Genomic DNA, 112,550 nt, shown 5'->3' with positions numbered 1-112,550 from the left:
CTGCACGACACCTTCCCCGGCCACGTGGTGCTGCCCAACCTGCCACTCAAGGACATGCTCTCGGTCCGGCGTGCCGCCGACCACAAGAACGCCCAGGAACGGCTGAGGACCCAGAAGGTGGATTTCGTGGTGTGCGGCGAAGACGGTCGCCCCCAGTTTGCGTTCGACATCGAGCAGTTCCACCTGAGCAACGCCAAGGCCAAGGAGCATCAGGTGAAGATCAAGAACCGCATCCTCAAGACCGCCGGCGTGCGTTTTCTGTTGCTCAAGAACAGCATCCACCGCATGCCCTCACCGGCCGATTTCCGCACCCAGCTCAACCTGGCGGCGCTGCCCCAGCCCAAACCCAAGGAAGAAGTCGAAACTCCCCAGCAACAGCTGGAATCCCGGATCTCGGAGTTCGACCAGCTGCACCCGGTCACCAGCTTCCGGGACTCCGAGGTGATGGGGCTGAGCGGGCTGATGAACCTGGGCGAAGACGAGATCGAACGCCAGAACCGGCAGCGCCCGCCTGCGCAGCGCTCCCGGTCGCACTGACCCGGATCGCAGGGCCGGTTCTCAGCCCTTGCTCTTGCTGGGCCGCTGCCAGTTCGGCAGGCTGACCTGCTTGCCACGCGCCACCGACAGCGCGCCCGGCGGCGTGCTCTTGGTGATGGTGGAGCCCCCGCCCACGGTGCCACCGGCGCCCAGGGTGACCGGCGCCACCAGCACGCAGTTGCTGCCCACGTGCACGTCGGCCTCGATCACGGTGCGGTGCTTGTTGGCGCCGTCGTAGTTGGCCGTGATGCTGCCCGCGCCGTAGTTCACCCGCTCGCCCACCGTGGCGTCGCCCAGGTAGGCCAGGTGGTTGGCCTTGGCGCCGTCGGCGAGGGTGGAGTTCTTCACCTCCACGAAGTTGCCGATGTGCACCTCGGACCCGAGCACCGCGCCCGGACGCAGGCGCGCGAACGGCCCCACCAACGATCCGCGGCCGACCGTGACGCCGAGTTTTTCGCCGTCGATGTGGGTGAACGGGTGGATCACCGCGCCCGCCTCGATGACCGCGTTGGCGATCACGCAGTTCGCACCGATGCGCACCCCCGCGCCCAGCGCCACGCGGCCTTCGAACACGCAGTTGACGTCGATCTCCACGTCCTGGCCGCACAGCAGTTCGCCCCGCACGTCCAGCCGCGCCGGGTCGGCCAGGCGGGTGCCCTGCTCCATCAGCGCCTCGGCCACGCGCCGCTGGTAGGCCCGCTCCAGCTGCGCGAGCTGCTGCGGGCTGTTGACGCCGGCCACCTCGACCGCGTCCCGCGTGGTGATGGCTCGCACCGACATGCCCTGCGCCACCGCGTGTTTGACCACGTCGGTCAGGTAGTACTCGCGCTGGCTGTTGTCGTTGGACAGGCAGGCCAGCAGCGACTTAAGCAGCTCGGCCGGCGCGGCCATGACACCGCTGTACCACTCGGTGATGCTCCGCTGCGCCGCATCGGCATCCTTGGCTTCGACGATGGCCACCACCGAACGGTCCGCGTCGGTGTCGCGCACGATCCGCCCGTAACCGCCCGCGTCTTCGCCCGTGTCCACGCTGAGCAGGGCCAGGTGCTGGCCGGCGCAGGCTTTCAGCAGGGCCGCCAGCGTGGCGCGCCCGATCAGGGGCACGTCGCCGTTGAGGATCAGCACGACCCCGTCGTCCGCCAGCACCGGCACAGCCTGCTGCACCGCGTGGCCGGTGCCCAGCTGCGGCTCCTGGCGCACGAAACGCAGCGCCATGGCCTCGGGCGCGCGCAAAGCGGCCTCCACCGCATCGGCCCCATGCCCGGTGATCACCACCACCGAACGCGCCGACATCCGGGCCGCCGTGTCGATCACATGCTGGGCCAGTGCACGCCCGCCCAATCGGTGCAACACTTTGGGCCGCAGGCTCTTCATGCGCGTGCCCTTGCCCGCCGCCATCACCACCACATCCACTGGGAAAGTCATGAACACCTTTGCTGGGGCCGCGCCGGGCCACGGAATGAATCTGGGACAAAACCTGCCGCGGATTATCTCCCGCCGCTCGTTGCGCCATGGTGTGCTGGCCCTCGCGCTGGCCCTGCTCACGCTCCTGCTGGGCGCCTGCAGCGCGACCCGTCAGGCCTACAACCAGGCGCCCAATCTGGTGTACTGGTGGATCGATGGCTACACCGACCTGAACGACCCGCAGTCGGTCCAGCTGCGCCGCGACATCGACGATTTTTTCGCCTGGCACCGCAGCACCGAGCTGCCCATCTACACCGGCATGCTGCTGCAGTGGCAACAGCTGGCGGCGAAAGACAGCACCGCCCAGATCACCTGCATCCAGTTCGAGCGCCTGCGCAGCAGCTACCTGCGGCTGATCGACCGCAGCCTGGAGCCCCTGGCCCGGCTGGCCCTGCAGCTCACGCCCGATCAGCTGCAACACATGGAGCGGCACTACGCCAAGAGCAACCAGGTCTTTGAAAAGGACTATCTGCGCGGCAGCCCCGAGCAGCGCCTGGACCGGCTGCTGGACAAGGCGATCAGCCGCTACGAGACGCTGTACGGCACGCTCAACGACGCGCAGACCACCCTGCTCACCAACCGGTTGCGCCAGTCGGCATTCGATCCCCAGCGCGTCCACGCCGAACGCCTGCGGCGCCAGAGCGATCTGCTGCAGACGCTGCGCAGCCTGCTCGGCCATACGGGCGGCAACAACGGCAGCAGCAGCGCCACGACGCCCCCGGCGACCCATGCCGCCGCCGTGGTGGCCCTGCGCGCCTGGCACGACCGCGTGATGCGCGCGCCCGTGCCCGGCTTTCACGCCTACAGCGAAAGCCTGGTGCGCGAGGGCTGCGAGCAGTTCGCCGCCCTGCACAACAGCACCAGCCCGGAGCAGCGCGCCCACGCCGTCGACGTGCTCAAGGGTTACGAGCAAGACCTGCGCGCGCTGATGGCCGCGCACTGAGCACCGCGTCCGCGCACCCGGCCAGGGCACCACAACGGCGCCGCCGCGCACGCTTCGCTGGTGCATGCGGCAGCATCGCTTCGGTCTTTTGCACAAGACTGGTGCACATATCTTGCATACAAGACTTGTATGACATGGCACGGAATTCGCATATAAAGCGGCATGGTGAATTCCACAGTCATTGCCCAGCGCATCGTCGAAGCCATCCTCGCGCAGCGGCTCGCGCCGGGTGCGCGCCTGGGTGAGCAGAACCTGTCCATCCTGTTCGACTGCAGCCGCACCCTGGTGCGCGAGGCCCTCATGCGGCTGGCCGCGCGCGGCATCGTCACCGTGAGTTCGCGCCGCGGCTGGTACGTGGTGCAGCCCTCGCACGACGAAGCACGCGAAGCCTTCGAGGCGCGCCGCGTGATCGAGATGGGCCTGATCCGCCAGGCCGGCCCGATGGACAAGGCCGCGCTGCAGCGCCTGCGCCAGCACCTCAAGCAGGAAAAGGCCGCCCTCAAGGGCAGCGATGTGGGCCAGCGCAGCTACCTGCTGGGCGACTTCCATGTCTGCCTGGCCGAATGCCTGGGCAACCAGTTGCTGGCCGACACGCTGCGCGACTTCACCGCCCGCACCACGCTCATCGCCATGCTCTACCAGTCCACGCACGACGCGGTGCAGTCCTGCCAGGACCACGTGGACATCGTCGAGGCGCTGGAGCGTGGCGACACCGAACACGCCGAGCGCCTGATGCAGGCGCACATCGGCCAGGTGCAGGCCGCCCTGCGGCTGAACGCGCCCAACGACCCCCTGGCCAACCTGCGCGAAGCCCTGGCGCCGCTGCACGAGGCCGCCCCCGGCAACCCGCCCGGTACCGCCAAAAAGACCGGCCGCCGCCCCCGCAAACCCACCCCTCCCGCCCCCGAAACCTACCTAGGAGCCTTGCTGTGAAATCCACCAAACGCCTGTTTCTCGCCACCGCCGTCGCGCTCGGCGCCTTCGCCAGCCTGGGCGCCGCCCAGGCCCAGACCGCGCTCGATGACGTGATGAAGGCCAAGACGATCAAGATCGCCATCCCCACCGACTTCCCGCCCTACGGTTTCGTCGGCACCGACCTGCAGCCCCAGGGCCTGGACATCGACACCGCCAAGCTGATCGCCACCAAGCTCGGCGTGAAGCTGGAGCTGGTGCCCGTGACCAGCGCCAACCGCATCCCCTACCTGCAGACCAAGAAGGCCGACCTGGTCATCTCCACCCTGGGCAAGAACCCCGAGCGTTCGGCCGTGATCGACTTCACCGTCGCCTACTCGCCCTTCTTCCAGGCCGTGTTCGCGTCGAAGTCGCTCGCGGTCGCCAGCTTTGCCGACCTCGCTGGCAAGTCCATCGGCGTGACCCGCGGCGCCATCGAAGACCAGGAACTCACCAAACTCGCGCCCGCCGGGACCGACGTGAAGCGCTTCGAAGACAACAACGCCACCGTCTCGGCCTTCGTCTCGGGCCAGACCCAGTTGATCGCCACCGGCGCTTCGGTGGCCGGCAACATGATGGCGCGCAACCCGCAGTTGGGCGCTGAATACAAGCTGCTGCTGAAAGACAGCCCCAACTTCATCGGCGTGGCCAAGGGTGAGGATGCGCTGCGCCTGAAGGTGAACGACATCATCATCGCCGCCAAGAAGTCGGGCGAGATCGACGCCCTGGCCAAGAAGTGGCTGGGCCGTCCGGCGGGCACCCTCCCCGAGTGAAACAAGCCCCCACACTCCACCGCTGCGCGGGTCGCTGCCCCAGGAACGGGAAGGGCCCCGGTCCTTGCCGGGTCCGGGGGCTGATTCGCCTTGGGGCGGCCCGGCGGCGCATCGATCTTCGCACCCCCTGACGCATTGAGGGAACCCGCATGCGCATCGAACTCGACTTCATCGCCGTGTTGCTGCAGTGGCCACTGCTCGCCAAAGGCGTGCTCTGGACGCTGGGCCTGACCGCCATCTCGGCCGTGATCGGCCTGGTGGTGGGCACGCTCTGCGCCTGGGCGCGCAGCAGCGGCCCGCTGTGGCTGCGCTGGGTGGTGGGCTGCTATGTGGAACTCATCCGCAACACGCCCTTCATCGTGCAGCTGTTCTTCGTGTTCTTCGGCCTGCCGGCCGCGGGCGTGAAGCTCACGCCCGAGATCGCGTCGGTGATCGCGATGGTGATCAACCTCGGCGCCTACGCGGCGGAGATCGTCCGCGCCGGCATCGATGCCACGCCCAAGGGCCAGTTCGAAGCCGCGGCCAGCCTGGCGCTCTCGCGCGTGCAGACCTTCCTGCACGTGGTGCTGCCACCCGCGCTGCAGAAGGTGTGGCCCGCGCTCACCAGCCAGATCATCATCGTGATGCTGGGTTCGGCCGTGTGTGGCCAAATCTCCACCGAAGAGCTGAGCTACGCGGCCAACCTGATCCAGAGCCGCAACTTCCGCGCCTTCGAGGCCTTCATCGTCGCCACCGGCATCTACCTGCTGCTGTCGGTGGGTGTGCGTGCGCTGCTCAACTGGGCTGGCCCGCGTTATCTCTTTGGAGGCCGCCGTGGTTGATTTTTCTTTGTGGGACATCTTCCGCAACCTGCTGCTGGCCGCGCGCTGGACGGTGGGCCTTTCGCTGATCGCCTTCATCGGCGGTGGCCTGGTGGGCATCGCCCTGCTGGTGGCGCGCACCGCGCGCTGGCCCGGCGCCGAGCGCTTCGTGGCCGGCTACGTGCAGCTGTTCCAGGGCACACCGCTGCTGATGCAGCTGTTCCTGGCCTACTTCGGTCTGGCGCTGTTTGGCGTCGACACCTCGGCCTGGATGGCTGCGGCCGTGGCGCTCACGCTCTACACCAGCGCCTTCCTGGTGGAAATCTGGCGCGGCTGCGTGGCCGCCGTGCCCAAGGGCCAGTGGGAAGCGGCGCAGAGCCTGGCGCTGAGCTTTGGCGAACAGCTGCGCCACGTGATCCTGCCGCAGGCCACGCGCATCGCCATCGCGCCCACCGTCGGCTTTCTGGTGCAGGTCGTCAAAGGCACGGCGCTGGCCTCGGTGATCGGCTTCGTCGAGCTCACCAAGGCCGGCACCATGATCACCAACGCCACCTTCCAGCCCTTCCTGGTCTACAGCTGTGTGGCCCTTCTGTACTTTGCGCTGTGCTTCCCCGTGAGCCTGTACGCGCGCTCCCTCGAAAGGAAGATGAATGCGGTCCGGTGAGTACCCCCTGCGTCGCTTAGCGCCTTCCCCGGATTCGACTCCCCCTCTGATGGAGCCCACACCATGAATGCTCAAACCGACCAAGCCTCGATCAAACCTGTCGTCGACATCCACCAGCTGCGCAAGTCCTACGGCAGCAACGAGGTGCTCAAGGGCATCGACCTGCAGGTCAAGCCGGGTGAGGTGATCGCCATCATCGGCAAGAGCGGCTCGGGCAAGAGCACGCTGCTGCGCTGCATCAACGGGCTGGAGGTGTTCCAGAGCGGCAGCCTGAGCGTGGACGGCCAGCCGCTGCTGCACGGCAACGCGGCGGCCATGCGCGAGCTGCGCCAGCACGTGGGCATGATCTTCCAGAACTTCAACCTGTTCCCGCACCTGAGCGTGGGCAAGAACGTGATGCTCGCGCCCGGCCTGGTGAAGAAGACCGACACCACAACCGGCGAGGCCAAGGCGCGCCAGCTACTGGACCGTGTGGGCCTGGGCGAGAAGTTCGACGCATTCCCCGACCAGCTCTCCGGCGGCCAGCAGCAGCGCGTGGCGATCGCGCGCGCGCTGGCCATGGAGCCCAGCGTGCTGCTCTGCGACGAGATCACCTCCGCGCTCGACCCCGAACTCGTGGGCGAGGTGCTGCGCGTGGTGGAGTCGCTGGCCGACGAGGGCATGACCCTGCTGATGGTCACGCACGAGATGGGCTTCGCGCGCAAGGTGAGCGACCGCGTGATCTTCATGCACCAGGGGCGGGTGCACGAGATGGGTCCGCCGGCGGAACTCTTTGGCAGCCCGCAAACGCCGGAACTGCAGCAGTTCCTGTCGTCTATCCACTGATCCAGCGCATCCAGCCCCACACCACCACCAGCGTGGCCAGCGTCACCGGGATGCCGGTGAGCGCATGCCGCTTCCAGTCGATGCCGATGCCCTGCTTCGCGGCCAGGTCGGCCACGATCAGGTTGGCGATCGAGCCCACCAGCAGCAGGTTGCCGGCGAAGGTGCTCACCAGCGCGAGCATCGTGCCCGCCTCGCTGGCGTTGGCGCCCAGGTGCGGCAACAGCAGCATGACCGCCGGCACGTTGGAGACCAGGTTGGACAGCGCCACACCCAGCACCAGCAGCGGCCCGGGGTCGGCCAGGTGCACGCCCTGGCTGGACATCCATGCCACCGCCTGCGCCGCCAGACCGGTGGTTTCGAACGCGTGGTTGACCACGAACAGGCCGATGAACAGCAACAGGAGCGGCCAGTCCACAAAACCCATCACGTGCGAGGAATGCAGGCGCCGGCTCAGCAGCAGCACGCCCGCACCGACCAGCGCCGCCACGTCGCGCGGCCAGTCGGTGAACAGGAAGATGCCCATCAGGGCCGTGGCCACCGCCAGTCCCTTCGTGGTCTGCCAGCGGTCGAATGCGGGCTCCTCTTCCGGGCTCGCGGCCGGCAGCAGCGCTATGTCCGCCGGGCGGCGCGGTTCGCCCGCCCCCGTGCGTGCCCCCGGCCCGTAGGCCAGCCACAACCACAGCAGGCCCAGGCTCAACACCACCGGTGGCAGCGCCTGGTGCACATAGCCGCCGAACGGCAGTTGCAGCACGGAGCCGATCAGCATGTTCTGCGGGTTGCCGATCAGCGTCGCGGCCGAGCCGATGTTGGCGGCGCAGGCCAGGCCGATCAGGAACGGCAGCGGATTCAGCCCGCGCTGCAGGCACAGGCGCGCGACCACCGGCGTCATGGCCAGGCAGATGATGTCGTTGGAAAAGACCGCCGACAGCGCGCCGGCCACAGCGATCAGCGCCGCCAGCAGCCCAGGGCGTGAGAGCGGCATGGCACCGACACGGCGCGTGACTTCGGCGTAGAAACCGCCCAGCCGCATCTGGGCCGACACCACCATGAAGGCGAACAGCAGCACGATGGTGGGCAGGTCCACCGTGCGCGCGACCTGCTCCAGCGGCAGGCCGGCCAGCGCGATCACCGCGATGGCGCCGAGCAGGGCCACACCCGAACGGTCCAGCTTCAGGCGCGGCAGGCCGCCGAGGAACATGCCGAGGTACACCACCGCGAACACGGCAACAATGCCCCAGTCGGTGGCAGAATGCCCGAACAGGGCGGTCGATGGCGTCATGAAGGCAGGCTTTTTGTGGTGCGGCATGGTAGCAAAGGCCTGGAGACCGACCACCGCGTTCGCCCTTGGAACCCACACCACCCGTCCCACCAACCACCTGTTTTCCAGACCATGATCTCCCGCCAACAACTTCTTTCCTGGTGCAAACCGCTGCTGGTCAGTGCGGTGGTGCTGCTCGCCGCCTGCAACCCGATCGCCATCATCAGCGCCGACCCCTCGCCGGCCACGGTGGGTGAATCGGTGACCTTCGACGGCTCCGGGACCGTGATCTCGAAAACGCCGGCCGATACCGTCGCGACGTCTTACGAGTGGGATTTCGGCGATGGCAGCAGCGCCAAGGGCGAGGCGGTCAGCCACACCTACACCGCCGCGGGCACCTACACCGTCACCCTCACGGTCACGGACAGCGCGGGCCGGGAGGGCAGCACGACCGAAGAGATCACGGTGGAGCCGGCCAGCCAGACAAGCACATCCACCCAGTCAACGACGACGTCCGGGACCGAATGACCCCTTGCGGGGACCCACCGGGCGCTGCCCCAAAACAAAGACCCGCCGAGGCGGGTCTTTTGCTGTGAGCTTGAGGGAACCACCTCAGCCCTGCAGCGACTTCCACATCTCCATGTCGCGCTCGGCGGTCCAGATGCGCGGGTTCTTGATGCCGCTGGCTTCGTCGTAGGCACGGCTCACGTCAAACGGCAGGCAGTGTTCGTAGATGAACACATGGCCGAACACCGGGTCCATGCTCTTGCGGGTGTGGGCCATGGCGGCCTTGAGGTCCATGCCGGCGGCGGCGGCCTCCTTGCCGGCCTGGAACAGGGTGGTGACCCAGCGCTTCGTGTAGTCCAGCGCCTTGTTCACGTCGGCGTTGCCCTTCATGGCCTCGCCGCGGCCGGGCACGATGAATTCGGGCTTCAAGGCACGCAGGGCTTCGAGCGTGGCGGGCCACTCTTCGAGCTGGGCGTCGCCGGTGTAGACACCCGCTTCGTACTCCACCAGGTCGCCGCTGAACAGCACTTTTTCGTCCGCCACCCAGGCGATGGTGTCGCCACGGGTGTGGCCGTGGCCAGGGCTCCAGATCTGCACCGTCACACCGCCCAGGTCGATGCTGAGCTTGCCGGGCACCTCGCCCTGGGTCGCGTCGCCGCCACCGATCACCATGGTGGGCCAGGTCAGGCCGGGCACGCTGTCGGCGCCACGGAACAGGCGCGGGAAGCGCTCCATCTCGCTCTGCATGTCCTGCGCGCCGCGCTCGACGATCAGTTCGTAGGTGCCCTGGCTGGCGATGACTTCGGTGGCGCCCTCGGCCAGGTAGGCGCTGGCGCCCAGCACGCGCACCGCGTGGTAGTGGGTCAGCAGCACGTACTTGATCGGCTTGTCCGAGACCTTGCGGATCTGCTGGATCAGGTCGCGCGCCATGGCCGGCGTGGCGGTGGCGTCGCTGACCATGATGTATTTGTCGCCGATGATGACGCCCGAGTTCGGATCGCCCTCGGCGGTGTAGGCCCAGCAGTGCGGGCTGAGCTGTTCGAAGGTGATCTTTTTGTCTTCCAGGTCGGCCTGGGAAGCGAAGGCTTTGCTCATGGGGGTCTCCTGTGGGGCGCGGACGCGCGAATCGACAACCGGTGAAATTTTACCTAAACGAAATCAATTTCACATTGGTGAACGAATAACCCCGCACCACACCCAGGAAACGCCCGGTAGCCGGTGGGCCGGCGCGCGGGGTGAGCGGGCATGCCTCAAAGGCCCTCAGCCTCCCAGGCCTTTTTCGAGCACGGCCACCACCTCGTCGGCAAAAGCGGCGTAGCTCATGGGGCCGCCCGGGCGCAGCCAGGTGAAGGTCCAGTTGATCATGCCGAACAGCATCATGGTCAGCGCGGTCTGGTTGGCCGGCGTCACGCGCTCGGGGTAGGCGCGTTTGAGGAAGCGGGTGAAGGCGGCCACCACGTCGCGCTGGCGGTTCAGGATGAGCTCGCGCTGCGCCTCGCCCAGGAACTTGGTGTCGGACACCAGCGCCACGTGGCGCGTGGCCGAGCTTTCGTATTCGGCCAGGAACGCGCGCACCAGTTCGTTGAGCGCATCGCGCTCGCTCAGGTTCTTGCGCTGGGCCCGCGCCTCGGCCTCGCCGATCAGCGCCAGCAGCCGCTGGGTGTAGCGGTCGAGCAGGTCGAAGAGGATCGCTTCCTTGCTCTCGTAATAGTGGTAGAGCCGTGCCTTGCTGGTGCCGCAGGCGGTGGCGATGGTGTTCATGCTCGCGGCCGGGAAGCTCTGGCGGGCAAAACACTGCGCCGCGACGTCGAGGATTTCGTCGCGCTTGAGGTCGTGGGTGGCGGATCTGGGGCGGGCCATGGGTGGACATTGTCCACCCATGGCCAGGATGGGCTCCCCCCGCGCCGGCCTGACGGCCGTCACCCCCCAAGGGGCGGCGCGAGTGGCCCGGCGAAGCCGGTTCCACCGCGCCCTGAAAACCGGACCACCCCCATCGCTTGCTCGCTGCGCGTAGCCGCTCAGCCCCTCAAGGGGCAACGCCTGCGGCCTGGCGAAGCCAGTTCCGAGGCGTTCTGGGCCAAGACACTTCACGCCGGACAGGCCACGCTCACTCGCGCGGGGTCTGTTGGCACTTTGCGCGGGCATGAGTTCCCTTGATCGCGCTTGGTGGGTTGGCACGTCGATTGCCGTTGACTACCATGCGCGCATGGCCACCAAACCCATCATCGATCCTTTTGTGCTGCACGCCTGCGAGCTGCTGTCCTGTCTCGGCTCGTGCAAGGCCGTGCGCATGTTCGGGGGCTATGGCCTGTCGGTGGACGGCATGAACGTGGGGCTCATTGCCTGGGACACCTTGTTCCTCAAGACCAACGCCGAGACCGAACCCCAGTGGCTGGCCGCGGGCGGGCGGCCTTTTCAGTACGAGGCCAAGGGCAAGACCATGCGCTTGCACTACCACACGCCGCCCGAGGACGCGCTGGAATCGCCCGCGCTGATGGCGCCCTGGGCCCGGCTGGCGCTGGGCGCCGCGGTGGCGGCACGAAAGCCGGCACCGCAGCGCAAAAAGTCCTCGGCACGCTAGCGGCCTTCTCGGGCAGGCGCTGGCCGCGCCCGGCTCACCAGTGCCCGGCCTCGTACGGGCCCAGCACCCGCCCCCGGCCGGCCGCCAGGAACTCGCTGTAGCCCAGCAGGCCGCGCAGCACCCGCACCGTTGCCACGCCCGCCCGACCCAGCGCTTCGCCGAGGTCGCGCGCGGGCGACGCCACTTCTCGGGCGAAGCGGCTGGGGGCCGCCGACGCCGTGGCGTCGGACCAGTCGAAATGCACCGGCCCGGCGTCGTCGGGGCGGGCAACGGGCTCCATGACCAGCCGGGCGCCGGGTGGCACGGCCAGCACATCGCCCGGGCCCAGGAAACGATCACCCAGTTCGTTGGGCGCGCCCTGGTAAGGGCCGCCCAGCGTCACCCACACCCGACCGCAGAAGATGCGCAGCACAGCGGTCTTCTTCGGGCTCAGGCTCATGGCGTGGCCGGGGTGCAGTCGCCAGGCGCCGATGGGTGCACGGCGGGCGGACAAAGAAGCAGCGGGATGTGACATACGGTTCTCCAGTGACAAAAACACGGATGCCATCTTCCCGCGCCCTTGTCCATGGGTCCAATGAAATGGCGGTAAGCTATTGATTCGGATACCGCATCAATTGATTGGACCTGCCCATGTCGCTTCCGGCCAGCCATCCCCGCACCCGCCCGATCTCCGCCGGGCATCTGCGCGCCTTTGACGCCGTCGCCCGGCACCTGAACTTCCGCGCCGCCGCCGAGGAGCTCTCCCTCACGCAGAGCGCGGTGAGCCGGCAGATCCAGGCCCTGGAAGACGAGGTGGGCGCCGCCCTCTTCCTGCGCCACACGCGCGCGGTGGAGCTCACCAGCGCGGGCTCGCAGCTGCTGCGCGCCAGCGGGGTGGCGCTGGAGCGCATTGATGCGGCCGTGCGGCAGATCCGCCAGAACGTGGGGCGCAAGAGCGTGGCCATCACCACCTGGGCTTCGTTCGCCTCGATGTGGCTGATTCCGCGCCTCGAAGCCTTCCAGCGCGAGCACCCGGACATCGACATCCGCATCGACGCCTCCGACGCCGCGATCGATCTGGCCACCGCCGACGTGGACCTGGCCCTGCGCTACGCCGTGCCCCAGGCCATGCCGGCCCATGCGATCCGGCTGTTTGGCGAACAACTCACCCCGGTGGCCAGCCCCTGGCTGCTCAAGACGCACCGCCTGAGCAAGGTGGAAGACCTGTCGAAGATCACCCTCATCGAAGCCGGCGACGCGCACCGCACGCGCCACCTGGAGTGGCTGACCTGGCAGCGCTGGTTCGACCACTTCGCCACCCCCGCCCCAGCCACCGGCGGCGCGCGCGCCAAAGCCGGGCCTGGCGCGGCCAGACCCAAGGCGCGGCTCACGCCGCAGCGCTGGCTGTATTTCAACTACGCCAACCAGATCGTGCAGGCCGCGCTCACCGGCCAGGGCGTGGCGCTGGCCCGCATGCCGCTCGTGGCCGAGAGCCTGGCCAGCGGCGACCTGGTCGAGCCGCTGCCCGGCATGCGGCTGGACTCGCCCCTGGTGTACTGGCTGGTGCAGGCACCGCGCAGCGTGGTGCGCCCGGAGGTCAAGGCCTTCTGCGACTGGCTGCTGAAAGAGGCCGAGCGCACCCGCCAGGCGATTGGCGAGGTGCCTGATCCGGATACCGTTGACTATATTGACTAACCCCCCTGCGCCGCTGCGCGACTTCCCCCCAGGGGGACCACGCCCTTGGACCGGCGAAGCCGGATCTTCGGCGTGTGCTGGGGAACGGCCCTTCCTCTTGGGGGATGTTTTTGCTGTCTGAGTTTTCCCCCGGCAAGTGATGGCGGTTCCTTGGCATGTGCCGGGCAGCGGCTCCCTCTGTGGTGCCGCGTGTGGAGCCTTGGCCAGCGACTTCTTTCAGGCACACTGCGCAGCTTTTCTTCCGCGCCCATGACCTCCTCCGCCCACCACGCCCAAGGCAATCTGCGCAGCATCACCTTCATGCTGATGGCGGTGGGGGCCTTTGCGCTCATGGACGCGGTGCTCAAGACCCTGTCTGCGCGCTACCCGGTGCTGCAGATCGCCACGCTGCGCGGGCTCACGGCGCTGCCGCTGGTGCTGGCCTACATCAGCTGGCGCGGCGCCTGGCCGTCGGTGCTGCGCATCCGCTGGAAACTGCACCTGCTGCGCGGCGTGTTGGGCGTCATCATGCTGGCGCTGTTCACCCGCGGTGTGCGCGAGCTGCCGCTCTCGGCCACCTACACGCTGTTTTTCATCGCCCCCCTGCTGATCACCGCGCTGTCGGTGCCGGTGCTCAAGGAGCGGGTGCCGCGCGCCCACTGGTGGGCGATTGGCGTGGGCTTTGTCGGTGTGCTGATCGCCCTGCGCCCCAGCGGCGAAGACCTGCAGGCGGGATTCGTCACCCTGGGCGGCCTGGCGGTGCTGACCGCGGCGCTGTGTTACGCCGTGGCGGCGGTGGCCGGGCGGCTGGTGAGCCGCACCGACAGCAGCGAAAGCATGATCCTGTCCATGATGGTGTTCATGTCCGTCGGCGGTGGCATCCTGGCCGCACCGCAATGGGTGCCGATGGCATCTGCCGATGCGCTGCTCTTGCTGGCCCTCGCGCTCACCGGCTTCGTCGGCCAGCTCGCCATCACCGAAGCCTTCCGCCACGGCCAGGCCTCGGCCGTGGCCCCGTTCGAATACACCGCCCTGGCCTGGGGCGTGGCGCTGGACTGGCTGGTCTGGCAGACCCTGCCCGCCGCCCACACCTGGCTGGGCGCCGCCATCATCGTGGGCAGCGGCCTGTACCTGGTGCGGCGCGAGAAACGCATCACCGAGGTGCACGCCAACGCTGAGCACCCGTAGAACAGCTGACGAAACCGGCCAGTGGCGGCAAAGGAAAGGGCAAACACCCACCTCCCAACCGAAGCAGGTGCCTGGTCCCAGGGCTCCCGTGGAACCGGCTTTGCCGGGCCACAGGGAGCGTCCCCCTCCCGCCGCAGGCGAGAGAGGGGGAAGCCGCGTCAGCGGCGCAGGGGGTGCCTCACCGCTCCGGCCACATCACCCCGGTGTCCGACAGGATGGTGTCCAGCGGCACGTCGTGGATCTCGGCCTTCAGGTCGGGCACGTAGGCGAAGTCGTAACCCAGGCCGACGGTAAAGGGCTTGGGTTGCAGGCTGGCCAGGGTGCGGTCGTAGAAGCCGCCGCCGTAGCCCAGCCGGAAGCCCCCCGGCCCGTAGCCCACGCAAGGCACGAAGATCAGCGTAGGTTCGATGATCTCGGTGTCCTTGGGCTTGGGAATGCCGTAGGCGTCTTCCTCCATCGGGCAACCCGGATACCAGGTGTAGAAGGTGAGCGTCTTGTCCACCTTGTTGACCACCGGCAGGCCGATGCGCCGGTGCTTCTGGGCGCCCTGGGCGTCTTCCTCCAGCCCCGCTTCCTGCCAGCGGAACAGCGCCGGCAGCGGATCGAACTCGCCCTTGATGGGCCAGTAGGCGCCAATGATGGCGTCGGGCCGCTCGATCAGCCACACGCGCATGACGCGCTGGAGCAGGTCGTTGCGCAGGGCCCGGTCGGCCAGCGAAAGACGCTTGTCGATCAGGTCCTTGCGCCAGGCGGTCTTCTGCACCGCCGCCGTTGATCCACCCGCCCCGCCGGAAGCGGAACTCTGAGCGTTTTTGTTGTCCATAATCAACCAATGAAACGGGTAAGCCTGCAACAGGAAAGAATGAAACGAGGGCTCGTGGCCATTATGGCCGCGCTCGTGCTCCCGGGCGCTGCCTGGGCGCAAGCCAGTGCCGACGCCGCGCTGATCGAGATGCGCGAAGCGTTTCGCCGCAACAACAGCGCGCAGCTCAGCGCCTTGCTGCCGCGGGTGCGCGGCCACGTGCTCGAACCCCTGGCCAGCTACTGGGAAATGAAGGCCCGGCTGGAGACCGCCAGCGCCCAGGAGGTGCGCGCCACCCTGGAGCGCCACCCCGGCACCTACTGGGAAGACCGCCTGCGCAACGACTGGCTGCTGCAACTGGGCCAGCGGCGCGACTGGGCCACCCTGGCCAGTGAGCTGCCCCACTACCGCATGAACGACGACCGCGAGCTGCGTTGTTACGCCCTGATGCTCGACGCCGTGGACCGGCGCACGCCCGCCGACGTGGTGGCCGCCCAGGTGCAGCGCCTCTGGCTGGGCCAGCGCGACGCCGACACCGGTTGCGCCACCGCCGCGCAGGCCCTGCTCAACAGCGGCCACCTTGCGCCCGAGGTGGCCTGGCAACGTGCCCGGCTGGCGATGGAGGCCAACCGCCCACGCGCGGCCGAACAAGCGGTGGCGATGCTCGACCCCGACTGGGTGGCCACCGTCAGCGCCATCGCCAGCGACCCCGCGAAGTACCTGGACGAGAAGATCACCGCGATCCGCCCGCGCACCAAGGAGCTGGTGACGCTGGCCATCATCCGCCTGGCCGACAAGGAACCCGCGCTCGCGGCGCTGGAGATGGAGCGCACGCGCTGGAAGGCCCAGCTCACGCAGGAAGAGCGCGGCTGGCTCTGGGGCGTGATCGGCAAACGCGCGGCGCAAAAACTGCACGACAACGCGCTGACGCACTTCGCCAACGGGCAGACGCGCTTCATGCACGGCGATCACCTGGCCTGGATGGCGCGCGCCGCCTTGCGCGCCGGGGCCTGGGGCCATGTGCGCGACGCCATCGCCGCGATGGACGAGACGCAGCAGCGCGAACCGGTGTGGGTGTACTGGCGCGCCCGCGCCACGCAGGCGCTCAAGGAACCCGACGCGCTGGCCGCCACGGCGCGCTCGCGCGAGCTGTACAGCGCCATAGCCTCGTCGCGCGGTTTTTACGAGCAGTTGGCGCTGGAGGAACTGGGCCGCCTGGTGACGGTGCCGCCCGCGCCCGAACCCCCGCAGCCGCAGGAGCTGCGGGCCGCCGAGCGCAACCCCGGCCTGCAGCGCGCGCTCGCCGCGATCCGCCTGGGACTGCGCGCCGAAGGCGTGCGCGAGTGGAACTACACCGTGAGCCTGCACACGCCAGGCGGCATGAACGAACGCGAACTGCTCGCCGCCGCCCAGCTGGCCTGCCAGAACGACTTGTGGGACCGCTGCATCAACACCAGCGAGCGCACACCCTTGGCCCAGGACCATGCGCAGCGTTTTCCCATGCCGTACCGCGGCACCGTGGTCAAGCGCGCCAACGAGATCGGCCTGGACCCGGCCTATGTCTACGGTCTGATCCGGCAGGAAAGCCGCTTCGTGATGGACGCGCGCTCCGGCGTGGGCGCTGCGGGCCTGATGCAGGTGATGCCGGCCACGGCGCGCTGGACCGCGCGCAAGATCGGCCTGACCGATTTCCGGCCGCACCAGATCGGCGAGCGCGACACCAACATCGCCATCGGAACGGCCTACCTGAAGTTCGCGCTGGACGACTTCGAGGGCTCGCTGCCCATGGCCGCCGCCGCCTACAACGCCGGCCCCGGGCGCCCCCGCGCCTGGCGCAACGGGCCGGTGCTGCCCGGCGACATCTGGGCCGAGAACATCCCGTTCGACGAAACGCGCGACTACGTCAAGCGCGTGCTGGCCAACACCACCAACTACGCCGCCATCCTGAGTGGCCAGCCGCAGTCGCTGCGCGCTCGGCTGGGCACGGTGGGGCCGCGCGCCGACCCCACCGCGGTCAACCGCGAACTGCCCTGACCACCCCCGACCCCATCAATGGCCCTTCCATGAAAAACATCCTCGTTCTGGGCGGCACCGGCTTCGTGGGGCGCCACGTGTGCGAGAAGCTGCAACGCGAGGACGGCTGCGTCACGGTGCCCACGCGGCGCGCCGTCAACGCCAGCGCCGTGCAGCACCTGCCGCGGCTGACCGTGATCGAAGCCGACGTGCACGACGAGGCACAGCTGGCCCGGCTGCTGCCCGGGCACGATGCGGTGATCAATCTGGTGGCCATCCTGCACGGCAGCGAGGCGGCGTTTGAGCGCACCCACGTGGCGTTGCCGGCCAAACTGGCCCGCGCCTGCGCGGCCACCGGCGTGCGCCGTGTGGTGCACGTGAGCGCGCTGGGCGTGGGCCTGGACGCGCCGTCGCGCTACCAGCGCAGCAAGGCGCGCGGCGAGCAGGTGCTGCGAGAAGCCGGGCTGGACCTGACCGTGTTGCGCCCCAGCGTGATCTTTGGCGAGGGCGACCGCTTCCTCAACCTGTTCGCCCGGCTGCAGGCGGTGTTTCCGGTGATGCCGCTGGCCGGCGCGGGCGCGCGCTTCCAGCCGGTGTGGGTGGAAGACGTGGCCAGCGCCGTGGTGGCCTGCGCCCTGGGCACCGGCCCGGGCCGGGGCAGCGTGGGCCAGACCTACGAGTGCGCGGGGCCCGAGGTGCTCACGCTGGCCGAGCTGGTGCGCCTGGCCGGGCGCCTCAGCGGCCACCGGCGGCCCATCGTCCCGCTGCCCATGGCTCTGGGGCGGCTGCAGGCGCTGATGATGGAACTGGCGCCGGGCGAGCCGCTGATGAGCCGCGACAACCTGGACGCCATGCGGGTCGACAACGTGGCCACGGGTCGGCTGCCCGGCCTGGCCGATCTGGGCATCCGGCCCACGTCCGTGGCGGCGGTGGCGCCCACCTACCTGAGCGCGTACAGCGGCCGCAGGCGCCTGCTCAAGCTGCGGCGCGGGTAGGATGGAACACCCCCGCCGCGCTTCGCGCGACCCCCTCAAGGGGGCGGCACTGGCCGTCCGGCAAAGCCGGCCCGGCGGTGCCCTAGGCGCAGGCATTTCGCACCGGAGAGACCGCGTCTGGCGGTGCCCCTCCGATTGATCCGTTTCCGGTCTATCACCCCGCCGGAGGGGTGCTCAAAATCGGGAGCCCCACTGGATGGCGATGGCGTTCTGGCGCATGCTCACCGTCTCGGTGCCGGCCAGCAGCGAGGGCCCGCTCACCGACACGCGCGGCGCGTGCATGAACGACCAGGTCAGCTCCGAACGGGGTGACAGCGCGTGGGTGGCGCCCAGCGTGAAGTGCGACTTCATCACCCCCGGGGCCAGCACGTTGGGCGTGATGTTGGCCGAGGTGACCGGGTTCTCGCTGCGGTTGTAGCCCGCGCGCAGCGTGACGGCGGGACTCAGCTGCCACTGCATGCCCAGCTTCACGACGCCGATGTTCTTCCAGCCGAAACCGCCGCCCGGGCTGCCGCCCAGCGGGCCGGCGGTGGCGGCGTTGCCGATCGCTGGCACGCCGCCGTAGCCGATGTGCTGGTAATCGGCCGCCAGCAGAACGTCGGGCGTGGCCCGCACGGCGATGCCGACGCTGGCGTTTTCCGGGATGTCGAAGTCGCCGCCGTCGGCGAACAGGCCCGCGTATGCCTTGAAGCGGCTCATGTGAACCTTGGGCGCGTAGGACGCGCCGATGCTCACCCGGTCGGAGAGTTTGCCCAGATAGCCCAGCCGCAGCCCCAGGCCGGTGCTGTTGGAATAGCCGCTGCCTGTGAGGTGGGCCGCGTCCACCGACATACCACCAAACCCTTCGAGGCCATAGGCCTTGAACATCTGGAACACCAGCAGCGGTGACACGCCCACGCTGTGGCGCTCGTTGAGCTGGTAGGCCACCGTGGGCGCCACCACCAGCTGGATCAGGTCCACGCCCAGCTGGCCCGAACCACACAGCGCGTTGGCCGGCCCCTGGCCACAGTTGAGCTGGCCCCCTGGGTAGCTGGTGTTCATGCCCCCGTTGCCGTACACCGTGACGCCCGCGGCCAGGTTGGGCGACAGGCTCTGGTTGTAGCCCAGCTCGGGAATCAGGAAGGCGCGCTTGTCGCTGCGCACCCGGGTGTCGAGCATGCCGCCGGTGCCGCTGCGCGACATCTCACGGTCGGGCATGAACAGGTCCACGCCGGCCTCGAAGCGGTTGCCCGCGAAGGCCGCGGCGGCCGGGTTGTTGGCTCCGGCGAAGCCGTCCTGCGCCAGGGCGGTGGCCGCGCCACCCATGCCCTTGGCCTTGATGCCGTAGCCGTGCGAGAAATAGCCGTCGGTGGCGTGGACTGACAGCGCGGTCGAGCCCAGCGCGATCAGGGTGGCGGCGCGCAGGGCGCTGATCTGGAATGTCATTGTTGTGTCTCCTCGGGTGGGGGTTGTGATCGCTGGCGGTTTTTTTGTTCGGGGTTGCCAGGGTCAGAACTCTCCCTTGGAGGCGCGCTCCATCATCTGCCAGATGGTCTCGCGCACCGCCCAGGCTTCTTCCTTCAGCGGCGAGGGCAGCTTGCGGCCCATCTTGACCATCATGTCCATGTTCAGGGTGTAGAGCCACAGGCTGCCGTCGTCGTGCTCCACCACGCTGATGCGGCAGGGCAGGTAGGCGGCCATGTGCGGGCTGAAGTCCACCATCCTGCGGGCGGTGCCCGGGCTGCAGTAGGAATAGACCGTGAGCAGCTTTTCCTTCTTGCCCGAGCGGGCTTCGAGTTCCTTGGACAGCGGCAGCACACCCACCTCGCGCATGTTGCGCTCCACGGCCACGAGCTTGAAGATTTCCTCCACATCCTTGGCGCTCACACCGTCCTTGACCTTGCGCTCCCAGGTGGTGGCCACGGCGATGTCGCCCTGGCCGTCCACCCAGCGGTCCCACATGCGCGAGGCTTCCCCACCCGCGCCGTCTTCGAGTTTGCCAAGGGTGGAGAGAGTGCCGCAGCCGGTGGTGGCCAACAGGGTGGCCGCCAGGGCCAGGCCAATGGAGAAACGCTTGCAGATGTGCATGGTGCTGTCCTCGTGTCGCGATGGGGTGGAAGAAATGCGTGACTTGATATTTCTCAAATCACTGCGCATCGGACGATATCGAAGGCCCTTGCTGACGCCATCGGTGACTACCCTAGGGGGTAGGGTAAATATCAAGACCATTCGCATCAGGGAACACCAGCGGACGCGCACGCCCGTTTTTTGGCAAACTCGGGGCCAGTCTCCATTCACAGGATCACCACCATGGCAGCCACTCCAGCGAAATCCCCGTCCAGCCCCACCCCACCGGCGCCCACGGCCGCTGCCTACCGCTCGGAGCACGAACGCGACGTGATCAACCGCCTCAAACGCATCGAGGGCCAGGTGCGGGGGCTGATCGACATGGTGGAAAAAGGCCGCTCCTGCGAAGACGTGGCCCAGCAGATGTCGGCCGCGCGCAAGGCCATGGACAAGGCCTTCTACCGCATGATGGCCTGCTCGGTGATGGAGGCGGTCTCGACGTCGAACTCCGAGGTGGACACCTTCCGCGAGGTGGAGCGCTCGACGCGGATTCTTGAAAAGTACGCATAAGGGGCTCCCCCCGCAGCGCTTCGCGCTACCCCCCAGGGGGCAACGCTGGCGGCCCGGCAAAGCCGGTTCCGCGGCGTTCTGGGATAGGGCACTTCGCGCCGGGGGTCGCCCATATCCCTGCGCCTCTGGTTGCTGCATCGCTGATCAGTGACCGTTTCGCTCGAATCAATTCCGCGGTTTTTTGGCATCAATGCGGTGCCGGCCAGGGCTTAGCATGGGCGTCCTCACAAGGAGATTTTCCCCATGGCATTGCAGCTCTACATCGGCAACAAAAACTATTCGTCCTGGTCCATGCGCCCCTGGGTGCTGATGACCCAGGCCGGCATTCCGTTCGAAGAAGTCATGGTGCGCTTCGACTCGTTCGCGGCGGACTCGGCGTTCAAGAAGGGCCTGCGCGGCGTCAACCCGGTGGGCAAGGTGCCGGTGCTGGTGGACGATGGCTTCGCGGTGTGGGACACGCTGGCGATTGCCGAGTACCTGGCCGAGCGGTTTCCCGACCAGCGGCTCTGGCCGACGGACCCGAAAGCGCGCGCCCGGGCGCGCAGCGTCTGCGCCGAAATGCACAGCGGTTTTGGCTCGCTGCGCAGCCACTGCCCGATGAACATCGAAGCCTCGCTGCCCGACACCGGCCGGCTGATCTGGCGCGACCAGGCCGGCGTGCGCGCCGACGTGGCGCGGCTGTGCGGCCTGTGGGGCGAGCTGCTGGCGGCGCAACCCGAAGGTGCCCTGCTGTTCGGTGATTTCAGCATCGCCGACGCTTACTTCGCGCCGGTGTGCATGCGCATCAAGACCTATGGCCTGCCCCTGCCCGCCGACCTGCAGGCCTATGTGGACCGTGTGTCCGCGCTCCCGGGGGTGAAGGCCTGGATCGACGGCGCGCTGGCCGAACACGACTTCCTGGATTTCGAAGAGCCCTACCGCCTGGGGCGCTGAGCGGTCATCGGGCCAAAAGGAATGACCATGGATGTCACCGTTCACACCGTCAACGCCTTCGCCGATGACCAGGCCGGGTCGGCCATCGGGGGCAACCCCGCCGGGGTCGTGCTGGCCGCCGACGGGCTCGGCGCCGACCAGCGCCAGGCGCTCGCCGCGCGCCTGGGGTTGTCCGAGACCGTTTTCGTCAGCGCATCGGCGAGCGCTTCGCGTCGGCTGGAATTCTTCACCCCGACCCGACAGATCCCCCACTGCGGCCACGCCACCATCGCCGCCTTCTGGCTGATGCAGCACCTGGGGCAGTTGCGCGACGGGGTGCACAGCAAAGAAACGATCGACGGCCAGCGCGCCATCCTCATCGAGGGCGCGCGCGTGGCCATGGAACAAAACGCGCCCACTTACACCGAGCTGGCCACGGACGCCCAGTTGCAGCAGGTGCTGGACGCCCTGCAACTGCAGGCCGACGACCTGATCGCCGGGCCGCCGCCCGCGGTGGTGCACACGGGCAACGCCTTCCTGGTGGTGGGCGTGCGCAGCCGTGAGCGCCTGGCCGCCATCCAGCCCCAACTGGAGCGGATTCACCACCTCAGCGATGCCCATGACCTGATCGGGTTGTATGTGTTCTGCCTGCAGCCCGACCTGCCGGGTCGCCACGCGGCGGCGCGCATGTTCGCGCCGCGCTATGGCATCGACGAAGAAGCGGCCACCGGCATGGCCGCCGGGCCGCTGGCCTGCTGGCTGCACGACCGGCTGGGCATGGCCCAAACCCGCTTCGTGCTGGAACAGGGCCGCCTCATGCCCCACCCGTCCCCCAGCCTGATCGACGTGTCGCTGGAAATCGGCTCCGCGGGCATTCAACGCCTGTGGGCCGGCGGCACGGCACGCCTGACCCGGACGCAGCAACTTTCCCTCAACGCCTGAAGAACCTCACCCCCGGCCACCGAAGGCCCGGGCGGACACCCACCATGATCACCTGCTACCTGCGCTACATCATCGACCCCACCAAGCTCAAGGAATTCGAGCACTACGGCAAGCTCTGGATTCCGCTCGTCGAAAAATTCGGCGGGCAGCACCATGGCTATTTCCTGCCCTCGGAGGGCGCGAACAACGTGGCGCTGGCCCTGTTCAGCTTCCCCAGCCTGGCCCTCTACGAAAGCTACCGCGCCCGCTCCTTCGAAGACCCGGACTGCCAGGCCGCGTTCCGCTACGCCGAGGAAACACGCTGCATCCTCAGCTACGAACGCAGCTTCTTCAGACCCGTGTTCGCCTGAGCATCACCGCGCCCGTCGGCGCCCTACACTTGGCGCCATGGAGATCTACCTTGTTGGCGGCGCGGTGCGCGACGCCCTGATGAGCCCCGAAAACGCCGCATCCGGGCCGTCCCACGTGGACCGCGACTGGGTCGTGGTCGGCGCCACGCCCGAGGCCATGGTGCAACAGGGCTTCCTGCCCGTGGGGCGCGACTTCCCGGTGTTCCTGCACCCGCAGACGCGCGAGGAATACGCGCTCGCCCGCACCGAGCGCAAGACCGCGCCGGGCTACCGCGGCTTCGCCTTCCACACCGAACCGGGCGTCACGCTCGAGGACGACCTGGCGCGGCGCGACCTCACCATCAACGCCATGGCGGTGACCCAGGCCGAGGCCGACGACCCGACCCGCGCCCGCCTGATCGACCCCTACGGTGGCCAGCAGGACCTGCGCGACCGCGTGCTGCGCCACGTGACCCATTCCTTCGCCGAGGACCCGGTGCGCATCCTGCGGCTGGCGCGTTTCGCGGCCCGCTTCCCCGACTTTTCCGTGGCGCCCGAAACCCTCGCCCTGATGCGCCAGATGGTGGAGCACGGCGAGGTGGACCACCTGGTGGCCGAACGCGTCTGGCAGGAGCTCGCGCGCGGCCTCATGGAACAGCGGCCCAGCCGCATGTTCGAGGTGCTGCGCGCATGCGGTGCGCTGCAGCGCCTGCTGCCCGAGGTGGAACGGCTCTGGGGCGTGCCGCAGCGCGCCGACTACCACCCCGAGATCGACACCGGCGTGCACCTGATGATGGTGCTGGACATGAGCGCGCGCCTGGGCGCTTCGCTGCCGGTGCGTTTTGCCTGCCTGTGCCACGACCTGGGCAAGGGCACGACGCCGGCCGACGTGTTGCCGCGCCACATCGACCACGAATCGCGCAGCGCGGAGTTGCTCAAGGACGTGTGCGAGCGCCTGCGCGTGCCGGTGGAGTGCCGGGAGCTGGCCGACGTGGTGGCCCGCGAACATGGCCACCTGCACCGCAGCCTGGCCCTGGGCGCCGCGGCCCGGGTGCGCCTGCTGGAGCGCTGCGACGCGTTCCGCAAACCGGCGCGCTTCGAGGACATCGTGCTGGCCTGCGAATGCGATGCACGCGGGCGCCTGGGCCACTTCGACGACGCCTACCCGCAGCGGGAATGGCTGCTCACGGCCCTGGCCGCGGCCCGCGCGGTGAGCACCCCGGCCATCGCCGCCCACGCCCAGTCGCTGGGGCTTTCGGGTCCGCAGGTCGGTGCCCTGATCCACCAGGCGCGGGTGGCGGCGGTGGCCGCCGCGAACGACCACACGGACGGCGCCGCCCCGACCTGAACAGCGGATCACCGCAACGTCAAGTCCGGCGCCAGTCCCGCACACCGACGGGGGGAAATGCGCGACATTTGTCACACCCCACCCGGGTCTGTTACGGTCGGCGGGTGATCAACACCTTGCCCATGCTGCTGACCACCCGGTCGGCCCTGTTTCTCGATTTCGACGGCACGCTCGCCGAACTGGCCCCCCGCCCCGACGCGGTGGTGGTCACCCGCGAGCTGCTGAGCCTGCTGGAGCGGCTGCGCGAGCGGCTCGATGGCGCGCTGGCGCTGGTGACCGGGCGCGCCCAGGCCGACATCGAACCCCTGATCGCCCCGCTGCACCTGCCCGCGGCCTTCGAGCACGGCGCGGTGCGCCGTTCCGCCTCGGGCGCCACCACGCGGGCACGCAGCCCCGAGCTCGGCCCCGCGCTGGCCGTGGCGCAGGCCCTGGCGGCGCGCCACTCGGGCCTGCTGGTGGAACACAAGCTCACCGCCCTGGCCCTGCACTTCCGGGCCGCACCGCATCTGGAGGCCGAATGCACCGCCGCCATGAGCGCGGCGATCCGGCACGACCCGGGCCTGCAGCTGCTGCGCGGCAAGGCCGTGGTGGAGGTCAAGTCCGCCAGCGTCGGCAAGGGCCTGGCCATTACCGCTTTCATGGCCGAGCCGCCGTTTGCCGGCCGGCTGCCCCTGTTCGCGGGCGACGACGTGACCGACGAACCCGGTTTCGACGCGGTCCAGCGGCTGGGTGGCGCGGGCATCAAGGTGGGCAGCGGTGATACTTGCGCCCTGCACCGCATCGCCCACCCGCAGGCCCTGCAGCGCTGGTTGTCCGACACCGCCGAAACCCTCTAGCCACCCCATGAGCACCAACACCCCAACGCCCCCACCCAACGGCGACGGCTTCGCAGCCCCCGCCCCGTCCTCCCTCTCGCTGGGCGTGGTGGGCAACTGCGCCTTCAGCGCCCTGATCGACCCCCACGGGCGCGTGGTCTGGAGCTGCCTGCCGCGTTTCGACGGCGACCCCGTGTTCCACGCGCTGCTCGGCGGCGAAGCGCCCGCCGGGGCGTTTGCCATCGAACTGGAGCACCTGGCCGAGGCGCGCCAGCGCTACGAGCCCAACACCGCGGTGCTGGTCACCGAGCTCTGGGACCGCGACGGCCAGGGCATCGCCATCACCGACTTCGCGCCCCGCTTCCTCTCGCGCGGGCGCTATTTCCGGCCCACCATGCTGGTGCGCCGCGTGCGCCCGCTCAAGGGCGCGCCCCGCATCCGGGTGAGCCTGGCGCCGCGCTTCAATTGGGGCGCCCAGGAGCCCGTCATCACCTCGGGCAGCAACCACATCCGCTACGTGGGCGAGGAGCAGACGCTGCGGCTGCACACCGACGCCTCCATCTCCCACGTGCTGAGTCGCCAGCCGTTCCTGCTCACGCGCGAACTCAACTTCCTGCTCGGCCCCGACGAGACCCTGGAAGGCGGCATCGGCGACACCGCGCGGCACTTCGAGCAGGAAACCGTGTCCTACTGGCTCGGCTGGAGCCAGCGCCTGGCGCTGCCGCTGGAATGGCAGGACGCGGTGATCCGCGCCGCCATCACGCTCAAGCTCTCGATGTTCGAGGACACCGGCGCCATCGTCGCGGCCATGACCACCAGCATCCCGGAGGCCCCGGGCACGCAACGCAACTGGGACTACCGCTACTGCTGGCTGCGCGACGCGTTCTTCGTGGTGCGCGCGCTCAACAGTCTGTCCGAGGTCGGCACCATGGAAGACTACCTGCGCTGGCTGTCCAACGTGGTGGTGGGCGCCAACGGCGGCCACGTGCAGCCGCTGTTCGGCATCGGGATGGAGCGCGAGCTGACCGAGCGCATCAGCGAACGGCTCCCGGGCTACCGCGGCATGGGCCCGGTGCGCGTGGGCAACCAGGCGTTCGAGCACTTCCAGCACGACGTGTACGGAAACATCGTGCTCGGTGCGGCCCAGGCGTTTCACGACCGGCGCCTGCTCAACCCGGCGGGCCTGGCCGAGTTCGAGCGGCTGGAAACGGTCGGCGAAAAGGCGGTGCGCATCTTCGACCAGCCCGACGCCGGCATGTGGGAGCTGCGCACGCGGGCCCGTGTGCACACCTCCTCGGCGCTGATGTGCTGGGCCGCCTGCGACCGGCTGTCCAAGATCGCGCACACCCTGCAGCAGGCCGAGCGCGCCGCCTACTGGCAGAAACACGCCGAAGGCATGCGCGCGCGCATCCTGCGCGAATCGTGGAGCGAGGAGCGCCAGGCCTTTGCCGAGAGCTTCGGCGGACGCGACCTCGACGCCAGCGTGCTGCTGATGGCCGAGGTCGGCTTCATCGACCCGATGGACCCACGCTTCGTCGCCACCCTCGAAGCGCTGGAGAAACACCTGTGCGACGGCCCTTACATGCGGCGCTACGAGGCGGCCGACGATTTCGGCAAGCCCGAGACCGCGTTCAACATCTGCACCTTCTGGCGCATCGACGCGCTTGCGCGCATCGGCCGCGTGGAAGAAGCGCGCGCTATTTTTGAGACCATGCTCAAGGCGCGCAACCCGCTGGGCATCCTCTCCGAAGACACCCACGCCACCACCGGCGAGATGTGGGGCAACTACCCGCAGACCTATTCCATGGTGGGCATCATCAACGCGGCCGTGCGCCTCTCGGCGGCCTGGGACACCGTGATATGAGGCCCCCCCCGCAGCGCCTGCGGTGCTTACCCCCCGAGGGGCAACACCTGCGGCCCGGCAAAGCCGGTTCCGCGGTGTTCTGGGCTGGCGCTGCTGCCATCGTTGCGGGTCATCACTCATGAGCCGTCTCGTCGTCGTCTCCAACCGCATCGCCGATCCGCGCAAGACCGCGTCGGGCGGGCTGGCGGTGGCGCTGGGGCAGGCGCTGGAAGTCTCGGGCGGGCTGTGGTTCGGCTGGAGCGGCAAGGTGGTGGAGAACGGCACTCCGGGCGAAGGCGACCTGCACCGCCAGACCGCCGGCAACGTGCAGCTGGTCACGGTGGACCTGAGTCGCGAGGACCACGACAGCTACTACCTGGGCTACAGCAACGGCGTGCTCTGGCCGGTGTTCCACTACCGGCTCGACCTGGCCGACTTCGACGCCGGCTTCATCGGCGGCTACCGGCGCGTCAACCAGATGTTCGCGCACAAGCTCGCGGCCCTGCTGCGGCCCGACGACGTGATCTGGGTGCACGATTACCACCTGATCCCGCTGGCGGCCGAACTGCGCAACATGGGCTGCCAGCAGCGCATGGGCTTCTTCCTGCACATTCCCCTGCCACCGCCGCTGATCCTGGCCGCGGTGCCCGAACACGACTGGCTGATGCGCTCGCTCTTCGCCTACGACCTGGTCGGCTTCCAGAGCGACGCGGACGTGTCCCACTTCTCGCGCTACGTCGGCACCGAAACCTCGGCCGACATCCTGGGCGAACACGAGTTCCGAGCCTTCGGCAAGACCCTGCAGGTGCAGTCCTTCCCGATCGGCATCGACGTGGACGAGTTCATCGCGCTGGGCCAGGCCCGCGAAGCGCAGGACATGTACGCCCAGATCCGCGACGAGTATTCGCGCCGCCGCCTGCTGCTCGGCGTGGAGCGCATGGACTATTCCAAGGGCCTGCCACAGCGGCTCAAGGCGTTTCGCCAGCTGCTGCAGAACTACCCGGAAAACCTGGGCAGCGCCACGCTGATCCAGATCGCCGCGCCCAGCCGCGAGTCGGTCGACGCCTACGCCGCGTTGCGCCAGGAGCTCGAGAGCCTGTGTGGTGCCATCAACGGCAACTTCGGCGAACTCGACTGGATGCCGGTGCGCTACATCCACCGCAGTGTGGCGCGCAAGCGCCTGCCCGGCCTGTACCGCGCGGCCAGCGTGGCCCTGGTCACGCCGCTGCGCGACGGCATGAACCTGGTGGCCAAGGAGTTCATCGCCGCGCAGGACCCGGACGACCCCGGCGTGCTGGTGCTCTCGCGCTTCGCCGGCGCTGCCGAGCAGATGCGCGATGCCCTGCTGGTCAACCCCTACGACACCACGCGCACCGCGGAGACCATCCAGCGCGCGCTGCAGATGCCGCTGGATGAACGCCAGCGCCGCCACCAGGCGCTGCTGCAGAACATCCGCGAGCACGACGTGCACTGGTGGCGCCAACGCTTCCTGAGCGCGCTGGCCGCCATCCCCGGGGCCTGAAACCCCCTGGCGGATCGGGGCCGGCTGTGCCACGATGTGGCGCTCAGACCGCCCGTCGCCATGGCCGCCCGCAACCCACTCAACCGAACGCTCGCCGAGGGCATCGCGCGCGTGGGTTTTCGCAAGTGGTACGCCCGCGAACTGCTCAGCAGCCACGCCCACATGGCGCTGGCCCTGTTCGCCGCGGTGGCGCTGATCGCCAGCTTCGAGGCTTTCCACGGCGCCAGCGCGGGCGAAAAGCTGCTCAACACCGCCTTCGTGCTGGTGAGCGCCGGCATCACCCTGTGGGCGCTGCGGCGTTACCTGTACCTGCTGATGCACGCCGAAGAAATGGCCAACCAGGCCAACTGCCCGCAGTGCAAGGCCTATGGCCTGCTGCGCCTGCAGGACAGCACGCCGGACCGCCATGCCCGCCTGGTGCCGGTGTGCTGCAAGCGCTGCGAGTTCCGCTGGAACATTGAAGAGGAGTGAAAAGGAGCCCCCGCGCTCCGCCGCTGCGCGGGTCGCTGCCCCCCGAGGGGGCTGTTTCACCTTGGGGCGGCCCGGCGGCTGGCCCTTCTCCCCACGCTCCACCGCTGCGCGGGTCGCTGCCCCCGCCAGCCCGGATAAACTGGCCGCATGGCTCACCTGCTGATTGTTGAAGACGACGAACTCCTGCGCGACGGGCTCAGTGCCCAGCTGATGCAGGCCGGACACCGCGTTGCCACCGCGCAAGACGGCAATGCTGCGCTGCAGATGCTGCAGTCAACCGCGTTTGAAGGCGTGGTGCTCGATCTGGGTCTGCCCCACATCGACGGCCTGACGGTGCTGCGCCGCCTGCGCGAGCGCCTGCCCGCGCTGCCGGTGCTGATCCTCACCGCGCGCGACGGCATCGAAGACCGGGTCGAAGGCCTCAACGCCGGCGCCGACGACTACCTGACCAAACCCTTCAACCGCGACGAACTGCTGGCCCGCCTGCAGTCCATGCTGCGCCGCGCCAGCCTGCCCGCGTTCGGCCCGCCCAGCCCCGCCCCGGCGCCCGGATCGGGCGTCGGCAATCTGCGGCTGGACCCCCTGCTGCCGCGCGCCTGGCTGGGCAACGAGGCGATCGATCTGACCCAGCGCGAATGGGTGCTGCTCGACCTGCTGGTGCGCCACAGCGGCCGGGTGGTCAGCCGTGAAGACGTGCTGGCGGCCTGGCAGTCCGAGCCGAGCGAGGCGGGTGGCGTGGCCTCGAACGCGCTGGAGGTGTATGTGCACCGGCTGCGCCGCAAGCTCGCGGGCTCGACCCTGAACATCCGCAACATCCGCGGTCTGGGCTACATGCTGGAGGCGGCCAACGCCTGAGCGCGGCGCCAGCCATGGGTGAACCCTCCCGCCTCTCGCTGCGCCGCCAGCTGCTGCTGTGGCTGCTGCTGCCCCAACTGGTGCTCTGGGCCGGCGGGGGCCTGCTGGCGTACCGTTTTGCGCTGACCTACGCCGAAAAAGGCATCGACCAGTCGCTCACGCAGTCGGTGCGGGCGCTGGCGCGCCAGGTCAAGCCCATCGGCTCGGGGCTGCTGATCGACTTCCCCCGGGCTGCACAGGATGTGCTGGAGCAGGACCCGAACGACCGCATCAGTTACATGGTGTCGTCGCCGCCGGGCCAGTTCCTGCTGGGTAACCAGCACCTGCCGCCGCCGCCCACGGCGCCCAGCGGCGAGAACGAACCGCTGTTCTACGGCGGCCTGCTCGACGGCAAGCCCCTGCGCATCGTCGCGCTGGACGTGAGCTACGGCGCGGAGGACGCCCGCCAGACCCTGCGCGTGCAGGTGGCCAAGGGCACGGCGCTGCAGCAGCGCATCGCCCGCGAGCTGGTGGCCGACATGCTCGCCCCGCTGCTGGCACTGGGCGTGCTGCTGAGCCTGCTGGTGTACGGGGGCATCCAGCGCGGCCTGACGCCGCTGACCAAACTCACCGCCCAGCTGGAAAACCGATCGGTCAACGCGCTCTCGCCCATCGGCATGACCCAGGCCCCGAGCGAGGTGCACGCGCTGGTACAGGCCATCAATGGGCTGCTCGACGAGGTGGCGCGCAGCGTGCACCAGGAAAAGCGCTTCATCAACGACGCCGCCCACCAGCTGCGCACGCCGCTGGCCGGGCTGATCAGCCAGGTGGAGCTGGCCCAGCGCGACACCAGCGAACCCGTGCTCCTGGAGCGGTTGCGCAAGGTGCACACCGGTGCCGAACGCAGCGCACGCCTGGTGCACCAGCTGCTGACGCTGGCGCGCACCGAAACCCAGGCCCGCCGCGAGCCGCTGGACCTGGCCGCGCTGGCGCGCGAGGTGGCGCGCGAGTGGACACCACGCGCGCTGGCCGCGGGCATGGACCTGGGCTACGAGGGGGAAGAGCATCTGCGCATCGAAGGCGATGATCTGCAGTTGCGCGAGGCCCTGAGCAACCTGATCGACAACGCGCTGCGCTACACGCCGCGCGGCAGCACGATCACGCTGCGCGTGGACCACGGGCCCGAGGGCGCGCGGCTGGCGGTGGAAGACGACGGCCCGGGACTGAACCCCGAGGACATGGCCCACGTGTTCCAGCGCTTCTGGCGCGGCAGCCAACTGCCCGGCGGTTGCGGCCTGGGCCTGGCCATCGTGCAGGAAATCGCCCACCGCCACGGCGGCGAGGCCCGGGTGGAGCAGCTCAAGCCGCAGGGGTTGCGGATCGAGCTGCGGCTGGGTTGAAGCGGGGTGCCGGGAGGAGAGAGAGCCCGCACCCCTGACCTCTCCCAGGGGGAGAGGGTAGAGAGCATGAGCCTGGCGGATCAGGGCGCGTGGTGCCCGTCCATCTCCTTCAAGCGCAGGCCGGACGCCTGATCAAACCAGTTGTTGTGGCGGCCGCTCACCGTCATGCCGGCGGTCTCGCCGAGCTGGATCTTGGTGTTGGCTGGCGCGCGAACCGTCATCAGACCCACCGCGGTTTTCACCACCACGTAGGTGTCGGCCCCGGTGGGCTCCACCAGCACCACCTCGCCGCGCCAGGGCGCGTCGTCGCTCAGGTGGATGTGCTCGGGCCGCTGGCCCAGCGTCACCTGCTGCACGTCGGGACACGGCAGGTCCAGCGAGCCGCCTTCGAACACGAACTTGCCGTTGTCGCCCGAGCGCTCCACATGGCCCGGGATGAAGTTCATGGTGGGTGAGCCGATGAAGCCCGCCACGTAGGTGTTGGCCGGGCGGCGGTAGATCTCGTCGGGCGTGTCGATCTGCTGCAGGATGCCGTCTTTCATCACCGCGATGCGGCTGCCCAGGGTCATGGCCTCGATCTGGTCGTGCGTCACGTACACGGTGGTGATGCCGCTCACGTGGTGCAGGCGCTTGATCTCGGCGCGCATCTCCACGCGCAGCTTGGCGTCCAGGTTGGACAGTGGCTCGTCAAACAAAAACAGCTGCGGGTCGCGCGCCAGGGCCCGGCCCATGGCCACGCGCTGGCGCTGGCCGCCCGAAAGCTGGCTGGGCCGGCGGTCCAGCAGGTGCTCGATCTGCAGCAGCACGGCCACTTCCTGGATGCGCTTCTTGCGCACGTCCAGCGGCACCTTGCGCATCTCCAGCGCGAAGCCGATGTTGTCGGCCACCGTCATGGTGGGGTAGAGCGCGTAGCTCTGGAACACCATGGCGATGTCGCGCTGGGCCGGCGCCATGCCGATCACGTTCTTGCCGGCGATCAGCAGCTCGCCTTCGGACGGCTCTTCCAGGCCGGCGATGATGTTGAGCAGGGTGGACTTGCCGCAGCCCGAGGGGCCGACGAGGATGAGGAACTCGCCCGGCGCGACGTCGATGTCGATGCGCTTGAGCACCTCGACCGCCTTGTCGCCCTTGCCGAAAACCTTGCGGATGCCCGCGATGTGCAATGAAGAAGCCATGGGTTTTTATCCTTTCACAGCGCCGGCTGTGAGACCTTTCAGAAAGTACTGTCCCGCGAGCACGTACACCAGCATGGTGGGCAGGCCGGCGATGATGGCGGCGGCCATGTCCACGTTGTAGCTTTTCACGCTGCTGGTGGTGTTGGCCATGTTGTTCAGGCCCACGGTGATGGGTTTGCTGTCGGCGCCGCTGAAGGCCACGCCAAACAGGAAGTCGTTCCAGATGTTGGTGAACTGCCAGATCAGCGTGACCATCATGATCGGCGTGGACATGGGCACCACGATGCGCCAGAAGATGCGCCAGAAGCCCGCACCGTCGATGCGCGCGGCGTTCACCAGCTCGCGTGGAATGGCGGTGTAGTAGTTGCGGAAGAACAGCGTGGTGCCGGCCACACCGGCCAGGCAGTGCACCAGCACCAGTCCGCCGATGGAACTGGACAGGCCCAGGTACCCCAGCACCTGGCTCATGGGCAGCAGCACCACCTGGAACGGCATGAAGACGCCGAACAGCATGAAGCCGAACAGCACGTCGCTGCCCTTGAACTTCCACATGCTCAGCACGTAGCCGTTGATGGCGCCCCAGGCGGTGGAGATCAGCACCGCCGGCACGGCCATGGCGACCGAGTTCCAGAAGTAAGGCTGCAGACCGCGGCAGTCCACCCCGGTGCAGGCGGTGGACCAGGCGAGCTGCCAGGACTCGAAGTTCAGGCCGGCGGGCAGGCTCAGCAGGTTGCCCGAGCGGATCTGGTCGGCGTCCTTGAAGGACGTGACGATCATCACGTAGAGCGGCGCCAGAAAGAACAGCGCGGCCACCAGCAGCACGCCGTAGACGATGACGCGCCCGAAATTGAATGGTTTAGCGGTCATGGGGTTTGGCCCTCAGTTCGCTGTACAAATATGGAACCACGATGGCCGCCACGGTGGCCAGCATCATGGTGGCGCTGGCCGCGCCCAGGCCGATCTGGCCGCGCGTGAAGCTCATCGTGTACATGAAGGTGGCCGGCACGTCGGTGGCGTAGCCGGGGCCGCCGCCGGTGAGCGCCATCACGAGGTCGAAGCTCTTGATGGACAGGTGCGAGAGCACCAGGATGGTGGAGAACACCACCGGCCGCATGATGGGCAGGATGATGCGCCAGTAGATCCGGGGCAGCGCGGCGCCGTCGATCTGGGCGGCCTTGATGATGCTGTCGTCGATGCCGCGCAAGCCGGCCAGGAACAGGGCCATGGCAAAACCGGCCGACTGCCAGATGCCCGCGATCACCACGCAGTAGATGGCGTAGTCGGACTGCACCAGCCAGTCGAACGTGAAGCTGGTCCAGCCCAGGTCGTGCATGAGTTTTTCCAGCCCGAGGCTGGGGTTCAGAATCCACTTCCAGGCCGTGCCGGTCACGATGAACGACAGCGCCATGGGGTACAGGAACACGGTGCGCAACACGCCTTCGGCGCGCACTTTCTGGTCCAGGAAGATGGCCAGCACCATGCCCAGGGCCATCGAGCCGCCCACGTAGAGCACGCTGAAGATGCCCAGGTTCATCAGCGCCACGTACCAGCGGTCCATGTCCCAGAGCTGGACGTATTGCTCCAGCCCGACGAAGTTGTCGTAGTTGGGCAGCATGCGCGATCCGGTCAGCGAGAGCACGCCGTTCCAGATCATGAAGCCGTAGATGAACGCGAAGCCGAGCACGAAGCCCGGCGCGATCACCAGCTTGGGCAGCAGGTTTTCAACAGTTTTCATGGGGGGTTCATCCAAAAATAACCCCATCCACCAGGGATGGGGTTATTGGTTCAGCCAGCGGATGCTTACTTGGTCGCGGCGGCTTTGGCGATGGTCTTCACGCCATCGGCCACCGAGATCTTGTCGTCGTTCCAGAACTGGCTCACGGCGTCCTTCATGGCGCCTTCGGCCGCCGGGCTGACGGCCATGCCGTGGGCGATGGACGGCACCAGGCCGCCACCGGCGGCGGTGGCCACGAAGTCCTTGCTGGAGAGCTTGGCGCAGTCATCGAACTTGTCCATCTTCATGTTCAGACGAACCGGAATCGAGCCCTTGTTCAGGTTGAACACTTCCTGGAACTCCGGCCCCATGATGGCGGCGGCCAGGTCGCCCTGGGCCTTCTGCGCGCTGGCGTCCTTCAGCTTGAACATGGCGAAGGAGTCGACGTTGAAGGTGTAGGCGTTGGCGGTGCCGGGAGCGGCGGCGCAGATGTAGTCCTTGCCCGGCACCTTGCCGGCGGCGGTGAACTCGCCCTTGGCCCAGTCGCCCATGAACTGGAACGCGGCCTTTTCCTGGATCACCATGGCGGTGGCCAGGTTCCAGTCGCGGCCCGGGGCGGCGGCGTCGGTGTAGCCCTTGATCTTGCGGAAGGTTTCGAGCGACTTGGCCATGGTCGGGCTGGTCAGCGCCTTCTGGTCGAGCTTGACCAGCGCGTCCTGGTAGAACTTGGCGCCACCGACGCCCAGCACCACCGATTCAAAGGTGGTGAAGTCCTGCCAGTTCTGACCACCGTGCGCCACGGCGATCAAGCCGGCCTTCTTGACCTTGTCGGCGGCGGCGAAGAACTCGTCCCAGGTCTTGGGCGCGCCGGCAACGCCGGCCTTCTTCAGCACGGCGGCGTTGGCCCACATCCAGTTCACGCGGTGCACGTTCACCGGCGCGGCCACGTAGTTGCCCTTGTACTTCATGACGTCGGCCACGACCTTGGGCAGCAGGCTGTCCCACTTCTCGGCCTGGGCCACCGAGTCCAGGTTGGCCAGCACGCCTTCGTTGGCCCATTCCTGAATGCCGGGGCCCTTGATCTGGGCGGCGGCCGGCGGGTTGCCCGCCACCACGCGGCTCTTGAGCACGGTCATGGCCGCGTCGCCGCCGCCACCGGCCACGGCGAAGTCCTTCCAGGTGTGGCCCTTGCTCTGCATGATCTTCTTCAGCTCGCCCACCGACTTGGCCTCACCGCCCGAAGTCCACCAGTGCAAGACTTCCACTTCACCAGCGCTGGCGGCCGAGCCCAGCATGACCAAAGCAACGGCGGTGGCGAGTTTCGAGAGTTTCAACATCATGACTCCATCAAAAAAAGGTCGCCGCGGCCACAGGGGACCGCAAGCGATATTCAATCCAGCGCGACACCATGCCGCCCCAGACATGTTAATTTTTCATTAATTAATGTATCTGTTCAAGCGGGGAAAACCCGATGTCGGATAAAAAAAGTCAGCCCAGCGCATCCAGCGCCCGCGCCGCGCCCATCAGCGCCGGCGACCGGGCGGACGTGATGACCCACACGGGGAGTTCGGCCAGGTAGCTCTTGAACCGGCCCTTGGTTTCAAACCGCTCGCGAAACGGCGAAGCGTCGAACCAGGTGCCCAGCCGCGGCACGATGCCGCCGCCCACGTAGACACCCCCGCGCGCGCCCAGCGTGAGGGCCAGGTTGCCCGCCACCGAACCCAGCATGGCGCAGAAGATGTTGAGCGCCTCCAGCGCCTGGGGCTGGCCGTTCTTCAGGGCGGCGTCGCTCACGTCGGCGGCCCCCACCACGCTGCCGATGTCCACCCCGTCGGCCTCGCACAGCAGCAGGTAGGTGTCGAGCAGGCCCTGGCCGCTGGTGACCCGCTCGGCCGAGGCATGGCCGTAGCGGTGGATCAGGCCGTCCATCACCAGCCGCTCGCGCGCCGTGGTGGCCGGCAGGGTCACGTGGCCGCCCTCGCCTTCCAGCGGCACCCAGCCTGTGCGCCCCACGGGCAGCAGGCCCGAAACCCCCAGGCCGGTGCCCGCGCCCACCAGCCCAATGGCCGCCCGCGGCTGGGCCTGGCCGCCGCCCACCTGGCGCAGCTCGGCCGCGGGCAGATCGGGCAGCGCCAATGCGAGCGCGGTGAAGTCGTTGAGCAGGCGCAGGGTGTGAAAGCCGAACTCGGCCTGCACCGCCGACTGGGAAAACGACCAATGGTGGTTGGTCATGCGGATGTGATCGCCGGTGATCGGGTTGGCGATGGCGATCGCCGCCGCGTACGGCGTGCCGCGACCCAGGTCGTTCAGGTAGACGCGGATCGCGTCCTGCAGGCGGGCGTGTTCGGCGCAGGGCAACACGCGCACATCGGTGATGGGCTCGCCCGGCCCGGCCTGCCAGGCGAAACGGGCGTTGGTACCGCCCACGTCGGCGAGCAGTCGGGCGTGGTGAAGTCCGGTGGTCTGGTTTGGCATCTGATCTGACCCACAAAGTCTGTCCCGAACAGTACCCCATGACCGCCCGGCAAAGGAAGCGGATTATGCCGGACATGTAACTCAGTTACATGGATGCCAAAACAGGAAGAACGGCCCGGCCCGCCGCCGCCGTCGCGCGAACACTCAGATCCGCTGCGAACGCGCCCAGCGCACGATGTCGGCCGCGCCCATGGCGCCGGGCTGGCGCGCCACCTCGCGGCCGTTCATGAACAGCGCCAGCGTGGGGATGCTGCGGATGTTGAAGCGGGCGGCCAGGGCCTGCGCCTCTTCGGTGTTCACTTTCGCCAGCCGCATGCCGGGCTCCAGCTGCTGCGCGGCCTGCTCGAAGGCCGGCGCCATCGTGCGGCAGGGGCCACACCAGGGCGCCCAGAAGTCCACCAACACCGGCACCTGCGAGCGCGCGATGTGTTTTTCGAACGCCGCCTCGTCCAGCGCCACCGGATGGCCGGTGAACAGCGGCCGGTGGCATTTGCCGCAATCCGGCGCGGCCGAGAGATCGGCACTGGCGATGCGGTTGGTGGTGTGGCAATGGGGGCAGACGATGTGCAGGGAATCGGTGGACATGGATGGACCTCAGTGGCGATTGGCGCCAGATGCGGGCCTGATCCTTCGATTTCAAGACACTCTATGGGGTATCGGCATTCCTGCGGCCCACAGCCGCGGCCACCAACGCCGACGCGGCATCTGCACGCCTCAGCGGAACCGGGCACAGACCGCATGGCGGCGGTAACGGTCGGTTTTGCATTGCTTCCAAAGACAGCGTTCGCGCTGGAAAAGGCCCAGATGGGTGCAAGGCTCGCTGGGCGGCGCCTGCGTGATCAGCGGCTTCTTCTCCAACAGGGACGGCAAGGGCTCTGCGGCGACGGGAGGTGGCTCGACCCTGGTCACGGCTACCGCCTTCGGTGCCGACCCGGTGGACCCGTCACTCGGTCCGACCGGAAGCCCGGGCAGCCAGACCACCCCGATCAACAGCGCCAGCAGCAAGCCGGCACGGCGTGAACGCCACCCGACAGGGACCCTCTCCCACAGCCGCAGGGATCTGCCACGCAGCGGCTGCGTGCGCTCGAACCCCGACGGAGCGTTGGCCGGGTCAGAGACCAAAGCCTGCGTGGTCTGCGTCAGATGGACATCGATCGGCACCGGGAAGGAACGGAGCGGCGAGCCGGTGGCCACCCTGCCGGCGAGCTCGGCCGGCTTCACCGCCGCCAGCAAATCCGCCAGACTGGACTGGCTGTCCGCAGCGACCCAGTCGCGCAGTTCCGAGGGGTCACCGGGCAGGGGTCCGTCCGCGCCCTGCGTCGCATCGGCACCGGCAGCGGCCAATGCCTGGCGCAATTGGGACACCGTTGGGAAACGCAGCGACCGGTCTTTTTGCAAAGCCTGCTGCAAGACACGGTCCAGCCCGGCGGTCACCCCTGGCGACAGGTCCGCGGCGTTGGGCGTCGCCTGGTTCAGGATGTTCTGGGTGATCTCGACAAACTGCCGCCCGCCAAACGGTGGACGACCGGTCAACAGCTCAAACAGCAAGACGCCGCAGGCGAAGACATCACACCGCCCGTCCAGCGGCTCTCCCCTGAGCTGTTCGGGCGCCATGTAGCGGGGCGTTCCGATCAGTTGCCCTTCGACCACGGTGGCCTGTATGCCATCCAGGTCGAGCATCTTGGCGATGCCGAAGTCGGTGAGTTTGACGTTTCCCCGGTGGTCCACCAGGATGTTCTCCGGCTTGATGTCCCGGTGCAGCACGTGGTGCTCGTGCGCATGTTCCAGCGCCGCCAGGACGCCGTCGACCAGGTGCAACACCCCCGGGACCGAGAAGCGCACACCGTGGTTCAGGCACTGGCGCAGGTTCAGCCCGTGGACGCATTCCATCACCATGTAGGCGCCCTGGTCGCTTCGCCCCACGTCGTAGACGGCCACGATCCCGGGATGGCGCAAGCGGGCCGCCGAGCGCGACTCGACCACGAAGCGCCGTTCCTGCGCCAGCACGGCCTCGCTGGACATGCCCGAAGAGCGCAGGGTCTTGATGGCGACCACCCGCCCGAGGTCCGGGTCATAGGCCCGCACCACCACACCCATGGCACCTTCGCCCAGGAGGTCAAGAACGATGTACCGGCCAATCTGTTCGGACGACATAGGTGAAAGAACGCCTCAAAGTGCTTGTCTGAATTACACCGCAACCCGGCCGGGCCCAAAGACGGAACCGGGTGCCCGGGGCCGGATCGAGCGCTCAATTGCCACAAAAATCACGCGCCGCCGCCGGCCATGAAGGGGGCCTGGTCTCGGCCGCTCAGAGGATATGGCCGATCAGGCTGGCCACAAAGCTCAGCAGAATCGTGGTGGTCAGGGGGATGAACCACTCGCGCCCGAAAGCCTTGAACCGCAAATCGCCTGGGAGCTTGCCGAAACCCAGTTTCTGCAGCAACGGTGTGAACCAGCTGATCAGCAACAGGGCCAGGAAGATGACGATCATCCAGCGGATCAAGCGCCAACTCCTTCAGACGCGAAGGGGATGGCTCCGGGGGTGCCGCCCCCCTGGAGGGGGTCGTGCGAAGCGCGGCAGGGGTGTTTCATAGCCTGTGTGTCCGGTCGCCAGCGGAAAAACCCACGGGCGACCAGCCCTCGGCGCTGGCCGCCGGCGCCAGCACGATCACCTTGAACAGCTCGCCCATCTCGTGTTCGTTCACCAGCTTGCCGAACATGGCGTTTTCGCGCGGGCCGACGTCTTTCGCCACCTCCAGCAGCCCGGCGTTGATCAGGAAGCGGCCCTGGCTGGTGTAGCCCAGCACGCTCATGCCGGCGTCCTGCGCGGCCAGCGCGATGCCGGTGAAATTCACGTGCGCGGTGATGTCTTTTTCGCCCACGTCGGCCAGCGGATCGTCGTCGCTCTGGTGCGCGCGGTGGCAGATCAGCGTGCCCATGTGGCGCTGCGGGTGGTAGTACTCGGCTTCGGGGAAACCGTAGTCGATGAAAAACGCCGCGCCGCGTTGCAGCCGGTCGGCCAGCGTGCGGATGAAGGCCTCGGCCTGCGGGTGGATTTCGGTCAGGTAGTCGTGCGGGCCTTCGATGTCCAGCGGCGGACGCAAGGGCGTGGAGCACTCGGCCCAGACCAGCGCGCCGCCGTCGTCGAGCGCCACGCCGCGCTCGTGCCAGACTCCGCCGGCCTGCCCGCCCACGCGGTGCAGCAACTGCACCGGCATGGCGTCCAGCACCTCGTTGCCCAGCACCACGCCTTCGAAGGCGTCGGGCAGCGCATCGGCCCACCGCACCACGGCGCCGTGCGCGGCCAGGGTCTCGCGCTGGCGCTCACGCAGGCTGCCCGAGAGATCGACGATGGTGTAGCACCGCGGGGGCTGGCCCATGGCGGCGAGCGCGTCCAGCACCTGCAGCGCGAGCGCGCCGGTGCCGGCGCCGAACTCCCACAGCTCGTCGGTACCGGTGGCCACCAGCGCCTGCGCCACCTGACGCGCCAGCGTGTGGCCGAACAGCGGCGACAGCTCGGGCGCGGTCACGAAGTCGCTGCCCTGCCCCGCCACACCCGCCGGCATCTGGCCAAACTTGGGGCTCTGGTTGGCGTAATAGCCCAGCCCCGGTTCGTACAGCGCCATGGCCATGAAGCGGTCAAACGGCAGCCAGCCGCCCGACGCGCGGATGGCCTCGCGCAGGCGCTCCCGCAGGGTGCTCGTTAAACTTGTCGGCTCGCTCACAGATTCGGTGTTCACCCGCCCATTATCCGAGACGGTCCGACATGCCCAGCCCCGCCCCCACCGAACAACCCACCGCTCCCCGCACCGTGCTGATCACCGGCGCGGGCCGGCGCCTGGGCCGCGAGATCGCGCTCACGCTGGCGCGCGGTGGCTGGAACGTGGCGGTGCACCACCGGCTGTCGGTGGACGAAGCGCGGCAGACCGCCGCCGACTGCGACGCGCTCAGCGGCCGCGCCGGCAGCGCCCAGCCCGTGCATGCCGACCTCGGCGACGAGGCCAGCGTGCGTGCTCTGCTGCCGGCCGTGGTGGCGCGTTTCGGCCGGGTGGACGCGGTGGTGAACAACGCCTCGCTGTTCGAACACGACAGCGCGCAGACCTTCGGCTTCGCCGCCATGGACCAACACCTGCGCACCAACACCGGCGCGGCCGTGCTGCTGGCGCAGGCGCTGCATGCGCACCTGCTGGCCACGGGCGACACACGCGAGGGCGCGGTGGTCAACCTGCTGGACCAGAAGCTCTGGAACCAGAACCCCGACTTCTTCAGCTACACGCTCTCCAAGGCCGCGCTCGAAGCCGCCACCACCATGCTGGCCCTGGCGCTGGCGCCGCGCGTGCGGGTGGTCGGCGTGGCGCCAGGGCTCACGCTCACCAGCCACCTGCTGAGTGAGGAGAAGTTCGCCGAACTGCACCGCCAGTCACCGCTGGGCCGTTCGTCCACCCCGCAGGACGTGGCCACCACCGTGGCCTTTGCCCTCGACAACCGGTCCATCACCGGCACCACGCTGCTGGTCGACGGAGGCCAGCACCTGATGCGCTTCGAGCGCGATTTTTCGCTGATGTGACGTGACCGGCCACAGGCCCCATCCAAGATGAACACACCCCTTTCGACCCAAGCCGGCACCCAGATCCTCGCCCTCACCGGCCTGCGTTTCGACGCCAATCTGGGCATCCTGGACCACGAGAAGACGGCGCCGCAGCCGATCCAGGTGGACGCCGAGCTCAACCAGGGCAACCAGCCGCTGCTGCCGCACGACGACGACATCGGCCATGTGCTCGACTACCGCAAGGTGCGTCAGATCATCATCGACGAGTGCACCGCCGAACACGTGAACCTGCTGGAGAGCCTGATCGGCAAGCTCACGCGCCGGCTCATGCTGTTGCCGGGCGTGATCGGCGTGCGCGTGAAGATCGCGAAGCTGGAAATCTTTGACGACTGCGAGGTCGCGATCCGCATGGAGAGCGGGCAGTGGTGAACGGGTAGCCGACCCGGCTACGTGGTCGTCTGCACGTGCAGCCGGCTGGATTTGCAGCGGTGCAAGGCGTTGTAGTACTCCAGACGCCGGCCGTTGGCACCGTAGGCGATCGACTCGATGCGCAGCAGCGGCTCGGGCTGCCGCAGTTGCAGCAGTTCGCAGGTCTCGGCGTCCGGCAGCACCGCATCGATCCAGCGCTCGGCGCGCACCAGGCGCACGCCGTACTGGCGGCGCAACACGTCGTAGAGCGAGCGGTCGTCCAGGCGCATGCGGTGCAACCCGGGAGCCAGGTCGGCCGGCACCACGGTGTCCACCAGCAGGCGCAGCTCGCCATCCACGCTGCGCAGCCGCTTCAAGGCCACCACCTGGGTGTCGTCGGTCAGCCCCAGGGCCTGGATCTCCTGCGGGGTCGGTGCGCGCAGCTGCTGGGCCAGCACCTGGGTGCGCACGGATCGCCCCTTGCGCTCCATCTCGTCGGAGAAACCGAGCACGGTCGAGACAAAGTCCTCATCGCGCTCGCGCGCTGCGACAAAGGCGCCACGGCCCTTGATCTTGTAGATCAGGTTGTTGCGCACCAGATCGGCCAGGGCCTCGCGCACCACGATGCGCGAGATGCCGAACTGCTCGCCCAGCTCCGCTTCGGAGGGCAGCTTGGCGCCAATGGGCAACACGCCTTGCAGGATCTGCAGGCGCAGCGCATCGCGGAACTGCGCCCACAGGGGCGATTCCGAGTTGCGGTCGAGCAGGTGGGGGGTGTCGTTCGGAGCGTTCACGTCAGGACGGGCTCAGGGCCGGTTGGATGGTCAAGGGGGCAGGGACAGCCGGCGCGGCATCGGCCTCGGGTGTTGCGGGGGCCAGGCGCACGCCGTGGCGCTCGCGCAGGGCGGTGGCGCAATTGTGCAGTTCCCGGTGTTCGCGCCCGGCATCCCAGCCCAGCGCCTGGGCCGCAACGCCGGCCACCTCGGCCAGCGCGGCGTCCGTGACCCGCCCGCGAATGGCCAGCAGCGTGCGGCGGATCACGAGATCGTCCAGGTGGATCACGCCGGTTTCGCTGCACAGGTAGGCCAGCTCCGACGCCGAATAATCGGGCGCATGCGCCAGCGGCACGTCGCCCGCCAACTTGAAGCCCTGCGCCATGCGCAAGGCGTGGGACCCGTAGCGGCCCAGCAGCGCCTGGGCCCGCGCAGGCGAAAGGCCCGAATCCCGGGTGATGCGCTCGATGAACCGCTGGGTCGCCTGCGCGCCCTGCGGCATGTCCGCCCCGCCGCCAATGGGCAACTGCCGGGTCGAGGCCCTGCGCTCCCGGCCCAGCAGGCGCAGCACCTCGTCGGTGGCCTCTTCGGCCAAGGCCCGAAAGGTGGTCCATTTGCCGCCCACCAGCCCCACAACCGGGATGTCGCGCGATGCTGAGGGAGGGTCGATCACCACCGAATGGTCGCGCGAGATCTGGCCCGGCTTGTCGGCGTCCGAGCGCGCCAGCGGCCGCACGCCCACATAGGTGTAGACCACGTCGCGGTGGTCGAAGGCCAGGTTGGGGAAGACCTCGCCCAGCACCTCCAGCAGGTAGTCCACCTCGGCCGGCTCGGTGGCGATCTGGTCGGGGTCGTCCACCGGGATGTCGGTGGAGCCCACCAGCACCCGGTCCAGAAACGGGTAGACGATGCACACACGCCCGTCCACCGCCTCGAAATACGCCATGCGCCCTTCCAGCGCGTCGCGCAGCGTGGGGTGGTCGAGCACCAGATGCGAGCCCTTGGTGCCCATCACACGCGGCACCACGCCACCGAGCAGGGCCGTGCTGCGGTCCAGCCAGGCGCCGCTGGCGTTGACCACGGCGTCGGCCGTCACGCTGACCACCTCGCCGGTGATCTCGTCGCGCAGCGTGAGGGTCTTGCCCACGCAACCCATCACGCGGCAATGGTTGGTGGCCACCGAGCGGGGCTCGTCGCGGCAGGCATCGCGGATCAGTTCCAGCACCAGCCATTCGGGGTGGCTGATCCAGGCGTCGAAAAAGGTCGCGGTCCAGCGCACCGCCGGGCGGAACAGCTGGCGGTCGGCCGGCTGCACGCGGCCGATGCGGTGGTTGGGCATCACGCGCTGGCGCCGGCCCAGCAGGTCGTACAGGCGCAGCCCCGCCGCCACGGCCAGCAGGCCCCGCGTGCGCTGGGGCGGCGTGCGGCCGAAGAACTTGAGGGCACTGCTCATCAGGCCGCCGAAGAAGCTGGAGAGCGGCACCACGGTCTTCAAAGGCTGCACCAGGTGCGATGCGTTGCGCAGCAACAGGTTGCGCTCGCGCGTGGCCTCGGCCACCAGCGAGAAGCTGCCGCTTTCCAGGTAGCGCAGGCCGCCGTGGATCATGCGCGAGGGCGCGCTGCTGGCACCGGCGCTGAAATCGCCCTTGTCGACGATGAGGCAGTCCACCCCCTGCAGCGAGAGGTCGCGGAACACGCCCACGCCGTTGATGCCGGCGCCCACGATCACGGTGGAGAAATGGCGGCCGGCCACGGCGGCCGGGCGCACGAAAGGCGATGGCGTCGATGGTGAAGGGCTGCTCATGGCGACACCTCCGCGCTTTGCGCAGGCGCGCACAGGGCCTGGGGCGGCCGGGGGGTTTTCTGCGGGCTGCCCGCCAGATGGCCAAACACAGGGGACATGGTGGCGATCAATTCGTTGAAGGTGGCGTTGAAGTCCGCGTGGGCCCGCGCCTGGGCGGCATCGGGTTCGACCGTGTCGCACGGTGCGCGCAAAGGGTGGGTATCGATGCCCTGCGACATCGCGGCGTAGATCGCGGCGCCGCGCGCACCGGTTTCGTCGTCGGCGCAGCGCTCGACCGGTCGGCCCAGCAGGCCGGCCAGCAGGCGCACCAGGCGCGCGTCGCTGGCGCCGCCGCCGAGCACGGTGTTTGCCGAGACCGGCAAGCCCGCCGTGGCGAGGCGGGCCGTGTGCCGCGCATGCAATGCCGCCACCGCATCGACCACGGCACGCGCCATGTCGCCGCGTGTGTGGTGGCTTTTGAGGCCGACGAAGCCCGCCGTCACGCCCGCGCCACCGTTCACGAAGGGCAGGAAGCGCAAGCCCCCGGCCCCGAACGGCACCGACATCGCCAGGTCCACCACCGCGCGCGCATCGGGCAGGCCGAGCACGCCCGCCAGCCAGGCGATGTTGGCCATCGACGAGGGGCTGTTCTCCATGTACAGGCGCTGGTCGCGCGGGCCGAAATGCACGACGGCCGCCACGTCGGGCCGGGGCGCCATCACCGGGCCGATGACGGCGTTCACACACCAGGTGCCCAGCACCGACACCGCGCGGCCGCGCTCCTGGGCACGCAGGGCGGTCATGGAGGCCAGCAGATCGATGGCGCCCATGGCCACGGGAATGCCCGCTGGCAGACCGTGCGCCTCGGCGGCCGAGGGTTGCAGGGTGCCGAAGGCCTGACCGCTGGGCACCAGCGGCCCGAAGGCCTGCGGCGAGAGGTCCGCGATGCCCGAGGCGGCAAAGGCCAAGGGCGACCAGGTGCCGGTGGCCACAGAGATCAGGCCCGCCGTGCTGGCGTCGCTGGCGTCGGTGGCGATCTCGCCGGTGAGCAGAAAGCCCACGTAGTCCTTGGCGAACATCAGGCGATGCAGAGCGCCGCTGCGCACCGCGTCAGCGCCGAGCAGTTCGGCCGCGATCACGGTGGGCTGACCCGGCCAGGGCTGACAGCCGACCTCGGCCTGCAGCTGCGGGCCGCATTGGCGCGCCAGGGCCAGCGCCCGCGCATCGGCGCGCTGGTCGGTCGATGCCACGGCCCGCCCGCCCACGAGTTCATGGCGCGCGTCGAGCGCATAGAGCCCGGCGCCGTGCCCGGTGCAGCCGATGGCGCGCACCTCGCCCACGCGCGGGCCGAGCTGGTGCGCCACGTCGCGCAGCACCTGCGACAGGGCCGCGCGGATGGCCGGCGCCCCCAACTCACAGCCGCCACCGGGCAGCCGGTCGTGGGGCAGGGGCATGCGCGACAGGGCCAGAGTGCGGCCGCTCGTGGCCTCCAGGGCCAGGGCCTTCAGGCTGCTGGAGCCCAGGTCGATTCCGATGAGTATGTTGGTCTTCATGTCATAACAGCTTCCGCTCATCCAGCGGGTTCATCCAGTAGTGTTTCCCCTAACTATCTGGCAGATTCGGCCTGAATTATAGTCCACCTGTCATAACAACTGTCGTGACAACAAGAACCCAACCGCCGGCATCGAAAGAACGGCATCGCAAGCTCTGCCACTCAACAACGAGGAGACCCACATGAGGCGTAATTTCCTGAAGTCCGCAGCCGCCGCCGGTATCGGCCTGGCCGGCACCAGCGCGTTCGCGCAACAACCAGCCGCGGCGGGCGCCGGCCTGCGCGGCAACCCCAACGACGTCTACGTGATGAACGTGATGGTCTCGGGCGTGGAGTACTGGTTTCCGGTCTACGAGATGATGAAGCAGCTCGGCCGCACGCTGGGCGTGAAGACGCGCTACTCCGGCACGCCCGAGTACGACGTGAACAAACAGCTGGCCTCGTTCGAGCAGGAGCTGGCGCGCAAGCCCGCCGGCATCCTGCTGCACCCCATGAACCCCGACCCGTTCATCGAGCCCATCAACCGCGCCGCGGCGATGGGCATCCCGGTGGTCACCTTCGCGGCCGATTCGCCCAACTCCAAGCGCACCTCGTTCATCACCTCGGACAACGACCGCGAAGGCGCGCAGGCGGCCGACGCCATCGCCGCATCGCTGGGTGGCAAGGGCGAATACGCCGTGCTGGAAAACCCCGGCCAGGACAACCACGACCGCAGGATCGCCGCCTTCATCAACCGCATGAAGGCCAAGCACCCCGGCATGAAGCTGGTGGGCCGCGCCGCCAGCAACCAGGACCCGAACAAGGCCTACCAGGCGGTGCAGAGCCTGGCCCAGGCCAACCCCAACCTGGGCGCCCTGTTCATGCCCGAGGCCAACTCGGCGCTGGGCGCGGCACAGGCCAAGGTGGAAACCAAGAAGAACATCAAGGTGATGTGCTGCGACGTGAACGCCAAGATCCTGGACATGATCAAGTCCGGTGACGTGTTCGGCGCCATCAACCCCAACCAGGGCATGCAGGGCTACATGGGCATGATGATGCTGTTCCTGGCGAAGAACCCCGGCCTCATCGACCCGATGAACGACGCCAAGCGCAACGGCACCAACCCCATGGCCGTGCCCTTCCTGGACAACGGCCTGGCCGTGGTCAGCAAGGCCAACGCCGACGACTTCTACTGGGACAAGTACCTCACCCGCCGCGGCACCAAGGGCATCAACGAGTGAGCGCCATGGGCACTTCCTTGCTCGAGTTGCGTGGCATCGGCAAGCGCTTCGGCGCTGCGCAGGCACTCTCGGGCGTGGACTTCTCGCTGCAAGCGGGCGAGATCCACGCCCTGTGCGGCGAGAACGGCGCGGGCAAGTCCACGCTGATGAACATCATCGATGGCATCCACCAGCCGGACGCGGGCGAGATCGTGCTCAACGGCGAAATGGTGGCCATCGATGGTCCGGCCCAGGCCATGCGCCTGGGTATCGGCCTGGTGCACCAGGAGATCGCCCTGTGCGGCGACGCCACCGTGGCCGAGAACATCTTCATGCCGGAGATCAACGCCGGCAAGCAGGCGTGGATGGACTACGCCAGCCTCAACGCACGTGCCGCGAAGGTGCTGGCGCGGCTGGGGCAGGACATCGACCCCGCCGCGCGCGTGTGCGAGCTGGGCATCTCCAGCCAGCAGCTGATCGAGATCGCCAAGGCGCTCACGCTGGACTGCAAGGTGCTGATCCTGGACGAGCCGACGGCCGCACTCACCGACAACGAGTCGGCCGCGCTGTTCCGGGTGCTGCACGACCTGAAAGACCAGGGCATCGGCATCATCTACATCAGCCACCGCATGGCCGAGATCTTCGCGCACTGCACCCGCGTGACCGTGCTGCGCGACGGGCGCAACGTGCACTCGGGCCCGCTGGCCGAACTGAACGCGGACGACCTGGTGCGCCGCATGGTCGGGCGCGACCTGGGCAACTACTACCCGCCCAAGCAGCAGGACGCGGACCGCGGCGAGCACGTGCTGGACGTGAGCGACCTGGCCGACGGCGAACGCGTGCACGGCGTGTCCTTCACGCTGCGGCGCGGCGAGATCCTGGGCATTGCCGGGCTCATGGGCGCCGGGCGCAGCGAGCTCGCGCAGACCCTGTGCGGACTGCGCCCCGCCACCGGCGGCAGCGTGCGCCTGCGCGGCCGGGAACTCGCCATCCGCAACTACAGCGACGCGCTGCGCGAGGGCATCGCCTACCTGAGCGAAGACCGCAAGGCCGCGGGCGTGTACCTGGACCTGCCGATCGCGCAGAACATCGCCGCCATGGCGCTGCAGCGCGTGAGCTCGCGCTGGGGCCTGCTGCAGCGCGCGGCCGAGCACCGGCTGGCGCAGGAGCTGGGCGCTCGGCTGCGCCTCAAGTCCGACGGCGTGCAGATCGAGGTGGCCAGCCTGTCGGGCGGCAACCAGCAGAAGGTGGCGATTGCCAAGCTGCTGGCCACGAACCCGTCGGTGCTGCTGATGGACGAACCCACGCGCGGCGTGGACGTGGGCGCCAAGTCGGAGATCCACCACATCCTGCGCGACCTGGCCTGCCAGGGCGTGGGCGTGGTGGTGATCTCCTCGGAGCTGCCCGAGATCATCGGGCTGTGCGACCGGGCCCTCGTGATCCGCGACGGCCGCGTCGCGGGCGAGATGCAAGGCGAAGACATGACGGAAGAGGCCCTGCTGCGGCTGGCCTCGGGACTGGAACAAGAGGAAATGGCATGAATCACCCCGCACAACTGAACGCCGGCCCCGTGGCCGGCCTGCCGCCGGCGCGCCAGGCGCAGCACGGAGGCCCCCCCGGCAAACCGGGCGGCAACCGGCTCACCAGCATGCGCGAGATGGGCCTGCTGGCCATCATCGCGGTGCTGTGCGTGGGCATGAGCTTCGCCTCACCCTACTTCCTCACCTGGGACAACATCCGGGCCATGCTGCTCTCGTTCTCCATCGAGGGCATCGTGGTGGTGGGCATGACGATTCTGCTGATCGTGGGCGGCATCGACCTCTCGGTGGGCTCGGTGGTGTGCTTTGCCATGGTGGTCACGGGCAAGCTGTTCCTCATGGGGCTGGACCCGTGGAGCGCCGGGCTCATCGCCATCGCGGCCAGCGCACTGATCGGGGCCATGATCGGCGGCTGCGTCACGCGCATCGGCCTCAACCACTTCATCGCCTCGCTGGCCTTCATGGTCATCGTGCGCGGCCTGAGCCTGGCGCTCACGCAGGGCACGCCGCAGTCGCTGTTCTCGCTGCCGGCCTCGTTCAAGTTCATCGGCCAGGGCACGGTGTTCGGCATGCCGGCCGTGATCCTCATCTTCCTGTTCATCGTGGTGGTGAGCGACTTCGTGCTGCGCCGCGCCACCGTGATGCGCCGCGTGTTCTACACCGGCAGCAACGAGAAGGCGGCGCTGTACTCGGGCATCCGCGTGGGCCGGGTGAAGTTCTGGGTGACGGTGCTGTGCGCGGCGTCGGCCGGCCTGGCCGGCGTGATCTACACCGCGCGCTTTGGCGCGGCCACGCCCACCTTCGGCATCGGCATGGAGCTCAACGTGATCGCCGCGGCCGTGATCGGCGGCGCCAGCCTCAAGGGCGGCTCGGGCACGGTGCTGGGCGCCGTGCTGGGCCTGGCGCTGCTCTCGGTGGTGACCAGCTCGCTGATCCTGCTGGACGTATCGCCGTACTGGCAGGACGTGATCAAGGGCCTGATCCTGCTCGCGGCCGTGACCATCGACCACCTCATGAACACCCGAAAGACCAAACGATGAATGCCGTGTTGAGCGCAGAGATGAAGACCACCACCCTCGGCCCCTCGGGCATCGAATGCTCGGCCATTGGCCTGGGCACCTGGGCCATGGGCGGCTGGATGTGGGGCGGCCAGGACGCCGCCGGCGCCACCGAGGCCATCCACGCCTCGCTGGATGCCGGCGTGACGCTGATCGACACCGCGCCGGCCTACGGCCTGGGCGCTTCCGAGCGCATCGTGGGCGCCTCGCTCAAGGGCCGCCGCCACGAGGCTGTGATCGCCACCAAGTGCGGCTTGGTGTGGCACACGCAAAAGGGCACGCACTTCTTCGACGAAGACGGTCACCCCGTGTACCGCCACCTGGGCCGCGAGTCGATCTTCCACGAGGCGGAGGAGAGCCTGAAACGGCTGCAGACCGATTACATCGACCTCTACATCACGCACTGGCAGGACAGCACGACACCGGTCGAAGAGACCATGGACGCCCTGCTCGCGCTCAAGCAGCAGGGAAAGATCCGCGCCATCGGCGTGAGCAATGTGGACCCCGAGACGCTGGCAGAGTACCTGCGTTACGGCCCCGTGGACGCGGCCCAGGAGCGCTACAGCCTGATCGACCGCGAGATCGAACAGACGCTGGTGCCCTTGTGCAGCCGGCACAACGTGGCCGTGCTGGGCTATTCCTCGCTGGCGCTGGGCCTTCTGGCGGGCCCCATCGATCCCGCGCGCGAGTTCACCGGCGACGACCAGCGCGCCAGCAACCCGCGCTTCAGCGCCACCAACCGCGCCCGGCTCAAGGCCTTCTTCGACGAGCTGGAACCGGTGCGCCGGCCACTCGGCTGCTCCTTCGGCCAGCTGATGATCGCCTGGACGCTGGCCAGCGGCAGCGTGTCGGTGGCGCTGTGCGGCGCACGCGTGCGCCCGCAGGCCATCGAGAACGCGGCGGCCGGCGCGCTGGACCTGCCCGAGGAAGCCGTGCAGCGCATCGACGAGGCCGCGGCCCGGCACCTGCAGGCACTCGCCTGACCCCCTTTTTCCACTCCCCTTTTTCAAAGGACCTCTTCGTATGTCGAAGGACAAGACCGCGCGCCTGAACCGCTTGCTGAACAACGGGCGTTGCCTCGATATCGCACTCGACCACGGCGTCTGCAACGAGCCCTCGTTCCTCAACGGGCTGGAAGACATGCCCCTGGTGATGGACAAGCTGGTGGCCGCAGGGCCCGATGCGATCCAGTTGAACTATGGCCAATCGGACCTGCTGCAGGACCGCCCGGGCCGCAACAAGCCGGCGCTGGTGATGCGCATCGACATGGGCAACCCCTACAACGCCACCGCGCACCGCGTGATGTGGGCCGTGCTGCAGAACGAACACGACCCGGTGCTGCCGGCCGTGCAGCGCGATGCGGCCTGCGTGGTGGTCAACCTCTTCATGCTGCCCGATGAGCCGGACCTGTTCCGCCAATGCGTGCAGAACATCGCGCGCGTGCGCGCCGACTGCGACCGCTACGGCATGCCACTGATGATCGAGCCGCTGGTGATGCGCCCGCACAGCGCTCAGGGCGGCTACATGGTCGACGGCGACGCCGAAAAGATCGTCACCCTGGTGCGCCTGGCGCGCGAGATGGGCGCCGACATCGTGAAAGCCGACCCCACCACCGACCCCACCGACTTCCACCGCGTGGTGCAGGCCGCGCGCTGCCCGGTGCTGGTGCGCGGCGGTGGCCGCGAAGACCTGCGGCAGGTGTTCGCCCGCTCGCGTGTGCTGATGGACCAAGGCGCCTCGGGCATGGTCTATGGCCGCAATGTGTACCAGCACGCCAACCCCTCGGCGGTGGTGAATGCGCTGATGGCCATGATCCACCGCGGCGCGAGCGCATCCGAGGCCTGGGACATCTACGCGGGGACCTGATCCCGTTCACACGGGGTACGGCGAAAAAAGAAGGAGCGAGGGAGAAAGAGAGAAAGAGCACTGCGGTCGGTGGCGCGAGCCACCGGCTGGGCGTGCCTGCGCGCCCGTGACGGCGGCCTGTCGGACAGATCGAGGAAGAAGGTTCCGAGTGAACCACCCACAACCTGGAGGCGACGATGAAAGTTCGGTATTACCTGATGGCGCTCTTGCTGCCGTTCGTCACGCTGCTGACGCACGCGGCGATCACGGGGATCAGCCCCATGACCACCCTATCAACCATGGCGGATGCGGTCACGCAGGCCGCGGAGGACCCGCTCCCGCTGCAGGGACCGGGTCTGGGCAACCTCACCTATTCCTCGACCGAGCTGTTCAAGCCGGTCTCCATGATCACCCGTGAATCGGGCGACGTGCCGGCCACCTACCCCGGGCGCAAGGCCTACGGGCTGAACGTGGGCATCATGATCAACGGCTACTTCCTGACCTCCTTCGCCCCCGACAGCGGCCTGGGCCCGGGCGGCTTCCTGCTGTACGACGTGTCCGACCCGCGCGCCATCCGGCTCGTCAAGAAGATCTACGAGCCCGAGGGCCGCACCCAGGAGTTCCGAGAGGCGCACGCCTTCGGCGCCGCGAAGATCGGTGGCCGCCAGTACGTAGTGGTGCCCAGCATCAAGGGCGTCGAGTTCTGGGACTTCACCGACATCAACGACATCCAGCAGGTCAAGAAACTGGCGCTGCCCACCGTCAACGGCGGCGACTACGCCAATGTGGCCTGGCAGCTGTGGTGGCAGGCGCCCTACCTGTACGTGGCCTCGGCCAACGACGGCGTCTACATCGTGGACGCGAGCGACCCGGCCAACGCCGTGATCGCCAACCGCGGCGCCGGCAGGCCCAACCCGGTGCCCACCGGTGAGCTCGGGGGCTTTCGCGTCGGGCCTATCTTCACCATGGGCAACCAGATGGTGCTGACCTCGATGGACAACAGCGACGGATTCGCCAGCCTGGACATCTCCGACCCGCTCAACCCCAAGGTGCTGGACACCGTGGGTTCCAACACCTTCTATTACGCCACCTGCTACGACGGCAAGAGCCTGCACGCCTCGGCCCGCGGCGGCGGCGCCAAGATGTACAGCTACAACCTGAGCGACCGCACCCAGTTCGTGGCCGAGGACAACCGGCTGGTCATCGACGAGCAGCTGTACTGCGGCACGCAGGACCAGTACGTGTTCCAGGGCGCACAGACCAAGGTGCACAAGGTGGACGTGAGCAACCCGCTCAACCATGTCGAAGTGGGCCAGGGCAGCCTGTTCGCGGCCGACGACCCCGAACTCTCGCACTCCGACCACGGCCAGGTCGCACCCTTCGGCAACCTGGTGTTCATCGGCAACGACCACGGCTCGGGCAGCGGCTTCATCGTGCACCAGACGGCGCGCGACACCACGCCACCAGCGGTCAAGCAGACCTCGCCGGCCAACGGCGCCAAACAGCAGGCCCTGAGCTCGCGCATCGGTATAGGCCTCTCGGACAGCATCCTGCCCGAGAGCGTCAACGCCAGCACCTTCGTCGTGCGACCGGTGAACGGCAACACGCTGGCCGGCACCTACAGCGTGCAACTGGGCATCATCAACTTCCACCCCGCTCAGCCCCTGGAGGCCGGCACCAGCTACGAGATCCTGCTGACGGCCGGCGGCGTGAAGGACTATGCGGGCAACGGCATTGCCACCGAGTACCGCGCCGTCTTCACCACCGGCACCGCCAGCGACATCGGCCTGATGAACCACTGGCCCCTGGCGAGCGGGCTGTCCGATGAGATCGGTGCCAACAACGGCACGGCCTCGGCGGCCGACCAGTTCGACAGCATCAGCCTGAACTTCGCGCAGCGCAGCGGCGGCGTGACGCTCAAGAACGACAGCGTGGCCAGCACGCTGGGCGGCACCGCCTCGCTCGCCTTCTACATGAAGACCACACAGGCCGGCTCGGCCAACGCCTGGACGGCCCCCGGCCTCTTCGGGCGCGACCAGGTGGGCGGTGCAGACGATGTGTTCTGGGGCTGGATCGACAACACCGGCCGCCTCAACCTGTCGGTGGGCAACGCGGCGACCAACAACCCCGGCACCCGCTCCACCGCCCCGGTGAACGACGGCAACTGGCACCATGTGGTGATGACGCGCGACGCCGCCACGGGCGCGCAGACGCTGACCGTCGACGGCGTCAAGACCAGCTCCACCGGCCTCACGGGCACCAAGGGCCTGTTCAACCGGTTCACCCTGCTCGGGCAGATGCAGGGCAACGCGGACTTCTTCCGTGGCAGCCTGGCCGACGTGCGGGTCTACGGCCGCGTGCTGAGCGACGCGGAGGTCACGCAGCTCCGGGAACAGCCCCTCATCGGAGACGTGGGTCTGAGCGACGGCCCGCAGATGGTCAACGGGCAACTGACGTTCAACCCGGCCCAGCTGGGCGGCAGCAGCGGCGCCACCTACCGCTGGAACTTCGGCAACGGCACACAGACGGCGTTTTCGACCCAGCTGGGCACCACCTACAGCTACAACCGCCCCGGCCACTACACCGTGACCCTCACGGTGCGCGATGCCTCGGGCCGGGAAACCTACTACACCTACAACGTGACCGTGACCTTCCCGGTGACCGCCACGCCGCCCACGCATTCGAGCAACATCGTGGGCGATGCCAACACCGTCTACGCGGTGAACCCCGACAGCGGCACCGTAGCCGCCATCGACGCCCAGGCGCTGACCAAGCGCTGGGAGGTGCGTGTGGGCGACGAGCCCAAGACCCTCGCGCGCGGCCCCGACGGCCGCATCTGGGTCACGGTGCAGGGTGAGGACAAGCTCGTGGCCCTGAACCCGGCCGATGGCAGCATCTCCGCCACGGTGGCGCTGGCCTACGGCAGCGGCCCCTACGGCGTGGCCTTCACGCCCAACGGTGCCAAGGGCCTGCTGACGCTGGAGAGCAAGTCCACGCTGATCACCTTCGATCCCGCCAGCGGCACCACCACGGGCACACTGGCCCTGGAGGGCGACCTGCGCGGCATCGCGGTGGCGGCCGACTCGCAGACGGCCTACATCACGCGCTTCAAGTCCAAGATGACGGGTGGGCAGCTGCACAAGGTGAGCCTCAACAGCATGGCCCTGGTGTCCACCATCGCTCTGCCGGTGGACACCACCACGGTGGACACGGAGAACAGCGCGCGCGGCGTGGCCAACTACCTGAGCCAGGTGGTGATCTCCCCCGATGGTGGCCGCGCGGTGCTGCCGGGCAAGAAGGACAACATCGTGCGCGGGCGCTTCCGCGATGGCAGCGACCTGGAGCATGACCAGACGGTGCGCTCCATCCTGTCGCAGGTCGAGCTGGCGCAGGGCACACACCTGGCGAACGAGCAGATCGACTTCGATGACCGGGCCCCGGCACGCGCCGCCCTGTTCTCACCGGCCGGCGACTACCTGTTCGTGGCGCAGATGGAAGGCAACAACATCGCCATCGTCGACGCCTACAGCCACGCCGTGCGCGGCGAGATCAATGCCAGCAGCGCGCCGCACGGCCTGTACCTGGACGCCTCGCGCAAGCGCCTGTTCGTCAACAACTTCCTGGCGCGCTCGGTCACGGCGCACGACGTGGCCGACGTGCTGGCCTCCCGCAGCGCGGCCGCCGTCTTCCTGCAGCACATCTCCACGGTGGCGCAGGAGCCGATGGCGGCCGCGGCGCTGCGCGGCAAGCTGGTGTTCTACAACGCGGCCGACCGGCGCATGAGCAAGGACAACTACATGTCCTGCGCCAGCTGCCACGCCGACGGCGGGGACGACGGCATGGTGTGGGACTTCACCCAGCGCGGCGAGGGCCTGCGCCGCACCATCAGCCTGCAGGGCCGGGCCGGCCTGGGCCACGGCAAGCTGCACTGGAGCGCCAACTTCGACGAGGTGCAGGACTTCGAGAACGACATGCGCAACGCCTTCGGCGGCACCGGCTTCCTGAGCGACGCGGACTTCGCCGCCACGGCCGACCCACTGGGCGCGCCCAAGGCCGGACGCAGCGCGCAGCTCGACGACATGGCCGCCTACCTGAGCTCGCTGACCAAGTACATCCGCAGCCCGGCGCGCGCCGCCGATGGCACCCTCACGGTGGAGGCGACGCGCGGGCAGACCCTGTTCGCCAGCGCCAACTGCGCGAGTTGCCATGCCGGAGGCACCCTGCGCGACGGTCTGCGGCACGACGTGGGCACGATCCAGCCGTCCTCCGGCCTGGGCATGAACCAGCCGCTGGCCGGCGTGGGCTTCGACACGCCCACGCTGATCGGCAGCTGGGCCGCGAAGTCCTACATGCACAACGGCCAGAAGGCCAGCGTGCTGGACGTGATCGCGGGCGGCCATGGCAATGCCTCGGGCCTGCCCGCGGCAGACCAGCAGGCGATCGCCGACTACGTGCGCTCGCAGGACACCGCCTCGGAGGTCAGCACGCGCCTGCGCTCCAACCACAGCTCGCTGTGCGTCAACATCCGGGGGGTCTCGCAGGCCAGCGGCACGGTCGCCATCCAGTGGCCTTGCGGCACCGCCAGCAACGAGACCTTCGCGGTGCGCAACGTCGCCGATGGCTACGTGCAACTGGTCGCCCAGCACAGCAACCTGTGCCTCGCGCAGGACAGCGCCGTGACCAGCGGCGCCGGGGTGGTGCAGCTGGCCTGCAACACCGGCAACACGGCGCAGTGGAGTCTGGTCGGCTCGACCATCCGCAACCGGGCGTCGGGCGCCTGCCTGGACGTGCCGAACAACTCGACGGCGCAGGACATCCCGCTGATCACCTGGACCTGTCACAGCGGCAACAACCAGAACTGGACCCAGGTGCGCTGACGGGGTAGCGCTGAAACCACAGGGCCCGCCGTCGCGGTTTGCGACGGCGGGCCCTGTGCCGTTGGGGCCACCCTCCTCTGCGGTAACCCTCAAGAGCTCAGAAGCTCACATCCCCCCGCCCCTCAATAGACGCCCACGGCGTTGAGGTACCAGCCCTTGAAGCGGTAGTCGGTGTGGCGCAGGTCGTCGCTGAAGCTGGTGAAGTTGTAGCCCAACCCGAGACGGAAATAGGGGGTGATCTGCTTGTCCACCCCCACCAGCCAGCCCGACTGCGTGTTCTTGTCCTGCACCGTCTTCAACCAGCGGTGTTCGACCAGGGCGTCCCAGGACTGGAGCATGTGCATGCGCACCTGGCCGGCGGCGAAGTGCCGGGTGTTCTGGTACCAGGCGCCGGTGTTGCGGCCTTCGCGCAACTCGCCGCGACGGTAGGCGTACTTGCCGCCCACCTCCCACAGCGGGTTGATGCGGTAGAGCAGCTCGTTGGCGAGGATGTGCGCGCGCTGGTCCACCTCGTTGTTGGCCACGCCCGAGGTGGGCGAGACCTGCGTCAGCGCGCCCAGGTCGTACACATAGGTGTACTTGCCCAGCCAGGCCCAGCGGTTGTTGCCCGCGGGGCGGTAGGCCAGGCCGAAATTGGCTTCGGTGAAGCGCGCTTCGTCCACGCTGGAGAGCTTGTCCTGGGTCAGCGCGGTTCGGAGGCGAACCGCCGTGCGCCAGTCTTCGCTGAACTTGTGCTTCAGGCCCATGCTGAGCAGGTACTGGTCGCGCGACTGCGCCCCACGATCGCGCCGGACCTCGATGCGCGGGGTGAAGCTGGTCCGGTTGTCGTTGTAACTGGCCAGCACGGTGCTGGTGCGGCGCGTGGTTTCGCCCCCCGCGGCGTGCTCGATCTGGCTCAGCGCATGGCGAAAGCCCAGTTGCCAGTGCCGCGCGACGTTGTAGTCCAGCCCCAGGTTCTGGCCCCGCCCGTCTTCATCGGCCCGGTGGCTCAGCTGCGCTTCCTGGAACAGGCTCAGGCCGCCGCCCGCGTTCCAGCGCTGCCCCACCGAGAGGGTGCGACCGGCCCCGTCCTCCAGGAACTCGTTGCCGAAGATGTCGCCGGGCTGGTGGGCGTACGCGTAGCGCGAGTACAGGTTGTAGTCGGGCGTGAGGTAGTAGCTGCCTTCGAGTTTCCCGGCCAGCCCCAGCGTGCCGGTGGAGACCTCGCCGGTGGCGGAAGATCGCTCGCCAAAGCGCCGGGTCGCGCCCAGGCCAAAACGGTCGTTCTTCAGCCCTTCGTCGCTTTGCAGCGTGCTTTGCACAAAGCCATACGCCTCGGTGCGGCCGCTGAGCTTGCGCTTGTAGCGCAGCCCCGCATAGGTCGCGGTGCCCACGCCGGCGCCGGCCTGCGCGTCGGGGTCGGCAAACTCGCCGCTGGCCTCGGAGCTGCGAACCTGGCGCAGCTCCAGCCCCAGGCTCTGCTTCTCGTCCAGGTACCAGTTGCTCACCAGCTGGACCTGGTCGAGCCGGTTCTGCCCCTCGACTTCGCGGCGGCTCAGGCGTGCCCCGACGTCCAGATCGGTGCCCACCTCGGCCATCGTCTCGACCCCGGACTCACGGCTGCGCAGCCCCCCGGTTTCGGCCCGCGCCGTGGAGTAACCGGCCTCGCGGTCCTTGTACCAGGCACCGGCGCTCACGTTTTCCCGCGTCCACCCCAGTTCGTTGAGGTTGACCCTGGCCTCGACCCCCACGGCCTGGCCGGAGCGCGGCCCGGTTTCCAGCTCGGCGGTCCGGTCGGTGTAGGTCAGGCCCCCGTTGTCGGAATAGTGCACGCTGGCCTGGGTCGATTCGCTCTGCGCCACCTCGGCCTTGAGGTAGGTGCCGCGCCCGGCGCGCAAGGTGAGGTCCACCCCATGGAGCTGGTAGTCGTCACCGGCGCGCTCTTCCGACACGTAGGTGCCGCCCACGGCCACGTGGTCGCCGGCCCAGACTTGGCCCCGCCCGCCCGCGACCAGGTTTTCCGAGCCCTCGGGCACGTACTCGTAGTCCACCAGCAGGTGGTTCTCGTAGTCACCGTCGGCGCTCAGGCGCACGATGCCGAAGCCGCTGTCCAATTCGCTGCGCCCCAGCGGGCGACTCAGGATGATGCGGCCCTGGATGTAGTCGATTTCGTAGTCGGTGCCATAGGCCAGGCGACCGCGCTGAACGACCTGACCGGTGACCCGGTCGCGCACCTCGATGCGCAGCTGTTCGGAGCCGCGCAGGATGTCGGTGTGCTTGAGGTAGTACAGGCTGCCCCCGGTGCCCAGCAGCTCGCTGTAGCCCTTGGCGGTCTGGGACTCGGAGGCGAAAACGCTGAGCTGCGACCTGGGGTCGTCGTACGGCGTGGTCTCGTTGCTGCGCCACCTGAGCGCACCGCCATAGAGGGTGCGGTTGTACTGGTTGAACTCGCCGCCGCTGATGCCGGTGTTGAAGTTGCCCCACACCGCCTGGTTCTTGTCCCAGTCCAGGCGCAGGTAGAGCTTGCCCTCGCTGTCGGCGTCGCGGTAGCTGGTGGAGTCATCGCCATACACCGGGTAATACTGATCGGGATCGAGGCGGCGGAAGATGTCCTGCGGCGTGGCCTTGAAGAAGTCGTGGAACAGGTTGTTGAGTTCCTGGTCTTCGGTGTCGGCCTGCGCCGTGAAGAGGTACTTGCCCTGGATCTTGCCTTTGAGGTAGAAGGCCAGGCGCCCTTCCTTGAGCAGCTCCTGGTCGAAGCCATCTTCCGCGGCCGCGGGCACGATGTTGCCCGTGACCTGGGATTTGGAGAGGTAGAAGTCGGCCATGCCGACCATGAAGAAGTACTCGCCACTGATGTTCACGTCGAGATGGCGCGTGAAGACCGGCTGGCCCGGCAGGCCGTTGACGTCGATCGTCAGCGCATGCGCGCCGATCGGGAGCAGGAACTCGGAGACGAAGCGCTGGTTGACGTCGATGGCGGCGCTCTTGCCGTTGATCTTGATGCTGGACTGGTCGGGCATGTCCTGGCCAAAGATGCGCACGATCGACCCCGACAGCGGGATGTTCTGCTTCACCAGGCCGTTGACCAGTTGCGCCTCGCGCGCCAGGCGCTGGTCCAGCGTGAAGCCATCGGCCAGCTCATTGCTCTGGCTGATCAGCTGCTCCCGGGCGACACGCCACTCTTCCTCGGTGTACAGGCGCACCGTGCGCGCCTGGGTTTCGTCGGCCTGTCCACCCTGGCCATAGGCCCGCACCAGATAGACCAGGGTGTCGCCCGGCCGCAGCCGGTGGCCCGCGGGCAACTGGCCGTCCCACTGGATCACCCCTTCCCCGCTCACCGGCACGGGCAGCCGCACCAGCGGCTTGACCAGATCGGTGTCGCGCCCGCTGTAGATGAGCAGCTCCATGCGTTCGATGAAACTGGCGTAGTTGTTGCTGACGTTGAAGCTCAGCCCTTCGACCAGCCGGTCGTCTCGAAGACCCGCGATGCTCTGGCCCGAGACGTTCATCTGCGGACTGAGGTTGGCCGGGTCTTCGGTCGCCCACACCCGGCCTCCGCCGGGCAGGGACAGGACCTGCCCGGGCCTGACCACCGGCTTGGCCGTGGTGGTTGCGGCCACGTCCTGCGGTTGCCCCGCCCCGGGCGCCCCTGCCGCCTGCGCCAGGGGCGCACGCTCCACCGCCTGGGCGCTCGCGGCCAGCGGCGTCAACGCGAAGAGCGCGCCCAGCGGAACCAGGGCGAGGCCATGGAGCCAGCCCGTACCCTGGCTTTGGCGGCGTGCGCACAACAGACGTTCGATGTGATTGGATTGGGTGTTCATCTTGCGGTCATCCGTACTGGGGGCTGCGGGTTGCGGCGCCATCACTTGGCCGCGGGGGCAACGGCAGGCGTCTGCGTGCCGAACCCGACGCCAAAGTCAAAGCGCACCATCAGGCCCCCCGTGAGGCGGCGCACCAGGGGATTCGCCGTGATCACCCGGGCGCCCGGCGGCAGGCTGACCGGATCGACCTTGAGCACGAAGTTGCGCCCGTGGGCACGTTCCCCAACATCGATGTCTTCCAGGTGGAATCGCCCGTAGCTGTCCGTCTGCACCACCAGGCCTTCGGGGCTGGCCAGACGCACACCGGGAATACCCACTTCGGAGACCCCGTGGTTGGTGATGACGTAGTCGACACGGTGTTTGCCCTCCAGCGGCGTGACCGTGCGCTGCACGCGCAGGTCCTGGAGGTTCAGGCCGGCGGCCACATCGCCCGAGTGTTCGTAGCGCACTTCACCGCTGGGCCTCACGACGATTCGGGTTCCGTCTCCACTGGTGATCACGCTGTCACCGCTGAACACCGGTTCCGTCACCCACTGGCTGATCACCACCCGGCGCAGTGGCACCGTCTCGTCGTCGCCCTCGCGCCCACGGACCGTGCCGATGCGGATACCGTGCAACAGCGGCGCGTTCGCGTCCGGTTCGGGCTGCGCGCCCTGCCCGCGGTCCACCGTGGTGGAGCCGGCCACGTACACCGCCGGATCGATGCCGCCCTGGATGCGCACATCCTGCGCGTCGGCGCTGTCCTGCCAGCCGTCGCCGTCCTGGTCGATGAACACCTTGCCGATGATGGAGGTCTCATCGGCATCGGCGTCAGCGATCACCACCACCACGGCCTTGGCCGTGTTGCCGACCTTCCCGCCCTCGGGATCGGCCGTTCTGCCGGCCTTCCCGCCCACGAGGAATGGATCGGCCGTGTTGACGGCCTCGCCCCGGCGCGCGTTGGCGCCCACCCGCATCAGGTAGCTGATGTACGCCCGGCCGTTGCCCGCCAGGTCGATCTGGCCCAGGGTGATCGGGCCGGTCCCGTCGACCGAGCCGTGCGTGTCCTCGTCCTGGAAGCGCACGCTGCCCGGCACCAGGCTGAAGCCCGGTGGCGGCGTGTCCACGATCCGCAGGCCGTCCACTTCACCGTCGTTCTCGGTGAGGTTGTCCACCTGCAGGGTGTAGGAAACGAAGTCGCCCACGCGGACCTGCTTCGTCTGCGCGGTCTTGATCACCCGGACCAGCACTTGGCATTGTTTGACCTTCACCACGATCCGGGCGCTGTCGCAGTTGTTCGACACGCTGCGCTGGCAGATCCGGTAGCCGATGACGTAGGTGCCACCCGGCGTGCCGGCCGGTACCTTCACCTCCCCCGTGGCCGTGTTGAGCACGGGCACGGGCTTGCCCGGCTTGGCGGGCTTGGCCGCAGAGGTCACCGTGCCCAGCACGTCGGCGGCACGGATGGGGCGGCCGTTCAGGGTGTCGTTCTTGTAGGCGTTGCCCACCGCCACATCCGATTTCGGGCACATGACCTCGCCGAAGTCATCGTCCTTGGCCCGTATCACGGCGGGGACCACCTCCGTCGTCAGCGTGACGCGGCACTGGGCTTCCTGACTGCCCGAGGTGCACATGTTGTCCGTGACCGTGGCCACGTTCACCACCCGGCGCGCCCGCACGTCGGCCGCGGTGACCGTGTAGGTGCCCTGGAGCACACAGGTCTGGCCCGGCAGCACGCTGGCACAGACCACATTGCCGGGGTTGATCAACGGATCGCTGATCACCACGTCGGTGAGCGCCACGAAGCCCGAGTTGCCCACGGTGATGCGGTAGGTCAGGGTGTCGTTCATCGACACCTGGCCGTTGCCGTCCTGGTCCGCGTTGCTCACCAGCTCTTTCACCAGGGTCTGGCTCGGGTTCGCCGTGACCGCCATGGCAAAGCTGCGGCTCGACACCTGGCTGTTGGCGTCGGTGGCGGCCACGGTGAAGTTGAAGGCACCCACCTGCGTGGCGGTGCCCGACAGCAAGCCGGCGGCGCTCAGGCTCAGGCCCGCGGGCAGCGCGCCCCCGGTCAGCGCGAAGCTGTAGGGCGCCACGCCGCCGGTGGCGGTGATGAGCTGGCTGTAGGCCTCACCGGCCACCGGCTCGGGCAGCGTGGCGGGCGCCATCACGATGGTCGGCACGGCCACTTCCACCACGTAGTTCTGCGCGACCGCGAAGGGCGACCCCACGCCGGTCAGCACACTGTCGGTGGAGGTGACGGTGACCGGATAGCTTCCCGGCGCCGTCGGCGTGCCCGACAGCGTGCTGCCGCTGAAGTTCAGGCCCGTTGGCAGAGCGCCGGTCAGCACGTAGGTATGCGGGCCCGGGCTGCCGCTGGTGGTGAAGCTCTGCGTGTAGGCGCTGCCATAAGGGGCCGTCAGCGTACCGGCGGCGGGGGACACCGCCAGCGTCGGTGCGCCGACGACCAGGGTGTAGGCACGGCTGCCGACCTGGCTGAAGTTGTCGGTCGTGGTGATCGTGAAGCTGAAGCTGCCGACCTCGGTCGCCGTGCCCGTGAGCGCGCCCCCGCTGCCCAGGGTGAGGCCCGCGGGCAGGCTGCCGCTGGACAGGGCGAAGCTGTAGGGCGCAATGCCCCCGCTGGCCGTGAGGGTCTGGCTGTAGGCCACACCGGGGGTGGGATTCGGCAGCGTCGCCGGGTTGACCACGACGGTCGGCGCGGCCACCTCGATGGTGTAGTTCTGCGTGATCGAGAACGGCGCGCCGGTGCCGGTCAGGCCAGAGTCGACCATCATGATGCTGATGTTGAAGCTGCCCAACTGCGTCGGCGTGCCCGAGATCGTGTAGCCGCTGATCGACAGGCCGGTCGGCAGGGAGCCGATCATCACCCGGTTGTACGGGCCCGGGCTGCCGCTGACGGCGAAGGTCTGGCTGAAGGGCACGCCGTAGGGGGCACTGAGCGTGCCCGGGGGCGGCGTCATGGTCAGCGTGGGTGCACCCACCACCAGGGTGTAGGCGCGACTGCCGGTCTGGCCATTGGCGTCGGTCGCGGTCACGGTGATCGAAAAACTGCCGGCCTCGGTCGGCGTACCGCTCAGCGCGCCCCCCGTGCTCAGGGTCAGGCCGGTGGGCAGGCTGCCGGCGCTCAGGGAGAAGCCGTAGACGGCCACGCCACCGCTGGCGCTGAGGGTCTGGCTGTAGGCCGTGCCGGCGGTGGCATCCGGCAGGGTCGCCGGATTCACCACGATGGCCGCTGCGGCGACGGTCAGCGTGTAGTTCTGCGCGATCGAGAACGGCGCACCGGTGCCGGTGGAGCCAGTGTCGGTGGCCGTGATGGTGAAGTTGAAGCTGCCCGGCACGGTGGGTGTGCCCGAGACGGTGTTGCCCGAGAAGCTCACGCCGGTCGGCAGGGAGCCCGTCAACGCGTAGCTGTACGGACCGGTGCCGCCACTGGCCGTGAAGCTCTGGCTGTAGGCCGCGGCGTAGGGCGTGTTGAAGGTGGTGGCGGCCGGGCTCAGCGCCAGACCGGGCGCCGCCACGCTCAGCACGAAGGCCTGCCCGACCGTGTAGGGGCCGTTGCCGGTGCTGCTGTCGGTGGCGAAAACGTTGAGCGTGAAGCTGCCGGCCTGGGTCGGGGTGCCGGAGACGGTGACGCTGTTGGCCGTGCTGCCGGTGATCGACAGACCCGCCGGCAGGTTGGTCACCTGGAAGCCGCTCCAGGGCTGGGCACCGCCGTTCCAGGTGAAGGTCTGGGTGTACGGCGCGCCGACGGTGGCCGCGAAACCGCCGCTGGGGGTGATGGTGATGACCGGATCGTTCACCGTGACGGTGACCGTGGCCGGCGCCGAGGTGCCGCCGCTGTTGGTCGCCGTGTAGGTGAAGCTGTCGGGGCCGGCGTAGCCAGTGGTCGGCTGGTAGGTGATGCTGGTGCCGCCGGCGATGGCCGTGCCATGGCTCGGAGCGGTGCCCACGGCCACCGAGGTCGGCGCACCGCCGGTGACGTTCAGCGTGACCGGCGTGGCGGCCGCGTTGTAGGCCACGGTGAGCGACACCGCGTTGGCCACCGGCGGGATGTCGATCACGGTGATCGCATACGACTGGGTCGCGGTGTAGGGGCCGGTGCCCGTGCTGCTGTCGGTCGCGGTGATGCTGAAGTTGAAGGTGCCCGGTGCGCTGGGGGTGCCGGTGATGGCGCCGCTCGCGGCGTTGAGGCTCAGGCCGCCCGGCAGTGCTCCGGCGGTGACCGCGTAGCTGTAGGGTGCCGTGCCACCCGAGGCCGCCGTGATGCTGGCGGCGTAGGCCGTGCCCACCGTGCCACCGGCCAGGCTGGTCGCCGGCAGGACGATGGTGGGCGGGGTCACGACGAGCGTGTAGGCGCGACTGCCCGCGAACGGGCCCGGGAAGGGGCTGCTGTCGGTGGCGGTGGCGGTGAAGTTGAAAGTGCCGCCGGCCGTCGGCGTGCCGCTGAGCACGCCCCCCGAGGACAGGCTCAGACCCGCGGGCAAGGCGCCGGCCGTCACCGCGAAGCTGTACGGCGACACGCCGCCGCCGGCGGTGAGGGTCTGGCTGTAGGCCACGGTGACCGCGCCGTTGGGCAGTGTGCTCGGGCTGACGGTCACCGGCACGTCGTCGTTGGTGATGGTGCCGACGCCCTGGTTGTCGGCGATGGTGGCGTTGGTCGCGCCACTGAGGTTGACGAAGAAGGTTTCGTTGGCCTCGGGCACGGTTTCGCCCGCCACCGGCACCGTGATGGTCTGCGTGGTCTGGCCCGGGGTGAAGGTCAGCGTGCCGCTGGCGCTGGTGTAGTCGGCCGGCTGTGTGGCGGTGCCGTCGGCGGTGGCGTAGTTGACGCTGACGGTCTGGCCACTGGCCGCACTCAGGGTGACGGTGAAGACGGCATTGGTGGTGCCGCTGTCGCCCTCGACCACGGTGACGTCGTTGATGGACAGGCTCGGCAGGGGATCGTCGTTGACGATGGTGCCCAGGCCCTGGGCGTCCGCGACGACGGCGTTGACCACGTTGGTCACGTTGACGAAGAAGGTTTCGCTCGGTTCGTTGAGCGTGTCGCCGTTGATCAGCACGGTGAAGGTGTAGGTGCTGCTTCCGGCGGGGATGGTCTGGCCGGTCAGGCTGTTGGCGACGTAATCCACGCCCGCTGTGGCGGTGCCATTGGCGGTGGCGATGTCGAAGGTCACGCCGCCCGGGCCGGCCGGCTCGCTGAGGCTGACGGTGAAGGTGGCGTTGGTGGTGCCCGCGTTGCCTTCGGCCAGCGTCACGTCGTTGATGGTCAGTGTCGGCAGGTCGTCGTTGAGAATCGTGCCGGTGGCGCTGGTCGGAACACCCACGGTGTAGCCCGTGCCGGCCGCGAGGGTGAGGCTCACCGTTTCGTCGGTTTCGATGGTGGCGTCGGCGTTCGGGTTGACCGTGATGGTGCCGGTGGTGTTGCCCGCCGCAATGACCAGCGGCGAGGTCACGGCCGCGTAATCGGTGCCGGAGGTGGCGGTGCCGCCCACGGTGTAGTTGACCGACAGCGAGGAGAGCGACGCCTGGTCCAGGGTGACGGTGTAGACGAGGTTGGTCGCCCCGTCTTCGGCCACGCTGGCCGGCGAGACCGCGATCGACGCGGTCGGCACGTCGTCGTTGAGGAGGGTGCCGGTGGCGCTGGCCGGCGCACCCACGGTGTAGCCGGTGCCGGCGGCGACGGTCAGGGTGACGGATTCATCGGCCTCGACCGTGCCGTCCACCGAGGGGTTGATGGTGATCGTTGCCGTGGTCGCCCCGCCCGGGATGCTGACGGTGGCGACACCGCCGGTGTAGTCGGTGCCCGAGGTGGCGGTGCCACTGGTGGTGATGTTGACCACCGTCGCCGAGGCCAGGTTCAGGCTGCGGGTGACGGTGTAGACGAGGTTGGTCGCGCCGTCTTCGGACACGCTGGCCGGGGAAACCGCGATCGACACCGACGGCGGCGGGCTGACGTTGAGCGTGAAGGATTCAAGCTCGAAATAGCTGCCCGGGCCGGTGCTGGCGTCGGTGACGCGCAGCGTGACCGGGTAGGCGCCGGTCGCGGCGGCCGTGGTGCCGCTGATCACGCCAGCACTGGAGATGGAGATGCCCGCCGGGAAGCTGCCGGTTTCGAGCAGGTAGGAATGGGGTGCGACGCCACCGATGGCGGTCAGGGTCTGGGAGAACGCCACGCTCTGGATGGCGGTGGCGCTGGTCGGCGTGATGGACAGCGTCGGGTTCTCCACCGTGCCGGTGTAGCCCTTGTCCACGAAATCGGCGACGCTGTCGGTGGAGCGGACGGTGAAGCTGTAGCTGCCGCGCTCGGTCGGCGTGCCGCTGAGCACCCCGGCACCAGACAGGCTGAGGCCGACCGGCAAGGTGCCGGATTGCAAGGTGTAGGTGTAAGGCGCGGTGCCGCCGCTGGAGGTGAGGGTCTGCGAGAACGGCGTGCCGGCGGTCAGGGTCGGCAGCGACGCCGGGGACACCACGATGGCAGAGGCTGGCGGGCTGATGGTGACGTTGAAGGTGAGCAAGTCACCGTTTTCATCTTCCAGCTTGAAGGTATCGGTGGTGGTCGCGCTGCCATTGTGGGTGTAGGTGACCGTTTGATTGCCAGGCCCGGATTGCGGGCCAAGAATCGCGGTGCCATTCACCGGCAGGTCGGGCGCGAAAGGCCCACCCATCCCGAAATTGAACGGACCATCACAATTGATCAGATCGATCGAGGTCACCGACCCGCCATTGCTCACCGAGAGGTTTTGCGTAGGGCAGTAGGGCGACACCCCCTGGGCCATGGCCAGACTCGGCAGGCACAACGCCATGGAAAGCCAGATCCATCGCGTCAGTGACAGCGACCGCGTGCGCCAGCGACACACGCGCAAAGACGCACCCAGACTCAAAAATCCTGCTGGCATTTTTGCCCTCCCTCGCGGTCGTTTCGACCTGAGCTGTTAACTTGATCAGCGCGCAAAAACGGCCAATAAGGCTGGTCAGTATATTTACAACGGGCTACATAAAAGTTGCAGATTGGCCACGGACCTGCCTGTTTTGCTTTTTTCTTTGGCCGGTTTTCGTGAACATTTTGACGAAAAGACGACCCGGCCGAACAGCCGGCAAGAGGCCATTCACGGGGCGCCGCCCACGGCAGGGACGCCCTGAACACCTGGAATTCCAGCCCCAGTGGCTCCGGGCAATCCCCTTGGCCCACGCAAACATGGGCCTGGTGCGCGGCCTTGCCTCGACCACTCAAAGCACACAGAATGTAACAAGGCGGTGCCACATCCGCACCGCCGCCAACCACCCAGGGAGGATCGAAGTGAGTGACTTCTTCATTGGCCAGGTCATGATGACCGGCTTCAATTTCGCGCCGAAATTCTGGGCGCAATGCAACGGCCAGCTGTTGCCGATCAGCCAGAACCAGGCGCTGTTCTCCCTGCTGGGAACGCAGTTCGGGGGCAACGGCACCACCAACTTCGCCCTGCCCGACCTGCGCGGACGCTCACCCGTGGGTTATGCCAGCTCGGTGGACCCGAGCTGGCAGCCTCCGGCGGTGCAGATGGGCCAGACGGGCGGCGTCGAGAACGTCACGCTGCTGTCGAGCAACCTGCCGGCGCACACCCACACCATGGCGGCGTCGACCGCAGCGGGCGACAACCGCACCCCCGTGAACGGTCTGCTGGCCACCAGCACCAACTCCGCGACGGCGGCCAACCTGTACGCCCCCTCGAACGGTGCGCTGGTGGCGATGAACACCCAGTCGGTGGCCACGGCCGGCGGCAACCAGCCGCACCCGAACCTGCAGCCCTACACCGCGATCAATTTCTGCATCGCGCTCAGCGGCATCTTCCCCTCGCGCGACTAACGGCCCGACCCCAGGGCACCAGACTGATCATTCGGAGCACCGTTTCATGTCCACACCTTATATCGGCGAAATTCGCATGTTCGGCTTCGGCCGCACCCCCATCGGCTGGCAGGCCTGCGACGGCAGCCTGCTGCCGATTTCCCTCTACGAAACCCTGTTCGTCCTCATCGGTACCACCTACGGCGGCGATGGCCAGAGCACCTTCGCCGTGCCCGACCTGCGCGGCCGCCTGCCCATCCACCAGGGCCAGGGCCCGGGGCTGAGCAACTACGTCATTGGTCAGATGGCCGGCACCGAAAGCGTGACGCTGCTGACGACCCAGATGCCAACGCACACGCACACGATGGTCGTGACCACGGGCGCGGCCACCGCGCTGACACCGGGCAACAACCTGCTGCCTGGCTCGGTCAGCGGCGACGTCTTCTACGCCACCGACGTCACCGGTGCCACACCCGCCCCGATGTCCGCGCAATCCACCACCATCGCTGGCGGCTCGCAACCGCACGAAAACACCATGCCCACACTGACGGTGCAGTACTGCATCGCCACCGAAGGCATCTTCCCGCAGCAGGCCTGAACGCGGCACAACCCCACGAAGGAATCAGATCATGAGCGAACCCTTTATCGGCGAAATCCAGATGTTCGGCTTCTACTTCAACCCGCGCAACTGGGCGTACTGCAACGGCGCCACGCTGCCGATCTCGCAGAACACCGCGCTGTTCGCCCTCATCGGCACCATCTACGGTGGCAACGGGACGACCACGTTCCAGTTGCCCAATTTCGCGGCCCGCGCCGGTTGTGAGCAAGGCCAGAGTCCGGGGCTCAGCGAACGCGTGCTGGGCGAGACCTTCGGCGTCAACACGGTCACCCTCATCAGCACCGAGATCCCGGTGCACAACCACGGCGTCAACGCGTTCGCCCAATCCGATCGCGCCAAAAAGAGTGGCACGCCTGGCAACAACAGCGCGCTCTCCACGCTGGGCAGCAATACCGCGAGACCGTTCAATGATGCGTCCCCCAGCACCACCTTTGCCCCGAACATGATCTCGCCGAACCAGGGCGGTGGTTTCCCGCATGAAAACCAGCAACCGTATCTCGGCGTGAATTTCTGCATCGCGCTGCAGGGCGTCTTCCCCTCCTTCCCCTGACGTGGCAACGGCCGCCCTGCAAGGCTTGGCGCCGTTCCCGCCGGAACGTGCCGAACACCGGCCCGAGCCCGCGCTCTTCACCGAGCGCGGGTTTTCTTTGCGCGCACTGCGCGATGCGGACCTGCCCTGGCTATGCGATCTCTATGCCAGCACGCGCAGCGAGGAGATGGCCCTGGTGCCGTGGCCGGACCCGGTCAAACGACAGTTCATCGAACAGCAGTTCACGCTGCAGCACAGGCACTATCTGGCGCACTACCCCGAGGCCTGTTTCTGGGCCATCGAGCACCGGCACGGCGGTGCGGCGGGCAACTGCTACCTGCTGCGCACGCCACCCGAGCACCTGATCATCCACATCAGCCTGTTTCCGGACGCGCGCAATGGCGGGCTGGGCTCGGCGCTGATCCGGCAATGCCAGGCCGACGCGGCCGACGCCGGGTGTGGTGTGCGCCTGCACGTGCTGCAGACCAACACCGGGGCCCGCCAGCTCTACGAACGCCTGGGGTTTGTCGCCGAAGACGGCGAGGGCTCGCACCTGCTGATGCGCTGGACGCCCCGAGAGACGCCGCTCAGTTGAACACCGCCTGGTACAGGAAGCCGGCCTTCTCGTACGCGATGGGCACCAGAAAGATGCCCACCTCGCCCACCCGCGGGTGGTGCATCGGGTAGATTTTCTGCGGGAACACCACGGCGGCGGTGTTGCGGAACAGCAGGGAAAACGGCTGGCGCACCGGGTGGGGCGCACCGTTCCCCAGGGGCCGGGCTTCGACCAGCACGAACTCCAGGTTCACATCGTCCAGCCGGGTGGCGAAAGGCTCGTTCACGCAGCCCGAAAAGTGTTCCAGCGTCAGCAGTTCCATGAAGTGAGGCTCCCTGCCCCACACACAGAGCAGCCGTTCATTATCGCCGCAGGGCACGCCCGTCACTGACGCCGAGACGCGCGTGGCGCGGACCTCCAACCGCGGTTCACCGCCCCGCGCCGTTGACCGATATGGACTCGGGTTTGCGGTCCGCGCAGCCAGGGGGAACCTCTGCCACGCGGGTGAAGATCTCCGTCTCGCCATTGATCTCGCTGCCCACATAGGCGCGCACATGCAGGTTGCCGCCTTTCAGGCGCAGTTTGGCGCTGTAGAACTTGCGCTTGCGGGTGTCGAAGGCCCAGCCCTCGCGCCAGACACCGCCGTCGAACTTCGACGCCTCGAAGACCTTGCGGTTGCAGTCCAGCGAGGTGCTGCGCTGGGGGTTGTTGACTTCGGCGTCCCACACGATCACACCGCACAGCGCCGTCGGCGGGGCGTTCTTGTACAGCGGGCAGCGCTGCAACTGAACGATGCCTTCGCCCTGGGCCGTCTTCCAGTAGCCGACGAAGTCGTCCCCGTTGTCCTGCGCCTGCGCATGGCCCACGCTGGCGCCGATCAACATCCCTGCGAAAACGGTGCTCATCTTCATGGTGTGTTCCCTCTCGTCAGACCCAGCGCAGCGCCCGCAGCAGCGCCGTGCTGAGCCGGTTCTTGCGCGCGGTGTAAGGCGGGTAGAACAGGCTCAGCACCATCCAGCGGCCTGAAGCGAGGCAGGCGCGCTCGTGCGAAAACGCCTTGAAGCCGAACACGCCATGCGCACTGCCGATGCCCGAGTGGTTGACGCCGCCAAACGGCAGGCCGCCGTGGGCGTACTGCTGCACACAGTGGTTGAGGCAGATGCCGCCCGAGCTGGTCTGCGCGGTCACTTTCGCCTGGGTGGACCGGTGGTGGCTGAACAGGTAGAGCGCCAGCGGTTTGGGCTGGGCGTTGATGCGGCGGATCACGTCGTCGATCGCATCGAAGGCCTCGATCGGCAGCACCGGGCCGAAGATTTCCTCGGCGCTGATGCGCGCGTCGGCCGGCACATCGGCCAGCAGCGTCGGCGCCACGTATCGCGCCGCGGCGTCGTGTCGCCCGCCGGCCAGCAGCGTGGCGCCGCGCGCGAGTGCGTCGTCAATCAAGGCGCCCAGGCGTTCGGTGTGGCGGCGCGTGATCATGCGCGCCAGGTCGGGGCTGGTCGCGACAGCGGCGTCGGTTGCGCCGTAGCGCGCCGCGATCAGGTCTTGGCACAGCCGCACGAAGCGGTCTTTGACACTGCGGTGCACGAACACGTGGTCGGGCGCGACGCAGGTCTGGCCGGCGTTGGTCAACTTGCCCCACAGGATCAGCTCGGCCGCGCGCTGCAGGTCGGCGGTCTCGTCCACGATCACCGGTGACTTGCCGCCCAACTCCAGCGTCACCGACGTCAGGTGCTGCGCGGCCGCGCCCATCACGATCTTGCCCACCGCCGGCGAGCCGGTGAAGAACACATGGTCAAAGGGCAGCGCCAGCAGCTGCTGTGCGGTGGCCACCCCGCCCTGCACCACCGTGGCTTCGGCCGGGTCGAACAGCTCGGCCACCAGCTCGGCGACAAGGGCGTTGACATGGGGTGTGAACTCCGAGGGCTTCAGCATCACCGTGTTGCCCGCCGCGATGGCCGACACCAGCGGGCCGAGCAAGGTGTTCACCGGGTAGTTCCAGGGGCCGATGATCAGGCAGCGCCCGCGCGGCTGGACCAGCACCCGCGCGCGCGTGCCCAGCGTGGTGAGCGTGGGCCACACCCGTTGCGGTCGCATCCAGCGCGCCAGGTGCGCGATGGCGTGGCGCGCTTCGTCCACCACCGGGAGCAGCTCGGTCAGGTCGACCTCCAGCGGCGGCTTGCGCAGGTCGGCCGCAAAGGCGGTGTACCAGGCCTCGCGGCGCTTGAGCAGCGCGTCGCGCAGCCGACGGAGTTTGGCCACCCGATCACGGGCGGTGGAGCAGCGCAGCGCCAGCGCGGTGGGGGCCTGCTGCGCAAACAGCGCCGCGATGACGGCCGGGTCTGCGTCGTGGGTGGTGTGCATGGCCAGGGCCTTCATGTGGTGGGCGGGCTACCCGCTGCATGGGCGGGCAGCGCCGGCAGCTCCCTGCGCAGGATGTGTGTGGTCCAGCGCTTGGGCAGCAACAACGCCAGCCGCACCAGCCAACGCATGGTGAAGGGGAACAGGTAATCCAGGGGCTCGCGGCGCAGAGCGTGCACGATGTGCTCGACGGCCTGCGCCTCCGACAACGCCAGCGGCGCGGGCATGCCGTCATTGGCGGTGGCCTCGGTGGCCACGAAGCCGGGGTAGATGGAGACGAAACGGACGCCCAACGGACCGAACTCGATGCGACAGGTGTCGATCAGCAAGCGCAGCGCACCCTTGGCCGCCGAGTACGGGCCTTGCAGCGGCACCCCCAGCCAGCCCGCCAGCGAGTTGGTCAGCGCCACCAGACCGTGCCCCTGGCGCACCATCTGGTGCAGCACCGGGAACAGGACGTTCACCGCCACGTCGTAGTTGGAACGCATGCAGGCGGTGACTTCGCGGGCGCCCATGGTCCGCATGTCCAGGGCGGGCGCGCCACCGGCGTTGAGCACCACGAGGTCGATGCGGCCGAACCGGCGCACCACCTCTTTCACCACCTGCTCGGCAGCGTCCGGGTCCTGGGCGTCTACTGCCAGCGCCAGCCCCAGGTCGCCGCGTTGCGCCATCTCGTCCACCAGGGCATCGAGCCGCTCCTGGCGCCGGGCGGTGACGGTCACGACCGCGCCCTCGCCGGCCAGCCGCAGCGCCAGCACCCGGCCGATCCCGGACGACGCACCGACGATCAGGACCACCTTGTTCTTGAATTCCACCGTGACGCTCCCTCACGTTGCCGAAGCGCTGCGGCGCTGGCGCAACCACTCGATCGCATGCTCGGTCAGGGTCTCCCGGATCGACCGGTAGGCGATGCCCAGTTCGTCGATGCTGCGCCGGTTGTCGACCGGGAACCGGATGCCCAGGTGGTTGCGGATGTACTCGGGCGTCAGACCGAACGCGGGACCGATCAGCCGGACCAGCCAGTCGGGGATGGTGTGGCGCGGCAGCAGCCAGGGCCGGGGGTGCACGCTGCGCAGGATCTTCGAGATCTCGACGAAGGAGATCATCTCCTTCTCGGCCAGGATGTAGCGCCCGTGCGCTTCCTGCCGCTCGGCCGCGCGGAGATGGGCCAGGGCGACCTCGCGCACGTCCACCGTGGTCAGGCTCAGGTCGGGCATGCCGTAGAACAGCACGCCGCGCAGCATCTCGTCGAGCAGGAACAGGCTGCCGGACACCGATTCGGGTGTGAGTGAGGGGCCGAGGATCAGGCCCGGGTTGATCGTCACCAGGCTCCAGCGCTGCTGCAGACCGTGCAGCCGCCAGGCCTCCTTTTCGGCCTCGACCTTGGACAGGTGGTAGGGGTTGTTCTCCAGCGTGCTGCTGGTGTTGAAGTAGGCCTCGGAGAGCACACCGCCCTTCATCTGCCGCACGTCGATGTAGTCGCCGAAGATCGCGCCGACGGTCGAGGTCATCACCACGCGCTGCACACTGGGGATGCGCTCGACGCCGCCCAGCACGTTGCGCGTGCCCTGCAGCGCCGGTTCGAGCATCTGGCGGCGCCCGTCGGTGATCTTCTCCGGCAGCAGGAAGGGCGAGGCCACGTGGTGCACCACCGAGCAGCCCGCCATCGCCGCGTCGAAGGAACCGGGTTTGAGCAGGTCCGCCTCGAACAGGACCAGGCGCCCCGGGAACTGCTGCTGCAGGGCGTGCAGGGGGCGCAGCTTGGCCGTCTGGCCCAGGCTGCGCACCGTGGCGTGCACGGTGTACCCGGCTTCCAGCAGCAGGCGCGTGAGGTGCGCGGCCACAAAACCGCTGGCACCCGTGACCAGGTGAATGGTGTTCAAGGCAAGACCCTCACAGGTTGTGCGCCGCGGCGCGTTCGGGTCAGCAGCGCCAGCGCGGCCGCAGTCATGGCAAACGCCACGCTGAGCAGGGGAACGGCGCTGGCGTCGTTGCCCTCGACCATGAACGAGGCCGTGAGCGGTCCCAGGGCGCTGCCCAGCAGCTGCGCCGCCGGCACCAGGCCGGCCAGGCGGCCGCTGGGGTCGGCGCGGAACGCCAGGCCGATGTGGAACGGCAGCATGAACAGCCACACAAAACCGAACGCCGCGCAGGCCAGGGAGAAGGTGCGCACGCCACCCGCAGGCAGTTGGTGAACGGTGGCGGTGACCGCGGCCAGGGCCATGGAACAGAACACCAGGGTGGGCACCAGCGGCAGCCGGCGCACCGCCAGCGCCGCCACGCTGCCGCCCACCACCTGCATCCCCAGCACCGCGGCCACCAGGGTCTGCGCGGCGCGTGCGTCCAGCCCCACGGCCTGGCCCAGCGGCTCCAGGTAGGCCCAGAACGAGCCCAGCGCCGCCAGCTGCAGGAACACCACGGCCAGAGGCTGCAGCGTGCGGGCCGACCAGCGGAAGCCCGAGACGGCGGGCGGGGCCAGGGGCGACAGGCGCGCGGGCTGCACGAACGCCAGCAGACAGGGCAGCAGCGCCAGCAGGCCCAGCGCCGCGAAGCCGCCCGGCCAGCCCCAGCGCGGAATGATGGCGTTGGCCAGCGCCAGCCCCAGCAGGGCCTGGGCGATGGTCTGCAACACGAAGAACACGCCGCCGATGCGCGCCGGCTGGGCCGTGCGCACGATCACGCCGGTGGTGCCCCAGATCAGCACCCCCTCGGCCAGGCCCGCGCCCGCCCGCACGGCCGCCATGCCGCCGTCGCCCACGGCATGCAGGGTGAGCAGGTCCAGCGCCGCGGCGCACAGCGCGGCGAGGATGGTGATCAGCCGCAGCCGCGCGCCGGACAGCAGGGTGTCGCCGAGCACCACGCCCAGCCCCAGCATGATGATCTCGGCCATGGCCACGATGCCCACGCCCTCCAGGCTGACGTGGCCGGCCTCGACCAGGGCACCGAGCAGGATGGGCTGCACGCCCACCATGAGCACGGCGATGGTGCCGATGGCCAGCGCGCCGGCCAGTTGCACAGGGGAAACGCTCGGATCGGGTCGGGATGACATGGCAGGCCCCTCCAGGATGGATCAGTAACCGTTGCTCTCTTCGGGCAGATGCCCTTGCACGAACCGCACCGCCGCGCGCTGGCGGTCTTTCGCCAGTCGCCGGTTGGCCACCAGGCGGACGATCCAGGGCAGCGCACGCACGCGCCCGTTGCCGGCCACGGCCAGCACATAGGCCTTGGCGCACTTCTCGAACAGCTCGGCGTTGAGTGCCAGGCGCAGCGGGGTCATGCCCAGACAGACCGGCCGGCCCCGCAGCAGCAGCACATTGCCACCTCCCCGCAGCACCGCCGGGACATCGCCCACGCTCGCGCTCGGCGGCCCCATCGGTCCCAGATGGCGCGCCTGCTCGTCAAACACCTGCGGCATCGCCCCCCCGAAATCCGCCAGGCAGCGCCCGAAACGGCCACCGCCTTGGGCGATGACGCCCACATCGCTCCGCGCGGCGTAGACCGCGGCATGCGCCTCTGCGTCACGGTGTGCCGCGCGCCAGACCAGTCGCTGCGGTGCGCTGTCGTGGGCGAGCCCGAACCACATCGCCTCGGTGCCAGGGATGCGCAAGGACAGGCTGGCGTCCTCGCCTTCGAGCAGGCGCTTGGCCTGCAGCCGGTCGCGCAGCCCGGCCCATTGCGTGCGCAGGTCTTGTTCGATGTTCATCGCCTCACACCAGCTTGAAGACATCTTCGAAGCGGTTGAGCGCATCGTCGATCACCTCGTCGGTGTCGGCCAGGCTCGTGTAGATGCGGCTGCCGGCCAGGGTGATCAGGCCGTGGGCGGTGTACGCGGCACCCATCTCTTCCATCATGTGCTTGCGGCGCTTGGCCTCGTCCTTCACCTTCAGCAGCTTCCACAGGCTGCTGGTGTCCAGCAGCAGCACGCCCGAGGTCTGCAGGTGCACGATGGAGCCCATGTTGTAGGTCACGTAGGGTAGGCCCAGGCGGTTGATGATCTCCTCCAGCCCCTGGCACAGGCGGTCGCCCGCGCGGCCCGCCACGCCAGCGGCGTCGGTGCGCTGCGCTTCCAGCAGCGCATAGTAGCCAGCCACGCAGGACAGCGGGTTGGCCGAGAGCGTGCCGCCCACGAAGGCGCGCTTGGCGGTGGAGCCGATGCCACCCACCAGCATCATCATGATGTCCTTGCGCCCGCCGATGGCCCCCGCCATGGGGTAGCCGCCGGTGAGGCACTTGCCCAGCACGGTGAGGTCGGGCGTGACGCCGAAGTAGGCCTGCGCGCCGCCCATGCCAACGCGGAAACCCGTCACCACCTCGTCGAAGATCATCAGCGCGCCGAACTCGTTGCAGAGCTTGCGCACCTGGCGGTTGTAGTCGGGGTGCACCGGGCGGGTGCCGCTCTCGGGGCCCAGGGGTTCCAGCAGCACGGCCGCCGTGCCGCCGCGCAGGCGGTTCCAGCGCAGCTGGCTGCGCAGCGCGTCCAGGTCGTTGGGGTTGCACTCCTGCGTGTTGCCGGTGGCGCCACGCGGGATGCCCACGGCCTCCATGCGGCCGGTCTTGGGCAGGCGCATGCCGTAGACCAGCTGGTCGCTCCAGCCGTGGTAGGCACCGCCCACTTTGATGATGCGCTTCTTGCCGGTGTAGGCACGCGCCAGGCGCACCGCGCCCATCACCGCCTCGGTGCCCGAGCCCAGCAGGCGCACCATGTCCACGCCCGGCATGCTCTGGCACACCAGCTCGGCCAGCTTGACCTCGTACTCGTGCAGCAGGCCGGTGACGGGGCCGCACGAATCCAGCACCTCGTTGACCTTCTGGCGCACCGCCGGGTGGTTGGAGCCCAGCAGCGTGGGGCCACCGGCCTGCAGGAAGTCGATGTAGCGGTTGCCGTCCACGTCGGTCATGTGGGCGCCGTCGGCCTGGGTGATGGCGAGCGGGAACGGGTGGTTGAAGGCCAGGTTGTGCTGCACGCCGCCGGGGATCACGGCCTTGGCGCGCTCGGACAGGCGCCTGGAACCTTGGCAGCGCTCGTCGAAGTAGCGCATCACCTGGGGCATTTTGTCGCTGCGGATGGGCCGCATGGGCTGCTTCACCAGTTCGGAAAAGCGGCGGTAGAGCTTGTCCACGTCGGGCCAGGCCGAGATGGCGGGACGGGGGGCGGTGGTGGCCGCGGCGGCGGTGTGAACGGAGGACAGGTTGCTCATGGTGATTGGATCGGGAAAAGGGATGGATCAGGCGGCAAGCGCGTCGGCGACGCGCCGCAGGGCCGCCTGCATGAAGGGCTCCCGCTCGGCACGCGCCGCGATGCGCTGCAGCAGCAGGGATGTGCACAGGGTTTCGAGCTCTTCCACCGCCTGCAGGGCCGCGCCGGGCGTGGCACCGCAGCAGAGCACGCCGTGGTTGAGCATCAGGTAGGCGTTGGTGTCCGGGCGCAACTGGCGGGCCAGCTTGGACGACAGCCAGCCGCTGCCCGAGGGGGCGTAGCCCGCCACGGGAATGCGCTCGCCCAGCAGCCTTCGCAGGGGGCCGGGCGGCACCTCCAGCGGCCGGCCCAGCAGGGCGCAGGCGCTGGCCACGGGCTGGTGCGTGTGCACGCTGGCCTGCACGTCGGGCCGGGCGCGCAGCACCTGCGCGTGCAGGCCGCTCTCGACCGACGGCGACTTGCTCCCTTCGACCTGCCGCAGGTCGGCCAGACGCAGCACGCACACGTCGGCCGCGGTCATCGTCAGGTAATCGGTGGCCGAGGGTGTGACGGCGATGTGCTCCGCATCGATGCGCAGCGCGATGTTGCCGCCGGTGCCCGAGAAGTGGCCCCGGTGCGAGAGTTCGATGCACAGCTCGACCACGGTCTGGCGGATGTTCTGCGTGTTCATGCGGCGGCCCCCTGCGGTGCGTTGATGCGGTGGTACAGCGGCGCCAGGCGGGTGCGCACTTCCTTGAAGGTTTCGAACTGGTCGCCGTACAGGCGGCGCAGCGCGCTGGAAGGCTCGTAGATGGCCCGCGTGCGCCGCAGGTGACCCAGGTCGGCAAACGACAGCGCGCCCATGCCCACCCCGGCGATGAACGTGGCGCCGATGGCGTTGGTCTGGATCGGGTTCTCCAGCTGGCGGATCGGCTGGCCGGTCACGTCGGCCATGATCTGGCACCACACGTCCGACTGCGCACCGCCGCCCACGGCGGTGATGGTGCCAGCGTTGCGCCCGAGCAGGCGCGCGAAGGGCTCCAGCATCCAGCGCGTGTTCAGCGCCACGCCTTCGAGGAAGGCGCGGAAGATGTCTTCGCGGGTGTGCTCCAGCGACATGTTGAGCAGCCCCGCACGCAGGCGCGGGTCGTCCACCGGCGTGCGCTCGCCCAGCAGCCACGGCGTGTAGATCAGGCCGCGTGCACCCGGCGGCACGCGCGCGGCGATGCGGTTGAGCACCTCGTAAACGGCGGGGTGTTCCTCGTCGCTGGCGAGTTCGTCGGGGTGGTAGAGGATGCGGTCGCGCAGGAACGAGAGGTTGGCCCCGGCCGTGGACTGCAGCGCCATCGCGAGGTAGCGCCCGTCCACCGCGCTGGGCACGGCGGCGATCTTGTGGCGCACGTCGGTCTTCATGAACGGCACGTGCGCGCCCAGCCAGGACGAGGTGCCCAGGTACAGATGGGTTTCGAAGTCGCCCACGGCCGCGCCCACGGCAACGGCGGAGTTGTCCACGGCGCCGGCGACCACCACCGTCTTTGGGCCCAGGCCCAGGGCCTGCGCGACGCCAGGCAGCAACGGCCCCAGCACGTCGGTGGAGTGCACGATCTCCGGCAGCTTGGCTGCATCGATGCCCAGCATGCGGATCAGGCTTGCGTCATAGCGGATCCGGTGCGGGTCCCGGTTGTTGGTCACCCAGGAGGTGACGGTTGAATCCTGCGTGGCGCAGAAGCGGCCGGACAGGCGCAGGTTCAGGTAGTCCAGCACGTTGAGGAACTTGTGGGTGCGCTCGTAGCGCTCGGGCTCTTCGTCGCGGAGGTAGGCCATGTGCCCGGCCGAGTCGCGCCCCGAGAGCGACGGCGCACCGCCGGTCAGCCGCAGCCAGCGCCACAGCTTGATCGGCCCGTAGCCTTCGATGCTCGGGCCGCGCCCGCGCACGCGGCGCGCCATCGCCGCCGCGCCGCGCGAGTCGAGCCAGGTCAGCGCCCGCCCGATCGCCTGACCGTTGCGATCGACGCACACCGTGCCTTCGGTCTGTGTCGAGCAGCACACCGCGACCACGCGGCTGCGCAGGCCGGCATCGGCCCCGAGGATCTCGCCCGCGCTGTCGATAAAGGCCGACCACCAGTCCTGCGGCTCCTGCTCGGCCAGGGCGCCCTGCACGTGCAGCTTCACCGCCCGGAAAGCCCATGCGAGCACGGTGCCATCGAGCGACACCAGGGCGCACTTGCAACCCGAGGTGCCCAGGTCGACGGCGAGCACGAGGCGCGCGTCGGCCTGGCCGATGGGTTTGTCGAGCAATGGGGGCATTTCAGTGGCTCCACCGCACGGCGCGCAATCCGCGATGCATGAAACGGTCCAACCGGGGACACCGCCGGGCCGGCTTCGCCGGACGGCTGGTGTCGCCCCCTTGGGGGTAGCGCGAAGCGCTGCGGGGGTATTCCATCTTTCAGAAGCTGCGTGCGACCGAGACGACGAGGCGGCTGTTGTCCGTGGCGCGTGCCTTGTCACCATCGAGCGCGATGTAGAGCTCGCGCACCTTGGTGCGGGTGGTCATCCATTCGGCGCTCCAGTTGAAGCCCCAGCGCTTGTGCGTGATGCCCACCGAATAGTCGGCGAAGTTCGCTTCCTTGAAGTTGGCGATCTTCTGGTAGCCGCCATGCAGGTTCAGCGCGGTGGTCGGGTTCAGATCAATCTTGTAGCCCAGGTCGAACAGCCAGCTGCCGCGCGAGCCGTGGTCGCCGCGCGCATAGCAGGCCAGCCCCGGCATGGGGTCGGCCATCAGCGAGAGCATGGTGCCGCACACACCGCCCGTGTTGGCGCCGCGGTAGGTCTTGGAGATCACATTCATGGCGCGCGCTTCCAGCGCGCCGTAGCCGATCTCGGCGACGGCGAACGCGCTGTCGTACTTGGTGCTGCGCCAGTCCGTGGGCGTGCCGGTGCTCATGTCGAAGCCGTGGGGCGCTTCGAAACTCGCGCCCGGGAACAGCTCGGTGGCCAGGCCCACGCCGTAATGCCAGCCCTCGGGGTCGCCAAAACGGTAGCCGCCAGCGAGCGTGACGCCCAGGCCTTCGCCGCCGAGGAACTGCTTCTTGCTGACCGTGGCGAACTCCGCCAGGCCGACGAAGCCGCTTTCGTGCGCGGCCTGCACGCTGAGCTTCGCACCGGGCCGGTTGAACGAGTCGGAGACGCCGCGGCTGCGCTGGTCGGAGGTGACTTTCAGCTCCGTGGTCACGGCGAAACTGGCCGTTTCCTGGGCGAACGAGGGCACGGCCGCGCCGGCCAGCAAGCTGGCGATGGCGACCGACAGGGGGCGGATCGGATTCATGGGGGACTCTCCTTGGGCGGTGGTTGGGAGGGGGGACGGGGGGGAACGCAGGGGACGGGATCAGGATTTGCAGACCGGCGCGGTGGGCAAGGTGGCCACGCGCTTGAGCTGTTCGGTCTGGCCGAGGATCTCCACGCCCACGAAAGCACGGATGCGCAGTTCGTCGGCCTTGGCGCGCACGGCGCCCTTGTATTTCTTACCGTCGCGCGGGTCGTAGACCCAGCCGTCGCGCCAGGCGTCCTTGTCGTAGCGCGCGAGCTGCGCGATGCGCACACCGCAGGTGTCGACCGGGGTGCCGGCGTCCTTGTCCCAGACGATGGTTCCGCACAGCGCGCCGGGCAGCTCGGCGCAGGGCGCGAAGCGGATCACCGCGTCGTTCTCCGCCGTCATCCACAAGCCTTGGGCGTCCTCGGGTCCGGCGGCTTGCGCCGACATGGCCAGCGACCAGCAGACAACGGCGATCAGGCGGGTCAGGGTCTTCATGGCGTGCACCTTTCTTGCGCTAGGACAAGGAATATTTAGATAGTGATGGCTAGTATATAGTGATGACTATTGTTTTTGTGAAAAAAATTACTGGGAGAATCCCTGATGCCAACCCTGCTCCGCCCCATGCCACCGATGCGCAAACCCCAGCCTTCCCTGGTCACCAAGAAGCAGCCCGCACAGCAGCGCGCCACCGAGACCTATGAGCGCATCCTGGAAGTGACGGCGCAGACCCTGGCCGACGTGGGGATCGAGCGGCTGTCGACCAACCTGGTGTGCGAGCGCGCCGGGCTCACGCCGCCCGCGCTTTACCGCTACTTCCCCAACAAGTACGCGCTGCTGTCCGAACTGGGGCAGCGCCTGATGCAGGCCCAGAACGAGCGCGTGGACCGCTGGATCACGCTGGAGGTGTTCAACGGGGGCGTCGAGAGCCTGGAGCGGGCGGTCGAGGGGCTGATCATCGACACCTACGAAGCCACGGTGCAGACCGTGGGCGGGGTCTGGATCATGCGGGCCCTGCGCGCCGTGCCCGCCTTGCAGCAGGTGCGGCTGGCCTCGCACACCGCCGTCACGCAGGAGCAGGCCCGGCTGCTTGCGCTGGCCCTGCCCGAAGCCGACGCGGCCGAGCTGGCGCTCGTCAGCCGCATCGTGGTGGAACTGATCTACGCCACCGTCGAGATGATCTTCGACGAGCCGCTGGACGTGAAGGCCGTGGCCCGCACCGTGGCCGGCATGATCGCCAGCCACCTGACCCGCATCCGACCGGACGCCGCACCGCCGCGCAAGGCTGCCGGCAAGTCCGCGGCCCGCTGACGCCAGAGGCCACCCTCACGGACCCGGCGGCGGCCCGAGCTGCCAGACGCCGTCCTGCTGGCGGATCATGCCGCGCTGTTCCAGTGAGGCCAGGTAGCGGCGGTGCCCCGCATCGCCCTGCCGCCGGAACAGCGGAATCAGCCGCCCGAGCAGGTTCGGCACCAGCATGGCCAGCCGCACCGTCCAGGACTCGCTGGGCCGCACATACCGTTCGAGGCAGGGCTGGTCCAGCATGCGCAGCACCTGCAGCGCCACCTCGTCGGGCTGCTGGGGCGGGTCGATGAACTGCAGCTTGTTGCCGCCATCAATCGCCTCGCGCACCAGCATCGGCGTCTCGGTCGCCGACGGGTTGATGATCCCGAACTTCACCCCCAGGCGCGGCCCGTCCAGGCCCAGACAGAGCATGGCGCCGCGCAGGCCGAACTTGGTGGCCGAATAGACGCTGGTTTCGGGCAGCGGGAAGATGCCCCCGAGCGAGACGATGGAGATCACCCGGCCGTCCGCCGCCTGGCGCAACTGGGGCAGCAGGCTGTGCGTCAGCAGCACCGGCGCCAGCAGGTTGATGTGGAACTCCCCCTGGATGGAGGCCAGGCTGCGCTGCTCGAAGGGCTGCGTGTCCGCCACCGCGGCGTTGTTGACCAGAAGGTCCAGCCGCCCGATGCCGTCGCGCACTTGGGCCACCAGCCGCTGCACCGCGTCGGCGTCGGTCAGGTCGGCCACATGCGCCGTGGCCAGGGGCCCCAATGCGCGCACCGCCTGGTCCAGGCCGGCCGCGTTCACATCCACCAGCAGGCAGCGCACGCCGCGTTCGATCAGCCGCGCGGCGATGGCCCGGCCCAGACCGCCCGCGCCGCCCGTGATCAGCGCCACCCAGCCGGAACAGTTCAAGGGCTCAGCCATGGGACACCACCTCCCGCACCGGTGCCTGCGGGCCCGGTGCCGGGGCCGTGGGCGCAACCCTGACGCGGTCGTAGAAGGCCTCGCTCAGCTCGTTCCAGCCCATGCGAGCGCGCAGCTTGCGCAGGTAGGTCTTGAAGGAATGTGCGTCGATGTACACCGCGTGGCGCGGCGAGTCGACGAAGCGGATGCCGCCCGAGAGGTCGGGCTGGTCGTGTTGGATCAGCTGGTCAAAGCGGGCCGCGCTGGCATCGCGGTCCCGCTGGGCCTTCAGGTAGGCGGCGATCATGAAGGCCTGGGTGTCGAACAGCTTGTAGGCGCTGGAGTTGTTCTCCAGGTAGCCGATGCCGAACAGGTTGCGGTGGTCGCGGCTGAACATCGAGAGGTAGAGCTGCGGGCGCCCGCCCCGCCATTCGAAGTACTCGGCCGCGTAGCGGCAGCTCCAGCGGTAGCCGGTGGCGCACAGCACGAGGTCGACCTCTTCGCGCGAGCCGTCCTTGAACACCACGGCGTGGCCGTCCAGGTGCGAGATGTCGGGCTTGACCGCGATGTTGCCGTGCTGCAGGTGGTGCAGCAGCTGCGCGTTCATCAGCGGGTGGCTTTCGAACAGGCGGTGGTCGGGCCGGGGCAGACCGAAGCGGGTGAGGTCGCCGGTCATCAGGCGCAGCAGCCCGGTCATGATGGGCCGCGCCAGCCACAGCGGCAGGTGCGGCCCCGACTCGCCGAACTCGTCGGCCGGCATGCCGAAGATGTGCTTGGGGATGAAGTGGTAGCCGCGCCGCACGCTGATGAAGGCGCGGTCCGCGTGGGTGGCCGCGTCGCAGGCGATGTCGGCCCCCGAGTTGCCCGCCCCCACCACCAGCACCCGCTTGCCGCGGAATTCGTCGCCCGACCGGTAGGTGACCGAGTGGCGCAGTTCGCCGCTGAACCGGCCTTCAAAGGTCGGCAGGTTCGGGTCCCAGTTGCAGCCGGTGGCGCAGATGACGGCCTTGTAGCGTCGGCGCGTGCCGTCGCTCAGTTCAACCACCCAGTGGCCCGCCGCATCCTTGCGCACCTGGTTCACGCCGGTGCCCAGTCGGATCGCGCCGCGCAGGCCGTAGGCATCGGCGAAGCTGCGCACGTAGGACAGGATCTGCCGGTGCAAGGGATAGTCCGGAAAGTGTTTCGGCATGGGGAAGCCCATGAACCCGGACAGGTCGCGCGACGAGATGAAATGCGCCGACTCGTAGATCGGCGAGCCCGGGTTGTCCATGTCCCAGAGGCCACCCACGTCGTGGTGCCGCTCGAACTGTTCGTAGGGCAGGCCCTGGGCTTTCAGTGCCCGAGCCGCACTCAGGCCGCCGGGGCCGGCGCCGATGATGCAGGTGGCCTCGCCGCAGTCGACGACGCCGGGTTCGGTGGTGGGGGTCATGGTGTCTCCTTCGTGGCTGGATGGGGTGTCTGGTGCCGGGGCTGGTGCGAAACAGCTGGCGTGAATCTAGAGGCGACCCCGCCTTCGACCGGAGACCCATCCGGCCAGACAGGGGACCATTGCGGCCACGCATCGGTCACACTCCGGTCACGCCACGGCCTCCTCCAAACCCCATGACCCCACCACGCCCAGCCCCCGCACCCGGCGGCGACGCCCACCACCTCACCGACGCCACGCTGGTGCCCAACACCGCACGCTCCCTGCTGGGCCTGCTGCGCGAGCGCGGGCTGCCGCCCGGACGGGTCTGCCGGGGGCTGGGTTTTGGCTACCGCGACCTGTTCGACCTCGGCATGCGGCTGTCGTACCGGCAGCTGCGACTGCTCATCGTGCGCAGCTACCAGGCCCTGCAGGACCCGGCGCTCGGCCTGTCCGCCGGGGCGCGGCAGACCCCGGTGTCCTGGGGGCTGCCCGGGCTGGCCATGCTGACCTGCGAAACCCTGGGCGAGGCCATTGAGTACGGCCTCGCGCACCAGGGCGATGTGGGCGCCCTGCTGGAGCACAGCTCGTCCATCCAGCGCGACGAGCTGGTGCTGGAGGTCCGGCCCAAGCAGTTCGATGTCGCCATCGAACCCTTTCTGGTGGAAGAGGCCTTCTCCAGCGCCGTGGCCGTGGTGCGCGGCCTGGTCGGCCCGGGCTACAGCCCGCGGCGGGTCGAACTGGCTTATCCGCGACCGGCCCACGCCCGCGCCTACACCCAGATCTTCCGCTGCCCGGTGCACTTCGGCGCCGGGGCGAACCGGCTGGTCAGCGATGTGAAGTGGCTGGGCAGCCCGCTGCCCGGCTACGACGAGATCACCTGCGCGCCGTTGCGCGCCCAGCTCGACGGCTTTCTGCGGCGACCGGAGCGCCGCAGCGACCTGGTCGAGTCCATCGCCAGCCGGTTGCGCGCCCACCTGGACCAGCCCCAACCCCTGCACGCCGTGGCGCAGGAGCTGAACATGAGCGAACGCACGCTGCGCCGCCGCCTGACCGAACAGCGGCTGTCCTACCAGGGCCTGCTGGACGACATCCGGCACGAGCGCGCACGCGACCTGCTGCAGCACGCGGGCCTGCCCGTGGCCGAGGTGGCCCTGGCCTGCGGGTTCTCCGATGCCCGCAGCTTCCGGCGCGCGTTCAAGCGCTGGTCGGGTGCGCTGCCCGGTGAGCGCCGCGGCGCACCCTGAACGGCGTCGCCGGCCGGTTCACACCCGGCCGGCGAACGCGCGGCGCACCGACACGCCCGCCACCCACTGGGCGCCGCGCGCCTGCAGCAGGGCATCCTGCGCGCGCAGGTGGCTGCGCCGCACGTCCAGCACGGTGTCCAGGCCCACCAGGCCGGCCTCGTACAGCCGCTGGCTGCGCGAGACGGCGTCGGCCGCCGCGCGCTGTGCCCGTTCCAGCTCGGCCACGGTGGTCTCGGCCGCGGCCAGTTGCACCAGTGCGGTTTCGGCATCGGCCAGCGCGCCGATCATGGCCTTTTCATAGCTGGCCATGGCTTCCTGGGTACGCGCCTCGTGCACGGCGATGTTGGCGCGGATGCGGCCACCGTCGAAGATCGGCAGCGCCAGCGACACCCCGTAGCCCACCACGAGCGTGGGCGACGCGCTCGCCCCGTCCACACTGAGGCGCTCCTTTCGGCCCGCCCAGTCCAGCTGGATGCGCGGGTAGAGGTCGCGCCGTGCCACGCCCAGCCGCGCGGCGGCGGCCTCCAGCGCCCGGGCCTGCAGCTGCACGTCGGGACGGCGCTCCAGCAGCTCCGCCGGCAGCAGGCCGGCCGGTGCGGCGATGTCGGGCGCATCGGTGTCGGCAAAGGCCAGCACGGGATCGGGCTGCGCGGCGCCGGTGAGCACCGCCAGCTGGCGCTGGCGCGCGCGTTGCGCGCCTTGCAACTGCGCGAGGGCGGCCCGCTCCTGCCCCCGTTCGGCCAGCAGACGGTCCACGTCCAGCGCAGTCGACTGGCCCGCGTCGAAGCGCCGCCGCGCCACTTCGATCTGGCGCTCCAGGGTGGCCAGTGCGTCGCGCGCCACGGCCTCGCGGCGCCGCAGCGCCTGGATCTCGAACCAGGCCGTGCCCACGTCGGCCGCGATGGTGACCCGCATCGCCTGCTGCGCCAGCTCGGCACCTTGTGCGTCGAGGGTCGCCGCCTGGCTGGCCAGGCCCTGCGCGCCGAACAGGTCGGGCTCCCAGCTCGCGCGCAGGCCACCCGACGACACACTGGCCTTGGGGTTGGCGCTGGAGTCGCGCCCTCGCTGCGCGCTGGCCGCAAGACCCAGTTGCGGCAGCTGTTGTGCATCGGCCGCCTCGACGTCGGCGCGCGCCTGCAGCACGCGGGCCGCGGCAATGTGCAGGTCGCGGTTGGCGCGCAGCGCCGCCTCCACCAGCGCGTTGAGTTCGGCACTGCCGGCCGACGCCCACCAGGCATCGGACACCGGTGCAGCCGCCTGGGCGGTGGGCGCCGCCAGGGGGGCGTCCGCACTCCAGCCAGCGGGAGCCTTCCAGGAAGCGGTGGGTGCGGCCACCGGCGCAGCGCAGCCCGCCAGCGCCAACAGCGCGGCGGTGGCCAGGGCCAGACGGGTCGTGGAAAAACAGGACATGAACGATCTCCTTGTTGACAGACGGTGTTCGTAACTTTACTATACGTGTAGTATAGTTTCAACCACTTCAGGAGCCCCCATGGCCAACCCACCAGGACGCAGCAGTTCACGCGAGAAGCTGCTGGACGCCGCCGCCGAACTGATCGCCACCCACAGTGTTCAGGAGCTGACGCTGGAGGGCGTGGCCGCCGCCGCCGGCGTCACCAAGGCCGGCCTGATCTACCACTTCAAGACCAAGGACGATCTGCTCGGCGCCCTGGTCGAGCGCATGAGTCTGGAACTCGACCAGCGCAGCCGGGCCAAGGCCGCACAGCGCGGCGCCACCACCAGCGCCCGGCTGATGGCCCTGGTGGACGACACCTTCGACATGCCGCCCGGCGAAAAACGCCTGCAGGCCAACCTGCTGGCCGCGGCCACCAGCTACCCGCACCTGCTGGGCCCAGTGCAGCAGCTCTTCGACCGCACCTACGGCGAACTGTCCGACGCCGGCCCCGAGGCGGGCCTGGCACTGGTGGTGGCCGCCGCCTTGGACGGCATCTCGCTGCTGGAGCTGCTGAACCTGCACCAGTTCAGCCCGCAACAACACGCCACCATGCGCCAGGCCCTGCAGCAGCTCGCCCAGCGCTTTGACTGACGACGCCCCCGCTTTCCCCTGCCCTTCTGAACCGGACACCCTGCCCATGCCCTCGCCCCGTCGCAAGACCATCGCCATCGCCACCCTGCTGGCCGCGCTGCTCGCCGGCTGCACCGAAGCGCCCCCGCCCGCCGCCACCGCGCCCCGCCCCGTCAAGCTGGAACGTGTGACCGCTGCCGCAGCCAACACCACACAAACCTTCATCGGCACCCTGCGCGCCCGCCAGCGCGCCGAGCTGGGGTTCGAACAGCCGGGGCGCATCGCCGCCCTCCTGGTCGACGTGGGCGACCGGGTGCGCGCCGGCCAGGTGCTGGCGCGCCTGGACGCGGCGCCCGCGCAGTGGCGGCTCGACAAGGCACAGGCCGACCGCACCGCCGCGGCCGCCGCGCTGGCCGAGCGCACGACCCAGCTGCAGCAGCACGATGCCCTGGCCAGGGACCAGATCATCTCGGCCACCGCGCTGGAAGCGGTGCAGACGCAGCACCGCGTGGCGCTCAGCCAGCTGCAGGCCGCCGACGCCGCGCTGGCCATGGCGCGCCGCGACCTGGCGCTGGCGGACATCAAGGCACCCTTCGACGGCGAGATCGTCGCCCGCACCACCCAGCCCCACAGCGATGTGGGCGCCGGCCAGACGGTGCTGCAGATCGAGGCCGGACAGGCGCTGGAGGTGGTCAGCATGCTGCCCGAGGCGACCGCCGCGCGCCTGCGACCCGGACAGACCGCGACCGCCCGGCTCGACAGCGCCGCACAGGGCGGTGACGCACGCCCGCTGAAGCTGGAGCGCTTGTCCACGCACAGCGACAACGGCTCCCTGGTGCAGGCGGTGTTCCGCCTGGAAGGCGCCGCGCCCGGCCTGCGCAGCGGCTCGGTGGTGTCGGTGGAACTGCCGCAGCCCCGGGCCGCCGGCGTGACCGTGCCCGCCCCCGCCCTGCTGCCGGCCTCCGCGCCCGGCGCGGCCAGCGTGTTCCTGTTCGACGCGGCCCGGGGCACGCTCGTGCGCCGCGCGGTGCAGATCGGCAACGAAGTCCTGTCCGGCGGCCGCATTCCCGTCACCTCGGGGCTGCAGGCGGGCGACCAGGTGGTGGTCGCGGGCGCCGCCTTCCTCACCGAAGGCCTGGCCGCCGTGCCCCACGCGCCGACCACCTTGCTGCACGGAGCGCAACCATGAAGCTGACGGAATCCGCGCTCGGCGCCAGCCGACTGACCTTCTTCGTGGCCGCGCTGGTGCTGCTGGCCGGTGTGTTCGCGTTCCTGAAGTTCCCGTCGCAGGAAGAGCCGTCCACCACCATCCGCGACGCGATGATCTTCGTCGCCAACCCCGGCCTGCCGGTGGAGCGCATGGAACAGCTGATTGCGCGCCCGCTGGAAGAGCGGCTGCGTGAGCTGCCCGAGATCAAGCACGTGGTCAGCACCGTGCGCACCGGCTTGTCCATCGTGCAGGTCACGGTCCACGAGAACCAGGCCGACCTGCAGCCGATCTGGCAGAAGGTGCGCGCCAAGGTGGCCGAGGTGTCGCCGCAGTTCCCCGACGGCACGCTGCCGGTGCAGGTGAACGACGACTTCGGGCGCGTCGCGGTGGCCTCCATCGCCGTCACCGCGCCGGGCTTTGCCATGAGCGAGATGCGCGAGCCGCTCAAGCGCCTGCGCGACCAGCTCTACACCCTGCCGGGCGTGCAGAGCGTGAGCTTCCACGGCCTGCAGGACGAACGGATCTACATCGAGTTCGACCGCGCGCGCCTGGCCGGCCTGGGCCTGGGCGCCCCGGCCGTGCTGCGGCAACTGCAGCAGCAAAACGTGGTGCTTTCGGGCGGTCAGGTGGTGCTCGGCGGGCTCAACAGCGCCCTGGTCTCCTCCGGCGAAATCGTCTCGCTGGAGGCGCTGCGGCAGTTCGTGCTCAGCGTGCCGCAGCGCAGCGGCAGCACCGATGCCACCGTGCGCCTGGGTGACATCGCGCGCATCCAGGTGCTGCCCGCCGACCCGCCGGATTCGGCCGCCATCTACCAGGGCGAGCCGGCGGTGGTGCTGGGCGTGTCCATGCGCGCCGGCCAGAACATCAAGGCGTTTGGTGAGTCCCTGAAAGCGCGCGTGGCCGAACTGCAGCAGCAGTTGCCGGCCGGATTCACGCTCGACTACGTGACCTTCCAGGCCGACGTGGTGGACCGCGAAATGGGCAAGATGAACCGCGTGATGGGCGAGACCATCGTCATCGTGATGGCGGTCGTGGTGCTGTTCCTGGGCTGGCGCGCCGGCCTCGTGGTCGGCAGCATCGTGCCGCTGACCATCCTGGGCACGCTGATCGCGATGCAGATGTTGTCGATCGAGCTGCACAACGTGTCGATGGCCGCCATCATCATCGCCCTGGGCCTGCTGGTGGACAACGGCATCGTGATCGCCGAAGACATCGAGCGGCGCCTGGCCGCTGGCGAGGACCGCCGCGAGGCCTGCATCCGCGCCGGCCAGACGCTGGCCATCCCGCTGCTCACCTCGTCGCTGGTGATCATCTTCGCGTTCTCGCCCTTCTTCTTCGGCAACACCTCCATCAACGAGTACCTGCGCCCGCTCGTGATCGTGCTCGCGTTGGCGCTGCTGGGTTCGTGGCTGTTCTGCCTGACGGTGACGCCGCTGCTGTGCTACTACTTCCTCAAGCCGTCGCAGCACGCCGCGCAGCCTGAGCCCAACGCCGAGTCGAAGTTCTACCGCACCTACCGGCGCGCCATCGGCACGGTGCTCGACCACAAGGCGATCTTCCTCGGGGCGATGGCGCTGCTGTTCACGCTGGCGATGCTGCTGCTGTCGAGCGTGCCGGCGGGCTTTTTGCCGCCCTCCGACCGGCCGCAGTACCAGATCGCCATCGAGCTGCAGCCGGGCAGCGACTCGCGCGCCACGCTGTCCACCGTGCAGGCCGTCAGCCGCTGGCTGAGCGACAAGGAAGCCAACCCCGAGGTGACGACCAGCATCGGCTACGTGGCCGACGGCGGGCCGCGCATCATCCTCGGGCTCAACCCGCCGCTGCCGGCCTCGCACATCGGCTACTTCACCGTCGGCGTGAACGACAAGGACGCACTCGACCCGATGATCGAGCGCACCCGCGCCTGGCTGGCCAGCCACCACCCCGAGCTGCGCGCCGACGTGAAGCGTTTCTCGCTCGGTTCCAGCGACTCCGGCACCGTGGCCTACCGCATTGCAGGCCCCGACGAAGGCGAGCTGCGCCGCCTGGGTGAGCAGCTGCAAACCGCCCTGCGCGGCGTGCCCGGCGTGGTGGGTGTGCGCGACGACTGGGACGGCCGCGTGCCGCGGCTCGACGTGCAGATCGACCAGCGCAAGGCACGCCGCCTGGGCATCACCAGCGAAGACGTGGCCACCTCGCTGGGCGCGCGCTTCAGCGGCCTGGCCGTCTCCACGCTGCGCGATGGCGACACGCTGGTGCCGCTGGTCGTGCGCGGTTCGCAGGCCGAGCGCCAGCAGCCCGAGGACGTGGCGAACAGCCTGATCTACCCGGCCACCGGCGCCGCGCCGGTGCCGCTGTCGGCGGTGGCGACGGTCTCGGTGAACTCGGAGCCTTCGGTCATCCGCCGCCGCGACCTGTCGCGCACGCTGACCGTGCAAGGCCGCAGCGAAACACAGACCGCGCAGCAGGTGGTGGACCAGCTCGCCCCGGCCGTGGCGGCGCTTGCGTTGCCGCCGGGCTACCGCATCGAACTCGGTGCCGAGATCGAAGAGGCGGCCGAGGCCAACGCGGCGCTCAGCGAGTACCTGCCGCACGCGGCGGTGGCGATGCTGATCCTTTTTGTCTGGCAGTTCGGTTCGTTCCGCAAGCTGGCGCTGATCCTTGCCATCATCCCGTTCGCGTTGATCGGCGTGGCCCCCGCGCTGAAGATCGCCGGCGAGCCGCTGGGCTTCATGGCCAACTTCGGCCTGCTGTCGCTGGCCGGCATCATCGTCAACAACGCCGTGCTGCTGCTCGAGCGCATCGAGGCCGAGCTGCATGCCGGCCGGCCGCTGCGCGAAGCGGTGGTGGTTTCGGCGGTGCAGCGGCTGCGCCCGATCGTCATGACCAAACTCACCTGCGTGGCGGGCCTGGTGCCGCTGCTGCTGTTCGGCGGGCCGCTGTGGTCAGGCATGGCGGTCACCATCATCGGCGGCCTGGCCCTGGGCACGCTGGTCACGCTGGGGCTGGTGCCGGTGCTGTACGAGTTGCTGTTCGGCGGGCGGCTGGCGCGCTGGCTGGCGCGGACGTCCACTCCCGGCGGGGTGGGCATGTCTGCATGAGACAAACGCGTTCATGATCTGAGGCGCTCAATCCTCGCGCAGGGGCGTTCATGGGCACACCGACCGCAACTGCACAGCCCCGCCCGTACCCGGTACGATTCGCAGTACCGCATTCGCCACCGGGCGCGGGCGCCGGCCACTGCGGCCCGCCCACACCGGCCCCCCGTTTTTCCCGCCAGCCCCAGGGCTGGCCACCACACCATGAACCACACGCTCCAACCCGCCGGCTGGGTCGAACCCCTCATCGACGACAGCGCGGCCCCGGCCCCGGTGGCCGAACACGGCGCCGCCGGCAGACAGCTGCGCGAGAACCACAAACTGGAAAAACGCCTGTGCCGCGAAGTCGGCCGCGCCATCGTGGACTACAACATGATTGAGGAAGGCGACCGCGTGATGGTCTGCCTCTCGGGCGGCAAGGACAGCTACGGCATGCTCGACATCCTGCAGAAACTGCAGGCGCGCGCGCCGGTGCGCTTCGAGCTCATCGTGGTCAACCTCGACCAGAAGCAGCCCGGCTTCCCCGACCACATCCTGCCGGCCTACCTGACCAAACTCGGCGTGAAGTTCCACATCGAGAACCAGGACACGTATTCCATCGTCAAGCGCGTGATCCCCGAGGGCAAGACCATGTGCAGCCTGTGCAGCCGGCTGCGCCGCGGCATCCTGTACCGCGTGGCCAGCGAACTGGGCGCGACCAAGATCGCGCTCGGCCACCACCGCGACGACATCCTGCAGACCCTGCTGCTCAACATGTTCTTCGGCGCCAAGCTCAAGGGCATGCCGCCCAAGCTGGTGAGCGACGACGGCCAGCACGTGGTGATCCGCCCCATGGCCTACGTGGCCGAAAAAGACCTCACCCGCTGGGCCGAGGTGCGGCAGTTCCCCATCATTCCCTGCACGCTGTGCGGCAGCCAGGAAAACCTGCAGCGCAAGCAGGTCGGTAACTTGTTGAAAGAGTGGGAAAAGAAGTTTCCGGGTCGGGTCGAGAACATGGCCTCGGCGCTGCAGAACGTGGTGCCCAGCCACCTGATGGACCGCGCGCTCTTCCCCTTCCAGACCATCCACGCCACCGGCCAGGCCAGCGAAGACGGCGACAAGGCGTTCGACGACGAACCCCTGCCCATGCCCGCCGCCCCGCCGGCGGACGCCTGGCCCGAAGCCGAGGCCGCCGGGAACGCCACGGTGGGCAAAGCGGTCATACCGATTGCGTCGGCGCACTGACCCAACCCGGTCCGCCGCCGGACCGCGCCACCCGCCGCAGGAGACCCCATGACCGTTCGACCTTCGACCACCCGAACCACCGCATCACGCCCCGGCCTCGCTCGTGGCCTGCGCAGCGCCCTGGTTGCGCTCACGCTGCTGGCCCTGAGCGGCTGCGCCAGCGTGTACCTGGTGGACAACCAGGTGCAGAGCTTCGCGCGCTGGGGCGACCGGCCCGCGGCGGCCCCGGCGCCCGCCGCCGTGCCCCAGGCACCGCAAAACTACCGCTTCGAGCGCCTGCCTTCGCAGCGCGAGGGCCGGTCCGCCGCCGCACAGGACGAGCTGGAGAACCTGGCCCGACCGGCCCTGTCGCGTCTCGGCTGGTCACCGGCCGAGACGGCCTCGTCGGCCCCCTGGACGGTGCAGGTCGCCGCGGACACCCTGCGCCTGCCCCGCTCGCCCTGGGACGACCCATGGCACGGACCCTGGGGCGGCTTTGGCCTGTCGGGGCATCGCGGCCACGTGGTCAACGTCCATGGCCAGATCGTCTGGGCGCCGATGTTCATGCACCTGGACCCGCCCTACTACAAGCGCGAGGTCTCGCTGGTGATCCGCCACGCGGCCAGCGGCCAGGTGGTGTACGAAACCCACGCCGCCCACGAAGGCCCCTGGAACAGCACGCCCGGGCTGTGGTCGGCCATGATCGACGCGGCGCTGCGCGATTTCCCGACCCCACCCAGCGGTGTGCGGCAGGTCAACATCGAAGTCCCGCGCTAAAACCGACGCGGGGGGTTGCACCTCAGAGGCTGAGAGTTTTTCGGGCGTGTCCGAGCAACGCGCCACAACGCGCCCAATCAAGGCGCAAAGCACAGCCATAGCTCGGGCTATGGCGCGCATTTGCAACGCCGAGTGGGTGCGTTTTGGCGTGGTGAGCGGGCATGAGCGAAAGACTCTCAGCCTCTCAGTCCAGGAACGCCCGGATCGCGTCGCCCAGCGCGTCCATGCTGTCCTGCTTGCCCATCACGTCGCACACGCCGGCTTCGGCGGCCTCGGCGATCAGGCGGTCGTTCACATGGCCCGAGACGATGGCCACCCGCAGGCCCGGGCGCAGCTGCCGCAGCTCGCGCGCCACCTCGACCCCGCAGAGCCCGGGCATGTTCTGGTCCGTCACCACCAGGTCCACCGCGTCCTGCGGGTGCGCGCGCAGCCACTCCAGCGCCGCCTCCCCCGATTCGAAGGTGCTCGCCCGGTAGCCCTGCTTGCGCAGCAGGCGCCCCACCAGGAACACCATGGCCTCGTAGTCGTCGATGTAGATCACGTGTTTGCCCGGGTTCACCGGCGCGGCCACGGGCACGGCGGCGTCCGGTGGCGCGTCCTGGGCCTCTGGCGGCAACGCGCCGGTGGCCAGCGGCAGGTAGACGTCGAAACGCGCGCCGGCACCCGGGCTGCTGTGCAGCGCGATGGCGCCGCGGTGCGCCTTGACGATGCCGTGCACCACCGCCAGCCCCAGCCCGGTGCCCGCGCCCGGGGCCTTGGTGGTGAAAAAGGGCTCGAAGATGCGGCGCTGTGTCTCCTCGTCCATGCCCGGCCCGTTGTCGGCCACGCTCAGGCAGGCGTAGGCGCCGCTGGGCAGTTCGCCGAGCTGCAACGCCTGCGACGCGTCGAGGCACACCTCGCGCAGCGCCACCGTGATGTCGCCCGAGCGGCCCTCCAACGCCTGCCAGGCGTTGGTGCACAGGTTCATCAGCACCTGCTGCATCTGGGTGGCGTCGGCCAGCACCGGCAGCGCGGTGGCCGGCAGCCGCGTGACCAGCCGGAACCCGGCGGGCAGCAGCGAACGCATCAGGCCCAGCGCCTCCTCGACCAGCGGCGTGAGCGGCTGGCGCTGCATTTCCTGCGTCTGGCGGCGGCTGAAGGTCAGGATCTGCTGCACCAGCTGGCGGGCGCGGATGGCAGCCCGGCTGATCTCGGCCAGGCTTTCCTGCGCCGGGTGGTGCGCGCCCACGTCTTCGCGCGCCAGCGCCAGGTTGCCCAGGATGGCGGCGAGCAGGTTGTTGAAATCGTGCGCCACGCCCCCGGCCAGGGTGCCGATGGCCTCCATCTTCTGCGACTCGCGCAGCTGCGTCTCCAGCGCGCGCTGATGGGCCTCGGCCTGCTTGTGTTCGGTGATGTCGGTGTGGGTGCCCACCATGCGCAGCGGCTGGCCGTCGTCGTCGCGCCCGATCACCATGCCGCGCGAGAGCACCCACTTCCAGCGGCCGTCCTTGCAGCGCACCCGGTGTTCGTTGCGGTACACCAGGGCGCGCCCCTCGAAATGCGCCTGCCGGTCGACCCGCATCTGCTCCACGTCGTCGGGGTGGGTCCGGCTGTCGAGCTCGGCGGCCAGATTGCACAGCTCGTCGTCTTCGTAGCCGAACATGCGCTTGATGCTCCGGGACAAAAACTCCTCGCCGGTCTTCAGGTTCCAGTCCCAGACCCCGTCGCCCGCGCTCTCCAGCGCCAGCTTCCACAGCGCCTCGTTCGAGTGCAGGGCGGCCTCGACGCGTTTGCGGTCGGTCACGTCGAGCAACACGCCCACCCGCAGAAAGCCCTGCTCGTCCGACGACACCGTGCAGGAGCGGCGAAACACCCACTTGATCTGGCCGTCGGGCAGGACGATGCGGAACTCACCGCCCAGGTCCACCGGCCCCTGGCCGATGGCCTGCAGGTCCTGGCGCAGCAGGGGCACGTCGTCGGGGTGGCGGTAGCGCGCGATCAGCTCGGGGTCGCGCATCAGGTCCTCGGGGCCGAAACCGTAGATGTCGCGCACGCCCGGGCTCACGTAGCGGTATTCGCGCCCGCCGTCGCGGCGCACGTAGACCACGAACACCAGGCCCGGCACCTGCGCGGTGATCTGCCGCAGGCGCTCTTCGCTCTGCACCAGCGCCTCCTGGGCCTGGATGCGTTCGGTGATGTCTTCCACCGTGCCCTCGTAGAACAGGATGCGCCCGGCCGCATCGCGCACCACGTGGGCGTTTTCATTGATCCAGATCCGCTCGCCCGTCTTGTGGCGCCGGATTTCGGAGACGAAGCCCCGCACGAAGCTGTCGCGCTCCAGCAGGCGTTTGAACTCGTCGCGCCGCCGTGGATCCACATACCATTCCAGGGCGATGTCTTTCACACTGGCCAGGTGTTCGGCCTCGCTGCTGTAGCCATTGAGCGCCACCAGCGCCGGGTTGGAACGCAGCATCCGGCCCTCGGGCGAGCTGCGGTAGGCCCCGATGGGCAGAAAGCTGAACAAAGAGGAGAAATCCTCGTCCGGGACACGGGCGTCTGGCGTCATGGGCCGATTCTGGCCGAAAGCCCGCCCATCCATGCGTGAAAAACAGCCCGGTTTTCGCGCTTGGCCGCGCCGTTTGCAGCCAGCGGCCAAACCGCTACAGTGCGTGTTTGCATCGACAAACCCACAGGACGCCCCCTTTGCAGATCACCCGCATCCTGGCCGTGCGCCACGGTGAAACCGCCTGGAACCGCGACACCCGCATCCAGGGCCACACCGACATCGACCTCAACCCGCATGGCCGCTGGCAGGCCCAGCGGCTGGCGCGCGCGCTGGCCGACGAAACGATCCACGCCATCTACGCCAGCGACCTGAGCCGCGCCCGGGAAACGGCACAGGCCGTGGCGAGCCGGCATGGCAAGCCGGTGCACACCCACACCGGCCTGCGCGAGCGCCACTTTGGCAGCTTCGAAGGCCGCACCTGGGCCGAGCTCGAAGCCCACCACCCCGCGGAAAGCCTGGCCTGGCGCAAGCGTGTGCCCGACTTCGCGCCACCCGGCGGCGAGTCGCTGCGGCAGCTGCAGGCGCGCGTGGTGCACACGGTGGTCGAACTGGCCGCGCGCCACCCCGGCGAACAGGTGCTGATGGTGGCGCACGGCGGCGTGCTCGACATCCTCTACCGCGCCGCCACCCGGCTCGAACTGCAGGCGCCACGCAGCTGGGAGCTGACCAACACCGCCATCAACCGCCTGCTGTGGTCGCCCGAGGGCCTGACCCTGGTGGGCTGGGCCGACACCACCCACCTGCAGGCCGCCGAGGGCAACGACGCGCTGGACGAACGCCACGCCTGACGGAGCCGCATGACCAAGACCTTTGCATCCCTCCGATGGCAGCGTGCGCTGGACTGGGTCGGCCACAGCGTCGAGGCCATCGACACCCCGGCGCTGGTGATCGACCTTGACGCCATGGACCGCAACCTGGCGCGCATGGCCGCCTTCGCCGCCGAACGCGGCCTGCGGCTGCGCCCCCACGCCAAGCTGCACAAGAGCGCCGAGCTGGCGCGGCTGCAGATGGCGCACGGCGCCGTGGGCGTGTGCGTGCAGAAGACCGACGAAGCGCTGGCCCTCGCCCAAGGCGGTGTGGGCGACATCTTCATCAGCAACGAAGTGATCGCTCCGGCCAAGCTGGCTCGGCTGGCCCAGGCGGTGCGCGAGCTGCCCACGCGGTTCGCCATCGCGGTGGACAGCGCCCTGGGCATCGCGCGGCTGGCCACTGCGCTGGCCCAGGCGGGCGTGGAGCGCCCCCAGGCCATCGACGTGTTCATCGAAATCGACGTCGGCCAGGGTCGCTGCGGCCTGCCACCGGGCGAAGCGGCGCTGGCGCTGGCGCGCCAGATCGCCGACCACCCCGCGCTGCGCTTCGCGGGCCTTCAGGCCTACCACGGCCGGGCGCAGCACCTGCGCACGCTGGCCGAACGCCAGCGCGCGATCGAAGGCGCCACCCAGGCCGTGGCCACCACCCGCGACGCGCTGGCCTCGGCCGGCATCGCCGTGCCGCTGGTCACCGGCGCGGGCACCGGCAGCTTCGCGCTGGAGGCCGCCAGCGGCGTCTGGGACGAGCTGCAGACCGGCTCCTACCTGTTCATGGACGCCGACTACGCCGCCAATCAACCGCACCCCGAGGCACCGGTCTTCGAACACGCCCTGTTCGTCAAGACCCAGGTCATGAGCCGCAGTGCGCACCACGCCGTGTGCGACGCCGGCCACAAGAGCCACGCCATCGACAGCGGCCTGCCCCAGGTGAGCTTCCCCGGCGGGCTGCTGTACGCCAACGGCGGCGACGAACACGGCCTGCTGCGTGCCGAGGGCGACACACCGCTGCCCGGGCTGGGCGAGACGGTCTGGCTGATCCCCGGCCACTGCGACCCCACGGTCAACCTGCACGACGCCATGGTGGGCGTGCGCGGCGGCCTGGCGGCCGGGCGGGTGGAGCGCATCGTGCGCGTCGACGCACGGGGCGCCGCGGGGTAAAGAAACGCGGAACAGGCCCCTCGCGGCGCGCGCCTCCGCAAGGGCCCGTTCAGCGTTTGCGCGCTACGGCAGCGGAAAGACCCGCGCCTCCAGCCCCAGCGCGCGGATGCGCTCGGCGGCGGCTTCGGCCTGTGGCCCGGTGGTGAACGGGCCGGCGCGCACCCGGACGCGCGGGCCCTTGGCCATCGCCACCGTCTGCGTGAACGCGGGCAGGCCCGCCTCGATCAACCGGTCGTGGGCTTTCCGGGCGTTGGCGGGGTCGGCGAACAGACCCACGTTGATGGCAAAGCCAGCGGAAGACGGCGCGGCGGGCTGGGCTTCGGCAGCGGCAGCGATGGAGGTGGAGGCCAGGACGGGTGGCGGCGTCGGCGCCACCTGGGGCACGCGCCGCGCGGCGGGCGCTGGCGGCGGCGTGTTGACCGACCCCACAGCCGATACCCGCCCGGCCGGCACCACCGACCAGGCCACATAACCCCCAACCAGCGCCACCACCAGCACGCCATTGATCACCACCAGCCCCCAGAGCCGGCGCCGCGTGCTGGCCTGCCGCTCCAGCGCGGCACAGGCTTCGCGCACGGTGCGGGCCTCGCGCACGGCGCGCGTGATGCGGCGGCGGGTCTCGGCGTGCAGCCAGGCGCTGCCGTAGGCGCCCGGGATGGCGATGCTCAACACCAGCAGGGCGCCCAGCACGCCCCATTCCACCGCGGCGGGCCATTGCAGCCAACGCCGGCCCACGCCCAGGACCAGCAGCGACAGCCCTTCCGCGCAGGCCACGTACACCAGCGCGGCGATCCAGAGCTGGCGAAACACCAGCCAGCTCAGCGTGAGAAAACCCGCGGCCCAGTTCCACGCCGGGCCGGCCCGCCCCGCCTCGTTGAAGCGCGCGAACAGCGCGAGGTAGTGCGCCGTGTTCACCGGCCCGATGGCGGCGCGGTACAGCGCGGTCGTGGCGCTCTCCGGGGCGTTCGCGGCGGGCAGCGGGGTGGCGGGCATGCCGGATTCTGGCACGGTGACTGCGGGTTGATGCCAGCGCCACGCGGTGGCGAAACTCGCCACAATGCCCGCATGCTCCGACCCCACCACCGCGCCTTTTCCCCATGAGTCCCAGCCAGATCATCGTGCTGGCCGTACCGGTTTTCCTCGCGCTCATCGCCATCGAATTCGTGATCGGCCTGCGCCGCGGCCGCAACACCTACCGGCTCGACGACGCCATCAACAGCGTCTCGCTGGGCATGCTGAGCCAGGCCAGCGCGGTGTTCACGCCGCTGCTCAGGATCGGCGTCTACACCGCCGTGTACAGCAGCCTGGCGCTGGTGCCCGACGCCGGTTTCTGGACCACGCTGCCCGGCTGGCTGCTGGCCCTGCTGTTCTACGACTTCCTCTATTACTGGAACCACCGCCTGGGCCACACCGTGGGCATCTTCTGGGCCGCGCACGTGGTGCACCACCAGAGCCAGGACTACAACCTCTCCACCGCCCTGCGCCAGCCCAGCAGCTACCCGCTGCTGGGCTGGGTGTTCTACCTGCCGATGGCGCTGGCCGGCGTGCCGCCACTGGTGTTCGTGGTGGTGGGGCTGGTCGATCTGCTCTACCAGTTCTGGATCCACACCGAACACGTGGGGCGCCTGGGCTGGTTCGACCGCGTGTTCGCCTCGCCCTCCAACCACCGCGTGCACCACGCCGTGAACGAGCGCTACCTGGACAAGAACTACGGCGGCATCCTGATCCTGTGGGACCGGTTGTTCGGCAGTTTTCAGGCAGAAGACCCGCGCGAACCCTGCGTCTACGGCACGCGCAGCCCGCTGGCCAGTTGGGACCCGCTGTGGGCCAACGCCGAGGTCTACTGGGCGCTGGGCCAGGATGCCTGGCGCACGCGCCGCTGGGCCGACAAGCTGCGCCTCTGGTTCAAACCACCGGGCTGGCGGCCGGCCGACGTGGCGGCGCACCACCCCAAGCCGGCGTTCGACATCACCGCCGTGACCCCCTACGCACCCCCCGTTGCCCGCCCGGCGGCGGTCTTCGCGGCCCTGCAGTTCGTGGCCTTGCTGGCTGGTGTGGCGGCGTTTCTCTGGCAGGCCGACACCGCCCCGCTGGCGCACAACATTGCCGGGTTCGCCGCGCTGCTGGCCGGGCTGTGGGCCGTGGGCGCACTGCTGCAAGGCCGCATCACCATGGGCGAGGTACTGCTGATCGAATGCGCCGCCTTGTCCATGGCCAGCGCCACCATCGGCTGGCCCACGGTGCACCTGGTCTTCAAGCCCCTGAGCATGCTGGTGGCGCTGGGCCTGGTGCTGCGGGCCATGCGCGCGCCCTCAGCCCGCCTGCGGGGCGCCCCCTGGCTGCTGGCCGCGCTCGCCGCTTCGCTGGCGGGCGACGTGTTCCTGATGCTCGACGGCCTGTTCATTCCCGGTCTGGCGGCCTTCCTGCTCGCCCACATCGCCTACACCGTGCTGTTCCGCCAGGGCGTGCCCTGGCTGGCGAACCGCCGAGCGCTGGGCGCGGTGGCCACGGTGGGGCTGGGCATGTATGCCGTGTTGTGGTTCGGTGGCCTGCCCACCGGGCTGCGCGGGCCAGTGGCGGCCTATGTGCTGGCCATCGGCCTGATGGCCGCGCAGGCCATGGGCCGCGCCAGTGTGCTGCGCGACGGCCCCTCTGTGATGGTGGCGGTGGGTGCCGCGTGTTTCATGGCGAGCGACGCGCTGCTGGCCCTCAACCGCTTCGTGAGCCCGCTGCCGATGTCGGCCTTCTGGGTGCTGGGCAGCTACTACGCCGCGCAGTGCCTGATGGTGATGGGCGTGCTGCGCGGCAGCGCCCCAGGGCTCACTCGCTGAACAGCGCGCCCTCGTTCGCCGGTGGCGCCACCCCCAGGTGGCGGTAGGCCGCCAGCGTGGCGATGCGCCCGCGCGGCGTGCGCTGCAGAAACCCCTGCTGGATCAGGTAAGGCTCGATCACGTCCTCGATGGTGTCGCGCTCTTCGCCGATGCTGGCCGCGATGTTGTCCAGCCCCACCGGCCCGCCGTCGAAGCGGTGGATCACGGCTTCGAGCAGCTTGCGGTCCATCAGGTCGAAGCCCTGCGGGTCCACGTCGAGCATGGCCAGCGCGCGGTTGGCGATGTCCAGCGTGATGGTGCCGCGGCCCTTCACGTCGGCGAAGTCGCGCACGCGGCGCAGCAGCCGGTTCGCGATGCGCGGCGTGCCGCGTGAGCGGCGCGCGATCTCGAAACCGCCCTCTTCGTCCATGGGCGCGTTCAGCAGGCCCGCGCTGCGCTTGACGATGCGCGCCAGCTCTTCGGCGGTGTAGAACTCCAGCCGCGCGACGATGCCGAAACGGTCGCGCAGGGGGTTGGTCAACATGCCCGCGCGCGTGGTCGCGCCGACCAAAGTAAAGGGCTGCAGGTCCAGTTTGATGCTGCGCGCCGCCGGCCCTTCGCCGATCATGATGTCGATCTGGTAGTCCTCCAGCGCGGGGTAGAGGATTTCCTCGACGACCGGGCTGAGCCGGTGGATCTCGTCGATGAACAGCACGTCGTTGGCTTCCAGATTGGTCAGCAGCGCGGCCAGATCGCGTGGTTTTTCCAGCACCGGGCCGCTGGTCTGGCGCAGGTTCACGCCCAGCTCCTGCGCGATGATGTGCGAGAGCGTGGTCTTGCCCAGGCCCGGCGGGCCGAACAGCAAGACGTGGTCCAGCGCCTCGCTGCGCTTCTTGGCCGCGCCAATGAAGATTTCGAGCTGTTCGCGCACCTTCACCTGGCCCACGTATTCGTCGAGCAGCTTGGGGCGCAGCGCGCGCTCGATCGCTTCCTCTTTGGGCGACGCGGGCGCGGCGGACACCACGCGGGGCGCGGGGGCGAAATCGTCGGTCTGGATGCTCATGGGGTGCTCACTTCGCCAGCGCCTTCAGCGCCAGTTTGATGCCGTCGCTCACGCCCACATCGGCCGGCAGGGCCTTGAGGGCGGCGGCGGCGTCTTTTTCGCTGTAGCCCAGCGCCATCAGGGCCTGCTGGATGTCGCTCTGCACATCGCTTTGCACCGGGCCTCCGCTGGCCAGGTTCAGGTCGGCGCCGAGCTTGCCTTTGAGTTCGAGCAGCAGGCGTTCGGCGGTCTTCTTGCCGATACCGGGCACCTTGACGATGCGCCCGCTGTCCTGCGCGCTGATGGCCTGGGACAGATCGGCCACGCTCATGCCCGACAACACCGACAGCGCCGTGCGCGGCCCCACGCCGCTGATCTTGATGAGCTGGCGGAAGGCCTCGCGTTCGGGCGCGCTGCCAAAGCCGTACAGGATCTGCGCGTCCTCGCGCACCACGAAGTGCGTCAGCAGCGACACTTTGTCGCCCGCGCCCGGCAGGTTGTAGAAAGTGCTCATGGGCACGTCCACCTCGTAGCCCACGCCGTGGCAGTCGATCAGGATCTGCGGCGGATTCTTTTCCAGCAGGGTGCCGGTCAACTTGCCTATCATTGGGAACTTTCCTTTGTAAGTCGTTCGCCAGGCCGCCCCGGGAACGACCGCACCCCCTCGGGGGGCCATCAACTTCACGGATTATCGGTTTGATTCTCAGACACACCTTCTCCCCGCCCGACAACCTGCGCATGGGCCATTTGTGCGGACCGATGGACAGCCACATTCGCAGCATCGAGGCGGCGCTGCAGGTCAAGGTGGCGCACCGCTTCGAGCAGTTCCGCGTCGAGGGCCCCAAGGCCAAGGCCAGCCAGGCGATGGAGACGCTGCAGGCGCTGTACGAGATGGCGAAGAAGCCGATCCCCGCCGAAACGGTGCAACTCATGCTCAGCGGAGACACCGCCCTGCCGGCCACGGGCGACGACGCCCTGGCCATGATGACGCGCCGCGGCGAGGTGCGCGGGCGCACGCCGGCCCAGGCGCGCTACCTGGAAAACATGGCCACGCACGACATCACCTTCGGCATCGGCCCGGCCGGCACCGGCAAGACCTACCTGGCCGTGGCCTGCGCGGTGGACGCGCTGGAGCGCAGCGCCGTGCAGCGCATCGTGCTCACGCGCCCGGCGGTGGAGGCCGGCGAAAAACTCGGTTTCCTGCCCGGCGACCTGGGCCAGAAGGTGGACCCGTACCTGCGCCCGCTCTACGACGCGCTGCACGACCTGATGGGTTTCGACAAGGTGCAAAAGGCCTTCGAGCGCCAGCAGATCGAGATCGCGCCGCTGGCCTTCATGCGCGGGCGCACGCTCAACCACGCCTTCGTGATCCTGGACGAAGCGCAGAACACCACGGTCGAGCAGATGAAGATGTTCCTCACCCGCATCGGTTTCGGCAGCAAGGCGGTGGTGACGGGCGACGTGAGCCAGATCGACCTGCCGCGCACCGAACTCAGCGGCCTGATCGACGCCGAGCGCGTGTTGAAACGCGTGCAGGGCATCGCCATCACGCGCCTGAGCAGCGCCGACGTGGTGCGCCACCCGCTGGTGGCGCGCATCGTGGACGCCTACGAAGCGCGCCACCCCAGCACCGACGTGGCCCCCGCCAAACGCGCGCGCCGCACGGCCGCCTGAACCCCTTTCCCGCCATGGCCCTGCCCTCCCTGAGCCTCTCCCTGCAATTCGGCGCGCTGCAAGACGCCGCGCCCCACCGCGCCGCGCTGCCCCGCCACAAGGTGATGCGCTGGATCCGCCACGCGCTCGACACCGACGCCGAGATCACGGTGCGCATCGTCGACGCCGAAGAAGGCCAGGCGCTCAACCGCGACTACCGGCACAAGGATTACGCCACCAACGTGCTCACCTTCGACTACGCCACCGAACCGGTGGTGATGGCCGACCTGGTGCTGTGCGCACCGGTGGTCGCGCGCGAGGCCGCCGACCTGGGCAAACCATTGGCCGAGCACTACGCGCACCTGCTGGTGCACGGCGCGTTGCACGCCCAGGGCTGGGACCACGAAACCGGCGAAGAGGACGCGCAGGCGATGGAAGCGCGCGAGACCCAGATCCTGGCCGGGCTCGGCGAGCCGGACCCGTACCGGCGCGACTGAACCGGCAGCGCCGGACCGCCCCCAGAGCAAGTTGAGCCACCAAGAGACACCGCGGAACCGGCTTTGCCGGGCCGCAGGTGTCGCCCCCTTGAGGGGGTCGCGCGAAGCGCGGCAGGGGTGTTTCACCTACACAGGCTGCGCACCCATCGCCTCGACTTCCATCAACAGCTCGCTCCGGCAGATGTCGGCCCGCAGGCACACCAGGGGCGCCGCGCCGATGCGCTGCTCCAGCACGGCCTGCACCACGGCCTGGTCCGCCGCGTGGCGGATGTACACCCGGTAGCTCAACGCAGGCAGGGTGAAAGCGCCGCCGCGCGCATGGCGGTTGGCCTCGGCGACCACGGCGGCGATGTTGTCCATCGCCTCCAGGCTCTGCGCCCGCACGTCGCCGAGGTGCACGCTGCGGTGGCCGACGATGCTGGCCGTGCCCGAGATGAACAGCAGCTCCTGCCCCGGCGGGTAGGCCAGCGCGGCGCGCGAAAACGTGGGGCTGCGCGGCCCGTAGTCGGCCGGGTAGTGGTAGGCGCTGACCTGGCGCGGGTTCTCGACCGGCACCACGGGCGTGGCGCCCGCCAGGAAGGCGATCGACAAGGGCCCGCCGGCCAGGCCGAGGGCGCAGGCGGCCGGCACCTGGCCCTCCACGCCGCGGGCGCTCTGCACAAACGCCGAGCCGCGCCCCAGGTTGAACAGCCGGTAGCGTTCGAGCTCGCCAGCCTGGCCGGTGATGTCAGCCATGTAGTTCCAGACCCGCCACAGATGCGGCAAGCCCTGCGCGTCGAGCAGGCGAAACAGGCTGGCATAGGCCTGCTCGCTGAGGCTTTGCAGGGCGTCCGGATCGGCCGGCGGTTCGTCGAGGTCGATCTGGCCGAACAGCACGTCGCCGCTGCGCCGCCAGTGGATGCCTTCGGTGTGGCCCTGCAGCGTGGGCGCATCCGCCACCCAGGTTTCGTGCAGCGCGCCCGGCCCGGCGCCCAGCAGTGGCGCTTCCAGGCGCTGCACCGGCCAGCCTGGCCGGCCGGCGGGCAAAGGCCGGCCCAGCAGGCTGGCGCCCAGCACGCGGGCGCCGTCGCCGGTGAACGGGGAATCGGTGGAAATCAACTCAAGCGTCATGGGTTCACAGCGGGGAAGAAGTAGGTGGCGTCATGCGCAGCGGGATCGTCACCGGGCCATCGTTGACGAGGTGCACCCGCATGTCGGCGCCGAAGCGGCCGGTCTGCACAACAGGATGCGCCGCGCGGGTTTTCCGAACGAAGTCGTCGTAGAGCGCCTCACCCAGCGCCGGCGGCGCCGCGTTGCTGAAGCCGGGCCGGTTGCCGCCCGTCGTGTCGGCCGCCAGCGTGAACTGGCTGACGATCAGCAGGCCACCGCCCACGTCCTGCACGCTGCGGTTCATCTTGCCCTGCTCGTCGGAAAAAATGCGCAGCTTCAAGATCTTGGCCAGCAGCTTATCGCCCACGGCCCCGGTGTCACCGGGCTCAGCGCAGACCAGCACCAGCAGGCCCGGGCCGATCTCGCCCACCGTCTCGCCCGCGATCACCACGCGGGCCTCGCTCACGCGCTGCAGCAAAGCGATCAAATCAAGTCCCTTTCGTCTTCAAAATGCGCTTCCACGTCGCTGGGCAGCAGCTGGATGCTGGCGCGCAAGCCGGGCACCGCGCTCATCAGCGCCTGCTCCACGCTGCCCCGCACCGCGGCCGCGCGCCCGAGCGACCAGGCCGCGGGCATGTGCATGTGCAGATCCACGAAGCGGCGTTGCCCGGCCTTGCGGGTGCTCACGTGGTCGAAGCGGATGATGGCGGTTTCGCCGCGCTGGCTCGCGAATCCGTCCAGCGTCTGCTGGATCGTGGCCATCACCTCGGGCTCCACCGCTTCGTCCATCAACCCCTGCGACGAACGCCAGAGCAGATGAAAACCTTCTTTCAGGATGTTCAACGCCACGCCGATGGCCACCACCGGGTCCAGCCAGAGCCAGCCCGTGAAATGCACCAGTGCGATGCCGATCACCACACCGGCCGAGGTCCAGACGTCGGTGATCAGGTGCTTCGCATCGGCTTCGAGCGCGATCGAACGGTGTTGCTTGGCCGCGCCGAACATCACCCAGGCCAGCAGGCCATTGAGCGCCGAGCTGGCCACCGACAGCGCCAGACCCCAGCCCACCTGCTCGATGGGTTGTGGATCGAGCAAACGGTGCACCGCCGTCCAGACGATGCCCAGCGCGGCCACGATGATCAGGATGCCTTCGAAGCCGGAGGAGAAATACTCGGCCTTGTGGTGGCCGTAGGGGTGGTCTTCGTCGGCCGGGCGCGCGGCGATCGTCACCATCACCAGCCCGAAGACGGCGCTGGCCAGATTCACCAGTGACTCCATGGCGTCGGACAGCAGGCCCACCGAATCGGTGACCACCCAGGCCAGGGTCTTGAGGGTGATGGTGATCACGGCCACCGCCACGGAGGCCATCAACAGGCGCCGGGGCGTCAGAAATCGCATGATCATGGCTGCACCACTTGTCAATCAGAAAAGTCCGGCGGGGTTTCTGGGGTTCAGCGGCTGGGGCGTGAAGCGTGCTGCGCCCGGGGGCCGGCCCAGCGGAGCGGCCCGCGCCGCGTCACAGCAGACCGACGCGAGCGAACTTGCGTTTGCCCACCTGGACGACGTACGTCCCCACATCGAGCTTGAGCCCCTTGTCACTGACGACCGCGCCGTCGATGCGCACGCCGCCGCCGTCGATCAGGCGGTTGCCCTCGCTGGACGATGCCGCCAGACCGGCCGCCTTCAACAGCGCACCAATGCCCATGGGCGCGCCCGACAGCGACACCTCGGGAATCTCGTCGGGCACACCGCCCTTGCTGCGGTTGATGAAGTCCTGCTCGGCCGCTTCGGCGGCCGCAGCGCTGTGGAAGCGGGTGGTGATTTCCTTGGCCAGCATCACCTTGGCGTCCTTGGGGTTGCGCCCGCCGTCAATCTCCCGCTTCAGCGCCTCGATCTCGGCCAGCGTCCTGAAGGACAGCAGCGTGTACCAGCGCCACATCAGCGTGTCCGAGATGCTCAGCACCTTGGCAAACATGGTGTTGGCTTCTTCGGTGATGCCGATGTAGTTGTTCTTGGACTTGGACATCTTCTCGATGCCATCCAGACCTTCGAGCAGCGGCATGGTCAGGATGCACTGCGGCTCCTGACCGTACTCCTGCTGCAGATGCCGCCCCATGAGCAGGTTGAACTTCTGGTCGGTGCCACCGAGCTCCAGGTCGCTCTTGAGCGCCACCGAGTCGTAGCCCTGCATCAGCGGGTACAGGAACTCGTGCACGCTGATCGGCGTGCCGGCCTTGAAACGGTCGTGGAAATCGTTGCGCTCCATCATGCGCGCCACGGTGTACTTGGCCGCGAGCTGGATCATGCCCATGGAGCCCAGCGGCAGGCTCCATTCGCTGTTGTAGCGGATCTCGGTCCTGGCCGGGTCCAGCACCAGACTGGCCTGCCGGTAGTAGGTTTCGGCGTTGGCCTTGATCTGCTCGGGGGTCAGCGGTGGGCGCGTGTTGTTGCGCCCCGATGGGTCGCCGATCAGGCTGGTGAAATCGCCGATCAGGAAGATCACCTGGTGGCCCAGGTCCTGGAGCTGGCGCATCTTGTTGAGCACCACCGTGTGGCCGATGTGGATGTCGGGCGCGGTCGGATCCAGCCCCAATTTGATGCGCAGCGGCACGCCGGTGGCCTCCGACCTCGCCAGCTTCTTCACCCAGTCGTCCTGCGGGATCAGCTCTTCGCAGCCGCGCAGCGTCACGGCCAGGGCCTCGCGCACGCCTTCTGTCGGTTCACCCGGCCCAAAGGCCTGTTTTTGAGAACTTTTACCGTCTTTTTGAGAGGTATTCATACGGGTTTTTTCAGATGCTGCAGCCCTGGATCTGGCTATACTTTTGGTCGACAGAACCGTGGATTCTAGTTGGCATGATTCATGCCAACACAAAGTGTGTCCCTTGCCGTTGATCGGCCAGCGGGAACCACAATCCCCAACGCTGAATCTTTCCCCCATTTTTGTGCGCCGTTCACGCGGCGTGCCCGCTGGACCTGTATCTTGAAACCATCCACCTTGGACACGCTGAGCCTGACGGCGCGCACCGCACCGCAGCGTCTGGCCGCCAGTCTCGGTCGCCACCCGCGCCGCGTCATGGCCGGCATCGGCCTGCTGCTGCTGGGCACCGGCGTCACCGCATTCGGTCTCGCCCCGCTGGCCCCCGATGCCGCCACGCTGCCGGTGCATCAGGTGATCGAAGCCCTGGCCGCCGAGCCGCTGGCGCTGGAACTGCCCGCCGCTGCCGTCCCCTTCACCCTGTACCGCAGCGACACCGTGCGCCGGGACGACACCGCCCAAAGCCTGTTGCAACGCCTGGGCGTGCTGGATGCGGCCGCATCCGAATTCCTGCGCAACGATCCCACCGCGCGCCAGCTCTTTGGCGGGCGCGCCGGCAAACTGGTGACCGTCGAGACCAACGACCGCCAGGAACTGTTGCGCCTGAGCGCGCGCTGGTTGCCCGACGAAGGACAGGTGTTCCACCGCCTGGTGGTCGAGCCTGGCGTCGATGGCTTGTCCGCCCGGGTGGAAACCGGCGCGCTGGTCGCCAGCAACAAGCTCGCCGGTGGCGTCATCCACAGTTCGCTGTTTGCCGCCACCGATGAAGCCGGCCTGCCCGACAACGTCGCCGCGCAACTGGCCGAGATCTTTGCCTCCGACATCGATTTCCGGCGCGATCTGCGCCAGGGCGACCGCTTCAGCGTCGTCTACGAAAGCCTCGAGGCCGACGGCGAAAGCCTGCGCGCGGGCCGGATTCTCAGCGCGGTGTTCGTCAATAAGGAGCGCGCGCACGAAGCGGTGTGGTTTGAAGCCCCTGGCCAGAAGGGGGCCTACTACGGCTTCGATGGCCAGAGCTCACGCAAGGCCTTCCTGGGCTCGCCACTGGAGTTCACCCGGGTCAGCAGCGGCTACGGCATGCGCTTTCACCCCCTCTCCGGCAAACAGAAAGCCCACCTTGGTGTGGACTACGCCGCGCCCACCGGCACACCGGTTCGCACCGTCAGCGACGGCGTGGTCAGTTTCGCGGGATGGCAGCGCGGCTATGGCAACGTGATCGAAATCAACCACCGGGACAACAAGTCCACCCTGTACGCGCACCTGAGCCGCATCGACGTCCGGCGCGGCCAGCCCGTCGAACAAGGCGAGCGCGTGGGCGCTGTGGGCACCACCGGCGCCTCTACCGGGCCGCACCTGCATTTTGAATTCCGCGACCGCGGCGTGCACCAGGACCCGCTGGAGATCGCGCGCCGCAGCGAGAACATCCCACTGAACCCCGCATTGCGTTCGCGCTTCGATGCGGTGGCGCAGGTTCAGCGCATGCATCTGGATGCGGCCACCACCATCGAGCAGGCCAGCGCCGAATAGGGTTCGGTTCGATCAGAACAACAAAAAGGGGAGCCGATGGCTCCCCTTTTTTCATGACGTGAAGCCCCGCGTCAGACGCTGAAGCTCGATCCACACCCGCAGGTGCTGTTGGCGTTGGGGTTCTTGATCACGAACTGGGCACCCTCCAAGTCTTCCTTGTAGTCGATCTCGGCGCCGACCAGGTACTGGTAGCTCATCGCGTCGATCAGCAGCGACACGCCATTCTTCGTCATGGTGGTGTCGTCGTCGTTGACCACTTCGTCAAACGTGAAGCCGTACTGGAAGCCCGAGCACCCGCCGCCTTGCACGAACACGCGCAGCTTCAGGTCGGGATTGCCCTCTTCGGCAACCAACTCGGCCACCTTGGCCGCGGCGCTGTCCGTGAAGACCAGCGGTGCGGGCATTTCGGTCTGGATGTTGTCGGCCACTGCGCTCATGGTTCACCTCGTATCGTGGTTGTGGCGGGGTGGGCCCGCACGCGGAAAATGCTGGTGTGAATGTCGCCCATTCACCGGAAACTGAATGCTATAGCAAATCGCTCGGGAATGTGCTCAGCCGTTGTTTGCCGCCAGCTTCAGTGGGGGTTTCTCTTCGAGCCCGCCGGCCATGGGTTTGAGCTGGCCGGAGATGGTGGCGCCTTGGTGCATCTCCAGCGACTTGTACGACACGTCCCCTTCGATGCGCGCCTTGGGCTGGAGCTCCAGCAGATCGTAGGCAAACACGGGGCCCTTGACGGCACCGTTGATGATGACGTGGTCCGCATGGATCTGCCCGGTGGCACTGGCCGTTTCGCTGACCACCAGGATGCTGGGCTGCGCGTCGCTGGCTCGGATGTCCCCCACCACCTCACCATCGACCCGCAGGCCATCGTGGAACAGGACGTTGCCTTCGATGCGGGTGCCATGCGCGATCAGGCTTTTGATGGGTGGCTGCTTCTTTTTGCCAAACATGGGGAAATGCTCCAGACGACTAATGGTTATTCAAAGTTCAAAGCTTGAGGGTTTGCACCGACTTGACCGCGCCACCCTGCAGGATTTTGGCGGTCACGGTTTTTACCACGGCCTGAACGGGTACATCCACCAGTCCCTCCTGCCGCAGATAGCTCTGGATCAGCACCGGCTGGGGCTCCGGCGCCTGGGTCGTGGCCCAGGGCTTGCCATCGAGCGTGCCGGCGAAGGTGATTTCCAGCGTGCCCCGGAAGTCCGGGGCGTTTTTCATGGCCTGGATCATGAGTGCCTGCCATTTGAGCTGCCCTTGGGTCACGCGCTCCACCTGCAGGCCACGGATGCTCAGGGCATTCGTGCCCGAACCCGGAATGAGGCGCTCAAAAAACCCCAGGTCGCTGCGCAACACCTGGTTGTCGGTTTCGAGCTGGCGTATCTGTAACATGAGCTGCGCCTGGGCGGCCTTTTCGGCCGTGAGCAGGCTCTCGGACGTGTTGGACACGGACTGCGCCTTGCCCAGTTCGGCGCGAAGCACCTGCACTTCGGCGCGCAGCTGCTGCAACTCCTGCTTGGCGTTGCGGTCCAGGCCGGCAATGTCCTTGCCGAACTCGAAGGCCCACAGCGCCAACGCACCGGAAAAGCCCAGAACCACGGCCCCCAGGAGCCAGCGAAACGGCCACGGCAGGGCACTGCGCACCGAAACCCGGGGTGCGCTCACCGTCAACCTTCGGCGCAACAGGCGAAACCGCATTCACTCACCCTCCAACGATTCAGACGCCCACGTGGGACCCTCAGAAGCAAAAAACCGCCCCAAGACGAACTTGCGGGCGGCTTTCGCGGCAGGAGCCAGGCGCGTTAGCGCTTGCTGAACTGCTTGGCGCGGCGTGCGGAACGCAGACCGACCTTCTTGCGCTCGACTTCACGGGCATCGCGCGTGACGAAACCGGCTTGGGACAGTTCCGGCTTGAGCGTTGCGTCGTAATCGATCAGGGCGCGGGTGATGCCGTGACGCACCGCACCGGCCTGGCCGGACTCGCCGCCACCGTGCACGTTGACCATCACGTCGAAGGTTTCGGCGTGGTTGGTCAGCAGCAGCGGCTGCTTGGCGATCATGATGGAGGTCTCGCGGCCGAAGTAGGACTGGATGTCCTTGCCGTTGACCACGATCTGGCCGGAGCCTTTTTTCAGAAACACACGGGCGACGCTGGATTTGCGACGGCCGGTGCCATTGTTCCATTCACCAATCATCTCAAGGCTCCTTTAGAGTTCCAGCACTTGCGGCTGTTGGGCGGTGTGCGGGTGCTCAGCACCGCCGTACACCTTGAGCTTCTTGATCATGGCGTAGCCGAGCGGGCCCTTGGGCAGCATGCCCTTGACGGCCTTCTCGAGCGCGCGGCCGGGGTGCTTGGCCTGCATGTCGCGGAAGTTGGTGGCGTAGATACCGCCCGGGTAACCGGAGTGGCGGTAGTAAATCTTGTCGAGGGACTTGGTGCCCGTGACGCGGATCTTGGACGCGTTGATGATGACGATGAAGTCACCGGTATCGACGTGAGGCGTGTAAATGGCCTTGTGTTTGCCGCGCAAACGGAGAGCCACTTCACTGGCAACTCGTCCGAGGACCTTGTCGGTCGCGTCAATCACAAACCACTCGTGCGTCACGTCAGCGGGTTTGGCGCTGAACGTTTTGGTCATGAGTTTCTTTTCAAAGAAGTGGTTTGGCGGCTCTTTTCCACGGTCGGTTGTTCTCTGTCGGAACACTCTTAGGTGGGGTTTTGCACCCCGGTTGCCCGGTGCGCGGTCTTCGTCGCGGAGCCATGCGTTTCGCTGCGAAGCCCTCGATTGTACGAAACAACGGCTGTCGCTGGCAAGCGGGGCGGCAAGTTTTGTCTCTCACCAGGGTCGGGGGCGCTACCATCGGTGCATGTTCAGTTACCGACACGCCTTCCACGCCGGCAACCACGCCGACGTGCTCAAGCACACCACCCTGATCGCCACGCTGCGCCATCTGATGCAGAAAGAGGCCGGCATCACGCTGATCGACACCCACGCGGGCGCCGGGCTGTACCGGCTGGACGGCGACTACACCGAAACCGGGGGCGAGGCCAAGGACGGCGTGGTCAAGCTGATGGCGGCGCTGCGCCCGGCCGGCGCCGAGCCTGTGGCCGCCGCACCGGCGCTGGACGACTACCTGGACCTGATCGCCAGCTTCAACCCTTCGGGCCTGTTGCGTGTCTACCCGGGTTCGCCCTTCGTCATGCATTCCCTGCTGCGCACCGAATCGCGCGACCGGCTCAAGTTGTTTGAGCTGCACCCCACCGACAGCCGGACCCTGTCGGCCAACATCGGCCAGCTCGAAGCCGGCCGCCAGATCGCGGTGGCCTTGCAGGACGGATTCGAGGGCGTCAAACCGCTGCTGCCACC

At 68.7% G+C, this 112,550-nt stretch carries 100 protein-coding genes (2 of these 100 only partly in view); 50 read left to right on the top strand and 50 right to left on the bottom strand.

Translation table 11 applies throughout. The features are described from left to right. Positions 1 to 537, top strand: partial view of a DUF2726 domain-containing protein gene (locus AC07YZ_RS17995; protein ID WP_494795723.1) — the 3' portion only. 159 nt of this gene lie to the left of the window's left edge; 537 of the gene's 696 nt are visible here — the last part of the coding sequence; the start codon falls outside the window, past its left edge; the stop codon is at positions 535 to 537. Between the two features lie 21 nt (positions 538 to 558). Here AC07YZ_RS17995 and glmU read toward each other — a convergent pair whose 3' ends face one another. Next, complete coding sequence (gene glmU, locus AC07YZ_RS17990; RefSeq protein ID WP_494795722.1) at positions 559 to 1,962, bottom strand: bifunctional UDP-N-acetylglucosamine diphosphorylase/glucosamine-1-phosphate N-acetyltransferase GlmU; 1,404 nt, start codon at positions 1,960 to 1,962, stop codon at positions 559 to 561. On the opposite strand from glmU, the gene AC07YZ_RS17985 reads away from it, so the two are divergent. The 6 genes from AC07YZ_RS17985 (at position 1,961) to AC07YZ_RS17960 (ending at position 6,957) form a co-directional block, all read left to right on the top strand. After that, positions 1,961 to 2,944, top strand: a complete 984-nt coding sequence (locus AC07YZ_RS17985; protein ID WP_494795721.1) for a DUF6279 family lipoprotein — start codon at positions 1,961 to 1,963, stop codon at positions 2,942 to 2,944. The two genes, glmU and AC07YZ_RS17985, sit on opposite strands and share 2 nt — an antisense overlap. A gap of 162 nt (positions 2,945 to 3,106) precedes the next feature. Beyond that, positions 3,107 to 3,877, top strand: coding sequence for a GntR family transcriptional regulator (locus AC07YZ_RS17980; RefSeq protein ID WP_494795720.1), 771 nt, complete (start codon positions 3,107 to 3,109; stop codon positions 3,875 to 3,877). Continuing rightward, positions 3,874 to 4,668 carry a transporter substrate-binding domain-containing protein gene (locus AC07YZ_RS17975; protein ID WP_494795719.1) on the top strand — a complete coding sequence of 265 codons (795 nt, stop codon included), beginning with the start codon at positions 3,874 to 3,876 and terminating at the stop codon, positions 4,666 to 4,668. Before AC07YZ_RS17980 ends, AC07YZ_RS17975 begins: the two co-directional genes overlap by 4 nt. Before the next feature lie 149 nt (positions 4,669 to 4,817). Continuing rightward, positions 4,818 to 5,489: an amino acid ABC transporter permease gene (locus tag AC07YZ_RS17970; RefSeq protein WP_226494552.1), complete on the top strand. Its 672-nt coding sequence runs from the start codon at positions 4,818 to 4,820 to the stop codon at positions 5,487 to 5,489. Further along, positions 5,482 to 6,132, top strand: a complete 651-nt coding sequence (locus AC07YZ_RS17965; RefSeq protein WP_494795718.1) for an amino acid ABC transporter permease — start codon at positions 5,482 to 5,484, stop codon at positions 6,130 to 6,132. The genes AC07YZ_RS17970 and AC07YZ_RS17965 overlap by 8 nt, the downstream gene beginning before the upstream one ends. Before the next feature lie 63 nt (positions 6,133 to 6,195). Then, the gene (locus AC07YZ_RS17960; protein WP_494795717.1) at positions 6,196 to 6,957 is read left to right on the top strand and encodes an amino acid ABC transporter ATP-binding protein; all 762 of its coding nucleotides are present in this window, start codon (positions 6,196 to 6,198) and stop codon (positions 6,955 to 6,957) included. Here the strand turns inward: AC07YZ_RS17960 and AC07YZ_RS17955 are convergent. Beyond that, a complete protein-coding gene (locus tag AC07YZ_RS17955; protein WP_494795716.1) occupies positions 6,947 to 8,236 on the bottom strand; it encodes an anion transporter in 1,290 nt (429 codons plus the stop codon). The two genes, AC07YZ_RS17960 and AC07YZ_RS17955, sit on opposite strands and share 11 nt — an antisense overlap. A gap of 111 nt (positions 8,237 to 8,347) precedes the next feature. Here AC07YZ_RS17955 and AC07YZ_RS17950 point away from each other — a divergent pair, with 111 nt between their 5' ends. Then, positions 8,348 to 8,743 carry a PKD domain-containing protein gene (locus AC07YZ_RS17950; protein ID WP_226494556.1) on the top strand — a complete coding sequence of 132 codons (396 nt, stop codon included), beginning with the start codon at positions 8,348 to 8,350 and terminating at the stop codon, positions 8,741 to 8,743. Positions 8,744 to 8,827: 84 nt separating this feature from the next. Here AC07YZ_RS17950 and AC07YZ_RS17945 read toward each other — a convergent pair whose 3' ends face one another. After that, positions 8,828 to 9,817, bottom strand: a complete 990-nt coding sequence (locus tag AC07YZ_RS17945; RefSeq protein ID WP_226494557.1) for an MBL fold metallo-hydrolase — start codon at positions 9,815 to 9,817, stop codon at positions 8,828 to 8,830. A 165-nt stretch (positions 9,818 to 9,982) separates the two neighbouring features. Continuing rightward, positions 9,983 to 10,582, bottom strand: coding sequence for a TetR/AcrR family transcriptional regulator (locus AC07YZ_RS17940; protein ID WP_226494558.1), 600 nt, complete (start codon positions 10,580 to 10,582; stop codon positions 9,983 to 9,985). A gap of 346 nt (positions 10,583 to 10,928) precedes the next feature. Here AC07YZ_RS17940 and AC07YZ_RS17935 point away from each other — a divergent pair, with 346 nt between their 5' ends. Beyond that, positions 10,929 to 11,303, top strand: a complete 375-nt coding sequence (locus tag AC07YZ_RS17935) for a TfoX/Sxy family protein (protein ID WP_226494559.1) — start codon at positions 10,929 to 10,931, stop codon at positions 11,301 to 11,303. A gap of 34 nt (positions 11,304 to 11,337) precedes the next feature. Here the strand turns inward: AC07YZ_RS17935 and AC07YZ_RS17930 are convergent, their stop codons facing one another. Beyond that, positions 11,338 to 11,817, bottom strand: a complete 480-nt coding sequence (locus AC07YZ_RS17930) for a DUF2917 domain-containing protein (protein ID WP_226494560.1) — start codon at positions 11,815 to 11,817, stop codon at positions 11,338 to 11,340. Between the two features lie 116 nt (positions 11,818 to 11,933). On the opposite strand from AC07YZ_RS17930, the gene AC07YZ_RS17925 reads away from it, so the two are divergent. Together AC07YZ_RS17925 and AC07YZ_RS17920 are read left to right on the top strand one after the other, a co-directional pair. Then, complete coding sequence (locus AC07YZ_RS17925) at positions 11,934 to 12,977, top strand: LysR substrate-binding domain-containing protein (RefSeq protein ID WP_494795715.1); 1,044 nt, start codon at positions 11,934 to 11,936, stop codon at positions 12,975 to 12,977. 249 nt (positions 12,978 to 13,226) lie between these two features. Beyond that, on the top strand, positions 13,227 to 14,144 hold the full coding sequence (locus tag AC07YZ_RS17920) for a DMT family transporter (RefSeq protein WP_226494562.1): 918 nt from the start codon (positions 13,227 to 13,229) through the stop codon (positions 14,142 to 14,144). Between the two features lie 178 nt (positions 14,145 to 14,322). Here the strand turns inward: AC07YZ_RS17920 and AC07YZ_RS17915 are convergent, their stop codons facing one another. Next, positions 14,323 to 14,907 (bottom strand): 5-formyltetrahydrofolate cyclo-ligase, encoded by a 585-nt coding sequence (locus tag AC07YZ_RS17915; RefSeq protein WP_226494563.1) that lies wholly within the window; start codon positions 14,905 to 14,907, stop codon positions 14,323 to 14,325. A gap of 99 nt (positions 14,908 to 15,006) precedes the next feature. Between AC07YZ_RS17915 and AC07YZ_RS17910 the strand changes: the two genes are divergently transcribed. Both AC07YZ_RS17910 and AC07YZ_RS17905 read left to right on the top strand, forming a co-directional pair. Further along, a complete protein-coding gene (locus AC07YZ_RS17910; protein ID WP_494795714.1) occupies positions 15,007 to 16,980 on the top strand; it encodes a lytic transglycosylase domain-containing protein in 1,974 nt (657 codons plus the stop codon). A 29-nt stretch (positions 16,981 to 17,009) separates the two neighbouring features. Further along, positions 17,010 to 17,954 (top strand): complex I NDUFA9 subunit family protein, encoded by a 945-nt coding sequence (locus tag AC07YZ_RS17905; RefSeq protein ID WP_494795713.1) that lies wholly within the window; start codon positions 17,010 to 17,012, stop codon positions 17,952 to 17,954. A gap of 174 nt (positions 17,955 to 18,128) precedes the next feature. Here the strand turns inward: AC07YZ_RS17905 and AC07YZ_RS17900 are convergent, their stop codons facing one another. Together AC07YZ_RS17900 and AC07YZ_RS17895 are read right to left on the bottom strand one after the other, a co-directional pair. Next, positions 18,129 to 19,379 carry an OmpP1/FadL family transporter gene (locus tag AC07YZ_RS17900; RefSeq protein WP_494795712.1) on the bottom strand — a complete coding sequence of 417 codons (1,251 nt, stop codon included), beginning with the start codon at positions 19,377 to 19,379 and terminating at the stop codon, positions 18,129 to 18,131. 63 nt (positions 19,380 to 19,442) lie between these two features. Then, positions 19,443 to 20,021: a DUF302 domain-containing protein gene (locus AC07YZ_RS17895; RefSeq protein ID WP_226494567.1), complete on the bottom strand. Its 579-nt coding sequence runs from the start codon at positions 20,019 to 20,021 to the stop codon at positions 19,443 to 19,445. Between the two features lie 222 nt (positions 20,022 to 20,243). Between AC07YZ_RS17895 and AC07YZ_RS17890 the strand changes: the two genes are divergently transcribed. The 11 genes from AC07YZ_RS17890 (at position 20,244) to AC07YZ_RS17840 (ending at position 30,986) form a co-directional block, all read left to right on the top strand. After that, complete coding sequence (locus AC07YZ_RS17890; protein ID WP_068171315.1) at positions 20,244 to 20,570, top strand: metal-sensitive transcriptional regulator; 327 nt, start codon at positions 20,244 to 20,246, stop codon at positions 20,568 to 20,570. A gap of 243 nt (positions 20,571 to 20,813) precedes the next feature. Next, entirely contained in the window at positions 20,814 to 21,503 is a 690-nt protein-coding gene (locus AC07YZ_RS17885; protein ID WP_494795711.1) for a glutathione S-transferase family protein, read from the top strand. A 27-nt stretch (positions 21,504 to 21,530) separates the two neighbouring features. After that, positions 21,531 to 22,424, top strand: a complete 894-nt coding sequence (locus tag AC07YZ_RS17880; protein ID WP_494795710.1) for a PhzF family phenazine biosynthesis protein — start codon at positions 21,531 to 21,533, stop codon at positions 22,422 to 22,424. 44 nt (positions 22,425 to 22,468) lie between these two features. Continuing rightward, positions 22,469 to 22,774: an NIPSNAP family protein gene (locus tag AC07YZ_RS17875; protein WP_226494570.1), complete on the top strand. Its 306-nt coding sequence runs from the start codon at positions 22,469 to 22,471 to the stop codon at positions 22,772 to 22,774. Positions 22,775 to 22,811: 37 nt separating this feature from the next. Continuing rightward, complete coding sequence (locus tag AC07YZ_RS17870; RefSeq protein ID WP_494795709.1) at positions 22,812 to 24,101, top strand: multifunctional CCA addition/repair protein; 1,290 nt, start codon at positions 22,812 to 22,814, stop codon at positions 24,099 to 24,101. Between the two features lie 68 nt (positions 24,102 to 24,169). Then, the gene (gene otsB / locus AC07YZ_RS17865) at positions 24,170 to 24,937 is read left to right on the top strand and encodes a trehalose-phosphatase (protein WP_494795708.1); all 768 of its coding nucleotides are present in this window, start codon (positions 24,170 to 24,172) and stop codon (positions 24,935 to 24,937) included. 7 nt (positions 24,938 to 24,944) lie between these two features. Beyond that, positions 24,945 to 26,780, top strand: coding sequence for a glycoside hydrolase family 15 protein (locus AC07YZ_RS17860; protein WP_494795707.1), 1,836 nt, complete (start codon positions 24,945 to 24,947; stop codon positions 26,778 to 26,780). 118 nt (positions 26,781 to 26,898) lie between these two features. Further along, on the top strand, positions 26,899 to 28,281 hold the full coding sequence (gene otsA / locus AC07YZ_RS17855) for an alpha,alpha-trehalose-phosphate synthase (UDP-forming) (protein WP_226494574.1): 1,383 nt from the start codon (positions 26,899 to 26,901) through the stop codon (positions 28,279 to 28,281). 60 nt (positions 28,282 to 28,341) lie between these two features. Further along, positions 28,342 to 28,752 (top strand): hypothetical protein, encoded by a 411-nt coding sequence (locus AC07YZ_RS17850; RefSeq protein WP_226494575.1) that lies wholly within the window; start codon positions 28,342 to 28,344, stop codon positions 28,750 to 28,752. 147 nt (positions 28,753 to 28,899) lie between these two features. Further along, positions 28,900 to 29,607, top strand: coding sequence for a response regulator transcription factor (locus AC07YZ_RS17845; RefSeq protein WP_226494576.1), 708 nt, complete (start codon positions 28,900 to 28,902; stop codon positions 29,605 to 29,607). A 14-nt stretch (positions 29,608 to 29,621) separates the two neighbouring features. Beyond that, positions 29,622 to 30,986 carry a sensor histidine kinase gene (locus tag AC07YZ_RS17840; protein ID WP_226494577.1) on the top strand — a complete coding sequence of 455 codons (1,365 nt, stop codon included), beginning with the start codon at positions 29,622 to 29,624 and terminating at the stop codon, positions 30,984 to 30,986. Between the two features lie 80 nt (positions 30,987 to 31,066). Here the strand turns inward: AC07YZ_RS17840 and AC07YZ_RS17835 are convergent, their stop codons facing one another. The 9 genes from AC07YZ_RS17835 to AC07YZ_RS17795 all read right to left on the bottom strand — a co-directional run bounded on the left by AC07YZ_RS17835 (position 31,067) and on the right by AC07YZ_RS17795 (position 40,090). After that, positions 31,067 to 32,161 (bottom strand): ABC transporter ATP-binding protein, encoded by a 1,095-nt coding sequence (locus tag AC07YZ_RS17835; RefSeq protein ID WP_226494578.1) that lies wholly within the window; start codon positions 32,159 to 32,161, stop codon positions 31,067 to 31,069. 6 nt (positions 32,162 to 32,167) lie between these two features. After that, the gene (locus AC07YZ_RS17830) at positions 32,168 to 33,028 is read right to left on the bottom strand and encodes a carbohydrate ABC transporter permease (protein ID WP_494795706.1); all 861 of its coding nucleotides are present in this window, start codon (positions 33,026 to 33,028) and stop codon (positions 32,168 to 32,170) included. Continuing rightward, a complete protein-coding gene (locus AC07YZ_RS17825; protein ID WP_226494580.1) occupies positions 33,018 to 33,896 on the bottom strand; it encodes a carbohydrate ABC transporter permease in 879 nt (292 codons plus the stop codon). The genes AC07YZ_RS17830 and AC07YZ_RS17825 overlap by 11 nt, the downstream gene beginning before the upstream one ends. 65 nt (positions 33,897 to 33,961) lie before the next feature. Beyond that, a complete protein-coding gene (locus AC07YZ_RS17820; RefSeq protein ID WP_226494823.1) occupies positions 33,962 to 35,212 on the bottom strand; it encodes an ABC transporter substrate-binding protein in 1,251 nt (416 codons plus the stop codon). A gap of 151 nt (positions 35,213 to 35,363) precedes the next feature. After that, on the bottom strand, positions 35,364 to 36,350 hold the full coding sequence (gene glk, locus AC07YZ_RS17815) for a glucokinase (protein ID WP_226494581.1): 987 nt from the start codon (positions 36,348 to 36,350) through the stop codon (positions 35,364 to 35,366). A gap of 144 nt (positions 36,351 to 36,494) precedes the next feature. After that, entirely contained in the window at positions 36,495 to 36,935 is a 441-nt protein-coding gene (trxC, locus tag AC07YZ_RS17810; RefSeq protein WP_494795705.1) for a thioredoxin TrxC, read from the bottom strand. Positions 36,936 to 37,064: 129 nt separating this feature from the next. After that, positions 37,065 to 38,504 (bottom strand): serine/threonine protein kinase, encoded by a 1,440-nt coding sequence (locus tag AC07YZ_RS17805; protein ID WP_494795704.1) that lies wholly within the window; start codon positions 38,502 to 38,504, stop codon positions 37,065 to 37,067. 154 nt (positions 38,505 to 38,658) lie between these two features. Further along, on the bottom strand, positions 38,659 to 38,853 hold the full coding sequence (locus AC07YZ_RS17800; protein ID WP_494795703.1) for a DUF2905 domain-containing protein: 195 nt from the start codon (positions 38,851 to 38,853) through the stop codon (positions 38,659 to 38,661). 85 nt (positions 38,854 to 38,938) lie between these two features. Further along, complete coding sequence (locus AC07YZ_RS17795) at positions 38,939 to 40,090, bottom strand: class I SAM-dependent methyltransferase (RefSeq protein ID WP_494795702.1); 1,152 nt, start codon at positions 40,088 to 40,090, stop codon at positions 38,939 to 38,941. Positions 40,091 to 40,116: 26 nt separating this feature from the next. Between AC07YZ_RS17795 and AC07YZ_RS17790 the strand changes: the two genes are divergently transcribed. Both AC07YZ_RS17790 and AC07YZ_RS17785 read left to right on the top strand, forming a co-directional pair. Then, the gene (locus AC07YZ_RS17790; RefSeq protein ID WP_226494586.1) at positions 40,117 to 40,917 is read left to right on the top strand and encodes an SDR family oxidoreductase; all 801 of its coding nucleotides are present in this window, start codon (positions 40,117 to 40,119) and stop codon (positions 40,915 to 40,917) included. A gap of 27 nt (positions 40,918 to 40,944) precedes the next feature. Next, positions 40,945 to 41,328 carry a dihydroneopterin aldolase gene (locus tag AC07YZ_RS17785; protein WP_226494587.1) on the top strand — a complete coding sequence of 128 codons (384 nt, stop codon included), beginning with the start codon at positions 40,945 to 40,947 and terminating at the stop codon, positions 41,326 to 41,328. Positions 41,329 to 41,345: 17 nt separating this feature from the next. Here the strand turns inward: AC07YZ_RS17785 and AC07YZ_RS17780 are convergent, their stop codons facing one another. Genes AC07YZ_RS17780 through AC07YZ_RS17770 form a run of 3 tightly spaced genes read right to left on the bottom strand, consistent with a single transcriptional unit; the run spans position 41,346 to position 45,416 of the window. Next, complete coding sequence (locus AC07YZ_RS17780) at positions 41,346 to 42,101, bottom strand: GntR family transcriptional regulator (protein ID WP_226494588.1); 756 nt, start codon at positions 42,099 to 42,101, stop codon at positions 41,346 to 41,348. Between the two features lies 1 nt (position 42,102). Then, the gene (locus AC07YZ_RS17775) at positions 42,103 to 43,884 is read right to left on the bottom strand and encodes a glycerol-3-phosphate dehydrogenase/oxidase (protein ID WP_494795701.1); all 1,782 of its coding nucleotides are present in this window, start codon (positions 43,882 to 43,884) and stop codon (positions 42,103 to 42,105) included. Further along, the gene (locus AC07YZ_RS17770) at positions 43,881 to 45,416 is read right to left on the bottom strand and encodes an FGGY family carbohydrate kinase (protein WP_494795700.1); all 1,536 of its coding nucleotides are present in this window, start codon (positions 45,414 to 45,416) and stop codon (positions 43,881 to 43,883) included. The genes AC07YZ_RS17775 and AC07YZ_RS17770 overlap by 4 nt, the downstream gene beginning before the upstream one ends. Before the next feature lie 181 nt (positions 45,417 to 45,597). Between AC07YZ_RS17770 and AC07YZ_RS17765 the strand changes: the two genes are divergently transcribed. From AC07YZ_RS17765 to AC07YZ_RS17740, 6 genes are all read left to right on the top strand, one after another. Then, a complete protein-coding gene (locus tag AC07YZ_RS17765; protein WP_226494589.1) occupies positions 45,598 to 46,635 on the top strand; it encodes a substrate-binding domain-containing protein in 1,038 nt (345 codons plus the stop codon). A gap of 5 nt (positions 46,636 to 46,640) precedes the next feature. Next, on the top strand, positions 46,641 to 48,155 hold the full coding sequence (locus tag AC07YZ_RS17760) for a sugar ABC transporter ATP-binding protein (RefSeq protein ID WP_494795699.1): 1,515 nt from the start codon (positions 46,641 to 46,643) through the stop codon (positions 48,153 to 48,155). After that, on the top strand, positions 48,152 to 49,192 hold the full coding sequence (locus AC07YZ_RS17755) for an ABC transporter permease (RefSeq protein ID WP_494795698.1): 1,041 nt from the start codon (positions 48,152 to 48,154) through the stop codon (positions 49,190 to 49,192). Before AC07YZ_RS17760 ends, AC07YZ_RS17755 begins: the two co-directional genes overlap by 4 nt. 20 nt (positions 49,193 to 49,212) lie before the next feature. After that, positions 49,213 to 50,193, top strand: a complete 981-nt coding sequence (locus tag AC07YZ_RS17750) for an aldo/keto reductase (RefSeq protein ID WP_494795697.1) — start codon at positions 49,213 to 49,215, stop codon at positions 50,191 to 50,193. A gap of 40 nt (positions 50,194 to 50,233) precedes the next feature. Further along, on the top strand, positions 50,234 to 51,076 hold the full coding sequence (locus AC07YZ_RS17745; RefSeq protein ID WP_494795696.1) for a class I fructose-bisphosphate aldolase: 843 nt from the start codon (positions 50,234 to 50,236) through the stop codon (positions 51,074 to 51,076). Positions 51,077 to 51,252: 176 nt separating this feature from the next. Next, positions 51,253 to 55,932, top strand: a complete 4,680-nt coding sequence (locus tag AC07YZ_RS17740) for an Ig-like domain-containing protein (RefSeq protein WP_494795695.1) — start codon at positions 51,253 to 51,255, stop codon at positions 55,930 to 55,932. A gap of 122 nt (positions 55,933 to 56,054) precedes the next feature. Here AC07YZ_RS17740 and AC07YZ_RS17735 read toward each other — a convergent pair whose 3' ends face one another. Together AC07YZ_RS17735 and AC07YZ_RS17730 are read right to left on the bottom strand one after the other, a co-directional pair. Then, the gene (locus tag AC07YZ_RS17735; protein ID WP_494795694.1) at positions 56,055 to 59,735 is read right to left on the bottom strand and encodes a hypothetical protein; all 3,681 of its coding nucleotides are present in this window, start codon (positions 59,733 to 59,735) and stop codon (positions 56,055 to 56,057) included. 41 nt (positions 59,736 to 59,776) lie between these two features. Next, a complete protein-coding gene (locus tag AC07YZ_RS17730; RefSeq protein ID WP_494795693.1) occupies positions 59,777 to 66,538 on the bottom strand; it encodes a beta strand repeat-containing protein in 6,762 nt (2,253 codons plus the stop codon). A 494-nt stretch (positions 66,539 to 67,032) separates the two neighbouring features. Here AC07YZ_RS17730 and AC07YZ_RS17725 point away from each other — a divergent pair, with 494 nt between their 5' ends. From AC07YZ_RS17725 to AC07YZ_RS17710, 4 genes are read left to right on the top strand one after another with little or no spacing between them, the layout of a single operon-like run. Then, positions 67,033 to 67,578, top strand: coding sequence for a phage tail protein (locus tag AC07YZ_RS17725; protein ID WP_319004767.1), 546 nt, complete (start codon positions 67,033 to 67,035; stop codon positions 67,576 to 67,578). Between the two features lie 46 nt (positions 67,579 to 67,624). Continuing rightward, positions 67,625 to 68,155 carry a phage tail protein gene (locus AC07YZ_RS17720; RefSeq protein WP_226490016.1) on the top strand — a complete coding sequence of 177 codons (531 nt, stop codon included), beginning with the start codon at positions 67,625 to 67,627 and terminating at the stop codon, positions 68,153 to 68,155. Between the two features lie 31 nt (positions 68,156 to 68,186). Further along, a complete protein-coding gene (locus AC07YZ_RS17715) occupies positions 68,187 to 68,726 on the top strand; it encodes a phage tail protein (protein ID WP_226490017.1) in 540 nt (179 codons plus the stop codon). A 1-nt stretch (position 68,727) separates the two neighbouring features. Beyond that, positions 68,728 to 69,300, top strand: a complete 573-nt coding sequence (locus tag AC07YZ_RS17710; RefSeq protein WP_494795692.1) for a GNAT family N-acetyltransferase — start codon at positions 68,728 to 68,730, stop codon at positions 69,298 to 69,300. Here AC07YZ_RS17710 and AC07YZ_RS17705 read toward each other — a convergent pair. The 12 genes from AC07YZ_RS17705 to AC07YZ_RS17650 form a co-directional block, all read right to left on the bottom strand. Next, on the bottom strand, positions 69,293 to 69,583 hold the full coding sequence (locus AC07YZ_RS17705) for a DUF6916 family protein (protein ID WP_226490019.1): 291 nt from the start codon (positions 69,581 to 69,583) through the stop codon (positions 69,293 to 69,295). The two genes, AC07YZ_RS17710 and AC07YZ_RS17705, sit on opposite strands and share 8 nt — an antisense overlap. Before the next feature lie 106 nt (positions 69,584 to 69,689). Continuing rightward, positions 69,690 to 70,172, bottom strand: a complete 483-nt coding sequence (locus AC07YZ_RS17700; protein WP_494795691.1) for a DUF2147 domain-containing protein — start codon at positions 70,170 to 70,172, stop codon at positions 69,690 to 69,692. A gap of 16 nt (positions 70,173 to 70,188) precedes the next feature. Then, positions 70,189 to 71,625, bottom strand: a complete 1,437-nt coding sequence (locus AC07YZ_RS17695; protein WP_494795690.1) for an aldehyde dehydrogenase family protein — start codon at positions 71,623 to 71,625, stop codon at positions 70,189 to 70,191. Between the two features lie 11 nt (positions 71,626 to 71,636). After that, positions 71,637 to 72,437 carry an SDR family NAD(P)-dependent oxidoreductase gene (locus AC07YZ_RS17690; protein WP_494795689.1) on the bottom strand — a complete coding sequence of 267 codons (801 nt, stop codon included), beginning with the start codon at positions 72,435 to 72,437 and terminating at the stop codon, positions 71,637 to 71,639. A 12-nt stretch (positions 72,438 to 72,449) separates the two neighbouring features. Then, a complete protein-coding gene (locus tag AC07YZ_RS17685; RefSeq protein WP_494795688.1) occupies positions 72,450 to 73,505 on the bottom strand; it encodes an NAD-dependent epimerase/dehydratase family protein in 1,056 nt (351 codons plus the stop codon). Next, entirely contained in the window at positions 73,502 to 74,671 is a 1,170-nt protein-coding gene (locus tag AC07YZ_RS17680; RefSeq protein WP_494795687.1) for an MFS transporter, read from the bottom strand. Before AC07YZ_RS17680 ends, AC07YZ_RS17685 begins: the two co-directional genes overlap by 4 nt. A gap of 21 nt (positions 74,672 to 74,692) precedes the next feature. Beyond that, positions 74,693 to 75,325, bottom strand: coding sequence for a hypothetical protein (locus AC07YZ_RS17675; protein ID WP_494795686.1), 633 nt, complete (start codon positions 75,323 to 75,325; stop codon positions 74,693 to 74,695). Positions 75,326 to 75,329: 4 nt separating this feature from the next. Beyond that, positions 75,330 to 76,820 (bottom strand): aspartate aminotransferase family protein, encoded by a 1,491-nt coding sequence (locus AC07YZ_RS17670; protein WP_494795685.1) that lies wholly within the window; start codon positions 76,818 to 76,820, stop codon positions 75,330 to 75,332. Between the two features lie 27 nt (positions 76,821 to 76,847). Further along, the gene (locus tag AC07YZ_RS17665) at positions 76,848 to 77,489 is read right to left on the bottom strand and encodes a class II aldolase/adducin family protein (protein ID WP_494795684.1); all 642 of its coding nucleotides are present in this window, start codon (positions 77,487 to 77,489) and stop codon (positions 76,848 to 76,850) included. Then, a complete protein-coding gene (locus tag AC07YZ_RS17660) occupies positions 77,486 to 79,105 on the bottom strand; it encodes a xylulokinase (RefSeq protein ID WP_494795683.1) in 1,620 nt (539 codons plus the stop codon). Before AC07YZ_RS17660 ends, AC07YZ_RS17665 begins: the two co-directional genes overlap by 4 nt. Positions 79,106 to 79,244: 139 nt before the next feature. Next, the gene (locus AC07YZ_RS17655; RefSeq protein WP_494795682.1) at positions 79,245 to 80,123 is read right to left on the bottom strand and encodes a TorF family putative porin; all 879 of its coding nucleotides are present in this window, start codon (positions 80,121 to 80,123) and stop codon (positions 79,245 to 79,247) included. Positions 80,124 to 80,183: 60 nt separating this feature from the next. Beyond that, positions 80,184 to 80,606 (bottom strand): DUF2147 domain-containing protein, encoded by a 423-nt coding sequence (locus AC07YZ_RS17650; protein ID WP_494795681.1) that lies wholly within the window; start codon positions 80,604 to 80,606, stop codon positions 80,184 to 80,186. Positions 80,607 to 80,711: 105 nt separating this feature from the next. Here AC07YZ_RS17650 and AC07YZ_RS17645 point away from each other — a divergent pair, with 105 nt between their 5' ends. Then, positions 80,712 to 81,419, top strand: a complete 708-nt coding sequence (locus AC07YZ_RS17645; protein WP_494795680.1) for a TetR/AcrR family transcriptional regulator — start codon at positions 80,712 to 80,714, stop codon at positions 81,417 to 81,419. A 15-nt stretch (positions 81,420 to 81,434) separates the two neighbouring features. On the opposite strand, the gene AC07YZ_RS17640 is transcribed toward AC07YZ_RS17645, so the two are convergent. After that, a complete protein-coding gene (locus AC07YZ_RS17640; protein WP_494795679.1) occupies positions 81,435 to 82,319 on the bottom strand; it encodes an SDR family NAD(P)-dependent oxidoreductase in 885 nt (294 codons plus the stop codon). Then, positions 82,312 to 83,727 carry a flavin-containing monooxygenase gene (locus AC07YZ_RS17635; protein WP_494795678.1) on the bottom strand — a complete coding sequence of 472 codons (1,416 nt, stop codon included), beginning with the start codon at positions 83,725 to 83,727 and terminating at the stop codon, positions 82,312 to 82,314. The genes AC07YZ_RS17640 and AC07YZ_RS17635 overlap by 8 nt, the downstream gene beginning before the upstream one ends. 173 nt (positions 83,728 to 83,900) lie before the next feature. On the opposite strand from AC07YZ_RS17635, the gene AC07YZ_RS17630 reads away from it, so the two are divergent. Next, positions 83,901 to 84,950 (top strand): AraC family transcriptional regulator, encoded by a 1,050-nt coding sequence (locus AC07YZ_RS17630; protein WP_494795677.1) that lies wholly within the window; start codon positions 83,901 to 83,903, stop codon positions 84,948 to 84,950. Between the two features lie 18 nt (positions 84,951 to 84,968). Here AC07YZ_RS17630 and AC07YZ_RS17625 read toward each other — a convergent pair whose 3' ends face one another. Further along, a complete protein-coding gene (locus AC07YZ_RS17625) occupies positions 84,969 to 86,360 on the bottom strand; it encodes an efflux transporter outer membrane subunit (RefSeq protein WP_494795676.1) in 1,392 nt (463 codons plus the stop codon). A gap of 79 nt (positions 86,361 to 86,439) precedes the next feature. Between AC07YZ_RS17625 and AC07YZ_RS17620 the strand changes: the two genes are divergently transcribed. From AC07YZ_RS17620 to AC07YZ_RS17600, 5 genes are all read left to right on the top strand, one after another. Beyond that, positions 86,440 to 86,994, top strand: coding sequence for a TetR/AcrR family transcriptional regulator (locus tag AC07YZ_RS17620; RefSeq protein WP_494795675.1), 555 nt, complete (start codon positions 86,440 to 86,442; stop codon positions 86,992 to 86,994). 46 nt (positions 86,995 to 87,040) lie between these two features. Next, on the top strand, positions 87,041 to 88,162 hold the full coding sequence (locus AC07YZ_RS17615; RefSeq protein WP_494795674.1) for an efflux RND transporter periplasmic adaptor subunit: 1,122 nt from the start codon (positions 87,041 to 87,043) through the stop codon (positions 88,160 to 88,162). After that, entirely contained in the window at positions 88,159 to 91,263 is a 3,105-nt protein-coding gene (locus AC07YZ_RS17610; RefSeq protein ID WP_494795673.1) for an efflux RND transporter permease subunit, read from the top strand. Before AC07YZ_RS17615 ends, AC07YZ_RS17610 begins: the two co-directional genes overlap by 4 nt. A gap of 201 nt (positions 91,264 to 91,464) precedes the next feature. After that, positions 91,465 to 92,484 carry a tRNA 2-thiocytidine(32) synthetase TtcA gene (ttcA, locus tag AC07YZ_RS17605; RefSeq protein ID WP_494795672.1) on the top strand — a complete coding sequence of 340 codons (1,020 nt, stop codon included), beginning with the start codon at positions 91,465 to 91,467 and terminating at the stop codon, positions 92,482 to 92,484. 48 nt (positions 92,485 to 92,532) lie between these two features. After that, positions 92,533 to 93,240 (top strand): DUF4136 domain-containing protein, encoded by a 708-nt coding sequence (locus AC07YZ_RS17600; RefSeq protein ID WP_494795671.1) that lies wholly within the window; start codon positions 92,533 to 92,535, stop codon positions 93,238 to 93,240. Positions 93,241 to 93,424: 184 nt separating this feature from the next. Here the strand turns inward: AC07YZ_RS17600 and AC07YZ_RS17595 are convergent, their stop codons facing one another. After that, on the bottom strand, positions 93,425 to 95,785 hold the full coding sequence (locus AC07YZ_RS17595; RefSeq protein WP_494795670.1) for a hybrid sensor histidine kinase/response regulator: 2,361 nt from the start codon (positions 95,783 to 95,785) through the stop codon (positions 93,425 to 93,427). A gap of 137 nt (positions 95,786 to 95,922) precedes the next feature. On the opposite strand from AC07YZ_RS17595, the gene AC07YZ_RS17590 reads away from it, so the two are divergent. Then, positions 95,923 to 96,573 carry a histidine phosphatase family protein gene (locus AC07YZ_RS17590; protein WP_226490041.1) on the top strand — a complete coding sequence of 217 codons (651 nt, stop codon included), beginning with the start codon at positions 95,923 to 95,925 and terminating at the stop codon, positions 96,571 to 96,573. A gap of 9 nt (positions 96,574 to 96,582) precedes the next feature. Next, on the top strand, positions 96,583 to 97,752 hold the full coding sequence (locus AC07YZ_RS17585) for a DSD1 family PLP-dependent enzyme (RefSeq protein ID WP_494795669.1): 1,170 nt from the start codon (positions 96,583 to 96,585) through the stop codon (positions 97,750 to 97,752). Positions 97,753 to 97,815: 63 nt separating this feature from the next. Here AC07YZ_RS17585 and AC07YZ_RS17580 read toward each other — a convergent pair whose 3' ends face one another. Then, positions 97,816 to 98,745 carry an SPOR domain-containing protein gene (locus AC07YZ_RS17580; protein ID WP_494795668.1) on the bottom strand — a complete coding sequence of 310 codons (930 nt, stop codon included), beginning with the start codon at positions 98,743 to 98,745 and terminating at the stop codon, positions 97,816 to 97,818. Between the two features lie 104 nt (positions 98,746 to 98,849). Between AC07YZ_RS17580 and AC07YZ_RS17575 the strand changes: the two genes are divergently transcribed. Next, entirely contained in the window at positions 98,850 to 100,583 is a 1,734-nt protein-coding gene (locus AC07YZ_RS17575) for a lysoplasmalogenase family protein (RefSeq protein ID WP_494795667.1), read from the top strand. Here the strand turns inward: AC07YZ_RS17575 and ruvB are convergent. Together ruvB and ruvA are read right to left on the bottom strand one after the other, a co-directional pair. Then, the gene (ruvB, locus tag AC07YZ_RS17570; protein WP_226490045.1) at positions 100,573 to 101,625 is read right to left on the bottom strand and encodes a Holliday junction branch migration DNA helicase RuvB; all 1,053 of its coding nucleotides are present in this window, start codon (positions 101,623 to 101,625) and stop codon (positions 100,573 to 100,575) included. The genes AC07YZ_RS17575 and ruvB overlap by 11 nt on opposite strands. A 7-nt stretch (positions 101,626 to 101,632) precedes the next feature. Beyond that, positions 101,633 to 102,211 (bottom strand): Holliday junction branch migration protein RuvA, encoded by a 579-nt coding sequence (ruvA, locus tag AC07YZ_RS17565; protein ID WP_494795666.1) that lies wholly within the window; start codon positions 102,209 to 102,211, stop codon positions 101,633 to 101,635. Between the two features lie 89 nt (positions 102,212 to 102,300). On the opposite strand from ruvA, the gene AC07YZ_RS17560 reads away from it, so the two are divergent. Beyond that, entirely contained in the window at positions 102,301 to 103,278 is a 978-nt protein-coding gene (locus AC07YZ_RS17560) for a PhoH family protein (RefSeq protein ID WP_494795665.1), read from the top strand. Between the two features lie 14 nt (positions 103,279 to 103,292). Further along, entirely contained in the window at positions 103,293 to 103,754 is a 462-nt protein-coding gene (ybeY, locus tag AC07YZ_RS17555) for an rRNA maturation RNase YbeY (RefSeq protein WP_226490048.1), read from the top strand. Positions 103,755 to 103,880: 126 nt separating this feature from the next. Here ybeY and AC07YZ_RS17550 read toward each other — a convergent pair whose 3' ends face one another. From AC07YZ_RS17550 to tyrS, 4 genes are all read right to left on the bottom strand, one after another. Next, a complete protein-coding gene (locus AC07YZ_RS17550; RefSeq protein ID WP_494795664.1) occupies positions 103,881 to 104,864 on the bottom strand; it encodes a chorismate transformation FkbO/Hyg5 family protein in 984 nt (327 codons plus the stop codon). Positions 104,865 to 104,868: 4 nt separating this feature from the next. Beyond that, positions 104,869 to 105,330, bottom strand: coding sequence for a D-aminoacyl-tRNA deacylase (gene dtd / locus AC07YZ_RS17545; protein ID WP_494795663.1), 462 nt, complete (start codon positions 105,328 to 105,330; stop codon positions 104,869 to 104,871). Further along, the gene (locus tag AC07YZ_RS17540; protein WP_226490051.1) at positions 105,327 to 106,247 is read right to left on the bottom strand and encodes a cation diffusion facilitator family transporter; all 921 of its coding nucleotides are present in this window, start codon (positions 106,245 to 106,247) and stop codon (positions 105,327 to 105,329) included. Before AC07YZ_RS17540 ends, dtd begins: the two co-directional genes overlap by 4 nt. Before the next feature lie 112 nt (positions 106,248 to 106,359). Beyond that, on the bottom strand, positions 106,360 to 107,622 hold the full coding sequence (gene tyrS / locus AC07YZ_RS17535; protein WP_226490052.1) for a tyrosine--tRNA ligase: 1,263 nt from the start codon (positions 107,620 to 107,622) through the stop codon (positions 106,360 to 106,362). Between the two features lie 201 nt (positions 107,623 to 107,823). Between tyrS and AC07YZ_RS17530 the strand changes: the two genes are divergently transcribed. Then, complete coding sequence (locus AC07YZ_RS17530) at positions 107,824 to 109,185, top strand: peptidoglycan DD-metalloendopeptidase family protein (RefSeq protein WP_494795662.1); 1,362 nt, start codon at positions 107,824 to 107,826, stop codon at positions 109,183 to 109,185. 71 nt (positions 109,186 to 109,256) lie between these two features. Here AC07YZ_RS17530 and erpA read toward each other — a convergent pair whose 3' ends face one another. The 5 genes from erpA to rplM all read right to left on the bottom strand — a co-directional run bounded on the left by erpA (position 109,257) and on the right by rplM (position 111,821). Continuing rightward, the gene (erpA, locus tag AC07YZ_RS17525; protein ID WP_226490054.1) at positions 109,257 to 109,622 is read right to left on the bottom strand and encodes an iron-sulfur cluster insertion protein ErpA; all 366 of its coding nucleotides are present in this window, start codon (positions 109,620 to 109,622) and stop codon (positions 109,257 to 109,259) included. A gap of 114 nt (positions 109,623 to 109,736) precedes the next feature. Next, entirely contained in the window at positions 109,737 to 110,135 is a 399-nt protein-coding gene (locus AC07YZ_RS17520; protein ID WP_226490055.1) for a bactofilin family protein, read from the bottom strand. Positions 110,136 to 110,172: 37 nt separating this feature from the next. Further along, positions 110,173 to 110,880 carry a DUF6776 family protein gene (locus AC07YZ_RS17515; RefSeq protein WP_226490056.1) on the bottom strand — a complete coding sequence of 236 codons (708 nt, stop codon included), beginning with the start codon at positions 110,878 to 110,880 and terminating at the stop codon, positions 110,173 to 110,175. Positions 110,881 to 110,984: 104 nt separating this feature from the next. Further along, positions 110,985 to 111,377, bottom strand: coding sequence for a 30S ribosomal protein S9 (gene rpsI, locus AC07YZ_RS17510; RefSeq protein ID WP_226490057.1), 393 nt, complete (start codon positions 111,375 to 111,377; stop codon positions 110,985 to 110,987). Between the two features lie 12 nt (positions 111,378 to 111,389). Continuing rightward, positions 111,390 to 111,821 carry a 50S ribosomal protein L13 gene (gene rplM / locus AC07YZ_RS17505; RefSeq protein ID WP_068171060.1) on the bottom strand — a complete coding sequence of 144 codons (432 nt, stop codon included), beginning with the start codon at positions 111,819 to 111,821 and terminating at the stop codon, positions 111,390 to 111,392. A gap of 229 nt (positions 111,822 to 112,050) precedes the next feature. Between rplM and AC07YZ_RS17500 the strand changes: the two genes are divergently transcribed. Next, positions 112,051 to 112,550, top strand: the 5' portion of a protein-coding gene (locus AC07YZ_RS17500; protein ID WP_494795661.1) for a 23S rRNA (adenine(2030)-N(6))-methyltransferase RlmJ. It continues 415 nt past the right edge of the window; only the first 500 of its 915 coding nucleotides appear in the window; its start codon is at positions 112,051 to 112,053; the stop codon falls past the right edge of the window.

It is taken from the genome of Hydrogenophaga sp. GW101-3F08, from assembly GCF_059424585.1.
This window is presented reverse-complemented; position numbering and strand designations above follow the sequence as displayed.

Bases quoted from the DNA above. Each gene is read 5' to 3' on its own strand.
- AC07YZ_RS17665 (WP_494795684.1), bottom strand. From the start codon at position 77,489: ATGAACACGCAGAACATCCGCCAGACCGTGGTCGAGCTGTGCATCGAA.
- rplM (WP_068171060.1), bottom strand. From the start codon at position 111,821: ATGACCAAAACGTTCAGCGCCAAACCCGCTGACGTGACGCACGAGTGG.
- glmU (WP_494795722.1), bottom strand. From the start codon at position 1,962: ATGACTTTCCCAGTGGATGTGGTGGTGATGGCGGCGGGCAAGGGCACG.
- AC07YZ_RS17905 (WP_494795713.1), top strand. From the start codon at position 17,010: ATGAAAAACATCCTCGTTCTGGGCGGCACCGGCTTCGTGGGGCGCCAC.
- ruvA (WP_494795666.1), bottom strand. From the start codon at position 102,211: ATGATAGGCAAGTTGACCGGCACCCTGCTGGAAAAGAATCCGCCGCAG.
- AC07YZ_RS17950 (WP_226494556.1), top strand. From the start codon at position 8,348: ATGATCTCCCGCCAACAACTTCTTTCCTGGTGCAAACCGCTGCTGGTC.
- AC07YZ_RS17595 (WP_494795670.1), bottom strand. From the start codon at position 95,785: ATGACGCCAGACGCCCGTGTCCCGGACGAGGATTTCTCCTCTTTGTTC.
- AC07YZ_RS17900 (WP_494795712.1), bottom strand. From the start codon at position 19,379: ATGACATTCCAGATCAGCGCCCTGCGCGCCGCCACCCTGATCGCGCTG.
- AC07YZ_RS17750 (WP_494795697.1), top strand. From the start codon at position 49,213: ATGAAGACCACCACCCTCGGCCCCTCGGGCATCGAATGCTCGGCCATT.
- AC07YZ_RS17740 (WP_494795695.1), top strand. From the start codon at position 51,253: ATGAAAGTTCGGTATTACCTGATGGCGCTCTTGCTGCCGTTCGTCACG.
- AC07YZ_RS17670 (WP_494795685.1), bottom strand. From the start codon at position 76,820: ATGAGCAACCTGTCCTCCGTTCACACCGCCGCCGCGGCCACCACCGCC.
- rpsI (WP_226490057.1), bottom strand. From the start codon at position 111,377: ATGATTGGTGAATGGAACAATGGCACCGGCCGTCGCAAATCCAGCGTC.
- ybeY (WP_226490048.1), top strand. From the start codon at position 103,293: ATGGCCCTGCCCTCCCTGAGCCTCTCCCTGCAATTCGGCGCGCTGCAA.
- AC07YZ_RS17760 (WP_494795699.1), top strand. From the start codon at position 46,641: ATGGGCACTTCCTTGCTCGAGTTGCGTGGCATCGGCAAGCGCTTCGGC.
- AC07YZ_RS17980 (WP_494795720.1), top strand. From the start codon at position 3,107: ATGGTGAATTCCACAGTCATTGCCCAGCGCATCGTCGAAGCCATCCTC.
- AC07YZ_RS17930 (WP_226494560.1), bottom strand. From the start codon at position 11,817: ATGTCACATCCCGCTGCTTCTTTGTCCGCCCGCCGTGCACCCATCGGC.
- AC07YZ_RS17955 (WP_494795716.1), bottom strand. From the start codon at position 8,236: ATGACGCCATCGACCGCCCTGTTCGGGCATTCTGCCACCGACTGGGGC.
- AC07YZ_RS17520 (WP_226490055.1), bottom strand. From the start codon at position 110,135: ATGTTTGGCAAAAAGAAGCAGCCACCCATCAAAAGCCTGATCGCGCAT.
- AC07YZ_RS17845 (WP_226494576.1), top strand. From the start codon at position 28,900: ATGGCTCACCTGCTGATTGTTGAAGACGACGAACTCCTGCGCGACGGG.
- glk (WP_226494581.1), bottom strand. From the start codon at position 36,350: ATGCCAAACCAGACCACCGGACTTCACCACGCCCGACTGCTCGCCGAC.
- AC07YZ_RS17720 (WP_226490016.1), top strand. From the start codon at position 67,625: ATGTCCACACCTTATATCGGCGAAATTCGCATGTTCGGCTTCGGCCGC.
- AC07YZ_RS17630 (WP_494795677.1), top strand. From the start codon at position 83,901: ATGACCCCACCACGCCCAGCCCCCGCACCCGGCGGCGACGCCCACCAC.
- AC07YZ_RS17650 (WP_494795681.1), bottom strand. From the start codon at position 80,606: ATGAAGACCCTGACCCGCCTGATCGCCGTTGTCTGCTGGTCGCTGGCC.
- AC07YZ_RS17625 (WP_494795676.1), bottom strand. From the start codon at position 86,360: ATGTCCTGTTTTTCCACGACCCGTCTGGCCCTGGCCACCGCCGCGCTG.
- AC07YZ_RS17910 (WP_494795714.1), top strand. From the start codon at position 15,007: ATGAAACGAGGGCTCGTGGCCATTATGGCCGCGCTCGTGCTCCCGGGC.
- AC07YZ_RS17940 (WP_226494558.1), bottom strand. From the start codon at position 10,582: ATGGCCCGCCCCAGATCCGCCACCCACGACCTCAAGCGCGACGAAATC.
- AC07YZ_RS17785 (WP_226494587.1), top strand. From the start codon at position 40,945: ATGAACACACCCCTTTCGACCCAAGCCGGCACCCAGATCCTCGCCCTC.
- ruvB (WP_226490045.1), bottom strand. From the start codon at position 101,625: ATGAGCATCCAGACCGACGATTTCGCCCCCGCGCCCCGCGTGGTGTCC.
- AC07YZ_RS17680 (WP_494795687.1), bottom strand. From the start codon at position 74,671: ATGTCATCCCGACCCGATCCGAGCGTTTCCCCTGTGCAACTGGCCGGC.
- AC07YZ_RS17695 (WP_494795690.1), bottom strand. From the start codon at position 71,625: ATGCACACCACCCACGACGCAGACCCGGCCGTCATCGCGGCGCTGTTT.
- AC07YZ_RS17635 (WP_494795678.1), bottom strand. From the start codon at position 83,727: ATGACCCCCACCACCGAACCCGGCGTCGTCGACTGCGGCGAGGCCACC.
- AC07YZ_RS17840 (WP_226494577.1), top strand. From the start codon at position 29,622: ATGGGTGAACCCTCCCGCCTCTCGCTGCGCCGCCAGCTGCTGCTGTGG.
- AC07YZ_RS17730 (WP_494795693.1), bottom strand. From the start codon at position 66,538: ATGGCGTTGTGCCTGCCGAGTCTGGCCATGGCCCAGGGGGTGTCGCCC.
- AC07YZ_RS17895 (WP_226494567.1), bottom strand. From the start codon at position 20,021: ATGCACATCTGCAAGCGTTTCTCCATTGGCCTGGCCCTGGCGGCCACC.
- AC07YZ_RS17920 (WP_226494562.1), top strand. From the start codon at position 13,227: ATGACCTCCTCCGCCCACCACGCCCAAGGCAATCTGCGCAGCATCACC.
- AC07YZ_RS17610 (WP_494795673.1), top strand. From the start codon at position 88,159: ATGAAGCTGACGGAATCCGCGCTCGGCGCCAGCCGACTGACCTTCTTC.
- AC07YZ_RS17935 (WP_226494559.1), top strand. From the start codon at position 10,929: ATGGCCACCAAACCCATCATCGATCCTTTTGTGCTGCACGCCTGCGAG.
- AC07YZ_RS17735 (WP_494795694.1), bottom strand. From the start codon at position 59,735: ATGAACACCCAATCCAATCACATCGAACGTCTGTTGTGCGCACGCCGC.
- AC07YZ_RS17675 (WP_494795686.1), bottom strand. From the start codon at position 75,325: ATGAACATCGAACAAGACCTGCGCACGCAATGGGCCGGGCTGCGCGAC.
- AC07YZ_RS17715 (WP_226490017.1), top strand. From the start codon at position 68,187: ATGAGCGAACCCTTTATCGGCGAAATCCAGATGTTCGGCTTCTACTTC.
- AC07YZ_RS17640 (WP_494795679.1), bottom strand. From the start codon at position 82,319: ATGGCTGAGCCCTTGAACTGTTCCGGCTGGGTGGCGCTGATCACGGGC.
- AC07YZ_RS17705 (WP_226490019.1), bottom strand. From the start codon at position 69,583: ATGGAACTGCTGACGCTGGAACACTTTTCGGGCTGCGTGAACGAGCCT.
- AC07YZ_RS17550 (WP_494795664.1), bottom strand. From the start codon at position 104,864: ATGACGCTTGAGTTGATTTCCACCGATTCCCCGTTCACCGGCGACGGC.
- AC07YZ_RS17875 (WP_226494570.1), top strand. From the start codon at position 22,469: ATGATCACCTGCTACCTGCGCTACATCATCGACCCCACCAAGCTCAAG.
- AC07YZ_RS17830 (WP_494795706.1), bottom strand. From the start codon at position 33,028: ATGACCGCTAAACCATTCAATTTCGGGCGCGTCATCGTCTACGGCGTG.
- AC07YZ_RS17660 (WP_494795683.1), bottom strand. From the start codon at position 79,105: ATGCCCCCATTGCTCGACAAACCCATCGGCCAGGCCGACGCGCGCCTC.
- AC07YZ_RS17825 (WP_226494580.1), bottom strand. From the start codon at position 33,896: ATGAAAACTGTTGAAAACCTGCTGCCCAAGCTGGTGATCGCGCCGGGC.
- AC07YZ_RS17515 (WP_226490056.1), bottom strand. From the start codon at position 110,880: ATGCGGTTTCGCCTGTTGCGCCGAAGGTTGACGGTGAGCGCACCCCGG.
- AC07YZ_RS17885 (WP_494795711.1), top strand. From the start codon at position 20,814: ATGGCATTGCAGCTCTACATCGGCAACAAAAACTATTCGTCCTGGTCC.
- AC07YZ_RS17880 (WP_494795710.1), top strand. From the start codon at position 21,531: ATGGATGTCACCGTTCACACCGTCAACGCCTTCGCCGATGACCAGGCC.
- AC07YZ_RS17790 (WP_226494586.1), top strand. From the start codon at position 40,117: ATGCCCAGCCCCGCCCCCACCGAACAACCCACCGCTCCCCGCACCGTG.
- AC07YZ_RS17585 (WP_494795669.1), top strand. From the start codon at position 96,583: ATGACCAAGACCTTTGCATCCCTCCGATGGCAGCGTGCGCTGGACTGG.
- AC07YZ_RS17805 (WP_494795704.1), bottom strand. From the start codon at position 38,504: ATGTCGTCCGAACAGATTGGCCGGTACATCGTTCTTGACCTCCTGGGC.
- AC07YZ_RS17765 (WP_226494589.1), top strand. From the start codon at position 45,598: ATGAGGCGTAATTTCCTGAAGTCCGCAGCCGCCGCCGGTATCGGCCTG.
- AC07YZ_RS17700 (WP_494795691.1), bottom strand. From the start codon at position 70,172: ATGAAGATGAGCACCGTTTTCGCAGGGATGTTGATCGGCGCCAGCGTG.
- AC07YZ_RS17645 (WP_494795680.1), top strand. From the start codon at position 80,712: ATGCCAACCCTGCTCCGCCCCATGCCACCGATGCGCAAACCCCAGCCT.
- AC07YZ_RS17860 (WP_494795707.1), top strand. From the start codon at position 24,945: ATGAGCACCAACACCCCAACGCCCCCACCCAACGGCGACGGCTTCGCA.
- AC07YZ_RS17620 (WP_494795675.1), top strand. From the start codon at position 86,440: ATGGCCAACCCACCAGGACGCAGCAGTTCACGCGAGAAGCTGCTGGAC.
- AC07YZ_RS17835 (WP_226494578.1), bottom strand. From the start codon at position 32,161: ATGGCTTCTTCATTGCACATCGCGGGCATCCGCAAGGTTTTCGGCAAG.
- trxC (WP_494795705.1), bottom strand. From the start codon at position 36,935: ATGTCCACCGATTCCCTGCACATCGTCTGCCCCCATTGCCACACCACC.
- tyrS (WP_226490052.1), bottom strand. From the start codon at position 107,622: ATGAATACCTCTCAAAAAGACGGTAAAAGTTCTCAAAAACAGGCCTTT.
- AC07YZ_RS17755 (WP_494795698.1), top strand. From the start codon at position 48,152: ATGAATCACCCCGCACAACTGAACGCCGGCCCCGTGGCCGGCCTGCCG.
- AC07YZ_RS17985 (WP_494795721.1), top strand. From the start codon at position 1,961: ATGAACACCTTTGCTGGGGCCGCGCCGGGCCACGGAATGAATCTGGGA.
- AC07YZ_RS17945 (WP_226494557.1), bottom strand. From the start codon at position 9,817: ATGAGCAAAGCCTTCGCTTCCCAGGCCGACCTGGAAGACAAAAAGATC.
- AC07YZ_RS17580 (WP_494795668.1), bottom strand. From the start codon at position 98,745: ATGCCCGCCACCCCGCTGCCCGCCGCGAACGCCCCGGAGAGCGCCACG.
- AC07YZ_RS17655 (WP_494795682.1), bottom strand. From the start codon at position 80,123: ATGAATCCGATCCGCCCCCTGTCGGTCGCCATCGCCAGCTTGCTGGCC.
- AC07YZ_RS17850 (WP_226494575.1), top strand. From the start codon at position 28,342: ATGGCCGCCCGCAACCCACTCAACCGAACGCTCGCCGAGGGCATCGCG.
- AC07YZ_RS17600 (WP_494795671.1), top strand. From the start codon at position 92,533: ATGACCGTTCGACCTTCGACCACCCGAACCACCGCATCACGCCCCGGC.
- AC07YZ_RS17960 (WP_494795717.1), top strand. From the start codon at position 6,196: ATGAATGCTCAAACCGACCAAGCCTCGATCAAACCTGTCGTCGACATC.
- AC07YZ_RS17820 (WP_226494823.1), bottom strand. From the start codon at position 35,212: ATGTTGAAACTCTCGAAACTCGCCACCGCCGTTGCTTTGGTCATGCTG.
- ttcA (WP_494795672.1), top strand. From the start codon at position 91,465: ATGAACCACACGCTCCAACCCGCCGGCTGGGTCGAACCCCTCATCGAC.
- AC07YZ_RS17615 (WP_494795674.1), top strand. From the start codon at position 87,041: ATGCCCTCGCCCCGTCGCAAGACCATCGCCATCGCCACCCTGCTGGCC.
- AC07YZ_RS17575 (WP_494795667.1), top strand. From the start codon at position 98,850: ATGAGTCCCAGCCAGATCATCGTGCTGGCCGTACCGGTTTTCCTCGCG.
- AC07YZ_RS17925 (WP_494795715.1), top strand. From the start codon at position 11,934: ATGTCGCTTCCGGCCAGCCATCCCCGCACCCGCCCGATCTCCGCCGGG.
- AC07YZ_RS17745 (WP_494795696.1), top strand. From the start codon at position 50,234: ATGTCGAAGGACAAGACCGCGCGCCTGAACCGCTTGCTGAACAACGGG.
- otsA (WP_226494574.1), top strand. From the start codon at position 26,899: ATGAGCCGTCTCGTCGTCGTCTCCAACCGCATCGCCGATCCGCGCAAG.
- erpA (WP_226490054.1), bottom strand. From the start codon at position 109,622: ATGAGCGCAGTGGCCGACAACATCCAGACCGAAATGCCCGCACCGCTG.
- AC07YZ_RS17775 (WP_494795701.1), bottom strand. From the start codon at position 43,884: ATGAGCAGCCCTTCACCATCGACGCCATCGCCTTTCGTGCGCCCGGCC.
- AC07YZ_RS17970 (WP_226494552.1), top strand. From the start codon at position 4,818: ATGCGCATCGAACTCGACTTCATCGCCGTGTTGCTGCAGTGGCCACTG.
- AC07YZ_RS17870 (WP_494795709.1), top strand. From the start codon at position 22,812: ATGGAGATCTACCTTGTTGGCGGCGCGGTGCGCGACGCCCTGATGAGC.
- AC07YZ_RS17770 (WP_494795700.1), bottom strand. From the start codon at position 45,416: ATGAAGACCAACATACTCATCGGAATCGACCTGGGCTCCAGCAGCCTG.
- AC07YZ_RS17540 (WP_226490051.1), bottom strand. From the start codon at position 106,247: ATGATCATGCGATTTCTGACGCCCCGGCGCCTGTTGATGGCCTCCGTG.
- AC07YZ_RS17890 (WP_068171315.1), top strand. From the start codon at position 20,244: ATGGCAGCCACTCCAGCGAAATCCCCGTCCAGCCCCACCCCACCGGCG.